105 protein-coding genes, 2 tRNA genes, 1 pseudogene and 1 riboswitch (2 of these 109 cut by a window edge) are annotated in these 111897 nt (G+C 70.7%); of the genes and pseudogenes, 63 read left to right on the top strand and 45 right to left on the bottom strand.

Features of this window, described 5'->3' with window-relative positions:
- The 4 genes from ACZ58V_RS02845 to moeZ all read left to right on the top strand — a co-directional run.
- A protein-coding gene (locus tag ACZ58V_RS02845) for a hypothetical protein (protein ID WP_468187842.1) crosses the window boundary here: on the top strand, positions 1-197 show its 3' portion. Its footprint begins 1078 nt before the window's first position; the window shows 197 of its 1275 coding nt (coding positions 1079-1275); its start codon lies beyond the left edge, outside the window; the stop codon is at positions 195-197.
- 151 nt (positions 198-348) lie between these two features.
- Positions 349-1308, top strand: coding sequence for an NAD-dependent epimerase/dehydratase family protein (locus ACZ58V_RS02840; protein WP_184590714.1), 960 nt, complete (start codon positions 349-351; stop codon positions 1306-1308).
- Positions 1296-2045: a spherulation-specific family 4 protein gene (locus tag ACZ58V_RS02835; RefSeq protein WP_468187845.1), complete on the top strand. Its 750-nt coding sequence runs from the start codon at positions 1296-1298 to the stop codon at positions 2043-2045. The genes ACZ58V_RS02840 and ACZ58V_RS02835 overlap by 13 nt, the downstream gene beginning before the upstream one ends.
- A 63-nt stretch (positions 2046-2108) precedes the next feature.
- Positions 2109-3287: an adenylyltransferase/sulfurtransferase MoeZ gene (gene moeZ / locus ACZ58V_RS02830; protein ID WP_215118649.1), complete on the top strand. Its 1179-nt coding sequence runs from the start codon at positions 2109-2111 to the stop codon at positions 3285-3287.
- Positions 3288-3358: 71 nt separating this feature from the next.
- Here the strand turns inward: moeZ and ACZ58V_RS02825 are convergent, their stop codons facing one another.
- The 3 genes from ACZ58V_RS02825 to ACZ58V_RS02815 form a co-directional block, all read right to left on the bottom strand.
- Positions 3359-4831: an alpha/beta fold hydrolase gene (locus tag ACZ58V_RS02825; RefSeq protein WP_471288008.1), complete on the bottom strand. Its 1473-nt coding sequence runs from the start codon at positions 4829-4831 to the stop codon at positions 3359-3361.
- Positions 4832-4968: 137 nt separating this feature from the next.
- Positions 4969-6516, bottom strand: coding sequence for an alpha/beta hydrolase (locus ACZ58V_RS02820; RefSeq protein WP_471288005.1), 1548 nt, complete (start codon positions 6514-6516; stop codon positions 4969-4971).
- A 102-nt stretch (positions 6517-6618) separates the two neighbouring features.
- A complete protein-coding gene (locus tag ACZ58V_RS02815) occupies positions 6619-9330 on the bottom strand; it encodes a lysylphosphatidylglycerol synthase domain-containing protein (RefSeq protein WP_468187854.1) in 2712 nt (903 codons plus the stop codon).
- Positions 9331-9516: 186 nt separating this feature from the next.
- Between ACZ58V_RS02815 and ACZ58V_RS02810 the strand changes: the two genes are divergently transcribed.
- The 5 genes from ACZ58V_RS02810 (at position 9517) to nudC (ending at position 19768) form a co-directional block, all read left to right on the top strand.
- On the top strand, positions 9517-9939 hold the full coding sequence (locus ACZ58V_RS02810; RefSeq protein WP_468187856.1) for an MGMT family protein: 423 nt from the start codon (positions 9517-9519) through the stop codon (positions 9937-9939).
- 266 nt (positions 9940-10205) lie between these two features.
- Positions 10206-13637 carry an ATP-dependent helicase gene (locus ACZ58V_RS02805; protein WP_471288003.1) on the top strand — a complete coding sequence of 1144 codons (3432 nt, stop codon included), beginning with the start codon at positions 10206-10208 and terminating at the stop codon, positions 13635-13637.
- A gap of 115 nt (positions 13638-13752) precedes the next feature.
- Entirely contained in the window at positions 13753-17253 is a 3501-nt protein-coding gene (locus ACZ58V_RS02800) for a UvrD-helicase domain-containing protein (RefSeq protein WP_471288002.1), read from the top strand.
- A gap of 10 nt (positions 17254-17263) precedes the next feature.
- Positions 17264-18667, top strand: coding sequence for a dipeptidase (locus ACZ58V_RS02795; RefSeq protein ID WP_471288000.1), 1404 nt, complete (start codon positions 17264-17266; stop codon positions 18665-18667).
- A gap of 156 nt (positions 18668-18823) precedes the next feature.
- The gene (gene nudC / locus ACZ58V_RS02790; RefSeq protein WP_468187864.1) at positions 18824-19768 is read left to right on the top strand and encodes an NAD(+) diphosphatase; all 945 of its coding nucleotides are present in this window, start codon (positions 18824-18826) and stop codon (positions 19766-19768) included.
- A gap of 96 nt (positions 19769-19864) precedes the next feature.
- Here the strand turns inward: nudC and ACZ58V_RS02785 are convergent, their stop codons facing one another.
- Positions 19865-20107: a mycoredoxin gene (locus tag ACZ58V_RS02785; protein ID WP_031132359.1), complete on the bottom strand. Its 243-nt coding sequence runs from the start codon at positions 20105-20107 to the stop codon at positions 19865-19867.
- 184 nt (positions 20108-20291) lie between these two features.
- Between ACZ58V_RS02785 and ACZ58V_RS02780 the strand changes: the two genes are divergently transcribed.
- From ACZ58V_RS02780 to ACZ58V_RS02760, 5 genes are all read left to right on the top strand, one after another.
- Entirely contained in the window at positions 20292-22487 is a 2196-nt protein-coding gene (locus ACZ58V_RS02780) for an ATP-dependent DNA helicase UvrD2 (protein WP_468187867.1), read from the top strand.
- A 164-nt stretch (positions 22488-22651) separates the two neighbouring features.
- Complete coding sequence (locus ACZ58V_RS02775) at positions 22652-22978, top strand: hypothetical protein (RefSeq protein WP_382840590.1); 327 nt, start codon at positions 22652-22654, stop codon at positions 22976-22978.
- Between the two features lie 172 nt (positions 22979-23150).
- Positions 23151-23519, top strand: a complete 369-nt coding sequence (locus ACZ58V_RS02770; protein WP_037766327.1) for a WhiB family transcriptional regulator — start codon at positions 23151-23153, stop codon at positions 23517-23519.
- On the top strand, positions 23516-23839 hold the full coding sequence (locus tag ACZ58V_RS02765; protein WP_189723108.1) for a hypothetical protein: 324 nt from the start codon (positions 23516-23518) through the stop codon (positions 23837-23839). The genes ACZ58V_RS02770 and ACZ58V_RS02765 overlap by 4 nt, the downstream gene beginning before the upstream one ends.
- Positions 23840-23973: 134 nt before the next feature.
- Positions 23974-24183 (top strand): hypothetical protein, encoded by a 210-nt coding sequence (locus tag ACZ58V_RS02760; protein WP_468187870.1) that lies wholly within the window; start codon positions 23974-23976, stop codon positions 24181-24183.
- Positions 24184-24222: 39 nt separating this feature from the next.
- Here the strand turns inward: ACZ58V_RS02760 and ACZ58V_RS02755 are convergent, their stop codons facing one another.
- Together ACZ58V_RS02755 and ACZ58V_RS02750 are read right to left on the bottom strand one after the other, a co-directional pair.
- Positions 24223-25593, bottom strand: a complete 1371-nt coding sequence (locus ACZ58V_RS02755; protein WP_471287998.1) for an ABC1 kinase family protein — start codon at positions 25591-25593, stop codon at positions 24223-24225.
- On the bottom strand, positions 25586-26800 hold the full coding sequence (locus ACZ58V_RS02750; protein ID WP_471287996.1) for a ThiF family adenylyltransferase: 1215 nt from the start codon (positions 26798-26800) through the stop codon (positions 25586-25588). The genes ACZ58V_RS02755 and ACZ58V_RS02750 overlap by 8 nt, the downstream gene beginning before the upstream one ends.
- Before the next feature lie 271 nt (positions 26801-27071).
- Between ACZ58V_RS02750 and ACZ58V_RS02745 the strand changes: the two genes are divergently transcribed.
- From ACZ58V_RS02745 to ACZ58V_RS02730, 4 genes are all read left to right on the top strand, one after another.
- Positions 27072-27680: a M48 metallopeptidase family protein gene (locus tag ACZ58V_RS02745; RefSeq protein WP_468187876.1), complete on the top strand. Its 609-nt coding sequence runs from the start codon at positions 27072-27074 to the stop codon at positions 27678-27680.
- Positions 27681-27822: 142 nt separating this feature from the next.
- Positions 27823-29556 (top strand): TerD family protein, encoded by a 1734-nt coding sequence (locus tag ACZ58V_RS02740; protein WP_471287995.1) that lies wholly within the window; start codon positions 27823-27825, stop codon positions 29554-29556.
- Positions 29557-29567: 11 nt separating this feature from the next.
- Positions 29568-30248 carry an AIM24 family protein gene (locus ACZ58V_RS02735; protein WP_020275068.1) on the top strand — a complete coding sequence of 227 codons (681 nt, stop codon included), beginning with the start codon at positions 29568-29570 and terminating at the stop codon, positions 30246-30248.
- 16 nt (positions 30249-30264) lie between these two features.
- Positions 30265-31020, top strand: coding sequence for an AIM24 family protein (locus tag ACZ58V_RS02730; protein ID WP_468187880.1), 756 nt, complete (start codon positions 30265-30267; stop codon positions 31018-31020).
- 145 nt (positions 31021-31165) lie between these two features.
- On the opposite strand, the gene ACZ58V_RS02725 is transcribed toward ACZ58V_RS02730, so the two are convergent.
- The gene (locus ACZ58V_RS02725; protein ID WP_468187882.1) at positions 31166-31687 is read right to left on the bottom strand and encodes an NUDIX hydrolase; all 522 of its coding nucleotides are present in this window, start codon (positions 31685-31687) and stop codon (positions 31166-31168) included.
- The gene (locus ACZ58V_RS02720; protein WP_471287994.1) at positions 31684-33165 is read right to left on the bottom strand and encodes a zinc-dependent metalloprotease; all 1482 of its coding nucleotides are present in this window, start codon (positions 33163-33165) and stop codon (positions 31684-31686) included. Before ACZ58V_RS02720 ends, ACZ58V_RS02725 begins: the two co-directional genes overlap by 4 nt.
- A 193-nt stretch (positions 33166-33358) precedes the next feature.
- Here ACZ58V_RS02720 and ACZ58V_RS02715 point away from each other — a divergent pair, with 193 nt between their 5' ends.
- The 3 genes from ACZ58V_RS02715 to ACZ58V_RS02705 all read left to right on the top strand — a co-directional run bounded on the left by ACZ58V_RS02715 (position 33359) and on the right by ACZ58V_RS02705 (position 36547).
- Positions 33359-34480: an SDR family oxidoreductase gene (locus ACZ58V_RS02715; RefSeq protein WP_468187885.1), complete on the top strand. Its 1122-nt coding sequence runs from the start codon at positions 33359-33361 to the stop codon at positions 34478-34480.
- Between the two features lie 131 nt (positions 34481-34611).
- Positions 34612-35073, top strand: coding sequence for a molybdenum cofactor biosynthesis protein MoaE (locus ACZ58V_RS02710; RefSeq protein ID WP_471287993.1), 462 nt, complete (start codon positions 34612-34614; stop codon positions 35071-35073).
- Positions 35074-35455: 382 nt separating this feature from the next.
- Complete coding sequence (locus tag ACZ58V_RS02705) at positions 35456-36547, top strand: YlbL family protein (RefSeq protein ID WP_471287992.1); 1092 nt, start codon at positions 35456-35458, stop codon at positions 36545-36547.
- 122 nt (positions 36548-36669) lie between these two features.
- Here ACZ58V_RS02705 and ACZ58V_RS02700 read toward each other — a convergent pair whose 3' ends face one another.
- Complete coding sequence (locus tag ACZ58V_RS02700; protein ID WP_468187891.1) at positions 36670-37215, bottom strand: PPA1309 family protein; 546 nt, start codon at positions 37213-37215, stop codon at positions 36670-36672.
- A 163-nt stretch (positions 37216-37378) separates the two neighbouring features.
- Here ACZ58V_RS02700 and ACZ58V_RS02695 point away from each other — a divergent pair, with 163 nt between their 5' ends.
- From ACZ58V_RS02695 to ACZ58V_RS02680, 4 genes are all read left to right on the top strand, one after another.
- Positions 37379-40330 carry a UPF0182 family membrane protein gene (locus ACZ58V_RS02695; RefSeq protein ID WP_471288726.1) on the top strand — a complete coding sequence of 984 codons (2952 nt, stop codon included), beginning with the start codon at positions 37379-37381 and terminating at the stop codon, positions 40328-40330.
- Positions 40331-40387: 57 nt separating this feature from the next.
- Positions 40388-40461 (top strand) — tRNA-Met (locus ACZ58V_RS02690).
- Positions 40462-40695: 234 nt separating this feature from the next.
- Positions 40696-42516 (top strand): tetratricopeptide repeat protein, encoded by a 1821-nt coding sequence (locus tag ACZ58V_RS02685; protein WP_471287990.1) that lies wholly within the window; start codon positions 40696-40698, stop codon positions 42514-42516.
- A gap of 103 nt (positions 42517-42619) precedes the next feature.
- Positions 42620-42693 (top strand) — tRNA-Met (locus tag ACZ58V_RS02680).
- Positions 42694-42771: 78 nt separating this feature from the next.
- On the opposite strand, the gene ACZ58V_RS02675 is transcribed toward ACZ58V_RS02680, so the two are convergent.
- The 6 genes from ACZ58V_RS02675 to hisN form a co-directional block, all read right to left on the bottom strand.
- Complete coding sequence (locus ACZ58V_RS02675) at positions 42772-43911, bottom strand: ABC transporter substrate-binding protein (protein WP_471287989.1); 1140 nt, start codon at positions 43909-43911, stop codon at positions 42772-42774.
- Positions 43908-44771, bottom strand: a complete 864-nt coding sequence (locus ACZ58V_RS02670; RefSeq protein ID WP_471287988.1) for an ABC transporter permease — start codon at positions 44769-44771, stop codon at positions 43908-43910. The genes ACZ58V_RS02675 and ACZ58V_RS02670 overlap by 4 nt, the downstream gene beginning before the upstream one ends.
- Complete coding sequence (locus tag ACZ58V_RS02665) at positions 44768-45535, bottom strand: ABC transporter ATP-binding protein (RefSeq protein WP_468187899.1); 768 nt, start codon at positions 45533-45535, stop codon at positions 44768-44770. The genes ACZ58V_RS02670 and ACZ58V_RS02665 overlap by 4 nt, the downstream gene beginning before the upstream one ends.
- Before the next feature lie 135 nt (positions 45536-45670).
- Positions 45671-46087 (bottom strand): Fur family transcriptional regulator, encoded by a 417-nt coding sequence (locus tag ACZ58V_RS02660; protein WP_184590657.1) that lies wholly within the window; start codon positions 46085-46087, stop codon positions 45671-45673.
- Between the two features lie 96 nt (positions 46088-46183).
- Positions 46184-46576 (bottom strand): CBS domain-containing protein, encoded by a 393-nt coding sequence (locus ACZ58V_RS02655; protein ID WP_468187902.1) that lies wholly within the window; start codon positions 46574-46576, stop codon positions 46184-46186.
- Positions 46577-46708: 132 nt separating this feature from the next.
- Positions 46709-47509 carry a histidinol-phosphatase gene (gene hisN / locus ACZ58V_RS02650; protein ID WP_261683157.1) on the bottom strand — a complete coding sequence of 267 codons (801 nt, stop codon included), beginning with the start codon at positions 47507-47509 and terminating at the stop codon, positions 46709-46711.
- A gap of 329 nt (positions 47510-47838) precedes the next feature.
- On the opposite strand from hisN, the gene ACZ58V_RS02645 reads away from it, so the two are divergent.
- The gene (locus ACZ58V_RS02645; protein ID WP_468187905.1) at positions 47839-48447 is read left to right on the top strand and encodes a TetR/AcrR family transcriptional regulator; all 609 of its coding nucleotides are present in this window, start codon (positions 47839-47841) and stop codon (positions 48445-48447) included.
- 7 nt (positions 48448-48454) lie between these two features.
- Here ACZ58V_RS02645 and ACZ58V_RS02640 read toward each other — a convergent pair whose 3' ends face one another.
- The 4 genes from ACZ58V_RS02640 to ACZ58V_RS02625 all read right to left on the bottom strand — a co-directional run bounded on the left by ACZ58V_RS02640 (position 48455) and on the right by ACZ58V_RS02625 (position 52063).
- Positions 48455-48778: a DMT family transporter gene (locus ACZ58V_RS02640; protein WP_189723130.1), complete on the bottom strand. Its 324-nt coding sequence runs from the start codon at positions 48776-48778 to the stop codon at positions 48455-48457.
- A gap of 106 nt (positions 48779-48884) precedes the next feature.
- A complete protein-coding gene (gene rsgA / locus ACZ58V_RS02635) occupies positions 48885-49895 on the bottom strand; it encodes a ribosome small subunit-dependent GTPase A (RefSeq protein ID WP_468187907.1) in 1011 nt (336 codons plus the stop codon).
- Positions 49896-49912: 17 nt separating this feature from the next.
- On the bottom strand, positions 49913-51229 hold the full coding sequence (aroA, locus tag ACZ58V_RS02630; protein WP_471287986.1) for a 3-phosphoshikimate 1-carboxyvinyltransferase: 1317 nt from the start codon (positions 51227-51229) through the stop codon (positions 49913-49915).
- Between the two features lie 111 nt (positions 51230-51340).
- On the bottom strand, positions 51341-52063 hold the full coding sequence (locus tag ACZ58V_RS02625) for a M50 family metallopeptidase (RefSeq protein ID WP_189723133.1): 723 nt from the start codon (positions 52061-52063) through the stop codon (positions 51341-51343).
- A gap of 50 nt (positions 52064-52113) precedes the next feature.
- Between ACZ58V_RS02625 and ACZ58V_RS02620 the strand changes: the two genes are divergently transcribed.
- From ACZ58V_RS02620 to ACZ58V_RS02575, 10 genes are all read left to right on the top strand, one after another.
- Entirely contained in the window at positions 52114-52929 is an 816-nt protein-coding gene (locus ACZ58V_RS02620; protein ID WP_468187911.1) for an SOS response-associated peptidase, read from the top strand.
- A 1-nt stretch (position 52930) separates the two neighbouring features.
- The gene (locus ACZ58V_RS02615) at positions 52931-53569 is read left to right on the top strand and encodes an alpha/beta hydrolase family protein (RefSeq protein ID WP_471287983.1); all 639 of its coding nucleotides are present in this window, start codon (positions 52931-52933) and stop codon (positions 53567-53569) included.
- A 256-nt stretch (positions 53570-53825) separates the two neighbouring features.
- The gene (gene sigR / locus ACZ58V_RS02610; protein ID WP_189723136.1) at positions 53826-54512 is read left to right on the top strand and encodes an RNA polymerase sigma factor SigR; all 687 of its coding nucleotides are present in this window, start codon (positions 53826-53828) and stop codon (positions 54510-54512) included.
- Positions 54509-54820 carry a mycothiol system anti-sigma-R factor gene (gene rsrA, locus ACZ58V_RS02605; RefSeq protein WP_031103063.1) on the top strand — a complete coding sequence of 104 codons (312 nt, stop codon included), beginning with the start codon at positions 54509-54511 and terminating at the stop codon, positions 54818-54820. Before sigR ends, rsrA begins: the two co-directional genes overlap by 4 nt.
- Before the next feature lie 163 nt (positions 54821-54983).
- Complete coding sequence (locus tag ACZ58V_RS02600; RefSeq protein WP_468187916.1) at positions 54984-56315, top strand: HD-GYP domain-containing protein; 1332 nt, start codon at positions 54984-54986, stop codon at positions 56313-56315.
- The gene (locus tag ACZ58V_RS02595) at positions 56312-57559 is read left to right on the top strand and encodes an HD-GYP domain-containing protein (RefSeq protein WP_471287980.1); all 1248 of its coding nucleotides are present in this window, start codon (positions 56312-56314) and stop codon (positions 57557-57559) included. Before ACZ58V_RS02600 ends, ACZ58V_RS02595 begins: the two co-directional genes overlap by 4 nt.
- 117 nt (positions 57560-57676) lie before the next feature.
- The gene (locus ACZ58V_RS02590; protein ID WP_468188294.1) at positions 57677-58657 is read left to right on the top strand and encodes a tetratricopeptide repeat protein; all 981 of its coding nucleotides are present in this window, start codon (positions 57677-57679) and stop codon (positions 58655-58657) included.
- A 140-nt stretch (positions 58658-58797) separates the two neighbouring features.
- Entirely contained in the window at positions 58798-59448 is a 651-nt protein-coding gene (gene def / locus ACZ58V_RS02585; protein ID WP_468187920.1) for a peptide deformylase, read from the top strand.
- 295 nt (positions 59449-59743) lie between these two features.
- The gene (gene cyc1 / locus ACZ58V_RS02580) at positions 59744-60829 is read left to right on the top strand and encodes an epi-isozizaene synthase (RefSeq protein WP_471287976.1); all 1086 of its coding nucleotides are present in this window, start codon (positions 59744-59746) and stop codon (positions 60827-60829) included.
- Complete coding sequence (locus tag ACZ58V_RS02575) at positions 60826-62193, top strand: bifunctional albaflavenone monooxygenase/terpene synthase (RefSeq protein ID WP_471287975.1); 1368 nt, start codon at positions 60826-60828, stop codon at positions 62191-62193. The genes cyc1 and ACZ58V_RS02575 overlap by 4 nt, the downstream gene beginning before the upstream one ends.
- 13 nt (positions 62194-62206) lie before the next feature.
- On the opposite strand, the gene ACZ58V_RS02570 is transcribed toward ACZ58V_RS02575, so the two are convergent.
- The 7 genes from ACZ58V_RS02570 to ACZ58V_RS02540 form a co-directional block, all read right to left on the bottom strand.
- On the bottom strand, positions 62207-63169 hold the full coding sequence (locus ACZ58V_RS02570; RefSeq protein ID WP_468187926.1) for a GlxA family transcriptional regulator: 963 nt from the start codon (positions 63167-63169) through the stop codon (positions 62207-62209).
- Between the two features lie 248 nt (positions 63170-63417).
- A complete protein-coding gene (locus ACZ58V_RS02565) occupies positions 63418-64425 on the bottom strand; it encodes a ribonucleotide-diphosphate reductase subunit beta (RefSeq protein WP_468187928.1) in 1008 nt (335 codons plus the stop codon).
- Complete coding sequence (locus ACZ58V_RS02560; RefSeq protein WP_468187930.1) at positions 64425-66800, bottom strand: ribonucleoside-diphosphate reductase subunit alpha; 2376 nt, start codon at positions 66798-66800, stop codon at positions 64425-64427. Before ACZ58V_RS02560 ends, ACZ58V_RS02565 begins: the two co-directional genes overlap by 1 nt.
- 123 nt (positions 66801-66923) lie before the next feature.
- Positions 66924-67062: riboswitch (cobalamin riboswitch) on the bottom strand.
- Between the two features lie 52 nt (positions 67063-67114).
- Positions 67115-67621 carry a GNAT family N-acetyltransferase gene (locus ACZ58V_RS02555; RefSeq protein ID WP_471287973.1) on the bottom strand — a complete coding sequence of 169 codons (507 nt, stop codon included), beginning with the start codon at positions 67619-67621 and terminating at the stop codon, positions 67115-67117.
- Positions 67622-67701: 80 nt separating this feature from the next.
- Entirely contained in the window at positions 67702-69330 is a 1629-nt protein-coding gene (mctP, locus tag ACZ58V_RS02550; protein WP_471287972.1) for a monocarboxylate uptake permease MctP, read from the bottom strand.
- Positions 69327-69581, bottom strand: coding sequence for a DUF3311 domain-containing protein (locus ACZ58V_RS02545; protein WP_382835897.1), 255 nt, complete (start codon positions 69579-69581; stop codon positions 69327-69329). The genes mctP and ACZ58V_RS02545 overlap by 4 nt, the downstream gene beginning before the upstream one ends.
- Positions 69582-69718: 137 nt before the next feature.
- Positions 69719-70483, bottom strand: coding sequence for a GntR family transcriptional regulator (locus ACZ58V_RS02540; protein ID WP_215118602.1), 765 nt, complete (start codon positions 70481-70483; stop codon positions 69719-69721).
- Positions 70484-70797: 314 nt separating this feature from the next.
- Here ACZ58V_RS02540 and ACZ58V_RS02535 point away from each other — a divergent pair, with 314 nt between their 5' ends.
- The 6 genes from ACZ58V_RS02535 (at position 70798) to ACZ58V_RS02510 (ending at position 76361) form a co-directional block, all read left to right on the top strand.
- Positions 70798-72078, top strand: coding sequence for an extracellular solute-binding protein (locus ACZ58V_RS02535; protein WP_471287970.1), 1281 nt, complete (start codon positions 70798-70800; stop codon positions 72076-72078).
- A gap of 73 nt (positions 72079-72151) precedes the next feature.
- On the top strand, positions 72152-73138 hold the full coding sequence (locus ACZ58V_RS02530; RefSeq protein WP_468187939.1) for a carbohydrate ABC transporter permease: 987 nt from the start codon (positions 72152-72154) through the stop codon (positions 73136-73138).
- Positions 73135-73977, top strand: a complete 843-nt coding sequence (locus tag ACZ58V_RS02525) for a carbohydrate ABC transporter permease (protein ID WP_471287969.1) — start codon at positions 73135-73137, stop codon at positions 73975-73977. Before ACZ58V_RS02530 ends, ACZ58V_RS02525 begins: the two co-directional genes overlap by 4 nt.
- 9 nt (positions 73978-73986) lie before the next feature.
- Positions 73987-75534, top strand: coding sequence for a glycoside hydrolase family 3 protein (locus ACZ58V_RS02520; protein WP_471287967.1), 1548 nt, complete (start codon positions 73987-73989; stop codon positions 75532-75534).
- 30 nt (positions 75535-75564) lie between these two features.
- Positions 75565-75813, top strand: a complete 249-nt coding sequence (locus tag ACZ58V_RS02515) for a helix-turn-helix transcriptional regulator (protein ID WP_184590604.1) — start codon at positions 75565-75567, stop codon at positions 75811-75813.
- Positions 75810-76361, top strand: coding sequence for a hypothetical protein (locus ACZ58V_RS02510; RefSeq protein WP_471287965.1), 552 nt, complete (start codon positions 75810-75812; stop codon positions 76359-76361). The genes ACZ58V_RS02515 and ACZ58V_RS02510 overlap by 4 nt, the downstream gene beginning before the upstream one ends.
- A 46-nt stretch (positions 76362-76407) precedes the next feature.
- On the opposite strand, the gene nagB is transcribed toward ACZ58V_RS02510, so the two are convergent.
- Positions 76408-77193: a glucosamine-6-phosphate deaminase gene (nagB, locus tag ACZ58V_RS02505; RefSeq protein ID WP_471287963.1), complete on the bottom strand. Its 786-nt coding sequence runs from the start codon at positions 77191-77193 to the stop codon at positions 76408-76410.
- Positions 77194-77449: 256 nt separating this feature from the next.
- On the opposite strand from nagB, the gene ACZ58V_RS02500 reads away from it, so the two are divergent.
- On the top strand, positions 77450-78523 hold the full coding sequence (locus ACZ58V_RS02500) for an SIS domain-containing protein (protein ID WP_471287962.1): 1074 nt from the start codon (positions 77450-77452) through the stop codon (positions 78521-78523).
- Positions 78524-78594: 71 nt separating this feature from the next.
- Here the strand turns inward: ACZ58V_RS02500 and ACZ58V_RS02495 are convergent, their stop codons facing one another.
- A complete protein-coding gene (locus tag ACZ58V_RS02495) occupies positions 78595-79347 on the bottom strand; it encodes an SDR family oxidoreductase (protein ID WP_468187951.1) in 753 nt (250 codons plus the stop codon).
- A 97-nt stretch (positions 79348-79444) separates the two neighbouring features.
- Here ACZ58V_RS02495 and ACZ58V_RS02490 point away from each other — a divergent pair, with 97 nt between their 5' ends.
- Together ACZ58V_RS02490 and ACZ58V_RS02485 are read left to right on the top strand one after the other, a co-directional pair.
- Positions 79445-80215, top strand: a complete 771-nt coding sequence (locus ACZ58V_RS02490; RefSeq protein WP_471287958.1) for a TetR/AcrR family transcriptional regulator — start codon at positions 79445-79447, stop codon at positions 80213-80215.
- 378 nt (positions 80216-80593) lie between these two features.
- The gene (locus tag ACZ58V_RS02485) at positions 80594-82060 is read left to right on the top strand and encodes a sensor histidine kinase (protein WP_471288725.1); all 1467 of its coding nucleotides are present in this window, start codon (positions 80594-80596) and stop codon (positions 82058-82060) included.
- Positions 82061-82243: 183 nt separating this feature from the next.
- Here the strand turns inward: ACZ58V_RS02485 and ACZ58V_RS02480 are convergent, their stop codons facing one another.
- Positions 82244-82501: a WhiB family transcriptional regulator gene (locus ACZ58V_RS02480; RefSeq protein ID WP_016639615.1), complete on the bottom strand. Its 258-nt coding sequence runs from the start codon at positions 82499-82501 to the stop codon at positions 82244-82246.
- A gap of 322 nt (positions 82502-82823) precedes the next feature.
- Positions 82824-83792 (bottom strand): diacylglycerol/lipid kinase family protein, encoded by a 969-nt coding sequence (locus ACZ58V_RS02475; protein ID WP_468187956.1) that lies wholly within the window; start codon positions 83790-83792, stop codon positions 82824-82826.
- A gap of 116 nt (positions 83793-83908) precedes the next feature.
- On the opposite strand from ACZ58V_RS02475, the gene ACZ58V_RS02470 reads away from it, so the two are divergent.
- On the top strand, positions 83909-84346 hold the full coding sequence (locus tag ACZ58V_RS02470; protein WP_468187958.1) for a hypothetical protein: 438 nt from the start codon (positions 83909-83911) through the stop codon (positions 84344-84346).
- A gap of 3 nt (positions 84347-84349) precedes the next feature.
- On the opposite strand, the gene ACZ58V_RS02465 is transcribed toward ACZ58V_RS02470, so the two are convergent.
- The 3 genes from ACZ58V_RS02465 to ACZ58V_RS02455 form a co-directional block, all read right to left on the bottom strand.
- Positions 84350-85462: an RNA polymerase sigma factor SigF gene (locus ACZ58V_RS02465; RefSeq protein WP_471287955.1), complete on the bottom strand. Its 1113-nt coding sequence runs from the start codon at positions 85460-85462 to the stop codon at positions 84350-84352.
- A 17-nt stretch (positions 85463-85479) separates the two neighbouring features.
- On the bottom strand, positions 85480-85893 hold the full coding sequence (locus ACZ58V_RS02460; RefSeq protein ID WP_003992877.1) for an ATP-binding protein: 414 nt from the start codon (positions 85891-85893) through the stop codon (positions 85480-85482).
- 260 nt (positions 85894-86153) lie between these two features.
- Positions 86154-86414, bottom strand: coding sequence for a UBP-type zinc finger domain-containing protein (locus tag ACZ58V_RS02455; RefSeq protein WP_107455506.1), 261 nt, complete (start codon positions 86412-86414; stop codon positions 86154-86156).
- A 61-nt stretch (positions 86415-86475) separates the two neighbouring features.
- Here ACZ58V_RS02455 and ACZ58V_RS02450 point away from each other — a divergent pair, with 61 nt between their 5' ends.
- Positions 86476-88074 (top strand): Na+/H+ antiporter, encoded by a 1599-nt coding sequence (locus ACZ58V_RS02450; RefSeq protein ID WP_468187963.1) that lies wholly within the window; start codon positions 86476-86478, stop codon positions 88072-88074.
- A gap of 112 nt (positions 88075-88186) precedes the next feature.
- Here ACZ58V_RS02450 and ACZ58V_RS02445 read toward each other — a convergent pair whose 3' ends face one another.
- Both ACZ58V_RS02445 and ACZ58V_RS02440 read right to left on the bottom strand, forming a co-directional pair.
- Positions 88187-89104 carry a 1-aminocyclopropane-1-carboxylate deaminase/D-cysteine desulfhydrase gene (locus ACZ58V_RS02445; RefSeq protein ID WP_468187965.1) on the bottom strand — a complete coding sequence of 306 codons (918 nt, stop codon included), beginning with the start codon at positions 89102-89104 and terminating at the stop codon, positions 88187-88189.
- 63 nt (positions 89105-89167) lie between these two features.
- Positions 89168-89611, bottom strand: a complete 444-nt coding sequence (locus ACZ58V_RS02440) for a DUF6010 family protein (protein WP_471287951.1) — start codon at positions 89609-89611, stop codon at positions 89168-89170.
- Positions 89612-89903: 292 nt separating this feature from the next.
- Here ACZ58V_RS02440 and ACZ58V_RS02435 point away from each other — a divergent pair, with 292 nt between their 5' ends.
- The 3 genes from ACZ58V_RS02435 to ACZ58V_RS02425 all read left to right on the top strand — a co-directional run bounded on the left by ACZ58V_RS02435 (position 89904) and on the right by ACZ58V_RS02425 (position 93651).
- Positions 89904-91310: a family 2B encapsulin nanocompartment shell protein gene (locus ACZ58V_RS02435; RefSeq protein ID WP_468187969.1), complete on the top strand. Its 1407-nt coding sequence runs from the start codon at positions 89904-89906 to the stop codon at positions 91308-91310.
- 111 nt (positions 91311-91421) lie between these two features.
- Positions 91422-92633, top strand: a complete 1212-nt coding sequence (locus tag ACZ58V_RS02430) for a family 2 encapsulin nanocompartment cargo protein polyprenyl transferase (RefSeq protein ID WP_468187971.1) — start codon at positions 91422-91424, stop codon at positions 92631-92633.
- Positions 92634-93042: 409 nt separating this feature from the next.
- Positions 93043-93651, top strand: coding sequence for a GNAT family N-acetyltransferase (locus ACZ58V_RS02425; RefSeq protein WP_468187973.1), 609 nt, complete (start codon positions 93043-93045; stop codon positions 93649-93651).
- Here ACZ58V_RS02425 and ACZ58V_RS02420 read toward each other — a convergent pair.
- Positions 93648-94298, bottom strand: coding sequence for a TetR/AcrR family transcriptional regulator (locus tag ACZ58V_RS02420; protein ID WP_471287949.1), 651 nt, complete (start codon positions 94296-94298; stop codon positions 93648-93650). The genes ACZ58V_RS02425 and ACZ58V_RS02420 overlap by 4 nt on opposite strands.
- A 113-nt stretch (positions 94299-94411) precedes the next feature.
- On the opposite strand from ACZ58V_RS02420, the gene ACZ58V_RS02415 reads away from it, so the two are divergent.
- The 5 genes from ACZ58V_RS02415 (at position 94412) to ACZ58V_RS02395 (ending at position 97319) form a co-directional block, all read left to right on the top strand.
- Positions 94412-94996: a dihydrofolate reductase family protein gene (locus ACZ58V_RS02415; protein ID WP_471287947.1), complete on the top strand. Its 585-nt coding sequence runs from the start codon at positions 94412-94414 to the stop codon at positions 94994-94996.
- A 26-nt stretch (positions 94997-95022) separates the two neighbouring features.
- Positions 95023-95319 carry a hypothetical protein gene (locus ACZ58V_RS02410; protein WP_468187977.1) on the top strand — a complete coding sequence of 99 codons (297 nt, stop codon included), beginning with the start codon at positions 95023-95025 and terminating at the stop codon, positions 95317-95319.
- Between the two features lie 84 nt (positions 95320-95403).
- Positions 95404-95817: a YciI family protein gene (locus ACZ58V_RS02405; RefSeq protein WP_468187979.1), complete on the top strand. Its 414-nt coding sequence runs from the start codon at positions 95404-95406 to the stop codon at positions 95815-95817.
- Positions 95818-95851: 34 nt separating this feature from the next.
- Positions 95852-97072, top strand: coding sequence for an RNA polymerase sigma factor (locus ACZ58V_RS02400; RefSeq protein WP_468187980.1), 1221 nt, complete (start codon positions 95852-95854; stop codon positions 97070-97072).
- A 10-nt stretch (positions 97073-97082) separates the two neighbouring features.
- Positions 97083-97319 carry a hypothetical protein gene (locus ACZ58V_RS02395; protein ID WP_471287945.1) on the top strand — a complete coding sequence of 79 codons (237 nt, stop codon included), beginning with the start codon at positions 97083-97085 and terminating at the stop codon, positions 97317-97319.
- On the opposite strand, the gene ACZ58V_RS02390 is transcribed toward ACZ58V_RS02395, so the two are convergent.
- Positions 97316-98050 carry a VOC family protein gene (locus ACZ58V_RS02390; protein ID WP_468187984.1) on the bottom strand — a complete coding sequence of 245 codons (735 nt, stop codon included), beginning with the start codon at positions 98048-98050 and terminating at the stop codon, positions 97316-97318. The genes ACZ58V_RS02395 and ACZ58V_RS02390 overlap by 4 nt on opposite strands.
- Before the next feature lie 105 nt (positions 98051-98155).
- Between ACZ58V_RS02390 and ACZ58V_RS02385 the strand changes: the two genes are divergently transcribed.
- Positions 98156-99310, top strand: a complete 1155-nt coding sequence (locus ACZ58V_RS02385; protein WP_468187986.1) for an inorganic phosphate transporter — start codon at positions 98156-98158, stop codon at positions 99308-99310.
- A gap of 27 nt (positions 99311-99337) precedes the next feature.
- On the top strand, positions 99338-99580 hold the full coding sequence (locus ACZ58V_RS02380) for a hypothetical protein (protein ID WP_468187988.1): 243 nt from the start codon (positions 99338-99340) through the stop codon (positions 99578-99580).
- A 67-nt stretch (positions 99581-99647) separates the two neighbouring features.
- On the opposite strand, the gene ACZ58V_RS02375 is transcribed toward ACZ58V_RS02380, so the two are convergent.
- Together ACZ58V_RS02375 and sodN are read right to left on the bottom strand one after the other, a co-directional pair.
- On the bottom strand, positions 99648-100205 hold the full coding sequence (locus ACZ58V_RS02375; protein ID WP_382835967.1) for a hypothetical protein: 558 nt from the start codon (positions 100203-100205) through the stop codon (positions 99648-99650).
- 883 nt (positions 100206-101088) lie between these two features.
- Complete coding sequence (gene sodN, locus ACZ58V_RS02370) at positions 101089-101484, bottom strand: superoxide dismutase, Ni (protein ID WP_030928916.1); 396 nt, start codon at positions 101482-101484, stop codon at positions 101089-101091.
- 145 nt (positions 101485-101629) lie between these two features.
- On the opposite strand from sodN, the gene sodX reads away from it, so the two are divergent.
- The gene (gene sodX, locus ACZ58V_RS02365) at positions 101630-102061 is read left to right on the top strand and encodes a nickel-type superoxide dismutase maturation protease (RefSeq protein WP_471287944.1); all 432 of its coding nucleotides are present in this window, start codon (positions 101630-101632) and stop codon (positions 102059-102061) included.
- Here sodX and ACZ58V_RS02360 read toward each other — a convergent pair.
- Positions 101947-102594: a CGNR zinc finger domain-containing protein gene (locus ACZ58V_RS02360; protein ID WP_471287943.1), complete on the bottom strand. Its 648-nt coding sequence runs from the start codon at positions 102592-102594 to the stop codon at positions 101947-101949. The two genes, sodX and ACZ58V_RS02360, sit on opposite strands and share 115 nt — an antisense overlap.
- A gap of 89 nt (positions 102595-102683) precedes the next feature.
- On the opposite strand from ACZ58V_RS02360, the pseudogene ACZ58V_RS02355 reads away from it, so the two are divergent.
- Positions 102684-103486 (top strand): annotated as a pseudogene (locus tag ACZ58V_RS02355) (class I SAM-dependent methyltransferase).
- Positions 103487-103551: 65 nt separating this feature from the next.
- Here ACZ58V_RS02355 and ACZ58V_RS02350 read toward each other — a convergent pair.
- Genes ACZ58V_RS02350 through ACZ58V_RS02340 form a run of 3 tightly spaced genes read right to left on the bottom strand, consistent with a single transcriptional unit; the run spans position 103552 to position 106234 of the window.
- Entirely contained in the window at positions 103552-104313 is a 762-nt protein-coding gene (locus tag ACZ58V_RS02350; RefSeq protein WP_471287940.1) for an amino acid ABC transporter ATP-binding protein, read from the bottom strand.
- A complete protein-coding gene (locus ACZ58V_RS02345; protein ID WP_471287939.1) occupies positions 104310-105251 on the bottom strand; it encodes an amino acid ABC transporter permease in 942 nt (313 codons plus the stop codon). Before ACZ58V_RS02345 ends, ACZ58V_RS02350 begins: the two co-directional genes overlap by 4 nt.
- A gap of 32 nt (positions 105252-105283) precedes the next feature.
- Positions 105284-106234: an ABC transporter substrate-binding protein gene (locus ACZ58V_RS02340; RefSeq protein WP_468187999.1), complete on the bottom strand. Its 951-nt coding sequence runs from the start codon at positions 106232-106234 to the stop codon at positions 105284-105286.
- Between the two features lie 652 nt (positions 106235-106886).
- On the opposite strand from ACZ58V_RS02340, the gene ACZ58V_RS02335 reads away from it, so the two are divergent.
- The 4 genes from ACZ58V_RS02335 to ACZ58V_RS02320 all read left to right on the top strand — a co-directional run bounded on the left by ACZ58V_RS02335 (position 106887) and on the right by ACZ58V_RS02320 (position 110471).
- Positions 106887-108119 (top strand): NAD(P)-dependent malic enzyme, encoded by a 1233-nt coding sequence (locus ACZ58V_RS02335; RefSeq protein ID WP_468188001.1) that lies wholly within the window; start codon positions 106887-106889, stop codon positions 108117-108119.
- 493 nt (positions 108120-108612) lie between these two features.
- Complete coding sequence (locus ACZ58V_RS02330; RefSeq protein ID WP_468188003.1) at positions 108613-109578, top strand: zinc-binding dehydrogenase; 966 nt, start codon at positions 108613-108615, stop codon at positions 109576-109578.
- 120 nt (positions 109579-109698) lie between these two features.
- Positions 109699-109908: an HTH domain-containing protein gene (locus ACZ58V_RS02325; protein WP_004925761.1), complete on the top strand. Its 210-nt coding sequence runs from the start codon at positions 109699-109701 to the stop codon at positions 109906-109908.
- Positions 109908-110471 (top strand): Clp protease N-terminal domain-containing protein, encoded by a 564-nt coding sequence (locus ACZ58V_RS02320; protein WP_471287937.1) that lies wholly within the window; start codon positions 109908-109910, stop codon positions 110469-110471. The genes ACZ58V_RS02325 and ACZ58V_RS02320 overlap by 1 nt, the downstream gene beginning before the upstream one ends.
- A 21-nt stretch (positions 110472-110492) precedes the next feature.
- Here ACZ58V_RS02320 and ACZ58V_RS02315 read toward each other — a convergent pair whose 3' ends face one another.
- Positions 110493-111629: a PadR family transcriptional regulator gene (locus ACZ58V_RS02315; RefSeq protein ID WP_471287936.1), complete on the bottom strand. Its 1137-nt coding sequence runs from the start codon at positions 111627-111629 to the stop codon at positions 110493-110495.
- 1 nt (position 111630) lies between these two features.
- Positions 111631-111897, bottom strand: partial view of a DUF4097 family beta strand repeat-containing protein gene (locus ACZ58V_RS02310; RefSeq protein ID WP_471287935.1) — the end only. The gene runs 705 nt beyond the window's last position; only the last 267 of its 972 coding nucleotides appear in the window; the start codon falls outside the window, past its right edge — the gene reads right to left on this strand; the stop codon is at positions 111631-111633.

Here is a 111897-nt window from a genome sequence, read left to right as displayed (position 1 = left end):
CCCTCGCCACGGTCTTCATCGCCCGCCTCCCCGGTCTCGGCTTCCTGGGCACCCCCGTGGAGACCCTCGTCAGCCTCTGGGGCGCCGGCAGTGTGCCCACCCTCGCCTGCGGAGCGGGAGCTCTGGCCCTCCTCGTCCACGCGACGCGCAAGCTCACCAGGGCCTCGGCCCACGCACCGCCGTCCCCCTCACGGTGACCGCCCCGCGAGCCAGGACTGCCCGACCCCACCCCAAGCCACAGACACCGGCCCACCGCCGGAGGCACCCGCCCCGTCCCGTCCGCCCCGCACCAAGGAGAAGTCCGATGACCACCCACCCAGGAGTCCCAGCCGTCCCAGGAGCCGCGCGATGAGAGTCCTGCTGATCGGAGCCAACGGCTACATCGGGCGCTTCGTCGCCGACCGCCTGCTCGCCGACCCGGCCGTGCAGCTCACCGCCCTCGGCCGCGGCGACGACGCCGACGTCCGCTTCGACCTCGCCTCCGGCAGCCCTGGCGCCCTCACCCGCTTCCTCGACGCGGTCCACCCGGGCGTCGTCGTCAACTGCGCCGGCGCCACCAGGGGTGGTGCCCGCGAACTCACCCGCCACAACACCGTCGCCGTGGCCACCGTCTGCGAGGCCCTGCGCCGCAGCGGCTGCGGCGCCCGTCTGGTGCAGATCGGCTGCAGCGCGGAGTACGGCCCCAGCCAGCCTGGCTCCTCCACGGCCGAGGACGCCGTCCCCCGGCCCGGCGGCCCGTACGGCGTCAGCAAACTCGCCGCCACCGAACTGGTCCTCGGCTCCGGCCTGGACGCCGTCGTCCTGCGCGTCTTCTCACCGGCCGGACCCGGCACCCCCGCCGGCTCCCCGCTCGGGCGCCTCGCCGAGGCCATGCGCCGCGCCATGCAGTCCGGCGACGGCGAGCTGAAACTCGGCGGCCTGGGCGCGCAGCGCGACTTCGTCGACGTCCGTGACGTCGCCCGCGCCGTCCACGCCGCCTCGCTCTCCGCCGCACAGGGCGTCATCAACATCGGCTCCGGCCGCGCCGTGCGCCTGCGCGACGCCGCCGCTGTCCTCGCCCGCGTGGCCGGATACGGCGGCGCCCTCCACGAACTCGACGGCCCTCCCGGTGCCCTGCGCCCGGCCATCGGCCACCCCCGCCCGGAACCGGACCACGCCCCCCAGGTCGCGTACCCGTACCCCGACGGCTGCGGCAGCTGGCAGCAGGCCGACGTGCGCACCGCACGCGACCGGCTCGGCTGGCGCCCCCGGATCGGCCTCGAGGAGTCCCTCGCCGACATCTGGATGGAGGCGGCATGCCGCATCTGACCAGCACACGACCACGCACCTCCGGCACCGAACTCCGCCCTGGCGTCGGCGTCCCCGGCTATGCCCACCCCCTCCTCGCCCCCACCGAGTGGGGCGAACTCACCCGCCCCGGCACCCCGCTGCACTGGGTCGTCCTCAATGTGGCCGACGGCCCCGGCACCCGCCCCGACCCGCACTGCCTGGAGGCGGCCGGCCGCCTGCGCAACGCGGGCATCCGGGTCCTCGGCCACCTCGACACCCGGTACGGCACCCGGAACTTCGGAGAGCTGATCTCGGACGCCCACCGGTTCGTCGACTGGTACCAGGTCGACGGCTTCCTCCTGGAGCGCTGCCCGGCGGACCACGTGGGGCTGCCCGAGGTGCGCCGCACGGTCGCCACGCTCCGTGTGATCCGTGACGAGGCCCACATCGTCCTCGGTCACGGCATCCACCCGCACCCGGGGTACGTCGAACTCGCCGACCAGCTGGTCACCTTCTCCGGCCCGTGGAGCGACTACCGCTGGTCGCAGGTGGCCGAGTGGACCACCGACCACTCGCCCGAGCGCTTCTGCCACTTCGTCCACGGAGTGCCCCGCTCCCACCTGGGGGAGGCGCTGAGCATCGCCCGCTGGCAGGGCGCCGCGACGATCTACTTCACCGACCACACGGACTGTGGCGGCCGCACCGATCCCTGGGAGGCCATGCCCGGCTACTGGGACGAAATCGTCTCGCGTGTCGGAACAGGTGTCTCGGAATGAAAAAGCGCATGGCACTGTTACGGGGAGAACAACCGTAGTGATTGACCGACCAACGGAGTCCCCGTGTCGCTGCCACCCCTGGTCGAGCCGGCTTCCGAGCTCACCGTAGACGAGGTCCGCAGGTACTCCCGCCACCTGATCATCCCCGACGTCGGGATGGACGGGCAGAAGCGGCTGAAGAACGCCAAGGTGCTGTGTGTGGGCGCCGGCGGCCTGGGCTCGCCGGCGCTGATGTACCTGGCCGCCGCCGGCGTCGGCACCCTCGGCATCGTGGAGTTCGACGAGGTCGACGAGTCGAATCTGCAGCGCCAGATCATCCACAGCCAGTCCGACATCGGCCGCCCCAAGGCCGAGTCCGCCCGTGACTCCGTCCTCGGCATCAACCCGTACGTGAACGTGATCCTTCACGAGGAGCGGCTCGAGGCCGACAACGTGATGGACATCTTCAGCCAGTACGACCTGATCGTCGACGGCACGGACAACTTCGCGACCCGCTACCTGGTCAACGACGCCTGCGTGTTGCTGAACAAGCCGTACGTCTGGGGTTCGATCTACCGCTTCGACGGCCAGGCCTCCGTCTTCTGGTCCGAGCACGGCCCCTGCTACCGCTGCCTCTACCCGGAGCCCCCGCCCCCCGGCATGGTCCCCTCCTGCGCCGAGGGCGGCGTCCTGGGCGTGCTGTGCGCGTCCATCGGCTCCATCCAGGTCAACGAGGCCATCAAGCTGCTCGCCGGCATCGGCGACCCGCTGGTCGGCCGACTGATGATCTACGACGCTCTGGAGATGCAGTACCGCCAGGTCAAGGTCCGCAAGGACCCGGACTGCGCGGTCTGCGGCGAGAACCCGACCGTCACCGAGCTCATCGACTACGAGGCCTTCTGCGGCGTCGTCTCCGAGGAGGCCCAGGCGGCGGCCGCCGACTCCACGATCACTCCCAAGCAGCTCAAGGAGTGGATCGACGACGGCGAGGGCATCGACATCATCGACGTCCGCGAGCCGAACGAGTACGAGATCGTCTCCATCCCGGGCGCCCGGCTGATCCCGAAGAACGAGTTCCTCATGGGCACCGCCCTGGAGAGCCTCCCGCAGGACAAGAAGATCGTCCTGCACTGCAAGACGGGTGTCCGCAGTGCGGAAGTCCTCGCGGTCCTGAAGTCCGCGGGCTTCTCGGACGCGGTCCACGTCGGCGGCGGCGTGATCGGCTGGGTCAACCAGATCGAGCCGGACAAGCCGGTGTACTGAGCCGTATCCGGCCACCCTTCCCGAGCGGCGGGGGCTTCGGGCACCACGAGTGCGCGAAGCCCCCGCCGTCGTCATGAGCAGACCTTGCCGTCCTTCGGGACCGACCCGTCCAGCAGATAGGCGTTCACGGTGGAGTCCACGCAGTCGCTCCCGCTGCCGTACGCGCCATGCCCCTCGCCCCGCCAGGTGAGCATCACTCCGACGCCCTTGCCCAGCTCGTCGGTCATCCTCCGGGCGCCCTCGTAAGGGGTCGCCGGGTCGCCGGTGTTGCCGACCACCAGGACCGGCGCAGCGCCGGGGGCGCTCACCTCCGGGGTGTCGTGCTGTCCGGGCACCGGCCAGTCGTGGCACCAGCCGGCCGTGTCCCAGCCCAGGAAGGTGCCGAAGACCGGGGAGATCTTCTCGAACTCCGGCAGCAGCTCCTTCGTCCGGGCCGCGGTCGGCCGCTGCCTGTCGTCCAGGCACGATATGACCCGTTGCGAGTGGGTCGTCGTGCCGTAGTGCCCCGACGGGGCGCGATCGTTGTAGCCGTCGGCGAGGGTCAGCAGCTCCGAGCCGTCCCCCCGCTCGGCCGCGTCGAGGGCGCTGGTCAGCGTCGGCCAGCTCTCCCTGCTGTACAGCGGCAGGGTGAGGCCGGTGACCGCGAGCGTCTGTGTCAGCTTCCGCCCGGGCGTGGCCGTCGGCAGGGGCCGGGCGTCGATCCGTCGCAGCAGGTCCGCGATCTTCCGCGTGCCCTCCTGAGGGTCCTGGCCCGTGGACTCGAGATAGCCGTTCAGCGCGCGTTGGAAGCCCCTGGCCTGGTTCTGCGCATGGCCCACGGTGTCGGCGCCGGGATCGACGACCGCGTCCAGTGTCATCCGTCCCACCTTCTTCGGGAACAAGTGGGCATAGGTGCCACCCAGTTCGGTGCCGTACGAGATGCCGAAGTACTGCATCCTGTCGTCGCCGAGAACTTCCCGGATGCGGTCCATGTCGCGGGCCGAGTCGGCGGTCGAGACATGAGCCATGAGCTTCCCGGCGTCCTTCCGGCAGCCCTTGCCGAAGTCGGCGGCGTCCTGGAAGTACGCCTTCTCCTCGGCCGGTGTGTCGGGGGTGACGTCCACCGACTCGGCGGCCTGGATCTCCTTGTCGCCGCGGCAGCGCACCCCCTCGCTGGCGGCCACCCCGCGTGGGTCCCAGCTCACCAGGTCGTACCGCTCACGGAGCCGGGAGACCGTCGGGGCGTACGACGGCATCATGGACAGGCCCGAGGCGCCGGGGCCGCCGAAGTTGAACAGGAGCGAGCCGACGCGGTCGTCGCCGCGGGCCTTGGCGCGGATCAGTGCCAGTCCGATCGTCTCGCCGTCCGGCTTCGACCAGTCCAGCGGCACCTTCAACGTCGCGCACTGCCACTCGCTGCTCGGCGCGGGGGCGTCGGCGGTGGCCTTGCAGCGGCCCCAGGAGAGCCCGCCGCCCTTGCCGTCGTCGGACGAGCCGCCGCTGCAGCCCGCCGCCAGCAGTGCCGAGGCGACCGCCACAGCGGTACACCGTACGAAGCGCGACATGCGCCCAGTCCCCCCTCGCAGGCCGTCCGCACCGTGCTGCGGATGGCGGTCAGGCCATGGTAGGCAGATCCCGCGCCGACCGTGCCAGCCTGTGGATAACCTTCTGACCTGCGACTTTGCTGGGGCCATGGCTGTTCTCAGGTGCAGACGGTCCCCGCCTGCGGCACCTTTCCGTCCAGCAGATAGCCGTTCACCGCGTCCTGCACGCACTTGTTCTTGCTGTTGTAGGCGCCGTGCCCCTGTCCCCGGTACGTCAGCTCGACACCGACGCCCTTGCCCAGCGCGTCCACCATCTTCCGCGCGCCCTCGTAGGGGGTGGCCGGGTCGCCGGTGTTGCCGACGACCAGGATCGGCGCCGAGCCCGGCGCGCTCACGTCCGGGTGTTCGGCGGCGCCCGCCACGGCCCAGTCGGTGCAGCCGATCATGCCCCACGCCAGATAGTCGCCGAACAGCGCGGACGCGGCCCGGAACTCGGGCAGCTTCCGCTCCACATAGGCGGTGTCGTAACGCGGCTTGGAGTCGGAGCAGCTGATGGCGGTGTGGGCGGCGGCCGAGTTGTCGTACTCGCCGTTCTCACTACGCCCGTTACTCGAGTCGGACAGCAGCATCAGGATGCTGCCGTCGCCGTCGTACGCCTGATCGAGGCCGTCCGTGAGGTACTCCCAGAAGTCCTGAGAGTACAGCGCCTGCACGATGCCGTTGGTCGCCGCGGTCTGGGTCAGCTGGCGAGGGAAGACGCCCGGGATCGGCTTGCTGTCGAGGTCCTTCAGCAGCGTGGCGATACGGTCCTTCACATTCTGCGCGCTGTCACCGATGGGGCACTCCTCGGTCTTCGACACGCAGTCCTCGGCGAAGTTGTCGAGCGCGAGCTGAAAGCCCTTGGCCTGCCCGAGCGAGCCCTGCTCGGGGTTCTGCGTGGGATCGACTACGGCGTCGAACACGGCACGACCGACGCGCTTGGGGAACAGGTGCGCGTAGACGCCGCCGAGTTCGGTGCCGTACGAGATGCCGAAGTAGTGCAGCTTGTCGTCGCCGAGGACCTGGCGCATCAGGTCGAGGTCGCGGGCCGCGTCGGTGGTGCGCACATGCGGCAGGATCTTCTCGGAGTTCTCCTCGCATGCGCCGTTGAACTCCGTGGTGTTGTCCAGGAGCTCGGTGCGTTCGGCGCTGTCGTCGGGCGTGGCGTCCTGCTGGAAGTACGCGTCGAGCTGCTGGTCGTTCTCGCAGATCACGGGGTCGCTGCGGCCGACGCCGCGCGGGTCGAAGCTGACCAGGTCGTAGCGGGTGCGCAGGGTCTTGTAGTCCTCGGCGAAGCCGGGCAGCGCGGTGACGCCCGAGCCGCCGGGGCCGCCGAAGTTGAAGACGAGCGAGCCGATGCGTTCGCTCGCGTCGCCGGTGGTCCTGACCCGGATCAGTTCGAGGCCGATCGTGTCGCCCTTGGGGTCGTTCCAGTCGAGAGGGGCCTTCATGGTGGCGCACTGCCACTCGCCGTCGTCCGGCAGGGGAGAGGGCGCGGTGCCTCCGCCCTGGGCCTCGTCCGGCGCCGGGCAGGCCTTCCAGCTCAGTTCCTGCCGCGTGAGGTCCTCGCCCTTGGTGTCGTCGTCACCGCAGCCCGCCAGCACGGTGGACAGCAACACGGCAGTGGCGGTCAGGACGGCGGCGCGCAGCCGGAGGAGCGAAGGCATGGTTCCATCCTGCGGCGGCACGGGGCCGGACGCGCGGGACACGTGTCGTACGAGGTAGGAGCGGCTGGTGTTGCCAAAACCCCGCCCGCCGGGCCGCCGGCGTCAGAGGGCCTGCTTGCGGGTGAGGTGGTTGAAGGCCAGCCAGCCCGGCAGCACGGGCAGCCACAGCGTCAGCAGGCGGAACAGCAGGACGGCCGGTGCCGCGACCTCCTTCGGGAGGCCGACGGCGATCAGACCGACCGTCAGGGTCGCCTCGACCGCGCCCACACCGCCCGGTGTCGGAGCCGCGGACCCCAGGGCGTTGCCCGCGAGGAAGACGACGGCGACGCTGGCGAGGCTGATCGAGGTCGACTCGTCGCCGAACGCGCGGATCGACGCGTCCAGGCACATCACGAAGCAGGCGGTCAGCAGCAGCATGCCGCCGATACCGGTGACCAGCTTCTGCGGCCGCTGCAACACGTCCAGCATGCGCGGCACGACACCCGCGAACAACGACCGCACGCGCGTGACGACGAACTTCCGCAGGAAGGGCACCGAGGTCACCACGAGGACGAGCACCGCCACCGTCAGCAGACCGGCGATGACCGTCCGGGACGGCGACAGCGACGGCGTCTTCTCCGTCCCGGTCAGATAGCCGAATGCCAGCAGCATCAGGATGTGGCAGCCGAGCCCGAACAACTGCGACGCGCCCACGCTCGCCACCGCGAGCCCCGGCCGCACTCCCGCGCGCTGCAGGAAGCGCGTGTTCAGGGCGACACCGCCCACCGCCGCCGGGGCGACGATCTTCACGAACGATCCGGCGACCTGCGCCGCCACGGTCCGCAGGAACGGCACCCGCTCGGGCACGAACCCCAGCAGCGCCATCGCCGCCGCGAGATAACTGCACATCGAGAACAGCACCGCCGCGGCGACCCAGCCCCACTCGGCGTTCGCGATGAGCGGTCCGAACTCGATGTGCGTGAGCTGCGTCAGCAGGAAGTACGCGCCGATCGCGCCGGCCATGAAACTGATCAGCGTGCGCGGCCGTACCCGCTCCAGCCGGGCGGGCTCGACCGGTGCCTGTGGCCTGATCAGCAGCACCTCGTGGCGGATCTGCGTGAGCAGGTCCTCCTCGCGCGCCTCCTCCACGGCCTCGTCGATGGCGCGCTTCTCGGCCCGCTGCTCCGCCCTTACGGTCTTCTTGTCCGTCTTCTCCGGGACCGGCACGGCCTCGTCCGACGAGGACTCCTCCAGGCGCGCCTGCTTGGCCAGCCGGGACGCCTCCAGAACCGCCTCGCGCTCGCGCTGCGCCCGCTCCCTGGCCAGTTTGCGCAGCGTCGCGCGCGTGGAGCGGCTGAGCGCGATGGGCTGGAGCATCGGCAGACAGTCCGCCACCGCGTCCGGGCCGAGCACGCCCACCGCCGAGGCCACCGCCCGCTCGGCGCCCACCCGGAGGCCGAGGGTCACCAGCAGCTGGGAGATGTCCATGCGCAGCAGCAGGTCGCCGGCCGCGATCTCGCCGACGCGCAGGTCGGTGAGGATCACCTTGCCGGAACGATCCACCAGAATCGCGTCGCCCACCAGCCTGCGGTGCGCGATACGCCGGGACTGCAGGGCCTTCACCTGGTGCCAGGTGTCGCGCAGCAGATCGTCGGTGATCTCCTCGTCCGGCAGTGAGTCGAGGGTGTGCGCGCCGCTGTGTTCGTAGACGAGCATGACCGCGTCGGGGCCGAGCTCGGAGGTGGCGATCAGCTTGGGCGCGTTGGCACCGGCCGCGATGGCCGCGTACGCCAGCAGCGCCTCCTGCTCCAGGGCCTGGCGCAGCGACTGGAGGCTGCTGCGGGTGGCGAAGCCGCGCAGGGTCAGATTGCGCCACGCGCGGTAGAAGAAGCCCTGGGCCTGCTGCTCCCGGTCGACCACCGTGACGTCCAGCGGCGGTCCGTCCTCGAGCGTGACGAAGTACCGCCGGCCCCGGTCGCCGGTGTCCGGGTTGTCCGAGGCGTCCTCGCGTGACGCGCTGACCGGGCGGAAGCCGACGGTCCGCAGGCCGGCCATCAGGGTCTGCCCGGTCGGCCGGACGTTGGGCGAGCCGACCGCGTAGAGCGTGCCGTAGGCCACGGTCCAGCCGATCAGCACGGTCAGGATGATCGAGAACGGTGTCGTGTACCCGGTGACGAGCATCGAGAAGGCGTCGAGAAGCAGCACGACCCACAGCACCGTGCGCCACCTGGGTCTGCGTGACATGCCGACGGCGGTCATATAGGCGATGACCGGCGCCAGATAGCCGTGCACGGGATCGGTCAGCGCATGGATGTCCCCGGGGGAGGGCTGGGTGAGTGCCTCCTGGATCGAGTCGGGGGCGGCCCGGGCGACCCACAGGTCGGTGGCGAGTGTCACACCGTGCGCGAGGACCGCGGCGAGCACGCCGTCGGCGATTCTGAGGCCGTCCCGTTTGATCAGCCGCTCGATCGCGAAGGCGACCGGCACCAGCAGGATCGCGATGCTGGACGCCAGCCCCGCGATCTTGATGAGCAGGTCGGGTGCCTGCCCGGTGCCCTTGTTGATGTCCTGTTCGAGGCCCGAGGTGGTGCCGTGCGCGAACGCGGCGATCCCGATGAGCACCGCGACGGCGAGCACGCCCACCAGGAGACGCATCAGATCGGACGGGCGGTGCACGCGCGCGGGGAGCAGCGGTTCGTCGCCCTCCACCTCGTCGATGTGCGCGATGTCGGGCTCCTCGCCGGCCGTCTTCGGGCGGTCCTCCGGAGTGCCCGGGCGCGACGAAGCGTCAGAGGTGCCCCCCGTGTCCTCGGAATGCGCACCCTGCTGCTTCATCGTCTCTTCTTGGTCTCGTATCACCGGTCACCGCCCGCACGATGGTGGCATGCCGCACCGATACGCGGGGGCATCAGGGTGCACATGCGGGGGCGGACAGTCTGCCCGACGCGGTCCTGCCGGGCGAGGGAAACGCTCGTGGGTACACGCGTCCCGTTGTCGGCGGGGTGGGGCAGGATGGGGCGGATGAGCGAGGAGAGCCTTCCGGAGGACGCCGGCGCGCAGGACACCCGCACGGGGTACGACGACGCCCGTACGGAACCCGGGGAAGCCCTGCCCGCGTATGCCGAGCGGGTCCTCGACGTCGCCGAACTGATCCCGCCGGGCCGTGTCATGACATACGGGGACGTCGCCGAGTGGCTGGAGGAGGGCGGTCCGCGGCAGGTCGGCCGTGTGATGGCTCTCTACGGGGGAGCCGTTCCGTGGTGGCGGGTCGTCCGCGCGGACGGCGTCCTGCTCCCGGGACACCAGCAGCGGGCGCTCGGCCACTACCGCGCGGAGGGCACGCCCCTGAAAGAGGCGAGCCGGGCCGCCGAGGGCCACCTGCCGCGGATCGACATGCGACGGGCGCGGTGGGACGGCGGCGAACGCGCGGAGGGTCACACCTGACAGCTTCCGCCATCGGACGGCCTCCCGTGTGGCCCGTGATCCGGACGGGGGAATCGGGGCACGTCGGTGCCATGACGTACGTTCGTGAGGCGAGGGGCATGAGTGGTACGAGTGCCGAGAGTGGCCGGCGGGAAGAAGGGGAAGCCCTGCTTCCGCCTCACCCGTCGGCGTAGCGTCGGCTGCGCGCGTCCCCGTCACCCCGCGGTCACCGCCCGCCACGCGCGGTGGCCCGCCAACCAGTACTTCCACCAGGACCGGCGAACCACGTGAGCTCCTCTTCCTCCACCAGCGGCCTGTCGCACCCTCGGGCGCGGCGGGGGAGCCGTGGCGCATACCGACTGGTTCGTACCCCTCCCGCCCGGGTGGACCCCCCTCTGTTGGACGCCTCGCAGCGCTCCGTGGTTGACCACGCGGCCGGCCCGCTGCTCGTCCTCGCAGGTCCGGGCACCGGCAAGACCACCACGCTCGTCGAGTCCGTGGCCGAGCGCATCGCCCGGGGCGGAGACCCCGAGCGCGTCCTGGTCCTCACGTTCAGCCGCAGGGCGGCCGTCGAACTGCGCGACCGCATGGCCACCCGGGCCGGGGCGGCCCGCGCTCCCCTGGCGACCACCTTCCACTCGTTCTGCTACGCCCTGGTCCGCGCCCACCAGGACAGCGACCTGTTCGTGGAGCCGATGCGGCTGCTGTCCGGCCCCGAGCAGGACGTCTCCGTACGAGAGCTGCTCGCGGGCCAGGTGGACCTGGAGCGGCTCGGCCTCGCGCACGTGCGCTGGCCGGACGAACTGCGCGCCTGTCTGACCACGCGCGGTTTCGCCGACGAGGTCCGCGCGGTCCTCGCCCGCAGCCGGGAGCTGGGCCTCGGCCCCGACGCCCTGGACGCTTTCGCCCGCCGCACGGGACGCCCCGACTGGCGCGCGGCGGCCGCCTTCCTGGCCGAGTACCTCGACGTGCTCGACCTCCAGGGCGTGATCGACTACGCGGAGCTCGTCCACCGTGCGGTGCTCCTCGCCCGCCGCCCCGAGGTCGCCGCGTGGCTCGCCGCCCGGTACGACGCCGTCTACGTCGACGAGTACCAGGACACGGATCCCGCTCAGGTACGACTTCTGCACGCCCTGGCAGGCGGTGGCCGCACCCTCGTCGCCTTCGGTGACCCCGACCAGTCGATCTACACGTTCCGCGGGGCGGACGTGAACGGCATCCTCGACTTCCCGCACGCCTTCCCGCGCGCGGACGGCCGCCCGGCCCCCGTCGCGGTGCTGCGCACGTCCCGCCGCTCCGGTGCCGACCTGCTGGCGGCCACCCGGCTGCTGACCCAGCGCATGCCGCTGACCCGCCTGCCCGCGGAGAAGGTGCGCGCCCACCGCGAGCTCGCGCCCGTGAGGGACGGCGGCCGGGTCGAGGCGTACACGTACCCGACCTCCGGGACGGAACTGGACAACATCGCCGACATCCTCCGCAGGGCCCACCTGGAGGACGGCGTCCCGTGGAGCGAGATGGCCGTGCTGGTGCGCGCCGGCTCCCGCACCGTCCCCACCGTCCGCCGCGCCCTCACAGCGGCCGGCGTCCCGGTGGACGTCGACGGCGACGACGTACCCCTGCGCCACGAACCGGCGGTGGCGCCGCTGCTGACGGCGCTTCGGGCGGTGGCCGCGGCGGAGGCGTCGCGCGGTCTCGAGTCGGGGGCTTCCGGGTCGGGGTCCGGGTCGGCTTCCGGGTCGGGGTCCGAGTCGGGATTGGAGTCGAGGTCCGATTCGGGATCCGAGTCGGGGGCTCCCGAGAGGAAGACCACTCCCCAGGACGCCCCCTTCGCCGAGCCGGCCCCCTCCTGGCTCGACACCGAGACCGCCCTCACCCTCCTCACCTCCCCCCTCGCGAGCATGGACGCCGCCGATCTGCGCCGCCTCGGCCGGGCCCTGCGGGACGAGGAGCGGGCCGCGGGCAACCCGCTGCCGCCGCCCTCCGACGTTCTTCTCGCACAGGCGCTCGCCGAGCCGGAGCGGCTGGCCGTGCACGACCCCGCGTACGCGCGTGGCGCCCAGCGCCTCGGTGCGCTGCTCCGCAAGGCCCGCGAGCGCCTGGCGGGCGGCGGTACGGCCGAGGAGGCGCTGTGGGACCTGTGGGACGGCACACCGTGGCCCGCGCGGCTGGAGCGGGCCGCCCGCCGGGGCGGCGCGGCCGGGCGCAACGCGGACCGCGACCTGGACGCGGTCTGCGCGCTGTTCGCGACGGCGGCACGCGCCGAGGAGCGCACCGGCGGCCGGGGCACGCTGAACTTCCTGGAGGAGATCGAGGCCGAGGACATCGCCGCCGACACCCTCACACGGCGTGCCGTACGCCCCGAAGCCGTCCGCCTGATGACCGCACACCGTTCCAAGGGCCTTCAGTGGCGCCTCGTGGTCGTCGCGGGCGTCCAGGAGGGGCTCTGGCCCGACCTGCGCCGCCGAGGCTCCCTCCTGGAGGCGGACCGCATCGGGCGCGACGGACTCGCAGAACCCCTCACTCCCGGCGCGCTGCTCGCCGAGGAGCGCCGCCTGTTCTACGTGGCCGCCACACGCGCGCGTGAACGCCTGGTCGTCACCGCGGTCAAGGCCCCGGCGGACGACGGCGACCAGCCCTCCCGCTTCCTCACCGAACTCGGCGTCGAACCCAAAGACGTCACCGGACGCCCGCGCCGCCCGCTGTCCGTCGCGGCACTCGTCGCCGAACTGCGCGCCACCACGGTCGACCCGCGCGTCTCCGATGCCCTGCGGGAAGCCGCCGCCCGCCGCCTGGCCCGGCTCGCCGCCCTCGCCGACGAGGACGGCCGCCCCCTGGTGCCGTCCGCGCACCCCTACCGCTGGTGGGGCATGTTCGAACCGACCGAGTCCAAGGTGCCGCTGCGCGACCGCGACCAGCCTGTCGTGCTCTCCGGCAGCGCCCTCGACCAGCTGGCCAACACCTGCGCCCTGCAGTGGTTCCTGGGCCGCGAGGTGAAGGCCGACGCGCCCGCGACCGCCGCGCAGGGCTTCGGCAATGTGGTGCACGTCCTCGCCGACGAGGTCGCCTCCGGGCACACCCCGGCCGACCTCTCCGTCCTCATGGAACGCCTCGACTCCGTGTGGAACGCCCTCGCCTTCGACGCGCCCTGGAAGTCGGACCAGGAGAAGGACAACGCGCGCGTGGCGCTCGAACGGTTCCTCCAGTGGCACGTCATGGACCGCACCGGACGTACCCCGGTCGCCAGCGAGCACGACTTCGACGTCACCCTCGAAGCGGGCGACTACCAGGTGCGCATCCGGGGCCAGATGGACCGCGTCGAGGCGGACGGCGACGGCCGCGCCTACGTGGTCGACTTCAAGACCGGCAAGCAGGCGCCCACCGGCAAGGAGGTGGAGCGCCACCCGCAGCTCGCCGTCTACCAGCTGGCCGTCGGCGAGGGCGCCGTCGACGACGTCTTCGACGGCGTGCGTCCCGGGCCGGGTGGTGCCGAACTCGTCCATCTCCGGCAGGGCGCCGCCCAGCGCGACGGCGGCGAGACCCTGCCCAAGGTGCAGGCCCAGGAGCCGCTGGAGGGGGAGTGGGTCGGCGACCTGCTGGCCACCGCCGCCGGGAAGGTCCTCGACGAGCGGTTCACTCCGACCGCCGGGCAGCACTGCACGCACTGCGCGTTCCGGGCCTCGTGCAGCGCGCGGCAGGAGGGCCGCCATGTCGTCGAGTGATCTATCGCACCACATGTGCTGACCTGGTCTTCTTCCTCCCTGGGGCCTCCCCGGATCCTCCCTGGAGACCCGATCCGGCCGTCGCTGTCAGTGGTCGCCACTAGCCTCTGTCGATGTGCCCGCCCGTATCACCGATCCCGAACAGCTCAAAGAGCTCCTCGGCATCCCGTTCACCCCGGAGCAGACGGCCTGCATCACCGCGCCGCCCGCCCCGCAGGTGATCGTGGCCGGTGCCGGCTCGGGCAAGACGACGGTGATGGCCGCCCGTGTGGTGTGGCTGGTCGGCACCGGCCAGGTCGCCCCCGAGCAGGTGCTCGGCCTCACCTTCACCAACAAGGCCGCCGCCGAACTCGCCGAGCGCGTCCGTAAGGCGCTGGTCAAGGCCGGCGTCACCGACCCGGACGCCATCGACCCGGACAACCCGCCGGGCGAGCCGGTGATCTCCACGTACCACGCCTTCGCGGGCCGCCTGCTGGCCGACCACGGCCTGCGCATCGGGCTTGAGCCCACCTCCCGGCTGCTCGCCGACGCGACCCGCTTCCAGCTCGCCGCGCGCGTCCTGCGCGAGGCCCCGGGGTCCTACCCGGCCCTGACCCGTTCCTTCCCGGACCTGGTCGGCGACCTCCTCGCCCTCGACGCCGAACTCGCCGAACACCTCGTACGCCCGGAGGCGCTGCGCGCGTACGACGCCGAACTGCTGCTGACGCTGCGCGGCGTCAAGCTCAGCAACGCCGACCTGCGCAAGGTCCCCGACGCGGCCGCCGCCCGCCGTGAACTGGCCGAGCTGGTGAACCGCTACCGGGCCGCCAAGCGCGAGCGGGACCTGCTCGACTTCGGCGACCAGATCGCCCTGTCGGCCCGGCTCGCCGGGATCCCCGAAGTGGGCCGCGTCCTGCGCGACGAGTTCCGGGTGGTCCTGCTCGACGAGTACCAGGACACCTCCGTCGCCCAGCGCGTCCTCCTGGCCGGCCTGTTCGGCGAGGGCACCGGCCACCCGGTCACCGCCGTCGGCGACCCCTGCCAGGCGATCTACGGCTGGCGCGGCGCCTCTGTCGCCAACCTCGACGACTTCCCCGAGCACTTCGCCCGCTCCGACGGCCGCCCCGCGACCCGCCAGGCGCTCAGCGAGAACCGCCGCAGCGGCGGCCGCCTCCTCGACCTCGCCAACGGCCTCGCGGAGCCCCTGCGTGCCCTGCACGCGGGCGTGGAGGCCCTCCGCCCCGCCCCCGGGGCGGAACGCGACGGCATCGTGCGCTGCGCCCTGCTGCGCACCCATGCCGAGGAGATCGGCTGGGCAGCCGACTCCGTCGCCCACCTCGTGAGGACCGGGACGGCACCCGGCGAGATCGCGGTCCTGTGCCGCACGGCGACAGACTTCTCCGAGATCCAGGGCGCGCTCGTGGCCCGGGACATCCCGGTCGAGGTCGTCGGCCTGTCCGGGCTGCTGCACCTGCCCGAGATCGCCGACCTCGTCGCCGTGTGCGAGGTACTCCAGGACCCTGGCGCCAACGCCTCCCTGGTTCGCCTGCTGACCGGCCCGCGCTGGCGTATCGGCCCGCGCGACCTCGCCCTGCTGGGGCGGCGGGCCCGGCTCCTCGTGACCCACGCGCGCGTGGAGGGCGACGACGACCCGGACCGCCGCCTCGCCGAGGCCGTCGAGGGGGTCGACCCGGCCGAGGTGGTCTCCCTCGCGGACGCCCTCGACACCTTCCTGGAGACGCCGCTGGACGGCCACGGGGACGACGACGGGCTGCCCTTCTCGCCCGACGCGCGCGTGCGCTTCGCCCGCCTGGCCACCGAACTGCGCGACCTGCGCCGCTCCCTGTCCGACCCGCTGATGGACGTCCTGCACCGGGTCCTCGCCGTCACCGGCCTGGAGGTGGAGCTGTCGGCGTCCCCGCACGCCCTGGCCGCGCGTCGCCGCGAGACCCTCTCCAACTTCCTGGACGTCGCCGCCTCCTTCGCCGCCGGCGACAACGAGGCCAGCCTGCTCGCCTTCCTCGGCTTCCTGCGCACCGCCGCCCAGTACGAGAAGGGCCTCGACAACGCCCTCCCCGGAGGCGAGAACACCGTCAAGGTGCTCACCGCCCACAAGTCCAAGGGCCTGGAGTGGGACGTCGTGGTCGTCCCCGGCTTGGTCACCGGCACCTTCCCCAGCAGCCAGGGCCGCGAGAAGTGGACCTCCCAGGGCAAGGTCCTGCCCCACGAACTGCGCGGCGACGCCGACACCCTCCCCGACATCACCTCCTGGGACGCCAAGGGCCTCAAGGCCTTCCACGAGGCCATGAAGGACCACCAGCACACCGAGGAACTCCGCCTCGGCTACGTCACCTTCACCCGCCCCCGCTCCCTGCTCCTGGGCTCCGGCCACTGGTGGGGACCCACCCAGAAGAAGCGCCGCGGACCGTCCGCGTTCCTCCAGGACCTCTACGAGCACTGCGCGGCCGGGTACGGCGAGATCGAGGCCTGGGCGGACGAACCCGCCGAGGACGAGGAGAACCCGGCCCTGCACCAGGCCACCGCCGACCAGGTGTGGCCCCTGCCCCTGGACGAGGCGGCCCTGGCCCGTCGCCGCGCCGCCGCCGAGACCGTCCTGTCCCACCTGGAGGACCTCGCGTCCCACGTGGACGGGCACCCGCCGGCCGTGCACGACCCGGACGCGTTCGACGACCCGGAGTGGCCCCCGCCCCCCGAGGACGACGAGCCTCCGTACGACGAGCCGGACCCGTTCGACTTCGACGAAGCCCCCTTCGGCGAAGACGCTTTCGCAGAAGCGGAGCGGGCGGCGGACGAGGACGACGCCCGGCCGGCGGACGGCCCCAAGGTCCCCCACCAGGCGGGGCCGCCGGACCCCCCGGCCCCACTCCGACACCGCAGGCCGCACCTCACCCCGGAGGAAGCCCGCACCATCGCCTCCTGGGACCGCGACCTCGACGCCCTCACCGGCGAACTCCTGCGCGCCCGCGACAGCGTCACCGAGGTCCCCCTGCCCACCTCCCTCACCGCCTCCCAGCTGCTGCTCCTGGCCGCCGACCCGGACGGCCTCGCCCAGGAGCTGGCCCGCCCGCTGCCCCGTCCGCCCCAGCCCGCCGCCCGCCGCGGCACCCGTTTTCACGCCTGGGTCGAGGCCCGCTTCGAAGAGCTGACGCTGCCCCTGCTGGAGCCGGAGGAGCTGCCCGGCCGCGAAGCGGAGATCGCCGACGAACGGGACCTGGAGGCCCTCAAGGACGCCTTCGAGCAGACCGAGTACGCGCACCGCACGCCCTACCGGGTGGAGGCCCCCTTCCAGCTCGCGCTCGCGGGCCGCGTCGTACGGGGCCGCATCGACGCCGTCTACAAGGTGGGCGACGGTGAGGGCACGACGTACGAGATCGTCGACTGGAAGACCAACCGCGCACGCACCGCGGACCCCCTTCAGCTCGCCGTCTACCGCCTCGCCTGGGCCGAGCAGCAGGGCGTACCCCCGGAGTCCGTCACGGCCGCGTTCCTGTACGTGCGCAGCGGCGAGGTCGTGCGCCCCGACGACCTGCCGGACCGCGCGGCGCTGGAGCGACTGCTGAGCGAGGAGCCGCCCGGTGAGGAACCGCACTCCGAGGACGTCATTGCGGGCCGATAGGCTCGTGACCATGAGCCAGACCCCGGACAGCGTCGTCCGTACGTACATCCAGCAGCACCGCGACGCCTTCCTCGACGACCTCGCCGAATGGCTGCGCATCCCGTCGGTGTCCGCCCAGCCGGACCACGCGCCCGACGTACGACGCAGCGCCGACTGGCTCGCCGCCGAACTGAAGGAGACCGGGTTCCCGACGGCCGAGGTCTGGCAGACCCCCGGCGCCCCCGCCGTCTTCGCCGAGTGGCCCTCCGACGACCCGCAGGCGCCCACGGTGCTGGTCTACGGCCACCACGACGTGCAGCCCGCGGCCCGGGAGGACGGCTGGGACAGCGACCCCTTCGAGCCCGTCGTCCGCGAGAACCGTCTCTACGCGCGCGGGGCGGCCGACGACAAGGGCCAGGTGTTCTTCCACACCCTCGGCGTCCGGGCCCACCTCGCCGCCACCGGCCGCACCACCCCGGCCGTGCATCTGAAGCTGCTGATCGAGGGCGAGGAGGAGTCCGGCTCGCCCCACTTCAGGGCCCTCGCCGAGCAGCACGCCGAGCGGCTCGCCGCCGACGCCGTGATCGTCTCCGACACCGGCATGTGGTCCGAGGACACCCCCACGGTGTGCACCGGCATGCGCGGCCTCGCCGAGTGCGAGATACGGCTGCACGGCCCCGACCAGGACATCCATTCCGGTTCCTTCGGCGGTGCGGTGCCGAACCCCGCGACGGCCGCCGCCCGCCTGGTGGCCGCGCTGCACGACGACCATGCGCGCGTGGCGATCCCGGGCTTCTACGACGGTGTGGTCGAACTCACCGACCGCGAGCGCGAACTCTTCGCCGAACTGCCCTTCGACGAGTCGCAGTGGCTGCGCACGGCCAAGTCGCACGCCACCCAGGGAGAGGCGGGGTACACCACCCTGGAGCGCGTCTGGGCCCGCCCCACCGCGGAGGTCAACGGCATCGGCGGCGGCTACCAGGGCCCCGGCAGCAAGACGATCGTTCCCTCCTCCGCCCTGGTGAAGCTGTCCTTCCGGCTCGTGGCGGGCCAGGACCCCGACCATGTGGAGAAGGCCGTCCGCGCCTGGGCCGAGCAGCAGGTGCTCGCCGGGATCCGCTGCGAGATCACGTTCAGCGGTGCCACGCGCCCCTGCCTGACCCCGCTGGACCACCCGGCCCTCCAGTCGGTCGCCCGCGCGATGGGCCGGGCCTTCGAAGAGCCGGTCCGCTTCACCCGCGAGGGCGGCTCCGGACCGGCGGCGGACCTCCAGGACGTCCTCGGGGCTCCGGTGCTGTTCCTCGGCATCTCCGTCCCGTCCGACGGCTGGCACGCCCCGAACGAGAAAGTGGAACTCGACCTGCTCCTCAAGGGCGTCGAGACCACCGCGTACCTGTGGGGCGACCTCGCCGAGAACTGGCGCCATGCGCCCTGAGCGTCCCGGGCCGCCCGGACCGGCCGCGCGCGAGGGGCACACTGGAAGAGCCGCCCCGCACCGCCCGAGCCCCGCCGGACCCGGTTGCCTCCCGCCGTACGTCCCGCTGATCAGCCCGCCGAACCCGACCGTTCCACCGGGGAGTTGGAAGCACCAGTGACCACCTGGACCGACCAGAACGCCGACCGACCCATCTCGCTCACCGCCCCGAGCGGCATCGACAGGGGTGCGCACCACCGGCTCGACGAGGCCTGGCTCGCGGCGGCGTGGAGCCACCCCTCGACGCGCTGTTTCGTGGTCTCCGGCGGCCAGGTCCTCATCGACGAGACGGCGGACGGGCACACCGAACTCGTCATGACCCCCTCCTTCGAGGCCCCCCTCACCGAGGCGCACCGCTACTTCCTCGGCATCGACGAGGACGGCGTCAGCTACTTCGCCCTCCAGAAGGACTCCCTGCCCGGTCGTATGGACCAGTCCGCGCGCCCGGCGGGCCTGCGCGAGGCGGGCTTGCTCCTGTCTGCCCGTGACGTGGGCCTGATGGTGCACGCGGTGGGTCTGGAGAACTGGCAGCGCACGCACCGTTTCTGCTCGCGCTGCGGCGAGCGCACCGTCATCGCCGCGGCCGGCCACATCCGCCGCTGCCAGGCCTGCGGCGCCGAGCACTACCCGCGCACGGACCCCGCCGTGATCATGGCCGTGACCGACGAGGACGACCGTCTCCTGCTCGGCCGGCAGGTCCACTGGCCCGAGGGCCGCTTCTCGACGCTCGCCGGCTTCGTCGAGCCCGGTGAGTCCATCGAGCAGTCGGTTCGCCGCGAGGTCCACGAGGAGGTCGGCATCACCGTCGGCCCGGTCGAGTACGTCGCCAGCCAGCCCTGGCCCTTCCCGTCCAGCCTCATGCTGGGCTTCATGGCGCGCGCCACCTCGACCGAGATCGAGGTCGACGGCGACGAGATCCACGAGGCCCGCTGGTTCTCCCGCGACGACCTGCGCGCCGCCTTCGAGTCCGGCGAGGTGCTCCCGCCGTACGGCATCTCGATCGCGGCCCGCCTGATCGAGCTCTGGTACGGCAAGCCGCTCCCGATGAGGAGCGTGGCCTGACACCCGTGTGAGCCACGTACACCCTGGCCGCGCAGACGGAGAAGGCGGTTCCCGAGCCGCCTCAGGAACCGCCTTCCCCGCACAACCGCGCTGCGCCTACGCGCCGACCTTCTGCTTCACCTGAGCCAGCGACGGGTTGGTGAGGGTGGAGCCGTCCGGGAACAGAACAGTGGGCACCGTCTGGTTTCCGCCATTCGCCTTCTCCACGAACGCGGCGGATTCCGGGTCCTGCTCGATGTTGATCTCGGTGTACGCGATGCCCTCGCGGTCCATCTGGCTCTTCAGCCGGCGGCAGTAGCCGCACCACGTGGTGCTGTACATCGTCACAGTGCCCAGCATGTCTCTCGTGCTCCTTCGGTGGCTCGGGGGCGGGTGGTCGCAGAGGTGGAACGTACGTGAGGGGGCCGCCATTCCCGGGGTCAGGGCCCTGCCGGACGTGACGCCTGCCGCATTAGTACGACTATCAGGGCCCGCCTGTGGACAACCGGCACGGCCTTCTCCCGCGACCTGGCAGCATGGCCGTGTGACAGCAGCAACGCACTCCACCCTGTTCCCGCAGGTACCGGACTCGGCCGACGCGGTGCTCGACGGGCTCGACCCCGAGCAGCGCGAGGTGGCCACCGCCCTGCACGGTCCGGTGTGCGTCCTGGCGGGCGCGGGCACGGGCAAGACCCGGGCGATCACCCACCGCATCGCCTACGGGGTGCGCGCGGGCGTCCTCCACCCCTCCAGCGTGCTCGCCGTCACCTTCACCAACCGAGCCGCCGGAGAGATGCGCGGCCGGCTGCGCCAGCTCGGTGCCGCGGGCGTCCAGGCGCGCACCTTCCACTCGGCGGCCCTGCGTCAGCTCCAGTACTTCTGGCCGAAAGCGATCGGCGGCTCCATGCCCCGGCTCGTCGACCGCAAGATCCAGCTCGTCGCCGACGCGGCCGCGGCCTGCCGCATCCGGCTCGACCGGGGCGAGCTGCGGGACGTCACCGCCGAGATCGAATGGTCCAAGGTCACCCAGACCGTCCCCGCGGACTACGCGCCCACCGTCGCCAAGTCGGGCCGTGAGGCCCCGCGCGACCCCGCGGAGATCGCCCAGCTCTACGCCGCCTACGAGGACGTCAAGCGCGAGCGCTCCGTCATCGACTTCGAGGACGTGCTGCTGCTGACCGTGGCCGTCCTCCAGGACCGGCACGACATCGCCGAACAGGTCCGCTCCCAGTACCAGCACTTCGTGGTCGACGAGTACCAGGACGTCAGCCCCCTCCAGCAGCGTCTGCTGGAACTGTGGCTCGGCGAGCGGGACAGCCTGTGCGTGGTCGGAGACGCCAGCCAGACGATCTATTCGTTCACGGGAGCAACTCCGGATCATCTGCTCGATTTCCGCACCCGCCACCCCGGCGCCACGGTCGTCAAGCTGGTCCGCGACTACCGCTCCACGCCCCAGGTCGTCCACCTCGCCAACGGCCTGCTCGCTCAGGCCAGGGGTCGCGCGGCCGACCACCGCCTGGAGCTCGTCTCCCAACGTGCGCCGGGACCCGAGCCCGCCTACACGGAGTACACCGACGAGCCCGCCGAGGCGGAGGGCGCGGCCCGCCGCATCCGTGAACTCGTCGACGCGGGGGTCCCGGCCGCCGAGATCGCCATCCTTTTCCGGACGAACGCACAGTCCGAGACCTACGAACAGGCCCTCGCCGACGCCGGGGTGCCCTACCAGCTGCGCGGCGCCGAGCGGTTCTTCGACCGCCCGGAGGTGCGCAAGGCGGGCGTCGCCCTGCGCGGCGCGGCCCGCTTCGGCGGCAACGACTCCCTCCTGGACGACGTCGTCGACCTGCCCTCGCAGGTGCGTGCCGTGCTGTCGGGCGAGGGCTGGACACCGCAGCCACCGGCCGGCTCCGGCGCCGTCAGAGAGCGCTGGGAGTCCCTGGCCGCCCTGGTGAACCTCGCCCAGGACTTCGCCGCCGCCAAACCCGGCGCCACCCTGGCGGACCTCGTCGCCGAGCTCGACGAACGGGCGAACGCCCAGCACGCCCCGACCGTGCAGGGCGTCACCCTCGCCTCCCTGCATTCGGCCAAGGGTCTGGAGTGGGACGTCGTCTTCCTGGTCGGCGTGGCCGAGGGCATGATGCCGATCACCTACGCAAAGACCGACGAACAGATCGAGGAGGAGCGCCGCCTGCTGTACGTCGGCGTCACCCGCGCGCGGGAACACCTCCAGGTCTCCTGGTCCCTCTCCCGCTCACCCGGCGGCCGCCCCAACCGCCGCCCCAGCCGTTTCCTCGACGGGCTGCGCCCCGGCTCGACGGCCACCAAAGGCCGTACGACCGGCGGTGCCGCGGGTGGCATCGAGCGCGGAATTCCCGGAACCAGGGGTTCCGCCCCGAGACGAGTGCAGCGAACCCCCGCCCGCTGCCGCGTCTGCGGCCGCACGCTCACCGACGCGGGCGAGATGAAGCTGATGCGCTGTGACGGCTGCCCCTCCGACATGAACGAGGGCCTCTACGAGCGGCTCCGCGAGTGGCGCGCCGACCAGGCACGGAGCAGTGGTCAGCCCGCCTTCTGCGTCTTCACCGACAGGACACTGGTGGCGATCGCCGAGACCGCGCCCGACGACGAGCACGAGCTGGCGCGCATCCCGGGCGTCGGGATGCGCAAGCTCACCCGCTACGGAGCCGATGTACTGGCCATCTGCGCAGGCCAGTACATCGGAGTGGACACAGATCAGGACTGACACCAACTCGTCGAAAAAATAGTTTGCGCATGCCCCAGCAATCCCCATAGGTTCTTAGGCACGAGAGCAGCGGCCTTCTCGAAGGCCCTGATTCCGTGTTGTACTTGCATATCCGTCGGACTGGTTCACCCAGTCCCCCGAGACGCCGAGAGGAGGCGAGTCCAGTGATCAGCATCAACAGCAGCTCCATCAGCACCGTGAAAATGACCGATCGCTCGGCCGTCTCCACGTGCATGCTCGGCGTTTCGAACCTGGGCACCGGTCTGTCCGGCATTCGTGCCGTCCGTCCGGCGTCCTCCTCCCTTGCTCCCACGGGCCTTCCCGTCCGTGAGCGCAATGAGCGACCGACCAAGGCACTGGAAGCAGCAGTAAAGGGACAGGCGCGGGCCTATGCCTTTACGGCGACCGGTGCCGGATTCCGGACGCAGACGACGCAGCACCACCAGATGTGGGCCTTCCGTGGGCCAGAACCCTGGAGTGATCCAGCCTGATCTGATCAGGCCGGCGCCTTCAGGGCCGCGGAACCCCATCCGGGATCCGCGGCCCTTCTGTTTGTCCCTGACCAGGGACGACGGACCGAAGGAGCCTCGGGACAAGAAAAGAACCGGGTACCAGCCGCCCCCCGGCCAACAGGCCGGAACGACCAGACGAGGAAGACGAACCGTGCAACTCGAAGCGCACGCCCCGTCCGTACCGCCTTCCGACACGATCCCCAAGCCCGGCTCCACGGAGGACTCCGCCTTGACCCCGCTCACCGCGCTCACCGCGCTCGACGACGCCATCGAGAACCTCGGCGTACCCGTCCCGTGCCGCTCCTACGACCCGGAGGTCTTCTTCGCCGAGTCGCCGGCGGACGTGGAGTACGCCAAGTCCCTGTGCCGCACCTGCCCGCTGGTCGAGGCCTGCCTCGCCGGTGCCAAGGAGCGGCGTGAGCCCTGGGGCGTCTGGGGTGGCGAGCTGTTCGTGCAGGGTGTCGTCGTCGCCCGGAAGCGGCCGCGTGGCCGCCCGCGCAAGAACCCGGTCACGGCATGAACACCGCAGGAACGATCGACCGTCCTTTCACGCACGACCCCCAGAAGCAGGCCCCGATGAAGCCGTCCACCCACGAGCCCGCAGGCTCCGCGACTCAAGACCTCACCCCGCACGGCGCGAAGGACTCGCGCCAGAACAGGACCCGAGAGATGCAACTCATCCCAGAAGCCATGGCTCGTGCACATATGCACGAGCGACTGCAGGAGGCGGAGCGAGACCGCCGGGCTGCGCGCCTGGTGGCCGCCCGCCGGATGCAGCGCAAGGCGGAGCGCGCCTCACGGCGTGCCCGCCGGGCGCTCGCCATGGCGGTCATGCAGTAACCGACCCCACCTGAAGCGGTGGCCTCCCGACCTGGAGGCTGAGCTCACCCGCGGGGGCCGGTCCGTGCGAACGGACCGGCCCCCGCGGTGCGTTGTGTCTGCGAAGCCGCCGGGTACGGAGATATCGTCGGCGCGTGACGAGTCCTCCCGGAGGAAACGACGACGACGGCCCCGCCGCGGAGCCCGAACGCCTTGTCTGCGCCCGCTGCGGCACCTCGGCCGAAACCCCGCAGCTCACCTGGACCTGCTCCGTGGAGCACGGCGCCCGCCGGGACTTCTGCGAGACCTGCTCCCGGGAGAACCTCAGATCGATCGAAGGGCGGCTGGACTCGGACTGGTGGTAGAGCGCGGGCAGCGGATCACCTGTGGGACCCCGCCGGGGCTCACGCCTCCACCGCCGCCTCCTCGCCGTCCGCCGGGTCCTCCGGGACGAACCCCGGCAGCCACTCCTCCAACTCCTCGCGCAGACGCACCGCCGCCCCCAGCTGGCACAGCACCCCGATCGTGCTCAGGGTCACCCGGTGGATCAGCAGATATGCAGGGGGCAGGTTGAGCTGCTTGGCGAGCTGGTAGGCGGGGGAGCGGGGGTCGGCCACGCGGGCCGCCTGGCTGCGCATCCAGCCGCGGGTGAAGGCGAACTCCTCGACCTGGGCCGGCTCGATGATCGGCAGCAGGTAGTCCAGGACCGCGTCGGGATCGAGCTCTATGGTCTCCTTGACGAACCCCTCCGCGCAGAGAAGCTCGTAGACCGCCTCGGCCTCCCCGTCGAGGGTCATCCGCAGGGACTCGCCGATGGTGGCCGGCAGACCACCCGGAAGGCGGTCGACCGTGCCGAAGTCCAGGACACCCAGGCGCCAGTCGTCCTCGCCCTCCGGGCCGCCGGGCAGAAGCCGGAAGTTGCCCGGGTGCGGATCGGCGTGCAGCAGGCCGGTGCGGGCGGGGCCGGAGAACAGGAAACGGGCCAGGAGCTGGCCGGCGCGGTCACGCTGCTCCTGGGTGCCGTCCGCGATGATCTCCGACATCGGGATGCCGTCGATCCACTCGGTGACCAGGACCTGGTCGGACTGGTGCACCACCTGCGGTACGACGACGTCCGGGTCGTTTGTGAACTCCTCCGCGTGGGCCTGCTGGGCCTGGGCCTCGAGGCCGTAGTCCAGTTCCTCCGAGACGCGGTCCTTCAGCTCCGTGATCAGCGGCTTGATGTCCATCCCGGGGATCAGCGGACCGAGCAGACGGGAGAAGCGGCTCAGCTGGTTCAGATCGGACAGCAGGGCCTCGCCGGCACCCGGGTACTGCACCTTGACCGCCACCTCACGGCCGTCGTGCCACACCCCTCGGTGTACCTGGCCGATCGAGGCCGCCGCGGCGGGCTTGTCCTCGAACTCCAGGAACAGCTCCTGCCAGCCCTCGCCGAGCCGCTCCTCGAGCACCGCGTGCACGGTGCGCGTCGGCATCGGGGGCGCCGCCTCCTGGAGCTTCGTCAGTGCCGCCCGGTACGGGCCGGCCACCTCCTCCGGCAGGGCCGATTCGAAGACGGACAGGGCCTGGCCGAACTTCATCGCGCCGCCCTTGAGCTCGCCGAGCACCTTGAACAGCTGCTCCGCCGTGCGCTGTTGGAGCTCGCGGCCGACCAGATCCGCGGACTCGCCGACGATCCGCTTGCCGAATCCCCAGGTCGCCCGCCCGGCGATGCCGAGCGGGAGTGCGGCGAGCTTGGCGGTCCGGGTGACCGCCTTCCGGGGAAGATCAGACATGCGCCCTCCAAGTCCCAGCCGGCCGCTCCGCCTCTGCCTCACGGCACTGCTCCGACGGCCGTTGCACCGCCATTGTCTCGTGTGACCCCCCTTCCTCCGAGAGGCGCTCCCCCTTTCCCCTCTCCGCCGCAGCGCACGGGCATGCCGGATGGGCCCAGATCGGCCGAGCATGCCAGTGGAGACCGGGGACGGACACCTCCCAGCGTGCCCCGGCGCTCGACGGCACCCGGCCGTCGAGGAAAGCGAGCGCGTGGGCGGCCGCCAGTCCGGCCACGGTCGTGGCGAGTGCCAGATCGCAGGGCCGCACCTGCCGCTGCCTGCCGGAGCGCCACTGGGCGACCAGGCGCGGCCAGGTCGGATCCCGGTCGGTGCGGCTGTTGTGCAGACAGCCCGCGCAGCCCGTCTCCCCGGGCAGGACGAGAGGGCCGACCATGCCGGTCCCCTCCACGACACCGGCGTACAGATGGGGTGTCCCGGCGGACATCAGCGACTCGGCGGCGGACGGGTCCGGCGCGTACACGGCCACATCGTCCCGCGGGGCGACGATCACCAGCGAGAAACCGGGGTCGCCGTCCTCCGGGGTCGTCTGTGCTGTCGCGGGGCGCGGCGGCCGGTCCGGGGCCGCCCGGCGCGCGGCACGTCGGGCCGCCTCGTCGCGGCGGTCGCCGACGGCATCGGCGGGCAGCCCGCCCGGCGCGACGTCCCACGGTTCCACCCGTCCGAGGTCGCGCACATCGACCTCGCCGACGCCGGCCCCCGCCAGCAGCGAGGCCAGCACGGCGCCGACCCGGCCCGCACCCCGCACCTGAACGCGTTGCGCGCGCCGGGCGGCCAGCTGGCTGATCGCGTCGCCGGGAGCGGAGGTGGTCAAGGACAGGGAGGCCAGGTCGGGGCGCAGCCGGTCGAGGACCTCCTTCTTCCGGCGCAGGGCGTCGGCGGCCGGTCCGCCGCCCCGCGCGTCGTCCAGAAGACCGGCCCGCGCGAGCCGTCCCACCAGCCCGTCGACATGACCGTCGGGCAGATCCATACGGCGTCCCTCCTCGCGCAGCAGCTCCAGCCCCCGCGTGCCGTTCAGCAGGTCGAGGAAACTGCCCGTCGCCAGGTCCATCGGGCCGAGAGTCATCGCATGCGCCGGTGTCATCCCGAACTGCACCGTATTGAGGTCGCGCCAGCCACGCCTGAGCGCGGGTTTCACCATCGGATGCATGACAGTCCCCCGTATGTCATAGATCGTCCCCGTGTGCCGGTCGAGTGCGCGGAGCAGCCCGAGACTGGCTCGCAGGCCCGGCCCTGGTCCCGGGCCGAACCCGCCCATCGCTTCGCCGACAAGAGCCAGCATGCCCAAACCCGCCGTCGGCTGCCGAAAGTTGTCCACAGGCACGGGTATTCGTCGTACAAATCCGGCGGCCGGTGGGGGCATCGGCACCGAACCGTCCCGGAGCCGGGACTTCCCCGTGTGCAGCGGGTAACGTCGGGGCGTGCCCGCCGACCCACTGCACCGCGCCGGAAAGCCACAGCGCAGCACGACGAGCCAGCCGCCGAGCGGCTCGAGGGCGAGCGCGATCGAAGTCCGCAGAAGCACCCGCCGACGCCGAACGGTCTCCGCGTACCGCGAGGGCGATCGCACCGTTGTGCTCATCCCCGCCCGGATGTCCGAGGCGGAGGAGCAGCGCTGGGTGACCGTCATGCTCGACAAGCTGGCCGCCCAGGAGAGCAAGCGGACCCTCGGCGACACCGAGCTGGCCGAGCGGGCCCGGCGTCTTTCGGACCAGTACTTCGGCGGGCGGGCCCGGCCCGCTTCGGTGCGCTGGGTGACCAACCAGAACACGCGCTGGGGATCCTGCACCCCGTCCGAGGGCAGCATCCGCCTGTCGCACCGCCTCCAGGGCATGCCCGAGTACGTCGTCGACTACGTCCTCGTCCACGAACTCGCCCATCTGCTCGTCCCCGGACACGGATCCCGCTTCTGGGAGCTGCTGGAGGCCTATCCGCGGACGGAGCGGGCCCGGGGCTACCTCGAAGGCGTGGTCGCCGCCGAGCGGTTGCCGCACGTGCCCGGCGCCCGAGGTGAACGCCCCACGGGGTGAGTGAGCGCTTTGCGTGAGCGAGCAGCCGATACGGCTGCGCGGGGGTTGTGTACCGGGTCTGTACCGACTTCGTCCGGTGTCAGAGTTTGCCGTTAGCCTGGCGCGACGCAATCACGTTCTGGATGGGGGACGGTCGTTACGCATGGCCAGGGAATTCCAACGCGGCCACAAGGCCAGGATCAGTGACCTCACCGCGGGCACGGATCTGTACGTAGGCGTGCAGATCTCCGGCCCCGGACTGAGCTTCGACATCAGCTGCTTCGGCCTCGACGCCGACGAACGGCTCTCGGACGACCGCTACTTCGTCTTCTTCAACCAGCCGAAGTCCCCCGAGGAATCCCTTCAGCTCCTGGGCGCCCAGGCGGGCGATACGGAGTCCTTCCGGGTGACGCTCGACCGGATCCCGTCGCAGATCCAGAAGCTGTCCTTCACGGCGACGATCGACGGCGCCGGCCAGATGTCGCAGATCGCCCCCGGGTACATCCGCATCGTCGCGGGCGGCGAGGAGGTAGCCCGCTACTCCTTCAACGGCTCGGAGTTCTCCACCGAACGGGCTGTGATGCTGGGCGACTTCTACCTCAAGGACGTCTGGCGGTTCGCCGCCGTCGGACAGGGCTTCGACGGCGGCCTCGACGCGCTGCTGAAGAACTTCGGCGGCGAGGTGGCCGAGGAGGAAGCGCCCGAGCCCGCCCCGCAGCAGCCGCAGGCCGGCGCCGCCCCTGGCTTCGCCCCGCCCGCGTTCGGTGTCCCCGGCACTCCGGAACCGGCCCCTGCCCCCGCACCGGCAGCGCCTCCGGCCCCCGCTCCCGCGCCGCCGCCCGCTCCTCAGCCCGCCGCGCAGGGCTTCGCGCCGCCTCCGGCACCGGCACCCGGAGTGCATGGCGCCCCGACCATCGTCGCGCCCATGAACACCCCGCCCGGCGGTTCCCCGGTACCACCCCCGGCCCCGGCACCCGCGCCCTACGGCCAGCCGGGCCAGCAGCCGCCGCCGTACGGCCAGGTCCCCGGCCAGACGGCCCCGCTGCCTCCCGGCTACGGCCAGCCCCAGGCACCTCAGGCACCTCAGGCACCTCAGGCACCCCAAGCCCCGGCCCCGCCCCCTGGTTACGGCCAGCCCACCCCGCCCCCTGGCTACGGCCAGCAGCCGCCGTTCGGGCAGGCGCCCTACGGTGCCCCGCAGCAGGGTGCTGCCCCGCAGGCCGCCGCTCCCCAGGGCGCCGGTGTGTCCGCCGCGCTCCAGCAGTTCAAGGAGACGCCCACAGGGCAGCGCTGGACGCAGCAGAACAAGAAGCTCGTCCGTGTCGACCTCGGCGTCGGCGGACAGCCCGTACTGGCCCGGCAGGGCAGCATGGTGCTCTACCAGGGCAAGGTCGACTTCAGCTACAAGGGCGCCGGCTTCGCCGGCCGGATCGTGGGCAACGCGACCGGCCAGGAGATGCAGCTGATGCGCTGTACGGGCCAGGGGCAGGTGTTCCTCGCCGAGAACTCGACCATGCTGCACCCCATCGAGCTCCAGGGCGACGCCGTCTGCGTCTCCGCCGAGAACGTCCTCGCGTTCGACGAGAGCCTCACCTACGAGGTCCGCCGCATCGAGGGACACGGCATCCCCGGAGGCGCGCTGTTCACGATGCAGTTCCAGGGGAGCGGCACCATCGTCGTGAAGACGCACGGCACACCCGTGGTGCTGCCGGTCACGCCCACCACTTTCGCCGACTGCAACGCCGTGGTCGCCTGGTCGGCTGCGGCCCAGGTCGTCGTCTCCAGCCAGGTGCGGATGCGTCGCAACGCCTACCCGGGTGACACCGGCGAGAGCGTGAACCTCCAGTTCCGGGGAGCGCCCGGCAACTTCATCGTCGTCCAGCCGTACGAGGTCTGAGGGAGCCCGTCATGACACAGCAGCTCGCGGGCCACGCCCCCGCACCCGTCACAGCCCGCATGGAGAACCACGGCAATCACATGCTGAAGGTCGCCATGCAGACCGGGAACGACCTCCTCGCGCGCGTGGGGTCGATGGTCGCCTACGAAGGGTTCGTCCAGTACGAGCCCAACCCGCCGGCCGTGCGCCAGATCGCCAAGGACTGGATGACCGGCGAGGGCGCGCCCCTGATGAAGTGCTCCGGCGACGGCCTGCTCTACCTTTCCGACTACGGAGCGAACGTCGTCGTCATCAACCTCAACGGCGACGGCATCTCCGTCAACGCCACCAACCTGCTCGCCTTCGACGCCCACCTCACGTGGGGCGTCGAGCGGGTTAAGGGCCTGGCGAAGTTCGCCGGGCAGGGCCTGTGGAACACCAAGATCTCCGGGCAGGGCTGGGTCGCGCTGACCTCCCGGGGCAAGCCGATCGTCGTCGACTGCGGAGGCGGCGAGGACGAGACGTACGTCGACCCCGACGCGCTCGTCGCCTGGTCCCCGAACCTCAAGGTCAAGGGCAAGCGCAGCTTCAGGGCCCAGTCGCTGATCGGCCGCGGCAGCGGCGAGGCCTACCAGATGGCCTTCTCCGGTCAGGGCATCGTCGTCGTCCAGCCCAGCGAGGACAGCACCGACCGCCTCCGGGTCCGGGGCTGAGGGGGAGCAACACGCCATGCAGAGCCCGATTTTCGCCTACAACGAGCAGCAGACCCAGGACCGCTGGAGCCTGCAGAACAAGCAGATGCTGCGCGTGACCCTGGAGGGCCACGACGACATCCTGGCCCGCAAGGGCACCATGGTCGCCTACCAGGGCCTCGTCGAGTTCGACGCCGAGTACCAGGGCAACGACCAGTCACGCGCGCGTGCGCACACCGGTGAGGGACTCGACCTGATGCGCTGCCACGGGCAGGGCACGGTCTACCTCGCCAACCTCAAGCAGCACGTCCACGTCATGGAGGTGGAGCAGGACGGCCTCACCGTCGACAGCAGCTACGTGCTGGCGATGGACTCCTCCCTGCACCACGAGGTCATCGCCGTCGACAGCCTGTACGGCATCTCCGGCTCCGGGAAGTACCAGCTCAACATCACCGGCCGGGGCAAGATCGCCCTGATGACCTCGGGCATGCCGCTGCTGATGCAGGTGACCCCCGACAAGTACGTCAACTGCGACGCCGACGCGATCGTCGCCTGGTCGACCAGCCTGCGCGTGCAGATGCAGGCCCAGACGCACTCCTCCGGGGTGTGGCGGCGCCGCGGCGACACGGGCGAGGGCTGGGAGCTCAGCTTCATGGGCACCGGTTACGCGCTCGTTCAGCCCAGCGAGCTGCTGCCGCCGCAGAACGCCCAGGTCGGCTCGGGTCTCTCCGCGCAGTACGGCATGGGCCAGCAGGGGGCACGCGGGCAGAACCAGGGCAACGTCTGGAGCTGAGTGCTCCGCGGGTTCGGCCGGCGGGCTCCAGGGGGCTACGGGCCGGTTGTCGGCTGCGGGCCGTGTGTGGCTGGTTGCGCAGTTCCCCGCGCCCCTGAGGGGGCGACCCCACTCATGGCGGTCGCCCCCTCGGTCGGCTGTGAGCTCACAGCCTCGCGCGGGTCGCCTCCAGCAGGCGTACCACCGACTCGTCGGCCACGTCCGCGACCTCGTCGTACCCGAACCAGCGCACGTCGAGCGACTCGTCGCTGACCTCGTGCGCGGCGTCCGGTGGTGCCACGACCGCGTACTGGACGTCGAAATGGCAGTTGCACGGTGGCGGGATCGGATGCCGGTCGAGGCGGACCGGGCCGCCCGGCAGCAGCGAGAGCCCAAAGACGCCGGACTCCTCCGTCGCCTCCCGCAGGGCCGCGGCGGCCAGGGAGGAGTCGCCCGGTTCACAGTGACCGCCCATCTGAAGCCACATCTGCAGCTTCCTGTGCAGCGTCAGCAGTACCCGGCCGCCCTCGGGGTCGATCACCAGGGCACTCGCCGTGATGTGGCCGGCGTGGCACGCCTTCCACAGGCCGTCAGGGTGATCCGCCAGGTGGTCGAGGTAGGCCTGGCGCAACTCGGGCTGGTCCTCGTACCCCTTCAGCACGAGGACCGCGTCGTCGTACAGGCTCACCCGGCGTCGTCGCCCTTGTTCTTGTCCTCGCCTTCGCTGTCGGCCTCAGCCTCGGCCTCGGCCTCAGCCTTCTTCTTCAGATCGGGCTTTCCCGCCGCCTCGCCGAGCATCTTGTCCAGCTCGGAGAAGTCGATCTGCTCGCGGTGCACGAAGCCGTCCGGGTCGTCCAGGTCGGTCGCCGTCGGCAGCATGTCCGGGTGGGCCCACAGGGCGTCCCGGCCGTCGACACCGCGCGCGTCCGTGAGCGAGGCCCACAGACGGGAGGCGTCGCGCAGGCGGCGCGGGCGCAGCTCCAGACCGATCAGCGTGGCGAACGTCTGCTCGGCAGGACCACCCGAGGCGCGGCGGCGGCGCAGCGTCTCGCGCAGGGCGTCGGCGGACGACAGACGGGGCTTCGCGGCGGCGTGGACCACCGCGTCCACCCAGCCCTCCACGAGCGCCAGAGCCGTCTCCAGACGCGCCAGGGCCGCCTTCTGCTCCGGCGTGTCCTCCGGCTGGAACATGCCCTGCTGGAGGGCCTCCTGCAGCTGCTCGGGATTCTGCGGGTCGAACTGGCCGACCACGTCCTCCAGCTTGGCCGTGTCGACCTTGATCCCGCGGGCGTAGCCGTCGACCGCGCCGAACAGATGCGAGCGCAGCCACGGCACGTGCGCGAAGAGGCGCTGGTGGGCGGCCTCGCGCAGGGCGAGATACAGCCGCACCTCCTCCTGCGGGACGCTCAGGTCCTTGCCGAACGTCTCCACGTTCACCGGCAGCAGCGCGGCCTTGCCGGCCGGGCCGAGCGGCAGGCCGATGTCGGACGAGCCGACGACCTCGCCCGCGAGCACGCCGACGGCCTGCCCGATCTGCGTGCCGAACATGGCGCCGCCCATCGAGCGCATCATGCCGATCAGCGGGCCGGCCATGGCCTGCATCTCCTCCGGCAGGACGTCGCCCATGGCGGTGCCCACGCGCTCGGCGACCGGGTCGACGAGCTCCTTCCACGCGGGCAGGGTCGCCTCGACCCACTCCGCGCGGCTCCAGGCCACCGCGGAGGTGGCGCCGGACGGCAGGGACGTGGCGTCGTCGAGCCAGAGATCGGCCAGGCGGACGGCCTCCTCGACGGACTTGCGGTCGGCGGGGCCGACGCTCGTGTCCTTGGTGCCGTCAGGGCTGCCCTGGGAGACCGTCTGGCGGGCGATCTGCTTGGCCATGTCCCAGTTCACCGGACCGCCCTCGTAGGAGAGCATCTGGCCCAGCTGCTGGAACGCGGCGCCCAGGTCGTTGGGGTTCAGGGAACCGAACATGGCAGCGAACGGATTGTCCGCACCTGGGCCACCAGGGCCGCCGCCAAAGCCTCCGGCTCCTGGCAGGCCGCCGAAACCGAACGGGTTGGCCGGTCCCTGACCACCACCGCTCTGCTGGTCCTTCTTCTTGCCCTCGTCGCCGTCGTCCGGCTCCTCCGGCGGAAGGCCGAATCCGAATGGGGTGTCACTCACGGGATTCCTCGGCTTGTAGGGCCGCCGGTTCTTTCCGGCGGCACGGCTGCCCGACATCACCACCCAGCGTAGACACCTCGGGGCGGATCGGGCCTCGGTGCTTCGCCGACTGACGGCCTGCGGCAGGATGGATGCCACCTGGTACGCACGCTTCACTCGTGCTCGTACTGAAGACAACCGCTGGAGACGCCCGGTGAGTTCCCCAGATCCGCAGGTTCGCGCAGCGCGAAACCAGTCAACCAGTTCCGCGAGTCCCGCGGCGCGCGGGCCCGTCGTCGCGGTCACCGGCGCCGCGTACGGCATCGGAGCGCTGCTCACCGAGCAGCTCGCGGCGTCCGACGAGGTCAAGCAGGTCGTCGCCATTGACGAGCGGCGTGGCGAGTGCGCGGCGGCGCAGTGGCACATCCTGGACGTACGGGATCCGGCCATCGCGGAGAAACTGCGCGGCGCCGACGTCGTGGTGCACCTGGCGCTGGATCTCGACCTGGAGACCGACGCGGCCGCCCGGACGGCCTACAACGTACGGGGGACGCAGACCGTCCTGACGGCGGCGGCCGCGGCCGGAGTGCACCGGGTCGTGCTGTGCACCTCGGCGATGGTCTACGGGGCGCTGCCGGAGAACGAGCTGCCGTTGTCCGAGGACGCCGAGCTGCGGGCCACGGCGGAGGCGACAGGCGTCGGCGACCTGCTGGAGATCGAGCGGCTGGCGCGGCGGGCCCCGCGGGCGCACCCGGGGCTCAACGTCACCGTGGTCCGGCCCGCCGTGCTGGTGGGAGGCACGGATACCGCGCTGACCAGGTACTTCGAGTCTCCTCGGCTGCTTGTCGTCGCCGGGTCGAGGCCCGCGTGGCAGTTCTGCCATGTCGAGGACCTGTGCAGCGCGCTCGAGTACGCCGTCCTGGAGAAGGTCGACGGGGAACTGGCCGTCGGCTGCGACGGGTGGCTTGAGCAGGAGGAGGTCGAGGAGCTCAGCGGCATCCGGCGGATGGAGCTGCCGTCGGCGGTCGCGCTGGGCGCGGCGGCGCGACTGCACCGGATCGGGCTCACGCCGTCTCCGGCGGGGGACCTGGCGTACACGATGTACCCATGGGTGGTGAGCGGGAGCCGGCTGCACGACTCCGGATGGCGCCCGCAGTACACCAACGAGGAGGTGCTGGCGGAGCTCCTGGAGGAGGTCTCCGGCCGGCACACGGTGGCCGGGCGGCGACTGGGCCGCAAGGACGCGACGGCCGCGGGCGCCGCGGGCGCGACGGTGGCGCTGCTGGGTGCTGCCGCGGTGGTACGACGGGCCCGCAAGGCCCGGCGGCGGATCTGAGAGCCCCCCTGTGGAGAGACCACCTGTGGGAGCGCACCTGAGCGCACCTGTAGGAGGCTCCAACGCCTACGCGCGCGTGCCGGTCGATAGGTCTATTCCGTGTTGTCAGTCGCGTGCGGCACGATGGAGGCATGGCATCCACGAGCGATCACCCAGGTGAGCAGGGAGCACAGGATCCGATCAAGCTGATCGGGATCCGGGACACGGCCCTCTCCCTGGACGAGGTGTTCCGGGCCGTCGGGGACGACGCGGCCGGCGGCACCGCGCTCTTCGTGGGGACCGTCCGGAACCACGACGGGGGCGCCGACGTCGCGGAGCTCGGGTATTCCTGCCACCCGAGTGCCGAGGCCGAGATGCGGCGGGTCGCCGAGAAGGTCATCGCCGACTTCCCCGTGCGGGCGCTGGCGGCCGTGCACCGGGTGGGGGACCTCCGGGTCGGAGACCTCGCCGTGGTCGTCGCCGTCTCCTGTCCGCATCGGGGAGAGGCCTTCGAGGCCTGCCGGAAGCTGATCGACGACCTGAAGCACGAAGTGCCCATCTGGAAGCACCAGAAGTTCTCCGACGGCACCGAGGAATGGGTCGGCGCCTGCTGATCCCCGGAACCGCCCTCCGGTTGCGTAACCGCACCCCTGGCGTGAGCGTTGTCACTGCGGATGGTTAATCTGCTGATCAGTCAGTTGCGGACGCTCAATGGGGTTGGAGGTCGGCATGGCGGCTCTCGCCTGGTTGCTGATTCCGCTTGTGGCTGCCATCGGCGCGGGGCTCTGGGGCAGTTGGGCCAACCGGACTCGGAAGGCCCGCGGCGACGGCCCGGAACTCACCGGATACGCCCGCTTTCGCGAGGCCATGGAGAAGCCCGGGCCGGGTAGCTGAAGGCCACGGAAACAGCAGGTCACAGACGGTATAGCCCACAGGGCCGCCCCGGACGGGCGGCCCTGACGGTGCGCTGACAGGCCCGTCCCGTACTGTCGAGTCATGCCACGCCGCACCGCGACGATGCTCGCCTCCACCCTGATGCTGATCGCGCTCCTGTGCGCGGGAGTGTTCATCCCCGTGCCGTACGCGGAGATGTCCCCGGGGCCGACGGTGAACACACTTGGCGATCATGACGGCGAGCCGGTGCTGCAGATCTCGGGGCGCAAGACCTATGCGGCCAGTGGCCACCTGAACATGACCACGGTCCGGGTCACGAGCGCCGACTACCGGATGAACCTGGTCGAAGCCGTCTACGGCTGGCTCGCGCACGACAACAAGGTCGTGCCGCGCGAGACGCTCTACCCGGACGGCAAGACCGAGGAGCAGTCGACCCAGGAGAACGCCGAGGAGTTCAGCCAGTCCCAGGAGAGCGCCAAGGTCGCCGCCCTGAAGGAACTCGACGTTCCGGTGAAGTCGTGGGTGATCGTCTCGACGGTCGTCAAGGGCTCCCCGGCCGAGGGCAAGCTGCACGCCGGGGACGTGATCAAAGCCGTCGACGGCAAGACGGTCAAGGAGCCGGCCGACGTCGCGAAGCTCGTCACCGAGCGCAAGCCGGGCCAGGACGTCCGCTTCACGATCGTGCCGGCCAAGGAGCAGACCGCCGCCGAGAAGGAGAAGCGGACGCCGACGAAGACGCAGGACATCACCATCACCACGACGACCTCGGACGACAACGGCGAGAAGCGCGCCATCGTGGGGATCTCCGCGGGGACCGACCACACGTTCCCGTTCACCGTCGACATCAAGCTGGCCGACGTCGGCGGGCCGAGCGCCGGGCTGATGTTCGCGCTCGGCATCTACGACAAGCTCACGCCGGGCAATCTGACCGGGGGCAAGTTCGTGGCCGGCACCGGCACGATCGACGACACCGGCAAGGTCGGTCCGATCGGCGGCATCGAGATGAAGACCGTGGGTGCCCGGGCCAAGGGCGCGCAGTACTTCCTGACGCCCGCCGACAACTGCGCGGCAGCCGCCAAGGACACCCCCGAGGGCCTCACCCTCATCAAGGTGGACACCATCCAGGACGCCCTCGGCGCCCTCAAGGACCTCCGCAGCGGCGATACGGCGGACCTGCCGAAGTGCGGCAAGTAGTCCGCGGGGCCGAGGACGCGTCGGAGCAAGGCGGCCGGCGCGGCTGAGGGGGCTTGCGGGACCGGTGGGGCCCGAGGGTCCCAAGGGACCGGCAAGCCCCCTCACGCCACGGTGCTCCCGCTCTACTCCTCCTCGAACGTCGCAGCCAGCGCCTCCGCCAGGCCCGGGACCAGGTCGGAGCCGGTGAGGACCTCCGTGGCGGAGTCCTTCTCGCGCAGGCGCAGGGCCGACTCGCGGGCGCCGTCGCGCAGGACCGCGACCGTCATCCGGACCTCCTGGCGGTCCGGGTGGTCCGCCACCCACTTCGTCAGCGCGGCCTGGCTCAGGCCCTGCGGAACCTGGGCTTCCGCGGACGGCGGCAGCATCAGACGCTCCACGGCGAGGGCGCAGCCGACCACCGCGTCGGGCCAGGCGATGGTGGCGAGGAACTCGTCGAGCGGCTTGCCCGTTGGAACCTCGTCCTGCTCGATCGGGGTGAGGCCGGAGTTCTCCGACTCGTCCCCGAGACCGAGCCGGTCGGCGAGCGAGGGCTGTTCGGCCCGCAGCCGTGCGGTGTCGACGAGGGCGAAAAGGCGGGCGGGCTGGTCCCAGCCGAGGCCGGAGACGTACTCGTCGATCTCGAGAACGGCCCGGGTGAGCGGGTTCGCAGCCATGGGAGTGTTGGACATGGTCACAATCCTGCCTCGTTCCTGGCCGGAATCGGGAACCGAGTAAACGGTGAGTAAGTTGCATAGGTGGGGCCCACGATCACCGGGGGCCACGCACGGCCCGTGAAGACGCGGGCCTGACGGATCAACAGCGAACTTCGAGGTGCGCACCTTGGCTTTCCAGATGCCGGACCGCGGCGGAGGCCCGACAGGGCCGCGGATGAGAGTGGGCCGCCCGTCCCGGCGTGTCCGCACCCTGCTCATGACGCTGGGCGTCCTGGCCGTCCTCGGCATGGCGTTCACCATGTTCGCGGGCTTTTGGACGGACTGGCTCTGGTACCGGTCGGTGAACTACTCGTCGGTCTTCACCACGACCCTGTGGACCAAGATCGGGCTCTTCTTCGTCTTCGGCCTGCTCATGGCAGCCGCCGTCGGCCTCAACATCTGGCTGGCGCACCGGCTGCGGCCACCGCTGAGCGCCATGTCGATGGAGCAGCAGAACCTCGACCGCTACCGGATGGGCATCGCGCCCTACAAGAAGTGGCTGCTGTTCGGGATCACCGCCCTGGTGGGCCTGATCGCCGGCGCCTCCGCGTCCGGCCAGTGGCGTACCTGGCTGATGTGGGTCAACGGCGTGCCGTTCGGCGAGAAGGACCCCCAGTTCAAGCTGGACGTCTCGTTCTACGCCTTCGACCTGCCCTGGTACCGGTTCCTGCTCGGCTTCGGCTTCGCCGCGGCGATCCTGTCCGTGATCGCCGCCGCGCTCACGCACTACCTGTACGGCGGGCTGCGCGTCACCAGCCCCGGCGCGCGCGCCACGGCGGCGGCCACCGGGCACCTGTCGGTGCTCATCGGCGTCTTCGTGGCCCTGAAGGCGGTCGCGTACTGGCTCGACCGGTACGGACTCGCGGTCAAGTCCAGCGACTTCAGGGCGACCGACAACTGGACGGGCCTGAGGTACGTCGACGCCAACGCCTATCTGCCGGCCAAGACGATCCTGTTCTGCATCGCCGTCATCTGCGCGCTGCTGTTCTTCGCCACCCTGTGGCGGCGCACCTGGCAGCTGCCCGTGATCGGCTTCGGCCTGATGGTGCTCTCCGCGATCCTCATCGGCGGCCTGTACCCGGCGATCGTGCAGAAGTTCCAGGTCCAGCCGAACGAGCAGGCCAAGGAAGCGCCGTACGTCGAGAAGAACCTCGAGGCGACGCGCAAGGCCTACGGCATCGACGGCACCAAGGTCACCGACTACACGGGTACCAGCAAGACCGAGGACAAGACCAAGCTCCGTGATGACGTCGACTCCACGGCGAGCATCCGGATCATGGACCCGAACATCGTCTCGCCGACGTTCCAGCAGCTCCAGCAGATCAGGAACTACTACGCGTTCCCGAACAACCTGGATGTGGACCGTTACGCCAAGGACGGCAAGGACCAGGACACGGTCATCGGCCTGCGTGAGCTGAACCTCGCGGGCATCCCGAAGAAGAACTGGATCAACAACCACTTCCGCTACACCCACGGATACGGAGCGGTCGCGGCCGAGGGCACCAGCGCCGACGCCCAGGGCCGGCCGAACTTCACGGAGTCCGACCTGCCTTCCGAGGGCGACCTCGGTACGTACGAACAGCGGGTCTACTACGGCGAGAAGACCACCACGTACTCGATCGTCGGCGGTCCCCAGAAGGAGATCGACTACTCCGACGACAACGGCGAGAAGACCACCAGCTACAAGGGCGACAGCGGGGTCAACCTCTCCAACCCGGTCAACCGGGCCGCGTACGCGGTGGCGTTCGGCGAACCGCAGATCCTCTACTCCGGCGCCATCGGCGAGGGTTCGCGCGTCCTGTACAACCGCACGCCCAAGGAGCGCGTCGAGGCGGTCGCCCCCTGGCTGACCATCGACGGCGACGCCTACCCGGCGGTCGTGGACGGCCGTATCCAGTGGATCGTCGACGCTTACACGACGACGAACGGATACCCGTACTCCTCGCGTACGACCCTCGGTGACACCACGGCCGACTCGCTGACCGCCACCAACGACAACCGCGCGGTGGTGGCCCAGCAGAACCAGGTCAACTACATCCGCAACTCGGTGAAGGCGACCGTCGACGCGTACACCGGCGAGGTCAAGCTCTTCCAGTGGGACACCAAGGACCCGGTCCTGAAGACCTGGATGAAGGCCTTCCCGGACACGGTGAAGCCCAAGAGCGAGATCTCCAAGCCGCTGATGGATCATCTGCGCTACCCCCAGGACCTGTTCAAGGTCCAGCGGGAGCTGCTCACGCGCTACCACGTGAAGGACGCGACGACGTTCCTCAGCGGCAGCGAGGTGTGGCAGGTGCCGGACGACCCGACGAACCGGTCGGGCAACGCGGTGCCGCCGTACTACCTGAGCATGAAGATGCCCGACCAGAAGGCACAGGCGTTCTCGCTGACGACGACCCTTACGCCCAACGGCCGGGACAATCTCAGCGCGTTCATGGCCGTCGACGCCGAGGCGGGCGCCAGCGACTACGGCAAGATCAGAATCCTGAAACTGCCGACCAACACCACGGTCAACGGACCCAAGCAGGTCCAGAGCCAGTTCAACTCGCAAGAGGACATCGCCGAGTCCATCAGGCTCCTGAGAGGCGGCGACTCCGAGGTCGAGTACGGCAACCTGTTGACGGTGCCCCTCGACGGAGGACTGCTGTACGTGGAGCCGGTCTACGTACGCGGTGGTGGACTGAAGTACCCGCTGCTGCGCAAGGTGCTGGTCACCTACGGAGGCCAGACGGCCTTCGAGAACACGCTCGACGAGGCCCTCAACAAGATCTTCGGGGCGGAGGGCGCCACGCCTGAGCCACCGGACGACGGCGACACGACACCACCACCACCGACGTCCGAGGACCCGACGGTCAAGCAGGCCCTGGAAGACGCCCAGAAGGCGTTCACCGAGGGCCAGGACGCCCTGAAGGAGAACGACTGGGAGGCGTACGGCCGGGCGCAGAAGGACCTGGAGGACGCCCTGCAGCGCGCTGAGGAGGCGCAGGCCGCGGCGGACAAGGCCGGCGGTGCCGGGGGCGGGGAGAGCAAGCCCGGCGGCAGCCCCAGCGCCAGTCCGAGCGGCAGCCCGAGCTCGAAGCCGAGCAGCTAGGCCTCCGGCCTGGTCAAATGCTCCCCCCGCGCCGTGATACGGTTGTGAACACAACGGCGCGGGGTGGAGCAGCTCGGTAGCTCGCTGGGCTCATAACCCAGAGGTCGCAGGTTCAAATCCTGTCCCCGCTACTGAAATCGCGAAGTCCGAGTGACGGAGCGACATCGAAGGCCCGGATTCCACAAAGGAATCCGGGCCTTCGTGATGTGTGAACGCATGTGCTGGTGGGGGCTGCGGCCGTGCCGCCGGGGGGAGTTGGGAGATCTGTGTTTGACTTGTCTCTCTGTGGGCATGTCGACAAAACGCTGTAGTGACCTCAATGGCTGCGGTATACCAGGTGTACCCAGGTTGCAGGTGGTGCGACGATGGACGTTATGGGGGACAAGGCAACTCTGTTCGAGACAGGGCGTTTTGTGCAGCCTTCCAGCCGGGAGGACACCGACACCCCGGACGAGACCGGGGAAATCGCCGACGAGGCGGCCGAGGAGCTGCGTCAGCGGCTCGCCGCGGAGGCCGGTGATGTCGAGGCGATGAGTGTTCTCGGGGCCATGCTGCTGCGCCGTGGTGATCTCGACGGTGCCGAACCTCATCTGCGTGCCGCCACCGCCGCGGGCGACCGGGCGGCCGCCAACAACCTGGGAGTCCTTCTCCACCAGCGGGGATACGCCGACGAGGCCGCCGGATGGTGGCGGATCGCCGCCGTCGCCGGATCCACGGCGGCCGCGCACGCCCTCGGCCGGCACCACCGCGAGCGCGGCGACGAACCCGCCGCCGAGTACTGGCTGCGCCAGTCCGCGGAACAGGGCCACACCCTGGGCGCGTACGCCCTCGCCGACCTGTTGGAGCACCGGGGCGACGCCGGGGCCGAGCACTGGATGCGGGCCGCGGCCGAGCGCGGGCACCGGGAGGCGGCGTACCGGCTGGCGCGGGCGCTGGACCGCAAGGCGGCGCGGGAGGCCGGCGACGACGGCGCACCCGTGCCGGACGAGGCCGAGCAGTGGTACCTGCAGGCCGCCGCGCGCGGCCACCGGCGGGCCGCGCTGCACCTCGGGACGATCCTGGAGAAGCGCGGCGAGCTCAAGGAGGCCGGGCGCTGGTACCTGACGTCCGCCAAGGACGGCGAGGCGCGGGCCGCCTGCGCGCTCGGATTCCTGCTGCGCGACGCGGGCGACACCGAGAACGCCGCCGTGTGGTGGCTGCGGGCCGCTCAGGAGGGCGACGGCAACGCGGCGAACGCGCTGGGCGCGCTGCACGCCGAGCGGGGCGAGACCCAGACCGCCGAGCGGTGGTACCGGGCCGCGATGGACGCGGGCGACGTCAACGGCGCGTACAACCTCGGGCTGCTCTGCGCCGAGCAGGGGCGCACCCCGCACGCCGAGCAGTGGTACCGGCGCGCTGCCTACGCGGGGCACCAGGAGGCCGCGAACGCGCTGGCGATCCTGCTGCTGCGGGCCGGGGACGAGACGGGCGCGGAGCCGTGGTTCTCCAAGGCCGCGGAGGCCGGGAGCGTGGACGCCGCCTTCAACCTGGGCATCCTCCACGCCGGACGGGGCGAGGAGCAGGCCGCGCTGCGCTGGTACGAGCGGGCCGCCGCCGCCGGGCACACGGAGGCCGCGCTGCAGGTCGGCATGGCGCGGCTGCGGGACGGCGACGACCAGGAGGCCGAACGGCACCTGCGGTGCGCGGCCGGAGGCGGGAGCGCCGAGGCCGCGTACCGGCTGGCGACCGTGCTCGACGCGCGCCGGCCGCCGGAGCCGGCGCACGAGCTCGGGGAGCCGGTGCACCGGCGGAGCGAGTGCGAGGAATGGTACGAGCGGGCGGCCTCGCAGGGGCACCGGCGGGCGCAGGTACGGGTCGGCATGCACGCCGCGGCCCGGGGTGACGTCGTCGAGGCGGCTCGGTGGTACCGGGAGGCGGCCGAGGCCGGGTCCCGCAACGGCGCGTTCAATCTGGGGCTGCTGCTGGCCCGGGAGGGCAGCGATCCCGAGGCGGTGGTGTGGTGGACGCGGGCCGCCGATGCGGGGCACGGGCGGGCGGCGTTGCGGCTCGCCCTGGTCTACGCGCGTCGGGGCGAGCTGACGGAGGGGCAGCGGTGGGCCGACCGTGCGGTGTCTCTCGGGCCCGCGTCTGTGGCGGAGCGGGCGGCTCGCTTGCGGGACGCGCTTCGCCAGGAGCTGTCGGCGTAGAGCTGGGCCGGGCTGCGAGGTGCTCGGCCCGGCCCGCCGCCAGGCCTCGTCGTGAAGCGATTTGCATCCGGCCTCCGCGTTCACGTAACGTTGCATTCAACGACGCGGGGTGGAGCAGCTCGGTAGCTCGCTGGGCTCATAACCCAGAGGTCGCAGGTTCAAATCCTGTCCCCGCTACTGAAGGCCGAGGGCCGGAATCCGAAAGGGTTCCGGCCCTCGGTGCGTGTTCAGGAGTGCGTGTATAGGAGTGCGTGTTCAGGGGCGGTGCCCCACCGCCTCCTCGTAGAGGGAACGGTTCACGGTCCGGGACTCGGGGAGCGCGGCGTCTTCCGCCACACCCTGTGCCCGGTAGGCCGCCTGGAGGCGGGCCGTCGTGCCGGCGCGGATCTCCCAGTCCATGCGCAGGGACGGGGTGGAGCGGAGGATCGCCTCGTCCGTCTTCAGGAGATCCGCCAGGTACGTGACGTACCTCTCGTTCTGTTTGTAGTCGGCCGCGAAGTACGTGTTCACCGTGCGGATGTACGCCCGCAGCAGGGCCACGCCCGCGTCCACGTCGTCGTTCAGCAGGCTCGGGCCGTAGAGCATGCCGCCCAGGGGCTCGCCGGGTGGCTGGCCTCCCAGGAAGGCGTAGCCCGGCTCGCCGTCGACCCGGCGCCACACCGGGTCCAGCAGCCACGCGGAGTCGACGCCGCCGTTCCGCAGGGCGGTGAGGACGTCGGCGGAGCCCAGCTGCTGGTAGCGGATCCGGTCGAGGCCGCCGCCGTGCTGCTCCAGGGCCTGTTCCATGGGGTAGGCGATCACCGAGCCCTTGCCGATCATCGTGCCGAGTGTCCGGTCGGCCATCCGGACGGCGGCCGGCGTCTCGCCGTCCTTCAGCCGGACCCACAGGCCGCTCTTGGACTTCGGGCCGGGGGAGAAGTTCCCTGCGACCCAGCGGATGACGAAGCCGCCGCGGATGCCGTTCATGACAGCCGCCTCCGGGGCCGCCCAGAGCGCGTCCACCTCGCCCTTGGCCAGCAGCGGGAGGGCCTCGGGCGTCGGCAGCACCTTCAGCGTGACGTCCAGGCCCTCTTTCTCGAACTCGCCCTTGTCGAGGGCGACCCGCAGCGGTGCCACGTACTCCGCGCTCAGCGTGCCCGTCGCGATGGTCAGCTTCCGGGGCTCGGCGAGCCGTTGCGGGGCCGGGGAGCCCGGGCGGCAGCGGGCCGGGGCGCGGTCGGGGGCGCGGTCGGCGGGGTCCGTCCAGGACGCGGCGCCGCAGCCCTGGACCGGGCGGATCGTGCGCGTCGCCGTGTCGGCTTCCGGCCGCGACGGTCCGGAGGACGGCGACGAGCAGGCCGCCGAGGCCAGCAGCGCGCCCGCGAGCAGGGCGAGGCCGTACGTACGTGCCCTCATGCCTGCCCCCGTCCCCGGTCGCGCGGTGCCCACGGGGTGAGCAACCGGCCGACGAAGCGGACCAGTTCGGAGAAGAGCACGCCCAGGGCGGCGACGCAGACGATGCCGACGAACATCACGTCGTTCCGGAAGAGGGCGCGGGAGTCGAAGATCAGATGGCCCAGGCCGTCGGACGCGGCGATCTGCTCGGAGGCGACGATCACCAGGACCGCCACGCCCGCCGCGATCCGCGCGCCGACCAGGACGGCGGGCAGGGAGGCCGGGAGCAGGACATGGCGGAACATCTGCCACGGGGAGGCTCCGAAGACCCGGCCGGCGTCCCGGTGGCCGTCGGGGACCGCCATGACCGCGGACATCGTGGAGATCCAGACGAAGAAGAAGACCGTGGCCGCCACCAGGGCCACCTGCGGGCCCTCGCCCAGGCCGAACATGTTCAGGAAGACGGGCAGCAGGGCCAGCTTCGGTACGACGTACAGGGCGTCCAGGAGCGGTTCCAGGGCGGCCCGCACCAGCGGCAGCGAACCCATCAGCAGGCCCAGCAGGTAGCCCGCCGCCGTGCCGACGGCGTAGCCGGCCAGGACGCGCTTGAGTGTCGCCCACACGTCCGGCCACAGGTCACCGGCCGCGGCCCGGTCCCAGCCGTCGGCGAGGATCGTGGTCGGTGCCGGGTAGATCCGCTCGTCGATCCAGCCCCGGACGGCCGCGAGCTGCCAGAGCAGCACCAGGAGGAGGGGGACGGCCGCCGCGAGGGACAGTTCCAGGGCGCGGCGGCGGCGATGGGTACGTACGGGGTGCGACTCGTGCGGGCCCGGGCGGCGGACCAGGGCCGGGCCTCGCGTCCCGGGGGCGACGGTGGTCATGCGGGCACCGCCTCCTTCCGCAGCAGGTCCCACAACTCGCTCTTCAGCGCGGTGAACTCGGGGGTGGCGCGGACGTCGCCGGTGCGCGGGCGCGGGAAGGGCGGGCGGTGTTCGGCGATGATCCGGCCCGGGCGGGCGGACATCACGCACACGCGGTCGCCGAGCACGATCGCCTCCTCCAGGCTGTGGGTGATGAAGAGGGTCGTGGTGCGCAGGGCCTGGGTGATCTCCAGCAGTTCGTCCTGGAGGATCATGCGGAGCTGGGCGTCCAAGGCGGCGAACGGTTCGTCCATCAGCAGCAGTTCGGGCTCGACGGCGAGCGCGCGGGCGATGGCGACCCGCTGGCGCATGCCGCCCGAGAGGGTCGCCGGATAGGCGTGCGCGAAGTCGGCGAGGCCCATGCGGGCCAGCCACTCGGCGGCGCGGGCGTTCGCCTCCCGGCGCGGGACGCGCTGCACGTCGAGGCCGAAGCGGACGTTGGCCTGGACGGTCTTCCAGTCGTAGATGCCGTAGTCCTGGAAGATCATGGCCGCCGGGCGTGCGCTGGAGGTGCGGATCTCCAGCGTGCCGGTGCTGGGCCGGAGCAGTCCGGCGGCGATGCGCAGCAACGTGGATTTGCCACAGCCCGAGGGGCCTACGAGGCAGACGAACTCGCCGGGAGCGACGGTCAGGTCGAGGGGACCGAGGGCGTCGACCGCGCGGGGGCCCCGGCCGAAGGTGCGCGTCAGGTCATGGGCGGTGAGTTTTGGATACGGCTCTCCCACTTCGGTCTCCTCGCGGAGTGCGGAACGGACTGGTGGGTGCCGTTGACCATATGACGACCCGTCAGATACGGGAAGTGCGCAGACACGGACAAGCCCCGGCACCCATCGGTGCCGGGGCTGTCGGGAAGGGGGGAGCTAGGCGGCCGCGCAGTTCGGGCAGACGCCGCGGTACGTCACCTCGACGTCCGAGACCGTGAAGCCGAAGCGCTCCGAGTCGGGGAGGTCCGCCAGCGGGTTGCCGATCGGGTGGACGTCCCGGATCGCGCCGCACTGGGCGCAGACCAGGTGGTGATGCGGCTGGTGGGCGTTCGGGTCGTACCGCTTGGCGCGCTGGTCGGTGGAGACCTCGAGCACCTCGCCGAGGGACACGAGCTCGCCGAGCGTGTTGTAGACGGTCGCCCGGGAGATCTCGGGCAGCTTGGCGACGGCCCGGGAGTGGACCTCGTCGGCCGTCAGATGGACGTGTTCGCCGTCGAGGACCTCGGCCACGACACGCCGCTGCGCGGTCATCCGCCATCCGCGTCCGCGCAGCCGTTCCAGAAGGTCGCTCATGGCCACCAGCCTAACAGCAAAGCTGACCAGGTCCCGAACAGGTGTGAGTTTAGAATCCACCTGGTGTTGGATCCTGTCTAACTCGTCTCGGTGCTGTCAGGCGGGCACCTGCTGGCGTGCCGGTACCCAGCAGCGGATGATGTCGCGGACCGAGACGATGCCGGCGGGTTCGTCGTCCTCCAGCACGATGAGATGGCGGAAGCCGCCGTGCGTCATGGCCTGTGCCGCCTCCTCCAGGGTCCAGGCCGGAGCCGCGAACACGACGTCGGTGGTGGTGTGGGCGTGGGCGCGTTCCGTGTCCGGGTCCTGGCCCTTGCCCACGGAGTTGAGGATGTCGCGTTCGGTGAGGATGCCGATGCCGCCGGCGTCGGGGTCGTGGACCACGGCCGCCCCTACCCGACGCGCGGACATCAGCGCGGCGGCCTGGCGAAGGGTGTGGGTCGGGCCGATGGTGAGGACGACGGTGCTCATGGCGTCACGGACGAGCATGGATGGAGCCACCTCCTGGGAGTGCCCCCGCCGTTTGTTCAGTGTTTCACAAATTCACAAGTTGGGGGGACTCTCAGGGTGGCAGGTAAAGGGAGGGTCAACAAGGGGGCGCTCGGTAACAACGGGGCGCGCTCAGTAGCGCTGGTTGAGATATCCGAGCAACTCGTCGTGCAGCAGGCCGTTCGACGCGGCCGCGTCGCCGCTGTGCGGGCCCGGGCGGGCGTCGAGTCCGGTGAACGTGCCGCCGGCCTCGGTGACGATGATCGCGGTGGCGGCCATGTCCCACAGCGACAGCTCCGGCTCGGCGCACATGTCGATGGAGCCTTCCGCGACCATCATGTACGGCCAGAAGTCGCCGTACGCGCGCGTGCGCCACACCTCTCGGGTGAGGTCCAGGAAGCCGTCCAGGCGGCCCTGCGCCTCCCAGCCACTGAGTGACGAGTACGCGAAGGAGGCGTCGGCGAGCTTGTTGACGCGGGAGACGTTCAGGCGGGAGGCCTTGGTGAGGCTGCGGCCGGTGAAGGCGCCGTGGCCCTTCGCGGCCCACCAGCGGCGGCCGAGGGCGGGGGCGGAGACGACGCCGACGACGGGCTGGAAACCGCCCTCGCCGGCCTCCATCAGGGAGATGAGGGTGGCCCAGACGGGGACGCCGCGTACGTAGTTCTTGGTGCCGTCGATCGGGTCGATGACCCAGCGGCGGGGGCCGGTGCCCTCGACGCCGTACTCCTCGCCGAGGATCGCGTCCCTCGGGCGGGCGCGCTGGAGTTGGCCGCGGATGAGTTCCTCCGCGGCCTTGTCCGCTTCGCTCACCGGCGTCATGTCCGGTTTGGTCTCGACCTTGAGGTCGAGGGCCTTGAACCGGTCCGTCGTCGCGGCGTCGGCGGCGTCGGCGAGGACGTGGGCGAGACGCAGATCGTCGAGGTAGTCGGGCATGCAACGAACCTATCTGCCGAGGTGGGGGTGGGGCTACACGGGGTTTGTGCCGGGGTGTGGGGGCGTTGTGGTTGCCCGGCGTGCGGGGGCCCGGCGGGGGGCTGGGGCGGGTGGGTGCGCAACCGGCGGAGCGGGGTGCCGCCGCGCCCACCCGTGCCGCCCTCAGCGGCACGATTGCCCGCAGCCAGAGGGAGGCGGCCCCGGTTCAACCGCCGGAGGTACCCGCGCAGGTCGGCTCAAAGGCGCCCCCGCATGCCCTCGCGAACCCTTGACAGTGGTTCGACGCGCGTCAAACCTGGGCGCAGAGCCGCTGGCCCCAAGGGGAGGCAATGATGCCTGCAGCGCGGGAATCTCTGTTGGACGCCGCCTACGCGGCGCTGGCGCGCCGGTCGTGGTCCGCCGTGCGGATGGTGGACGTGGCCCTGGCGGCCGGAGTGTCCCGGCAGACGCTCTACAACGAGTTCGGCAGCAAGGACGGCCTCGCCCGGGCGCTCGTGAGGAGAGAGGCCGACGGATACCTCGCCGGTGTGGACCGCGCGCTCGCCGGCCACAGCGACCTCCGCGACCGGCTCACCGCCACCGCCGAGTGGACCACGTCGGCGGCCCGCGAGAACGCCCTGGTCCGCGCCATGCTCACCGGCTGCTGGAGCGAACGGCTACCCTCGCCGACCCTCTCGGCCGTGCCCTCCACCTCGGCCGTACCGGCCCAGCGCCGCGCCGACGGCCCGCTGCCCTCACCCGGCGACCTCGTCACCCTCATCCGCGACCGAGCCGTCATCGTCCTGTCCGGACCCGGTGCGCCCAGATCCGACACCGCCGACCTGTCCCGCTCCTGCGAACTCGCCGTCCGGCTCGCCCTGTCCTGCGTGGCCGCGCCACCCGGCGAGGGCGGCGTCACCGACCTGGTCCGCAGCGCCCTGCACCGGCACTCCGGGTGACAGGGCGTCAGTGCGCCGAGCCCGACAACTGCAGCCCGATCACACCGACGATGACGAAACTGATCGACACCAGCTTCAGCGTCGACACCAGGTCGCCCAGGAACACCATGCCGTAGATCGCCGTGCCCGCCGCCCCGATGCCGGTCCACACCGCGTACGCGGGACCCACGTCGAGTCTCCTCAGCGCCAGGGTCAGCAGCCCGAAACTGCCGAGGGCGAAGACGCAGAACGCGACCGTCGGCCAGAGCCGTGTGAAGCCGTGCGACAGCTTCAGACACACGGCGAAGCCGGTCTCCAGCAACCCGGCCACGATGACCAGCAGCCACGCCATGAGCCGTTCCTCCCGTGTCCCACGTTCAGTGACCGCTTGCATTCGGCTTGGTGCGATGAGTGATTATGCACTTACCGTCCGCACGCCATGACAAACAACGCTGAGGTCAGTCGCCTTCCTTCCGCTCCCGCGTGGCCAGCAGCCGGCGCAGCGAGTACAGCCGCGCCGGGTCCGCGTGCCCCTCGGCCACCCATGCGTCCAGCGCGCAGTCCGGCTCGTCGTGGCTGCACGCGCGCGGGCAGCCCTCGGTGCCCGGCTCCAGGTCGGGGAAGGCGTGGATGACCCGGGACGGGTCCACGTGGTGCAGGCCGAAAGACCGCAGGCCCGGGGTGTCGATCACCCAGCCGTCGTTGTCCGACAGCGGCAGCGCCAGCGCCGAGGTGGTGGTGTGGCGGCCTCGGCCCGTCACCGCGTTCACATGCCCGGTCGTACGCCGTCGCTCCTCCGGTACGAGCGCGTTGACCAGGGTCGTCTTGCCGACTCCGGAGTGCCCGACGAACGCGGTGATCTTGCCGTCGAGCTGCTCGCGCACCCGGGCGATGGCGGTGCCGTCCTGCAGTTCCTCGCGGCTGGTGACGACGTAGGGGGTGTCGAGGTGGCCGTACAGCTCCAGCAGCTTGTCGGGCGGGGCGAGGTCCGACTTGGTCAGCACCAGCAGCGGATCCAGGCCACCGGCGTAGGCCGCGACCAGGCAGCGGTCGATCAGGCGGGGGCGGGGCTCCGGGTCGGCCAGGGCGGTGACGATGGCCAACTGGTCGGCGTTGGCGACGATCACACGCTCGAACGGATCGTCGTCGTCCGCCGTACGGCGCAGCACGGAGGTGCGCTCCTCGATGCGGACGATCCGGGCGAGGGTGTCCTTCTTGCCTGACATGTCGCCCACGAGGGCCACGCGGTCGCCGACCACGGCCGCCTTGCGGCCCAGCTCGCGGGCCTTCATGGCCATCACGACTCGGTCCTCCACGAGGCAGGTGAGGCGGCCCCGGTCGACGGTGAGGACGAGGCCCTCGGCGGCGTCCTCGTGCTTGGGGCGGATGTTCGTCCGGGGCCGGGTGTTCCGGCGCCCGGGACGGGTGCGGATGTCGTCCTCGTCGGTGTGCTTGCCATAGCGGCGCATGACGTGATCCCTGCGTCCTACGCCTCGAGCATCCCGGTCCACAGATCGGGGAAGTCGGGCAGGGTCTTGGCCGTCGTCGCCACGTTCTCGATCTGTACTCCCTCGACCGCGAGGCCGATGATCGCGCCGGCCGTGGCCATGCGGTGGTCGTCGTACGTGTGGAAGATCCCGCCGTGCAGCCGGCGCGGGCGGATGTGCAGGCCGTCGGCGGTCTCCGTCACGTCGCCGCCGAGCTCGTTGATCTCCTTCGTCAGCGCGGCCAGCCGGTCCGTCTCGTGCAGCCGCAGATGGGCCACGCCGCGCAGGGTCGAGGGGGAGTCGGCGAGGGCCGCGACCGCCGCGATGCCCGGCGTCAGCTCGCCGACCTCGCTCAGGTCGACATCGATGCCGTGGACCGAGCCGGAGCCGGTGAACGCGAGGCCGTACTCGGTCAGTTCGCAGGAGCCGCCCATCTCGGTGAAGATCTCGCGCAGCCGGTCACCGGGCTGGGTGGTGCGGTCCGGCCAGGCCGGGACGACGACCTTGCCGCCGGTCACCAGCGCGGCCGCCAGGAACGGCTGGGCGTTGGACAGGTCCGGCTCGATGACCAGGTCCCGGCCGAGCAGGGCGCCCGGCGTGACCCGCCAGACGTTCGGCTCGCCGCCCGACTCGGGCGTGTCCACCTGGGCGCCCACCGCGCGCAGCATGTCGACGGTCATACGGATGTGCGGCATGGAGGGCAGTGTGGTGCCGGTGTGGCGGACCTCGACGCCCTGGTTGAAGCGCGGTCCGGACAGCAGGAGCGCGCTCACGAACTGGGACGAGGAGGACGCGTCGATCGCGACCTGGCCGCCCTCCAGGGCACCGCTGCCCTGCACGGTCAGCGGCAGCGCGCCGCGGCCGTCGTCGTCGATCCGGGCGCCGAGCTGACGCAGCGCGTCGACGACTCCGTTCAGGGGACGCTCGTACGAGCGGGGGTCGCCGTCGAACCGGACGGGACCGTCGGCGAGCGTGGCGACCGGCGGCAGGAACCGCATCACCGTGCCGGCGTTGCCGACGTCGACCGTGGCCGGTCCGCGCAGGCCCGTGGGGAGCACCCGCCAGGCCTCGCCGGTGCCGTCCGGGCCCACGCCCTCCTCGATCTCGATGCCCATCGCGCGCAGGGCACCGGCCATCAGCAGGGTGTCGCGGGAGCGCAGCGGGCGGCGCAGCCAGCCGGGCTCGGAGGCGAGTGAGGCGAGGACGAGGGCGCGGTTGGTGACTGACTTGGACCCGGGCACGTGGACCGTCGCGTCGACGGCTCCGCTCGCGTGCGGGGCGGGCCAGAGGGCGGTGTCTGCGGTGTTCGGGGCCATGGCCCCCACTTTATAAGCAGGCAGTGGTTCGAGTGCGGCTGCGTCGTGGCTGGTCGCGCCCCGCGGCGGAGCCGCAGATCGGCACAGCCCCGCGCCCCTGAGGTGGGCTGGTCACAGGCCCAGTAGCCAGCGCCCTCCCCCGATCAGCGAGCACAGCGACACCGCGTGGAACAGGAAGAACCACAACCCCGCCGGTACATGCGTCAGCCGTGACAGCTGGTCCGCGTCCGAGTCGCCCGCCCCGCCCCGGGCCCGCTTCGCCTGGAGTTCGAACGCCGGGCGGACTCCGCCCAGCAACAGGAACCACACCACCACGTACGCGAACGCCGCCTGTACCTGAGGGCCGGCCAGCCAGGACACCAGGACGAACAGGCCGCCGGTGACGATCATGGTCAGGGCGCCGTACGCGTTGCGGATCATCACGAGCATGGCCAGGAGCAGGGCGGTGGCCAGCCACAGCAGGAGCGTGATGCGGCCGGCTCCCAGCAGGGCCGCTCCGCCCAGGCCCAGCAGGGGCGGGGCGGTGTAGCCGGCGGCGGCGGTGAGGATCATGCCGATGCCGTGCGGCTTGCCGCGGCTGACGGTCAGGCCGCTGGTGTCCGAGTGCAGGCGTATGCCGGTGAGGGTGCGGCCGGTGAGCAGGGCCACGAGCCCGTGGCCGCCCTCGTGGGCGATGGTGATGGCGTTGCGGGAGACGCGCCACAGTCCGTGCGGGATCACCACGGCGAGCGCGGCGGCCAGAGTCGCGATCACCACCCACAGGTCGGGGTCGGGCTGCGTGCCGGAGACCTCGTCCCAGAGGGAGGCGAGCGAGGCGGTAGCGGTGCTGTCCATGTAAGGCGTTGGCTCCCTGTGGTCGGATGGAATCTGGCAGTGTGGCACGTATGTGCGGACGGTATTCGGCGAGTCGCAGGCCAGAGGATCTCGCAGGAATCTTTGAGATCGAGAAGTGGGAGCCCGAGGAGACCCTCGAGCCGGACTACAACGTGGCGCCCACCAAAGAGGTCTACGCCGTCCTCGACCGCCCTCTGAAAGACGTGGACGATCCGCGCCCGGTTCGGCAGCTGCGCAAGCTGAAGTGGGGGCTCGTCCCGTCCTGGTCGAAGACCCCCGAGGGCGGCGCCCGGATGATCAACGCCCGCGCGGAGACCGTCCACGAGAAGCCGTCCTTCCGTCGCGCCTTCACCTCCCGGCGCTGCGTCCTGCCCGCTGACGGCTACTACGAGTGGGTCACCGGCCTGCAGGAGCGCGAGCTGGAGGTCGAGGGCAAGAAGAAGCGGCCCCGCAAGCAGCCGTACTTCGTGACACCGGCGGACGGGTCGGTCTTCGCCATGGCCGGGCTGTACGAGTTCTGGCGGGACCGGACGCTGCCCGACGACCACCCGCGGTCCTGGTGGGTGACGTGCTCCGTGATCACCACCGAGGCCGAGACGAGCCCGCTGGCGGTGTCCCCGGCGGACGGTCCGCATGCCCTGGCCGAGATCCACCCCCGGATGCCGCTGATGCTGACGCCCGACCGCTGGGACGCCTGGCTCGACCCGTCCCGCACGGACGCCGACGATCTGCGCGAGCTGCTCGCCCCGCCGCCCGCCGGGCTGATGCGCGCCTACCCGGTCGCCACGGCCGTCAGCAACGTCCGCAACAACGGGCCGGAGCTGCTGAAGGAGCTGGAAGGGCCGGAAGAGGGCACACTCTTCTGACGTGAGTTCCGACACGACCGAGATCATCGAGACCGACGCGGGCCCCGCCCGGATCACCTGGCACCAGGCGAGGAAGGCGCGGCTGGTGCTCGCCGTCGGCCACGGCGCCGGCGGCGGCATCGAGGCCCGCGATCTGAAGGCCCTGGCCGCCGTCCTCCCCGCCCACGGCGTGACCGTGGCCCGTGTGGAGCAGCCCTGGCGGGTGGCCGGGAAGAAGCTGGCGCCCGCGCCCAAGACCCTGGACGTCGGCTGGCGCGGCATCTGGCCCGCGCTGGCCGGGCCCGGACTGCCGGTCGTGTCCGGCGGCCGCAGTGCCGGGGCCCGGGTCGCCTGCCGTACCGCCACCGAACTGGGCGCCCACGCGGTCCTCGCCCTCAGCTTCCCCCTCCACCCGCCGGGCAAGCCGGAGAAGTCCCGGGCCGACGAACTGCTCGGTTCCGGGGTGCCCACCCTGGTCGTGCAGGGCGGGAACGACCCCTTCGGGAAGCCGGAGGAGTTCCCCGCGGGCTCGTACGAACTCGTCGAGGTGCCGTACGGCGATCACGGCTTCGCCGTCCCCAAGCGCGCGGACATCTCCCAGGACGAGGCCGTGGCGCTCATCACGAACGCGGTCGTGGAGTGGACCGGGTCACTCGGGTAAAGCTCCGGGAATGCGGGGGCGGCGAGCACTGTTGTGCGGGACGTACGGGCTGGAGACCAGCACAGACGTCGCAGGAGAGGAAGTCCGCCGCATGGGTTCGACCATCTGCCCGAGCCGCAGCAGCCGCGCCGACCTGGAGTGGACGGTGCTGCACGCGGCCAGGACCGCCCCTGTTCGGGCGGCGGGCGGACCGGATCGTCGTCTATCCTCCGATTCGGGTGAGACCGGTCTCGGTCTCACGAGAACACTCGAGGAGGTGGGTCCGGTCACAGGGACCGACGCAGGGACCGAACACGGCCAGGCGGAGCAGCCCGAGGGCCAGGGCGGCACGGGCGCGGAGACGGCCGCGGAGCGCAGTGCGCGCTTCGAGCGGGACGCGCTCGAGTTCCTCGACCAGATGTACTCGGCCGCGCTGCGCATGACGCGCAACCCGGCCGACGCCGAGGACCTGGTGCAGGAGACGTACGCCAAGGCGTACGCGTCCTTCCACCAGTTCCGCGAGGGCACCAACCTCAAGGCGTGGCTGTACCGGATCCTCACCAACACCTTCATCAACTCGTACCGCAAGAAGCAGCGCGAACCTCAGCGCTCCGCGGCCGAGGAGATCGAGGACTGGCAGCTCGCCCGCGCCGAGTCGCACATGTCGACGGGCTTGCGCTCCGCGGAGTCGCAGGCGCTCGACCACCTGCCCGACTCGGACGTGAAGGAAGCGCTCCAGGCGATCCCCGAGGAGTTCCGAATCGCCGTGTATCTCGCGGACGTCGAGGGGTTTGCCTACAAGGAGATCGCCGACATCATGGGGACACCCATCGGTACGGTGATGTCCCGGCTGCACCGGGGCCGCCGTCAGCTGCGCGGCATGCTGGAGGACTACGCCCGTGACCGCGGGATGGTCCCGGCCGGCGCCGGAGAGTCGAACGAAGCGAAAGGCTCGGGGTCATGAGCTGCGGAGAGCCGCACGAGACGGATTGCAGCGAAATCCTCGATCATCTCTACGAGTTCCTCGACCGTGAGATGCCGGACTCGGACTGCGTGAAGTTCGAGCACCACTTCGAGGAATGCTCGCCCTGCCTCGAGAAGTACGGGCTCGAACAGGCCGTGAAGAAGCTGGTCAAGCGCTGCTGCGGGCATGACGACGTGCCGGGCGACCTGCGGGCCAAGGTCATGGGGCGGATCGACCTGATCCGTTCCGGCCAGGCGGTCCCCGATCAGGACGTCACGGCCTCGCCCGCCACGCCGCAGGAATCCTGACACTCCTGCGCTTTTCAACTACCCCGCCTTTCCAGGGGTAGTCATCCTCAAGTCATCGTCGAACGCGTCACTCGAACGTGCTAATCCGTGGGCTATCGGCCCATGGAGCCCCTCACTGGCGTCCTAGGCTCCGGGCCTGACGGACATGGCCGGGGAGGGGCTCATGGAAGCGGTATCGGCGCGGGCTCGTGTGTATGTCGCCTGTGTCGCCGTCACCGCCCTGTGCTGTTTGCTCCCACTGCCCGGCGTCCGGACGCCCTGGTGGGCGGTCGTACTGCTCGCCGCGCTGTACGCCGGGTGCGAGCGCGTCGCCCGGTCCCGGTTCGTCGGCATCTCGCACCCGGCCGGGACCTTCTACCCCGTGCTGCTCGCCGGCGCCTTCCTGCTGCCGGCGCCCGCCGCCGCCCTGGTCGCCGTGCCCGCCGCGCTGCTCTCGTCCGTCGGGCAGCGGCCCGTGGCGCTGCGGCGCATCTGGCGGGCCGCCCAGCTCGTCCTCGGGGTGTGGGCCGCGGCCCGGGTGCACTGGGCGCTCGGCGGGCGGGACGCCGTCGTCGCGGGCGACGTCCCCTACGCGCTCGGGCCGGCCGGGGCCGCCGTGCTGGCGTTCTGCCTGGTGCTCGCGCTGCTGGACGGCGGGATCCTCGCCGCCGCCGAGCGGGTGCCTGTGCGGCGCGCCTGGCGGGGACTGGTGGCGCGGTCGCTCGCGCCGATCGCCGTGCACGGGCTCGCCGGGCTGATGATGGCCGTCCTGTGGCGCAGCCCCTACGGTCCCGTGGCCGCGCTGCTCGTGCTGCTGCCGATGTGCGTCTCGTGGTGGGCCTTCGCGCAGTACCACCGGGAACGGGCCGCCCACCAGGCGACCATCCGGGCGCTGGTCCAGGCCGTCGACATCAAGGACGGGTACACGCGCGGGCACAGCGAGCGGGTCGGACAGGCCTCCATGATGATCGCGTGCGAGCTGGGCATGGACGACGAGCGCGTCGAGGTGCTCCGCTTCGCCGGGATCCTGCACGACGTCGGCAAGCTGGGCGTGCCCACCCGGCTGCTCAGGAAGAACGGGCCGCTGACCCCCGAGGAGCGGCGCGTGATCGAGCTGCACCCCGAGTACGGGCACGAGATGGTGCGCGGCATCGGCTTCCTCGGGGAGGCCCGGGCCGCCGTACTGCACCACCACGAGCGGCTGGACGGCAGCGGGTATCCGTACGGGCTGGTGGGCCGTCAGATCCCGGAGTCCGCACGGGTCGTGGCGGTTGCCGACGCCTTCGACGCCATGACCTCCACCCGCAGCTACAGCAGGGCCCGCCCCGTCGCGGTGGCCCTGGAGGAACTGGAGCGGTGCGCGGGCAGCCACTTCGACCCCGTGATGGTCGCGGCCCTGGTGGAAGCCGTACGGCGGGCGGGCTGGCACCCCGCGGTGACCGCCGACGACGCACACACGCCCCGGATCCCCCCGCCCGGCGCACCCGTCTCCAGCCGGCCGGGGGCCCATCGATGAGCGCGTACCGGACACCCCTCCTGCGCACCCTTGTCCACACCTGCGCCGCCCTCCTCGCCACCGGCTCCCTCGCCGTCACCCTCTACAACGGACTCGAGGAACGCCGCGTCGCCCTCGCCTTCGGGGTCCTCGTCACCGTCGGCGAGCTCACCCGGCGCAACGGGGCGCGGGTCCGGGAACCGGCACCGCTCGGAGCCGCGGCGGCCCTGTCGTACGCGCTGCTCGGGGAGGCCGGCGGGCAGGCCACCCACCACGGCCTCGCCCAGGTCGTCGCCGTCGTGCTGGCCGCCTCACTGCTCGGCAGTGTGCCGCACGTCGCCCGCGGACAGGGGCCCACCCTCGACCACCTGGCGCGCCGCATGCTCACCGTCGGATTCGTCGCCGTGTGCTTCCAGCCCCCTTACAACCGTGGGATGTTCGACGACTGGGGCGGACCCGCCTACGCGCTGCTGCTGCTCGCGCTGCTCTCCCTGACCGCGCTGTGCGACGCGGTGCTCGCCGCCGCCCTGGCCCACTCCCGCACCGGCTGGCCCTTCGGCCCGGTGCTGCGGGACGAGCTGCGGGCCGTGTGCGGCATCGGGTCCGCCGTCATCGCGACCGGGGCCGTGATGGCGCTCGCGGTCGCCGTCGTCGGGCTGTGGGCACTGCCCGTCTTCTCCGTGCCGCTGCTGCTCGCCCAGATGTCGTTCCGGCGGTACGCCGCCGTCCGGGCCACCTATCGCCAGACCATCGCCTCCCTCGCGCGGGCCACCGAGGTCGCCGGCTGCACCCCCTGCGGGCACGCCCGGCGCGTCGCCGCCCTCGGCCAGGCGGTGGGACGGGACCTGGGCCTGACCGAGCCCGAACTGGCCGTGCTGGAGTACGCCGCGCTCATGCACGACATCGGCCAGCTGAGCCTCGTCGACCCGGTGCCGGCGGGCGCCACCGCCGATCTGCCCGCCGCTGAACAGCGGCGGATCGCGCTGCTCGGCGGGGCCGTCGTACGGCAGACGGGGGTCGACGAGGCGGTCGCCGTGGTCGTGGAGCGGCAGGCCGACCCCTACGCCGAGCAGCCGCTCGCCGCGCGAATCGTCCGGGCCGTGAATGCGTACGAGGAGAAGTCCAGGGAAGGCGGGCCCGGCGGGCCGCTGACGGCGCTGGAGGAACTCCGGCTCGCCACCGCCGGGAAGTACGCGCCGGAGGTGGTGGAATCACTGGCCCGCGTACTGGCGAGGAGCAGTCTGACTCTGCCCGTGGCTGGGTAACCCATGGGTAATGAGCGCCTCGGAGGCCGTACGTGGTTGGATGCGAAGGAGAAGGTGTCCGGGGGCTCGAAACACAGCTACGGCCAGCCCACCGAACGGAACTGGCAGGCGGGAATCGTGAGGATCTTCGGCAAGGGACGGCACCGGCCCTCCGCCTCCTGGCGGCAGGCCACAGACCGGGCGTTCACACTGATCGGCGACGGCCGGTACGAGGACGCGGGCGCACTGTTGACACGTGCCGCCGACCTGGAGCCCTGGCTGTCCGAGTCGTGGTTCAACCTCGCCCTGCTGCACAAGTTCCGGCACGACTGGGAGCAGGCGCGGGCGGCGGGCCTCAGGGCCGTGGCCCTGCTCGACCGGGACACCGGTGCGCCCGACTGGTGGAACGTCGGCATCGCCGCGACCGCCCTCCAGGACTGGCCGCTGGCCCGGCGCGCCTGGCAGGCCTACGGGCTGCGGACGCCGGGTTCGGCCACCGCCGCCGACGAGCCCGTCGGCATGGACCTCGGCAGCGCGGCCGTACGGCTGTCCCCCGAGGGGGAGGCCGAGGTCGTGTGGGGGCGGCGGCTGGATCCCGCGCGGATCGAGGTGCTGTCCATTCCGCTGCCGTCGTCGGGGCGGCGCTGGGGCGAGGTCGTGCTGCACGACGGGGTGCCCCACGGGGAGCGGACCACGGCCGCCGGGCACACCTACCCGGTGTTCGACGAGATCGAGCTGTGGGCGCCGTCGCCGGTGCCGACCTGGGTGGTGCTGCTGGAGGCGGCGACCGAGGCGGACCGGGACGCGCTGGAGCAGCTCGCGGGTGACGCCGGGTTCGCAGCGGAGGACTGGTCTTCCTCGGTGCGGTTGCTGTGCCGGATGTGTTCCGAGTCCCGGATGCCGTCGGATGAAGGTGACGGGGAGCACCTCGATCCGCATGATCACAGTGAGCCGGGGCATCCCGGGCCGCTGGGGCATCGGACGGACGGGCAGCTCTGGGTTCCGGAGCGGGAGTGTGGGCTGGCCGCGCCGGCGTCCCTGGTGCGGGGGTTGCTGGACGGGTGGGTGGCTGACAGTCCGGATTCTCGGGACTGGCGGGATCTCGAAGAGGTGTGCTGAGGTCGTCGTGCGGGTGCGGGCGCGCCGTGGGCTGATCGCGCAGTTCCCCGCGCCCCCAAGGAAAAGATGGGCGTCCGACACCGGCGTAATCTGTATCAGCATCTCAGCCCGGTTTGTTTCAGGAAGGCGTACGTAACGTCATGGCTCAGCAGGACACCGATCAGCAGCACGCGGGCGTGCTCCCCGTCGATGACGAGGGGTACGTGATCGACACGGAGGACTGCGAGGAGCGCGAGGCGGCCTGGCGGGAGCGGGGGATCTCGCGGCCGATCACGGTGGTCGGGAACCCGGTGCTGCACAAGGAGTGCAAGGACGTCACCGAGTTCGGCGAGGAGTTCCAGCAGCTCGTCGCGGACATGTTCGCCAGCCAGCGCACCGCCGAGGGCGTGGGCCTGGCCGCCAACCAGATCGGTGTCGACCTGAAGGTCTTCATCTACGACTGCCCCGACGACGAGGGTGCCCGGCACACCGGCGTGGTCTGCAACCCCAGGCTCGTCGAACTGCCCGCCGAGAAGCGCCGGCTGGACGACAGCAACGAGGGCTGCCTGTCCGTGCCCACCGCGTACGCCCCGCTCGCGCGGCCCGACTACGCCGAGGTGACCGGGCAGGACGAGAAGGGCAACCCGATCAAGGTGCGCGGCACCGGATACTTCGCTCGGTGTTTGCAGCACGAGACCGACCACCTGTACGGCTACCTGTACATCGACCGGCTCTCCAAGCGCGAGCGCAAGGACGCGCTGCGGCAGATGGCCGAGAACGAGCCCCGCTACCCCGTGGTCGCGAACGACTGAGGCCTCACGAGCACCAGGCGAACGGCGTCTGTTCGGGATTCCCGTCCCGAACAGACGCCGTTCGTCTGTGTCGTTCGCCTGTCCGTCGCACGTTCGATCGCTTCTGCTCTCCTGATGATCCGTCACCAGTCACACACCGGGAGGATCCCGGCACTGTGGGGGAGTGAATGAAGCAAATACGTTCCCAGAGCGGTCAGTTGTAGTGCTGAATGGGATGAGCGGGGTATGCAACGGCGCACGCCCGGCACGAAGGGAGGGGCGCCCGCGCCAACCGGCGGCTGAGAGGGGTTAGTTCGTGCATGCTTTGTCACACGGCACCACATCGACACCGACCACCATCGCAGTTCCACCGTCGCTCTCTCTCCCGGTGATCGAGGCGACGTTTCCCCGGCAGCTCCACCCGTATTGGCCGAAGTGCCAGGAGAAGACCCGGGCCTGGCTGCTCGAAAAGCGGCTCATGCCCGCGGACAAGGTGGAGGAATATGCCGACGGACTTTGCTACACCGACCTCATGGCCGGGTACTACATCGGTGCCTCCGACGAGGTCCTCCAGGCGATCGCGGACTACAGCGCCTGGTTCTTCGTCTGGGACGACCGGCACGACCGCGACATCGTGCACGGCCGTCCGGTCGCCTGGCGGCGGCTGCGGGACCGGCTGCACACGGCCCTCGACTTCCCCGGGGCGCACCTGCACCACGAGGACCCACTGGTCGCCGGGTTCGCGGACAGCGTCCTGCGGCTGTACGCGTTCCTGCCGAGGACATGGAACCTCCGGTTCGCCCGGCACTTCCACGCGGTGGTCGACGCATACGACCGGGAGTTCCACAACCGCACCCACGGAATCGTGCCCACGGTCGACGAGTATCTCCGGCTGCGCCGGCTCACCTTCGCTCACTGGATATGGACGGATCTCCTGGAGTCGGCCGCGGGATGCGAAATACCCGACCCCGTTCGGAAACACCCGGCATACCGTCGGGCGGCGCTGCTGAGTCAGGAATTCGCCGCCTGGTACAACGACCTCTGCTCCCTTCCCAAGGAAATAGCGGGCGACGAGGTGCATAATCTCGGAATCAGTCTCATCACCCATGAGGGGCTGACTCTGGAACAGGCGGTCGTTGACCTCAGGAACCGTGTCGAGAATTGCATAACCGAATTCATCGACATCGAACAGGAAGCATTACGGTTCGCCGACGACCTCGCCGACGGCACCGTGCGGGGAAAGGAACTGAGCGCCGCCGTGCGGGCCTGTCTGAGCAATATGCGCAACTGGTTCAGTTCCGTCTACTGGTTCCACCACGAGTCCGGCCGGTACATGGTCGACAGCTGGGACGACCGGTCCACGCCCCCGTACGTCAACAACGAAGCGGCAGGTGAGAAATGACCGTCGAGTCCGTGCAGCCCGAAGCCCTCGCTCCGGATCTGCGTGAGCCGCCCCGGGCGGGCGGCGGTGTCCCCGGCCTCGGTCACGGCTGGAAGCTCGTGCGCGACCCGCTGGCGTTCATGTCCCGGCTGCGTGACGACGGTGACGTGGTCCGCCTGAAGCTCGGGCCGAAGACCGTGTACGCCGTCACCACCCCGGAGCTCACCGGCGCGCTGGCGCTGAGCAACGACTTCATCATCGCCGGGCCGCTCTGGGAGTCCCTGGAGGGCCTGCTCGGCAAGGAGGGCGTGGCCACGGCGAACGGGCCGCGGCACCGGCGCCAGCGGCGCACCATCCAGCCCGCCTTCCGGCTCGACGCCATCCCCGCCTACGGTCCGATCATGGAGGAGGAGGCGCACGCGCTGACCGAGCGCTGGAAGCCCGGCGAGACCGTCGACTGCACCTCCGAGTCCTTCCGGGTGGCCGTGCGCATCGCGGCCCGCTGTCTGCTGCGCGGCGCCTCCATGGACGAGCGGGCGGAGCGGCTGTGCGTCGCGCTCGCCACCGTCTTCCGCGGGATGTACCGGCGGATGGTGGTCCCGCTCGGGCCGCTCTACAGGCTGCCGCTCCCGGCCAACCGCGAATTCAACCGGGCATTGGCCGATTTGCATCTCCTGGTCGACGAGATCGTCGCCGAGCGCCGGGCATCCGGTCAAAAGCCGGACGATTTGCTGACGGCATTGCTGGAGGCGAAGGACGAGAATGGTGACCCCATCGGGGAACAGGAGATCCACGATCAGGTCGTCGCGATCCTCACCCCCGGCAGCGAAACCGTCGCCTCCACGATCATGTGGCTGTTGCATATGCTCGCGGAACACCCTGAACAGGCGGACCGGGTGCGGGACGAAGTAGAAGCCGTCACCGGCGGGAGGCCGGTGGCATTCGAGGACGTCCGGGGACTCAGGCACACCAACAATGTCGTCGTCGAGGCCCTGCGTTTGCGCCCAGCCGTCTGGATTCTGACGCGCCGGGCGGTGCGGGACACGGAACTCGGCGGATACCGGATTCCGGCCGGGGCGGACATCGTCTACAGCCCGTACGCGATCCAGCGCGACGCGAAGTCGTACGAGCGGAACCTGGAGTTCGACCCCGATCGCTGGCTGCCGGACCGGGTCAAGGACATCCCGAAGCACGCCATGAGCCCGTTCAGCACGGGCAACCGCAAGTGCCCGAGCGACCACTTCTCGATGGCCCAGCTGACGCTGATCACGGCGGCGCTGGCCGCCAGGTACCGCTTCGAGCAGGTGGCCGGTTCGAACGACGCCACGCGCGTCGGCATCACGCTCCGGCCGCACGACCTGCTGCTGCGGCCGGTGCCGAGGTGACAGACGGTGATCGTCAGGCCGCTTCGGGGCCCCTGAACGTGCGCCGGTAGGCGTTCGGCGTGGTGCCCACCGCCCGGACGAAGTGATGGCGCAGCGTGGCCGCGTTGCCGAACCCCGTTCGGCCGGCGATCGCGTCCATCGTCTCGTCCGTCGCCTCCAGCAGACGCTGGGCCTCCAGCAGCCGCTGGCGCAGGACCCAGCGGTAGGGAGTCGTCCCGGTCTCCTGCTGGAAGCGGCGGGCGAAGGTGCGCGGGGACATGTGGGCGTGGGCGGCCAGCTGCTCGACGGTGACCTCCTCGTCGAGGTGGCGTTCCATCCACGCCAGCACGTCGCCGATCGTGTCGCCCTCGGAGTGCGGCAGCGGGCGCTCGATGTACTGGGCCTGGCCGCCGTCACGGTGCGGCGGCACCACCATCCGCCGGGCGATCTTGTTGGCGACCTCGGTGCCCTGCTCCTTGCGCACCAGGTGAAGGCAGGCGTCGATCCCGGCGGCCGTGCCGGCGGAGGTGATCACCGGGTCCTCGTCGACGTAGAGCACGTCCGGCTCCACGACCGCCCGGGGGTACTGCCGGGCGAGGTCCCGCGCGTGCTTCCAGTGCACGGCGCAGCGGCGGTCGTCCAGCAGTCCGGCCGCGGCCAGCACGAAGGCGCCGGAGCAGACGCTGAGCACCCGGGCGCCGCGGTCGACCCCGCGTCGCAGGGCGTCCAGCAGCTCCGGCGGGAACTCACGGGAGGCGTAGCTGTGCCCGGCCGGCACCGCGATCAGATCGGCCGTCTCCAGCCGCTCCAAGCCGTGCTCGACCTGTAGTGAGACGCCCGAGTTCATGCGCAGCGCCGGGCCCTCGGCCGAGGCGACCGCGAAATCGTAGACCGGCAGGCCGTCGTCGCTGCGGTCGGTGCCGAAGACCTCGCACACCACACCGAGTTCGAAAGGGTTCACGCCGTCGAGCAGGACGACGGCCACGTTCTGGAGCATGTCTCCAGTGTGCCTCGCCTGTGGCAGTAATTCGAGGGTCTACGGCAGTACTGCCACTGACGGTAAGGAGTCATCGGCGCGACAGTGGTGTCCATGGAAACGAACCAGGCACAGACCCTCATCGCAATGATCTTCGTACTCGGGACGCTGGTCCTCCTGGTCCTCCCGTCAGTGATCGGCATCGTGCGCGACAAGCGCGTCGACCGTCAGATCAGGGAGGCCCAGGAGGCCAGGGAGAGCGAGCGGGCTCAGAAGTCCTCGTCCAGGTCGACGGTGCCCTCCACCGCCACCTGGTACGCCGAGGGGCGCCGCTCGAAGAAGTTGGTCAGCTCCTGAACCCCCTGGAGCTCCATGAAGGAGAAGGGGTTCTCGGAGCCGTACACCGGAGCGAAGCCGAGCCGGCTGAGCCGCTGGTCGGCGACGCACTCCAGGTACTGCCGCATCGACTCGGTGTTCATGCCCGGGAGGCCGTCACCGCACAGGTCGCGCGCGAACTGCAGCTCGGCCTCGACGGCCTCCCGCAGCATGTCCGTGACCTGCTGCTCGAGCTGGTCGTCGAACAGCTCCGGCTCCTCCTTGCGGACGGTGTCGACCACCTCGAAGGCGAAGGACATGTGCATCGTCTCGTCGCGGAACACCCAGTTGGTGCCGGTGGCCAGGCCGTGCAGCAGGCCCCGGCTGCGGAACCAGTAGACGTAGGCGAAGGCACCGTAGAAGAACAGGCCCTCGATGCACGCGGCGAAGCAGATCAGGTTCAGCAGGAAGCGGCGGCGGTCGGACTGGGTCTCCAGCCGGTCCAGCTTCTCCACCGAGTCCATCCACTTGAAGCAGAACCCGGCCTTCTCGCGGATGGAGGGGATGTTCTCCACGGCGTCGAACGCGGCGGCGCGGTCCGCCGGGTCGGGGAGATAGGTGTCGAGCAGCGTCAGATAGAACTGGACGTGCACGGCCTCCTCGAACAGCTGGCGGGACAGGTACAGCCGCGCCTCGGGGGAGTTGATGTGCTTGTACAGCGTCAGCACCAGGTTGTTCGCGACGATCGAGTCGCCCGTCGCGAAGAAGGCGACCAGACGGCCGATCAGGTGCTGCTCCTCGGGGGACAGCTTGGCGAGGTCGGCGACGTCCGAGTGGAGGTCGACCTCCTCCACGGTCCAGGTGTTCTTGATGGCGTCCCGGTAGCGCTCGTAGAAGTCCGGGTAGCGCATGGGACGCAGGGTGAGCTCGAAGCCGGGGTCGAGAAGGTTCTGGGTGGTCATTACTGGCAGGCCTCGCAGGACTCGGGGTTTTCCAGGGAGCAGGCGACCGCGTCGGGGTCCGCCGTCGGCTGCACGGGGATGGTCTTCTCAGGCTGTGCCTGGGCCTGTGCGGCGCGGGCGATGCGGGTCGCCGGGCGCGAGCGCAGGTAGTACGTCGTCTTCAGCCCGGCCTTCCAGGCGTACGCGTACATCGAGGAGAGCTTGCCGATGGTCGGCGTCTCCATGAAGAGGTTCAGGGACTGGGACTGGTCCAGGAACGGGGTCCTGGCCGCCGCCATGTCGATCAGGCCGCGCTGCGGGACCTCCCACGCCGTGCGGTAGAGCGCCCGTACGTCCGCGGGGATCCAGGCGAACTCCTGCACCGAGCCGTTCGCCTCGCGCAGCGCCTCCCGGCTGCGGGCGTCCCACACACCGAGCCGCTTGAGCTCGTCCACCAGGTAGGAGTTGACCTGGAGGAACTCACCCGACAGCGTCTCGCGCTTGAACAGGTTGGAGACCTGCGGCTCGATGCACTCGTACACGCCCGCGATGGAGGCGATGGTGGCCGTGGGCGCGATGGCGAGGAGCAGGGAGTTGCGCATGCCGGTCGCGGCGACGCGCTCACGCAGGGCCGCCCAGCGCTCGGGCCAGGTCAGCTCCACGTCGTAGTGGTCGGGGTGCAGCACGCCCCTGGCCGTACGGGTCTTCTCCCAGGCCGGCAGCGGGCCGCTGCGCTCGGCCAGGTCGGCGGAGGCCTCGTACGCCGCGAGCATGACGCGCTCGGCGATCCGGGTGGAGAGCGCCTTGGCCTCGGGCGAGTCGAAGGGCAGGCGCAGCTTGAAGAAGACGTCCTGCAGGCCCATGGCCCCGAGGCCGACCGGACGCCACCGGGCGTTGGAGCGGCCCGCCTGCTCGGTCGGGTAGAAGTTGATGTCCACGACACGGTCGAGGAAGGTCACGGCCGTACGGACGGTCTCGTCCAGCCGCTCCCAGTCGATGTCCCCGCGGGTCTGGTCGACGAAGGCGCCGAGGTTGACCGACCCCAGGTTGCAGACCGCCGTCTCCCCGTCGTCGGTGACCTCCAGGATCTCCGTGCAGAGGTTGGAGGAGTGGACGACGTGGCCGGGCTCGGCCGTCTGGTTGGCGGTGCGGTTGGCGGCGTCCTTGAAGGTCATCCAGCCGTTGCCGGTCTGCGCGAGGGCGCGCATCATGCGGCCGTACAGCTCACGGGCGGGCAGGGTCTTCCTCGCCAGGCCCTTCGCCTCGGCCGCCCGGTACGCGGCGTCGAACTCCTCGCCGTACAGGTCGACCAGCTCGGGCACGTCCGAAGGGGAGAACAGCGACCACGGCCCGTCGGCGTTCACCCGTCGCATGAACTCGTCCGGCACCCAGTGCGCGAGGTTCAGGTTGTGCGTACGGCGGGCGTCCTCGCCGGTGTTGTCGCGCAGTTCCAGGAACTCCTCGATGTCGGAGTGCCAGGTCTCCAGGTAGACCGCGGCCGCGCCCTTGCGGCGGCCGCCCTGGTTCACGGCGGCGACCGAGGCGTCGAGGGTCTTCAGGAACGGGACGATGCCGTTGGAGTGGCCGTTGGTGCCGCGGATCAGCGAACCGCGCGCACGGATACGGGAGTACGAAAGACCGATGCCGCCCGCGTGCTTCGAGAGCCGCGCCACCTGGTGGTACCGGTCGTAGATCGAGTCCAGCTCGTCCTTGGGGGAGTCGAGGAGGTAGCAGGACGACATCTGGGGGTGCCGCGTGCCGGAGTTGAAGAGGGTGGGGGAGGAGGGGAGGTAGTCGAGGCGGCTCATGAGCCCGTAGAGCGCGGCGACCTCGTCGACGGACTGTGCCGTGTCGTCCTCGGCGAGGCCGGCGGCGACGCGCAGCATGAAGTGCTGGGGCGTCTCGACGACCTTGCGGGTGATCGGGTGGCGGAGCAGGTAGCGGCTGTGCAGCGTCCGCAGGCCGAAGTAGCCGAAGCGGTCGTCGGCGGCCCGGTCGATCAGCGCGTCGAGCCGGGCGGCGTGCAGGCGCACGAACTCGGCGGTCCGGTCGGCGATCAGGCCCTCCCGGTGGCCGACCGCGACGGACTCGGTGAAGGACGTGACGCCCTGCGAGGCGGCCTCGGCGCGGATGCCGATCGTCAGCAGGCGCGCGGCCAGCCGGGAGTAGGCGGGGTCCTCGGAGATGAGGCCGGCGGCCGCCTCCGTCGCGAGCTCGCGCAGCTCCGTCTCGTCCGCCCGCGCGGACCGGCCGCGCAACGCGGCGGCGGCGACCCGGCCGGGGTCGGCGTCGGGGAGATCGGCGGTCAGCTCGGTCAGGGTCCGCAGCAGCGCGGCACCGGGACCGTCGTGCTCTTCTTCGGCAGCTGAGACCGGTTCGGCTGGCGCGATGGTCACGTGGGGCTCTCCCTCGCTCGGCAAGGGGCCTCGCACAGGGCAGGGGGCAGCACACGAGCGCACACGGCGTCGCGTCCACCGGCCCATTCCACGAGGCCCGGACGTCAGGGCATCCCGGCCGGACGGCCGGGTGCGCTGTCGGCAGGTCCTCGGACTGAAGCGTGTGCGCTCCGCCTTGAGGGCGGATACGCACAAGTACACCGTTGCGGGACAGTTCCGGATTCGCACCGGATTCCCCTGCGGCGACAGCGAGCACGAGCATACATCTTGTGCTGGGTTCGGGTGACACCCCCAGATGTTGTGTCGTGCTGGTTTCAGAGTGTCAACTGATAAGTGAGGAGAGTGATGTCGTCCAGGTGCGGGAGCGGGTTCCAGTCGCGCTCGGGAGTGCGGGTGAAACCCAGGCGCTCGTAGATGCGGTGGGCCGCGCGCATGGTGCCCTGGGTCGACAGCACGACGCGGAGACAGCCGGGCGTGGCCCGTGCCCGGTCGACGCAGGCGCCCACGAGGGCCTCGCCCGTGCCGCGGCCGCGGGCGGCGTGCGCGACGGCGAGCATCCGTATCTCGGCCTCTCCAGGGCCGGCTATGTCGGCCATGGGGCCGCCGGACGGTACGAAGGTGACGCCGCCGAGGAGGGCGTCGTTCTCGACGGCGACCAGGACGTCGGCCGCGGCCGCCCGTTTGGCGACGTCCCGCAGTTCGTGGAGGTACTCGTCGCTCTCGCCGAAGTCGAGGAGGCCGTCGGCGAGGTAGGCATGGGCCGTTATCTCGCCGAGGGGACCGTACTCGGTGGGTTTCACTCGCCGGATCAGGGTGTCCATGGCGTGAGTGTGCACGACAGCGGGCCGCCGGTGTGGTCGATCACCGGCGGCCCGCTGCGGGCGTGCGTTCCCGGTCGGTTCTAGTGGGCGGAGCCCGCGGTGGCGGGCGGGAGCTCGACCTGGACCCCCGGGTCGCCCGCGTCGGCCGTGTAGTCCTCCGGCTTGGTCTCGTCGATGCCGTCGGGGGCCTTGAGGGCCTTCAGGGCGAAGGTGAGGACCACGGTCACCACCACGTTCAGGACGAACGCCGTGAGGCCGATGTAGCCGATCTCACCGATGCCGGGGATCTCCTTCGAGGAGCCGCCGAAGTGCTTCTGGGTCGGCGAGGCGACCCCGTACGCGGCGGCCGTGCCGTAGATCATGCCGACCGCCCAGCCCGCGAGCAGCGCCCAGCGGTGGAACCAGCGGGTGAACAGGCCGCCGACCAGGGCCGGGAAGGTCTGCAGGATCCAGATGCCGCCCAGCAGCTGGAAGTTGATGGCGACGGTCTTGTCCATGGTGAGGACGAAGGCCAGCGCGCCCACCTTCACCAGCAGGGAGACCAGCTTGGAGACCTTGGTCTCCTGCTCCGGCGTGGCGTCCGGCTTGAGGAAGTCCTTGTAGATGTTGCGGGTGAAGAGGTTCGCGGCCGCGATGGACATGATGGCCGCCGGCACGAGCGCCCCGATGCCGATCGCCGCGAAGGCCACGCCGGCGAACCAGTCCGGGAACATCGTCTCGAACAGCTGCGGGATCGCCAGTTGCCCGTTCTGCACCTTGATCCCGGCCGCGATCGCCATGAAGCCGAGCAGCGCGAGCAGACCCAGCATCAGCGAGTACAGCGGCAGGATCGTGGTGTTGCGGCGGATCACCTCACGGCTGCGCGAGGACAGCGTCGCCGTGATCGAGTGCGGGTACATGAACAGCGCGAGCGCCGAGCCCAGCGCCAGCGTGGCGTACGTCCACTGCCCCGCCTCCGGCGGTACCAGCGCACCGCGCGGCGCTCCCGTCGCCGGGTTGGTCTGGCTGTACGCGTCGCCCGCCTTGGCGAAGATCTCGTCGAAGCCGCCCAGTTTGATCGGGATGTAGATGATCGCCACCGCGATGACGATGTAGATCAGGGTGTCCTTGACGAAGGCGATCAGGGCGGGGGCACGCAGGCCCGAGGAGTACGTGTAGGCCGCCAGCACGCCGAACGCGATCAGCAGCGGCAGGTCCTTGATGAACCAGTTGGTGTCCTCGCCGCCGCCGACGCCCATCACGTCCAGCACGGCCTGGATGCCGACGAGCTGGAGCGCGATGTACGGCATCGTCGCGAGGATGCCGGTGACGGCCACGGCCAGCGACAGGCCCTTGGAGCCGAAGCGGCCGCGCACGAAGTCGGACGTCGTCACGTACCCGTGCTTGTGGGAGACCGACCACAGGCGGGGGAGGAAGGTGAAGATCAGCGGGTAGACCAGGATCGTGTACGGCACCGCGAAGAAGCCGGCCGCGCCCGCCGCGTAGATCGCCGCCGGTACGGCCACGAAGGTGTACGCCGTGTACAGGTCGCCGCCGAGCAGGAACCACGTGACCCAGGTGCCGAACGACCGGCCGCCCAGGCCCCACTCGTCGAGGCTGTTCTCGTTCTCGGCCTTGCGCCACCGTGAGGCCAGGAAGCCCATGACCGTGACGAGCAGGAAGAAGAAGATGAAGACGGCGAGCGCGACGCCGTTCACGCCGTCCTTCACCGCGCACCTTCCTTACGGGCGCGCTGGTCACGCTGCCACAGCTTGTACGCGGTCATCGTCAGCGCGGTGGAGATGAGCACCCACGCCATCTGGTACCAGTAGAAGAACGGGATGCCGATGAAGGCCGGGTCGGTCTTGGCGTAGGAGCCGACCCACAGCATGGCCACGAAGGGCGCTACGAGGCAGAGGGCGATGACGACACGCATCGGCGTCACCACCGGCCCTCTACTGGCTTCTGGGGCTTGCGACATCAAGCGGCTCCGTCCCCTCAGTGATCACCTGTGTAATGCGCAGGCAATCTAGGTCAGGGTGCGGCGGGAACGGAACCCCTCGTCCGCAATGCGGTACCCAATAGAAACCCGGGCCCACCAGTGGTCCGCGGCGTGCGCTACTCGACAGGCCGCTTCAGTCGTGCCACGAACTTGTACCGGTCCCCCCGGTACACCGACCGCACCCACTCCACCGGCTGCCCCTCCCGGTCCAGCGAGTGCCGGGACAGCATCAGCATCGGCAGGCCGACGTCCGTGCCGAGCAGGCCGGCCTCGCGCGGGGTGGCCAGCGAGGTCTCGATGGTCTCCTCGGCCTCCGCGAGGTGGACGTCGTAGACCTCGGCGAGCGCGGTGTACAGGGACGTGTACTTCACCAGCGACCGCCGCAGCGCCGGGAAGCGCTTGGCGGAGAGATGGGTGGTCTCGATGGCCATCGGCTCGCCGTTGGCCATGCGCAGCCGCTCGATGCGCAGCACGCGTCCGCCGGGCGCGATGTCGAGCAGGCCGGCCAGGCGGTCGTCGGCGGTGATGTAGCCGATGTCCAGGAGCTGCGAGGTGGGTTCGAGGCCCTGGGCGCGCATGTCCTCGGTGTACGAGGTCAGTTGCAGCGCCTGGGAGACCTTCGGCTTGGCGACGAACGTGCCCTTGCCCTGGATGCGCTCCAGACGGCCCTCGACGACCAGCTCCTGCAGCGCCTGGCGCACGGTCGTGCGCGAGGTGTCGAACTCCGCGGCCAGCGTGCGCTCGGGCGGGACCGGCGTGCCGGGCGCCTGCGTGTCCGTCATGTCGAGCAGGTGCTTCTTCAGGCGGTAGTACTTGGGCACGCGTGCGGTACGGACGGGCGCCCCGTTCTCGTTCTCCGCACTGCTGACGTCGGTGCTCATGCTCCGCCTTCCCGGCTCGGTCCGCCGACACGATCCCACTTGTATACCGTCGGCGCCGCTTTTGGTCTAGTCCACCACATCCAGTGGTCTACCCGAAGTATGGCGTGTGCAGTCGGCTTTTCGCTGGCTTATTACTTAAAGGACCCTGCATATGTAGGTCGCATAACGGCTGGTCAGAGCCTTATCGGGACTCTTGACAGGCCTCCTGGTCCGGGCCAAGCTCCTCCCTACTGGTCTACACCAATGGTCCAGGCCCGGCCCCACGTTCACTGCGGGGAGCCAGGGGGGTTGTGGGCATCCCTGAGGAGGGTGGCGTGAAGCGCAAGCTGATATCCGCGATCGGTATCGCGGGCATGATGGTCTCCATCGCGGCGTGCGGGGGCGAGGGCGGTGGTTCGGACAAGGGCGGCGCGGACGCCAAGGAGCTGACCGTCTGGCTCACCGTCGACGCCCAGAACAACTGGCCGCAGCTGGTGAAGGCCGCCGACGCCGCGGTGCAGAAGAAGCACCCCGGCCTCAAGATCAACCACGAGTACTACGGCTGGCCCGACAAGAACGCCAAGCTCGACGCCGTCCTCGCCACCGACAAGGCCCCCGACGTGGTCGAGATGGGCAACACCGAGATGCTCGGCTACATGGTCAAGGGCGCCTTCGCCCCCCTTGACCCGGCGAAGTTCGACAACTCCGACGCCTGGCTGGACGGCCTGAAGGCCTCGGTCACCTACGAGGACAAGACCTACGGCGTCCCGTACTACGCCGGCGGCCGCGTCGCCAACTGGCGCAAGGACATCGCGGCTTCGGTCGGGGTGAAGACGCCCCCGAAGACCTACAAGGGACTGACCACCGCCCTGGACAAGATCCAGAAGAAGGAGGGCGGCAAGTACAACGCCTGGTACCAGCCGACCCGCGACTGGTACGCGGCCATGTCCTTCGTCTACGACGCCGGCGGCGCCATCGCCACCGAGTCGGGCGGCCAGTGGAAGGCCTCTCTCTCCTCGCCCGAGTCCCTCAAGGGCCTCAAGGAGTTCAAGAACGTCGTCGACAGGTACATGCACGGCGACAAGACCAAGGACGAGTCCGACCGTTACATCGTCTACGGCCAGGGCAAGTCCGCCATGATCTTCGCCGCCGCCTGGGAGGGCGCGACCGCCGAGGATCCCAAGAACGACAAGACCGGCAAGCTCAAGGGCAACCTCGAGAACTTCGTGATGCCCGGCCCGTCCGGCAAGAACATGCCCGTCTTCCTGGGCGGCTCCGACCTCGCCGTGCCGGTGAAGTCCGACGCGCAGGACCTGGCCGCCGAGTGGATCAACGCGTACACCGGCTCCTCCGGGCAGAAGAGCCTGATGGCCAAGGGCAATCTGCCCAACAACAAGACCGACCTCGCGACGCTGAAGAACGACCCGGCGACGGCGGTTCCCGCCACCGCGGCCGAGTCCAACTGGTTCGTCCCGATGGCCCCCGGCTGGGGCCAGGTCGAGAAGGCGCAGATCCTGCAGACCATGCTGCAGAGCATCGGCACCGGCAAGAAGTCGGTCGAGGCCGCTGCCAAGGACGCGGACGCCGCGATCGACAAGGTCATCAACACCAAGTGACCTACGGGCGGGGCTCCCTCACCGGGCGGAGCCCCGCCGTCGCCAGAGCTGAGGGAGCGCCGAGGAGCACGCGATGAGTGCCGCAGACACCACCACCCCCGCCAAGGTGCCGCCACCGCGGCAGGCACCGCCACCCCCTGCCGACGATCTGCCACGGGTGAAGCGGCCGTCGGGCGGGGCCACGGCCCCCTGGCTGCTGCTCGCGCCCTGCCTTCTGATCCTCGCTCTGGTCATGGGCTATCCGCTGGCCCGGCTGGTCACGCTGTCCTTCCAGAAGTTCGGGCAGTCCCAGCTGTGGGGCTTCCAGCCGGCCGAGTCGGTCGGGTTCGACAACTTCGCCAGGGTGCTGGGCGACGGCGAGTTCTGGGCCGTCGTCCTGCGCACCATCGTCTTCGCGGCCGGGGCCGTCGTCTTCACGATGGTGATCGGCATGGCGCTCGCCCTGCTGCTCCAGCGGGTCTCCGGCTGGCTGAAGGTGCTCATCAACATCGTGCTGGTGGCGAGCTGGGGCATGCCGGTGATCGTGGCGACCACGGTCTTCAAATGGCTCTTCGACTCGGACTACGGCGTCTTCAACGCGCTGCTCAGCAAGCTGCCCGGCGTCGACATGATCGGCCACAACTGGTTCGCCAGTGGGCCCCAGGGCCTGGCCGTGATCATGCTGCTGGTGGTGTGGGGAGCCGTGCCGTTCGTGGTGATCACGCTCAGCGCCGGGCTCACCCAGGTCCCGAAGGAACTGGAGGAGGCGGCCCGCCTGGACGGCGCCGGCTCCTGGGGCGTCTTCCGCTATGTCACCCTGCCCGTCCTCAAGCCGATCATCGTGATGCTCACGACGCTGTCGGTCATCTGGGACATGGGCGTCTTCCCGCAGGTGTTCGTCATGCGCAACGGCCACCCCGAGCCGGAGTTCCAGGTCCTCAACACCTACTCCTACGACCGGGCGTTCGTGGTCAACGACTACGCGCAGGGCTCGGCCATCGCGCTGATCACCGTCCTGCTGCTGCTCGGGGTGGTCGCCGTCTACATGCGGCAGATGCTGAAGATCGGAGAGGTCGAATGAGCACACTCGCCGGAGCCGGCCGCCGTAGGTCGCGGCTCGGCTGGAACCTCCTCGGCCTCCTGGTCTTCGTCGTCGCCGGCTTCCCGCTCTACTGGATGCTCAACACGGCGTTCAAGCCCGCCAAGGACGCCATCGACCCGGACCCGAGCCTGCTGCCCACCGGCATCACCTTCGCCAACTTCGGCCGGGCGCTGGACATCGCCGACTTCTGGGGCCCGGTGGGCCGCAGCCTGATGGTGTCGCTGGCGGTCGTCGTCATCGGCATGGTCGTCGGGCTGCTGGCCGCGCTCGCCATCTCCCGGTTCGCCTTCCGCGGCCGGAAGATCGTGATCGTGGGCATCCTGGCGGTCCAGATGGTGCCGCTGGTCGCCATGATCATCCCGGTGTTCCTGCTGCTCAACGACCTGGGCCAGTACGACCGGCTGACCGGCCTCATCATCACGTACCTGACCTTCATCCTCCCGTTCACGGTGTGGACGCTGCGCGGCTTCATCGTCAACATCCCGAAGGAACTGGAGGAGGCGGCCATGGTCGACGGCTGCTCCCGCACCGGCGCCTTCCTCCGGGTCGTCTTCCCGCTCCTGGCCCCCGGCATGGTCGCCACCTCGGTCTACGGCTTCATCCAGGCGTGGAACGAGTACCTCTACGCCCTGATGCTGCTCAGTCAGAAGAACCAGACCGCGACCGTCTGGCTCGGCAATTTCACCACCAAGCACGGCACCGAATACGCCCCGATGATGGCCGGCGCCACGATGATGGCCGTGCCCATCGTCGCCCTCTTCCTCCTCGTCCAGCGCAAGATGGCCGCGGGCCTGACCGCGGGCGCCGTGAAGGGATGACCCCACCCGATGACGACACTCGCCAGCGGTGCCGACACGCTCACGCGTGACGCCCTGACGGTTCTCCAGCCCGGCTTCACCGGCACCACCGCCCCCGACTGGCTGCTGCGCCGGCTCGGCGAGGGCCTCGCCTCCGTCGGCCTGTTCGGCCGCAACATCGCCTCGCCCGGCCAACTGGCCGCGCTCACCGCGCAGCTGCGGGCCGAGCGCGACGACGTCCTGGTCGCGATCGACGAGGAAGGCGGTGACGTGACCCGCCTGGAGGTGCGGTCCGGCTCCTCCTTCCCGGGCAACCACGCGCTCGGCGCGGTCGACGACGTCGAGCTGACCCGAGCGGTCGCCCACGAACTGGGCCGCCGCCTCGCCTCCTGCGGCGTGAACCTCAACTGGGCCCCCTCCGCCGATGTGAACTCCAACCCGTCCAACCCGGTGATCGGTGTCCGCTCCTTCGGCGCCGACACCGATCTGGCCGCCCGGCACACCGCGGCCTATGTGTCGGGCCTGCAGTCCGCCGGAGTCGCCGCCTGCACCAAGCACTTTCCCGGCCACGGCGACACGGCCGTCGACTCCCACCACTCCCTCCCGCGCATCGACGTCCCCGCGGACGTCCTCACCGAGCGCGAACTGGCCCCGTTCCGGGCGGCCATCGCCGCCGGCACCCGGGCCGTGATGAGCGCCCACATCCTGGTCCCCGCCCTGGACCCCGACCTCCCCGCCACGCTCTCCCGGCGCATCCTGACCGGCCTGCTGCGCGGCGAACTCGGCTACGACGGCCTCATCGTCACCGACGGCATGGAGATGCGGGCCATCGCCGGCACCTACGGCATCGAACGCGGCAGTGTCCTCGCCGTCGCCGCCGGCGCCGACGCGATCTGCGTGGGCGGCGGCCTGGCCGACGACGCGACCGTACTGCGGCTGCGCGACGCCCTGGTCGCGGCGGTACGCGCGGGCGAACTCCCGGAGGAACGCCTCGCCGACGCCGCGGGCCGGGTCCGGGCACTGGCCCGCTGGACGGGCACGGCAGCCCCCTCGCCCGAGGACGCGCACGGCGGCGAAATCGGCCTGCGGGCCGCCCGCCGCGCCCTCACGGTCACCGTCGCCCCGGGTCTGGAGCGCCCGGAGAGCTTCAAGCCCCTCACCGAACCGCCCTACGTCGCCGCCCTCACTCCCGTCGCCAACATCGCGGTCGGCGACGAGACCCCGTGGGGCGTCGCCGCGGAACTCCTCCACCTCCTGCCGGGCACCGTGACCGGCAGTTTCTCCGCCCAGAACGGCAAGAGCGACGAGAGCGGGGCGAGCGCCGGACGGGCGGCCCTCGAGGCGGCCGGTCCGCGCCGCATCGTCGCCGTCGTCCGCGACGAACACCGCCACCCCTGGATGGCCTCCGCCCTCGACACCCTGCTGGCGGCCCGCCCCGACACCGTCGTGGTCGAGATGGGCGTCCCCCAGGCCGCCCCGCGCGGCGCCCTGCACATCGCCACCCATGGCGCGGCCCGCGTCTGCGGCCGGGCGGCAGCCGAGGTGATCACCGGGCTCGCCGGGATCACGGGGTTGTAAGGCTGCATTCGAATGTAGTACTTCTTATACATGAGCGAGCAGGTGCACAACAGGTTGGCCATGGTGCGCGCCGAACGGAAGGTGTCGCGCCAGAGCCTGGCCGAGGCAGTGGGAGCCCACTACCAGACCATCGGCTACATCGAGCGAGGGCAGTACAACCCGAGCCTCGACCTGGCGCTGAAGATCTCGAAGTTCTTCGGCCTGCCGGTCGAGGCCGTGTTCTCCCTCGAACCGTTCCGCCCGCTCACGGACGAGGTCTACGGGAGGAACCAGCCATGACGACGACACGCCTGACCCGGTACGACCGAAGCATGCTGCGGCTGATGAACGACCGCCGGGGCCAGGCCTGGTACGCCACGGCGGCACGCCGGCGTCTGGCCGTCGCGGCGCACATCACCCTCACCGTGGCCATCGGCGGACTGATGACCCACTTCTTCCTCGCACAGGGCGAGCCGCTGGGGCCCGTCGCCGTGATGGCCGTGCTGCTGTTTCCCTGGATGGTCGCGACCGGCGTCATCAACGGCGCCACCAGGGGCCTGCTGGAACTGCGCGAACACGTCCTGGACGAGAGGCAGTCGGCGGAGCGCAGCCGCGTCCTGGCCCGCGCCCACCGCATGACGACCCTGCTCCTGGCAGCGGTGGCGGTTGCCTTGTTGATCACGGGCGGCGTCGCAGGCGACGCCCCGAAGGCCTACGCCGCGCCCCTGCTCATCGCCGTCCTCGTCGTCCACTGGCTGATGCCGCTCTGGGTGGCCGGCCTGCGCGCCCAGGACGAGCCGGCCGAGGACGACGTACTGGAAGCCGAGGCCCCCGCGTCTGCGGCGTGATCCGAACGAGAGGGACTCCGGCGACAGGGACTCTGAAGGGCCGGCCCTAGATCCCCTGCCACTCCGGCTTGTTGACGTACGTGTGCCGGAAGTAGTCCGCGAGCTTCAGCTTCGACGCGGCGGCCTCGTCGACGACGACGGTCGCGTGCGGGTGGAGCTGGAGCGCGGACGCGGGGCACACCGCGGCGACCGGCCCCTCCACCGTCGCCGCGACCGCGTCCGCCTTGCCCTCGCCGGTGGCGAGCAGCACCAGGTGCCGGGCCCCCAGGATGGTGCCGATGCCCTGCGTGATCACGTGGTGCGGCACCTGGTCGATATCGCCGTCGAAGAACCGCGCGTTGTCGATCCGGGTCTGCTGGGTCAGCGTCTTGATGCGGGTCCGCGACGCCAGCGACGAGCACGGCTCGTTGAACCCTATGTGCCCGTCGGTCCCGATCCCGAGCAACTGAAGGTCCACACCCCCGGCGTCCGAGAGCACCTTGTCGTACGCCTCGCACGCGCCCTGCACGTCCTCGGCCGCACCGTCCGGGCCCGTGAACCGGCCCATCCCGATCCCCAGCGGCTCCAGCACCTCACGCCGCAGCACCGAGCGGTACGACTCCGGATGGTCGGCGGGCAGTCCCACGTACTCGTCGAGCTGCGCGATCCGCGCCCCCGCGACGTCCACGGCACCGGAGCGCGCCTTGGCCGCCAGCGCCTCGTACACGGGCAGCGGCGTCGAGCCCGTGGCCACGCCGAGCAGCGCGTCGGGCTTGCGCCGGAGCAGCTGGGCCATGGCCTCGGCGATGAGCTCGCCGCCCGCCTTGGCGTCCGGAACGATGACAACTTCCACGCTGGGCCTGCCGATCTGAGAGGAGTGCTCGACTGGGACTGGACCCCCGAGGGGAGTGTGGTTTAGACCAATCTAACAGAGCGGGGCCGCCGCTCCCAGGGTGTACGCCCTCGCTCCCGAACCGGCGGCACGACTGCGCCGACCAGGCATCCACCAGGCCTCCACCAGGTGAACAGTGCCGGTCCCGCGGGGGCGTTCTCCGGCCCGGGGGAGTGGAATGGGAGCTGCAGCCGCCCGCGCCACGGAAGGACCCGCCATGACCGCCGCCGCCACACCGGAACCCCTCAGTGAGCTTCCGGGCCGGACCATGGCCCGGGAGATGGCGGAGCAGCCCGCCGTCCTGCGCCGGATCCTGGCCGACGGCGCCCCCGCCGTCCGGGACGTGGCCGGGCGGATCGCCGCCCGCGCCCCCCGCTTCGTCCTGCTGACCGCCCGCGGCACGTCCGACAACGCCGCCCTCTACGCCAAGTATCTTCTGGAGATCCGCCTCGGCCTGCCCTGCGGACTCACCTCGATGTCCACCACCACGGCCTACGGCGCCCGGCCCGACCTCACGGACGTCCTCGTCGTCACCGTCAGCCAGTCCGGCGGCTCTCCGGACCTGGTCGCCTCGACCCGGGCCGCCCGCGAGGCCGGCGCGATCACCCTGGCCGTCACCAACAACCCCGACTCACCGCTCGCCGACGTCTCCGAGTACCACATCGACATCATGGCGGGACCGGAGAAGGCGCTCCCCGCGACCAAGACCTACACCGCCTCCCTCCTCGCGCTCTACCTGTTTGTCGAGGGCCTGCGCGGCGGCGACGGCGCGCCCGCGCACGCCCTGCCGGACCTCGCCGAGCAACTGCTCGCCCGGCAGGACGAGGTGCGCGCCCTCGCCGCCCGCTACCGCTTCGCCGAGCGCATGGTGATCACCTCACGCGGCTACGGCTACCCCACGGCCAAGGAGGCCGCCCTCAAGCTGATGGAGACCAGCTACATCCCCGCCCTCTCCTACTCCGGCGCCGATCTGCTGCACGGCCCGCTCGCCATGGTCGACAACGTCTCCCCGGTCATCGCCGTGGTCACCGACGGCAGGGGTGGCGAAGCGCTCCAGCCCGTCCTCGACCGGCTGCGCGGCCGTGGCGCCGACCTGGTCGTCATCGGCCCGGGGCATCAGGTCGAGCAGGCGACGGCCGGCTTCGTCCTGCCGACGGACGGTGTGGCCGAAGAGGTTCAGCCCGTCCTGGAGATCATCCCCCTCCAACTCCTCGCCTATGAGGTCACCATCGCCCGCGGCCAGGACCCGGACGCGCCGCGCGCCCTGGCGAAGGTGACGGAGACGCGCTGAACCACGGGGGACTCACGGGCGCCGGGGGAGTGACCTCGGTCCTGATCACCGTCGCCTGAGCCCGGCCTCGTCTACGTGAGCGAACCCCCTGTCACATCCACCCAGCTCCCCGTCACCCACCGGCCCCCGTCCGAGGCCAGGAACGCCACCACGTCGGCGACCTCGGCGGGTTCGCCCACTCCGCCCAGGGCCGATATCGCCGCGGCCTTCGCCCAACTGTCGGCGCTTCCGTGGAGCAGCTCGGCCGTGTTGTCCGTGTCGATGAGCCCCGGCGCCACCGAGTTCACCGTGATGCCCCGAGGGCCCAGCACCTTGGACAGGTCCCGTGAGAGGACGTCCAAGGCGCCCTTCGTCATCGCGTACGCCACGTTGTCCGGCATCGCCGCCGTCCGGGCCAGGCCCGACGAGATGTTGACGACCCGGCCGCCGTCCCGCAGTCGCGTCATGCCGTGCTTGAGGATGAAGAACGGCGCCTTCACATTGACCGCGAAGACCCGGTCGTACTCCCGCTCGTCCAGTTCCCCGATCGGTCGCGTCTTCCCGATCCCCGCGTTGTTCACCAGGATGTCGAGCCCGTCCGCGTGCCGGTCGAACTCCTCCCACAGCGCTTCGGCGTCGCCCGGTACTCCGAGCTCCACGCCCACCGTGAACGCCGAGCCGCCCGCTGCCTCGATCGCCGCGGCCGTCTCCTTGGCCGCCGTCTCGCTCCTGCCGTAGTGCACCCCGACCCGCGCGCCGTCGCGCCCCAGTCGCTCGGCGATGCCACGCCCGATACCCCTGCTCGCCCCCGTGACGAGTGCCGTCCTGCCCGTGAGCACGCCCATGGTGGCGCCCCCCTTCGTAATTTCCTAGTGGTCGATACAGAAATGACCGTACACAGTCCGCCGACATTTCTCTAGTGTCCGCTATAAAATGCACCCCATGGTGAACGACGACGACGGGACCGCGAGGGCCGAGAGGCACGGAACCGCGGACGCCCGGAGGGTGGAGAGCGCCGGAGAGAGCAGGGCCAAGGACTCCGGTGAGAGCGGGACCAGGAACTCCGGAGAGGGCGGGGTCAAGGGCTCCGGAGACGGCAAGGCCAAGGCCAGGCCTCGCGGCCGCCCCCGCTCCTTCGATCGCGAGACCGTGCTGGAGAAGGCCCTCCTGGCCTTCTGGGAGCACGGCTACGAGGCCACGTCCGTCTCCGATCTCACCCGCGTCATGGACATCGGCGCCCCCAGCCTCTACGCGGCCTTCGGCGACAAGCGCTCCCTCTTCGAGGAGGTCGTCCGCGTATACGGCACGGGGCACGGCTCGTTCACCGACCGCGCCCTCGCCGAGGAACCCACCGCCCGGGCGGCCGTCGAGCGCACGCTGCGCGAGGCCGCCGCCGCGTACACGGAATCCGGCCATCCGCACGGCTGCCTCGTCGTCCACGCCGCCACGAACTGCTCGGACGCCGAGGTCGAGCAGTCGCTGCGGGACCGCCGCAACGCCAACATCGCCGCCTTCGAGAGCCGCATCAGGGCCGATGTCGCCGCCGGCGTGCTGCCCCCGGGCATCGACGCCGCCGTCCTGGCCCGTCACGTCGGAGTGTTGATCCAGGGCATGTCACAACAGGCGCGGGACGGGGCGAGCCGGGAGGAACTGGAGGCGGTCGCGAAAATTGCCATGACCATCTGGCCCCGCACAGGAACCCACACGGGTTAGGCTGCGTGGTGGACGTCAGTACGTCCGATTCGCGGGAGACAGAACAACAACGAACAGCCTCCAACGCATGGACACCCCCTAGTGGTCTAGTCCACAATGCGTACGAGGGCGCTTGCGAAGCACGTACAAGCCTCCGTCTTCCCCGCACAGGAGGACGGACCGAGGAACCGAGGCTCTCTGCCCTGACTGCCCCGGGTCCTCATCCTTCGGCCGACCGGGACCGCACACCCCACGGCCGATGCTGCTCCGGGCTGCGGTGCCGGGAGGGTTGAGGGTCCCTCTCAGGCGCCGCGGCCCGCGGGTGTTTCCGGGCCCGTACGGGATCCGAACATTTCAGAGCCGCACAAACCCCCGGGTACGCTCGCACACGTGCCCTCCATGAACGAACTCGTACGCCAGCACACCGCCCTCGACGACACCGATCTCGAGTGGCTGCACCTGCTGGTCTCGGAGTGGCAGTTGCTCTCCGACCTCTCCTTCGCCGACCTGGTCCTGTGGGTCCCCACCAGCGACGGCACCCGGTACGTCTCGGTCGCCCAGATGCGGCCCAACACCGGCCCGACCTCGTACCAGGACGACATGGTGGGCCACCTCGTCCCGCGAGGCCGCCGCCCCATGCTGGACGCCGCCCTCGACGAGGGCCGCATCGTGCGCGAGGGCGACCCCGAGTGGCGCGAAGAGGTCCCCGTCCGGGTCGAGTCGATCCCCGTGCGGCGGGAGGGACGCGTCCTCGGCGTCATCGCGCGCAACACCAACCTCCTCACCGTGCGCACCCCGAGCCGTCTGGAGCTCACCTACCTGCAGAGCGCCTCCGACCTCGCGCAGATGATCGCGGCCGGCTCCTTCCCGTTCGCGAACCAGCAGCTCGACATGGATGCCTTGCCCCGCGTGGGCGACGGGCTGATCCGGCTCGACGCCGACGCCATCGTCCAGTACGCCTCACCGAACGCCCTCTCCGCCTACCACCGTCTCGGCCTCGCCTCCGACCTCGTCGGCCAGCACCTGGGCAGGACCACCGCTGAACTCGCCCCGACCCGGGGCCCGGTGGACGAGGCGCTCGCCAAGGTCGCCAGCGGCTGGGCGCCGCGCGAGTTCGAGATCGAGGCCACTGACGGGGTCATCCAGTTCCGCGCGATCCCCCTCAGCCCCAAGGGCACCCGCATCGGCTCGCTGGTCCTGCTCCGTGACGTCACCGAACTCCGCCGCCGCGAACGCGAGTTGATCACCAAGGACGCGACGATCCGGGAGATCCACCACCGGGTCAAGAACAACCTCCAGACGGTGGCGGCCCTGCTCCGACTCCAGGCCCGGCGCATCGAGTCCGACCGCGGCCGCGAGGCCCTCGAAGAGGCGGTGCGACGCGTCGGCTCGATTGCGATCGTGCACGAGACGCTCTCTCAGAACCTGGACGAGCGCGTCGAGTTCGACGACATCGCCGACCGTGTCCTGGCCATGGTCGCGGAAATCTCCCCGGGCAAGGTCACGGGCCGGCGCACCGGCCGCTTCGGCATTCTCGACGCCGAGGTCGCCACGCCGTTGTCGATGGTGCTGACCGAGGTTCTGCAGAACGCCCTGGAGCACGGCTTCCGTGAGGGCGACACCGGCGCGGTCGAGGTGTCGGCGGTTCGCGGCGGTACCACCAAGGAGGCGCGACTGCTGGTCACCGTCCAGGACGACGGCGTCGGCCTGCCGGAGGGCTTCGATCCGCACACCGCGGGCAACCTCGGCCTGCAGATCGTACGGACCCTGGTGGAGGGCGAGTTGGGCGGCACCTTCGACATGGTCCCGGCACCGGAGCGCGGCACCCGCGTGATCCTCGACATCCCGGTGCCGTCGCAGAAGTAGGTATCGCACGGCCGAAGGCCATCTGAACAGCATTGAGCCCCGGGCCACTTGGTGGCCCGGGGCTTAAAGCTCGTTGCTGCTTTGCTAAGCGCATCGGGGGAACTGCGCGCTGCGGCTCGGGGGCGGGAGATGCGTACTCGCTGTACGCGCCGCCAAGCTCAGGCTGTCAGCAGGGGTGGGTTGTCAGGCGGAGGCCTGACGAGCCCGGTTGCGGGCGGCGCGGCGCTTCATGGCACGGCGCTCGTCCTCGCTGAGACCACCCCAGACGCCGGAGTCCTGGCCGGACTCGAGCGCCCACTGCAGACACTGCTCCATCACCGGGCAGCGACGGCAGACGGCCTTGGCTTCCTCGATCTGCAGCAGCGCAGGACCGGTGTTGCCGATGGGGAAGAAGAGCTCGGGGTCTTCCTCGCGGCAAACGGCGTTGTGACGCCAGTCCATGGCTGCTACCTCTCCTTGGTATTACGTGCAGGGCTTGCTTGTGAATGTGAACGCTTTCACGAATCCCTCAACAAGTGAAGGGCCGACAGCCAGGTTCCCTGGCGTGGGTCCTGTGAGTTGAAGAGGGATTCTGGTGATCAGTGGAGGCCGGTCTTGCGGGCCGTCCCGATCGCCACGTAGAGACTCGCAAACCTCAGCGGCGGATACAACCCCTTCTGGAAAGTTTTTTTTGATTCTTCGGTGTCGACTAGGTCACAGCCGTACTTCCATGGGGTGGATCCTGGCCTAAACGTTCGAGTGAAAGGACTTTAGCCAGTTCTGCTCACACAATCACACGCAGTGCACGGCGTACGCCTGTGAACGTCACGCTCGTTCGCAGGCCCAGGTGGTCACCGTCCATCTGGAGGGGGAGCGGCACCTTGGAATGCAAGGTGAACTCGGTCAAGTCGTGCAGGGAAGTGGCGTGTTTGCCATGGGGGCCGCGCTCGGGGGACGAAGTGAGCAACTGGGTCCCATAACGGGCAACAGCCGCGGTGGACAGACGGCTGAGACCGAAGAGATCGAGGCCGGTATCGAACGAGGCCTTAGGCGCCGCGTAGATCGGGCGATTCCCCAGAAACGTCCAGGGCGAGGTGTTCGAGACTATGGACAGCACCAGATCGGTGATCGGATCCTCGCCGGCCCGCTCCAGAGTGATCATGCCGTGCCGGCGGTTGGCTTCACCGAGGAGCTGGCGCACGACCTGGCGTACGTAAAGAGCGTGTGTGGATTTCCGGCCGCGCTCGCGGTGCTGTTCCACCCGGCCGACCACACCGGCGTCGAAGCCGAGCCCCGCGTTGAAGGTGAACCAGCGGGCCGGCACCGTCTCGTCCTCCGTGCCGGGCGTACCCGAGGCCAGGCCCAGGCCGACGGTGCGTTCGCTGCCGTCGCGCAGGGCGTCCAGCAGTGCGCCGGTGGCCTCCACGGCGTCATTGGGCAGGCCGAGAGCACGGGCGAAGACATTGGTGGAGCCGCCCGGGACCACGGCGAGGCCGGGGAGATGCCCCGGGGCGGGGCCGGCGTGCAGAAGGCCGTTGACCACTTCGTTGACCGTGCCGTCGCCGCCGAGGGCCACCACCAGGTCGATGTCCTCGCTGTCCGCCGCCTGCCGGCCCAGGTCGCGCGCGTGGCCGCGGTACTCGGTGGTGACCGCCTCCAGCTTCATCTCGCTGGCGAGCGCGTGGATCAGTACGTCGCGCGTGCGCGCACTGGTGGTGGTTGCCGCCGGATTGACCACGAGAAGTGCACGCATGTCTGGCAGCGTACCTACTGGGGGGTACCGGGCCCAGACCGAGGTAGGGATCAGGTAAGAGACCAGGGGTGAACCTCGCCACCGGGGGCGCGTACGTCGAGGGCTACTCTTCAGGGGTGAGCAGTGAGCAGACCCCCGTACCGGAAACCACCGGCCCCCGCCCGCGGCGTCTGACGTACGCCGCGCTGCTGGCCGCACTGGAGGGGCTCGCGCTGGTCGTCGGCGGAGTCTGGATGCTGGTCCTCGGCCTCACGGGCGAGCCGGACGACCGGCAGCAGGCCGTGACCGGGGGGATCACGCTGGTCGTACTCGCGCTGCTGCCGCTGCTCGCCGCACGCGGGCTGCTCGGCCGTCGCAGCTGGAGCCGCGGCCCTGCCGTCATCACCCAGCTCATGGCGCTGCCGGTGGCCTACAACCTGCTGCAGGCCGACAGTATGGCCATTCCGGCCGGGATCGCCCTCGCGGTCGTGGCCGTCGCGGCGCTCGTCCTGCTCGTGAACCCCGAGACGACCCGGGCCCTCGGGATCCGCGGGCCCGGCAACGTGGAGAAATAGCCGTCACTCCTCGACGAGGAGCTTCTCCCGCAGCTGCGCGAGCGTGCGCGCCAGCAGCCGCGAGACGTGCATCTGCGAGATGCCGACCTCCTGCGCGATCTGCGACTGGGTCATGTTGCCGAAGAACCGCAGCAGCAGGATCCGCTTCTCCCGCGGCGGGAGGTCCTCCAGGAGCGGCTTGAGGGACTCCCGGTACTCCACGCCCTCCAGCGCCTCGTCCTCCGCGCCGAGGGTGTCCGCGACCGCCGGGGACTCGTCGTCGGTGTCGGGGACGTCCAGGGACAGCGTGGAGTACGCGTTGGCGGACTCCAGGCCCTCCAGGACCTCCTCCTCCGAGATCGCCAGCTTCTCGGCGAGCTCGTGGACCGTGGGGGAGCGGCCGTGCAGCTGTGAGAGCTCGGCCGTGGCCGTGGTCAGCGCCAGGCGCAGCTCCTGCAGCCGGCGCGGGACGCGCACCGCCCAGCCCTTGTCGCGGAAGTGCCGCTTGATCTCGCCGACGACCGTCGGGGTCGCGTACGTGGAGAACTCCACGCCGCGATCCGGGTCGAAGCGGTCGACCGACTTGATCAGTCCGATCGTGGCGACCTGGGTGAGGTCGTCCAGCGGTTCACCGCGGTTGCGGAAACGGCGCGCGAGATGCTCGACGAGCGGCAGGTGCATGCGGACCAGCTGGTTGCGCAGTTCCGCGTACTCCGGACTGCCGTCCCCCAGGGTGCGCAGTTTGAGGAACATCTCGCGCGCCCCGCTGCGGTCCGGAGAGCCGTGGTGCGCGCGCGGCGCCTGATGCTCGGAGTCTCGCTCGTGCTCGCTCATCGTCCCGCCCGTCGCCCTTCCCCGAGCCCTCGCCTCCTCCGCCACTCTCGGCTTCGCGTGAGTGGGAGGACCCCCTGGGACAGGGGATGCGGTGATCCCCCCGCCCGGAGGCGCGCTCCGCACGGCACCGCCCTGGTCCAGCCGCCCGCCGCCCGGGAGGACGGCCCCCGTGGAGTCGTCCTCCGGGTGCGGGCGGGCCTGCTCGGGGATGCCGTCGATGCCGTCCGCCATGCGCCGGGCCCCGCTCGGACCGCTCGTGCCCTCGGTCGGCAGCTCTCGTGTGCTGCGCTCTTCGTCCCGCACCGGCCCGTCCTCGCTCCTCACGCCGGCCCGGGTCCCGCGCCGCGCTGTTTGTAGAGGCTGATCGAAACGGTTTTGTCCTTGTCCACGGCAGAGGAGACCTTGCCCGCGAGGGCGGACAGGACGGTCCAGGCGAAGGTGTCCCGCGAGGGGGCATGGCCATCCGTGGTCGGAGCCGAGACAGTGACCTCGAGTGAGTCGTCGACGAGGCGGAACACACAGCTGAGCACCGAGCCGGGCACGGCCTGCTGAAGCAGGATCGCGCAGGCCTCGTCCACTGCGATGCGCAGGTCCTCGATCTCGTCGAGGGTGAAGTCCAAACGGGCCGCGAGACCGGCCGTGGCCGTACGCAGCACCGACAGGTAGGCACCCGCGGCCGGCAGCCGGACTTCCACGAAGTCCTGGGTCGCGGGCTCGCCTGCGATCTGGGACACCCTCACCTCCATGGTGGTACAAGCGTTTCAGGGCCGAGGGTCGCCCCCCGGGGTAACGCGATACGTGGTTCAGCGGTGACGCTATCGCGCTCTCGACGGTCCTGTCCCCGGGACCCCAACCCCATGTCGTCACTCACAGTAAACCTGTGGATACGCTCCGTGTCTAGGGGTTGGGCGGGCCCAAATGGGAAGAGCGCGCGCCGGGTTGACGTACCCAGACGTCAGACGGTCGAACCGTCCGCCGCCGGGGTCTTGCGGAGTCACACCAGGACATGGTCGACGAAGCACCAGCGCCAGGTCTCCCCGGGCTCGTGCGTCCGCATCACGGGATGGCCGGACTCCTTGTGGTGCCCCGCCGCGTGTCGCCCCGGCGAGGAGTCGCAGCAGCCGACGTGACCGCAGCTGAGGCACAGCCGAAGTTGTACCGGATCCATGCCCTCCGCCAAGCACTCCGGACACGTCTCGCTGAGCGGGCCGGGTTCGGGGTGCGGCAGCGCGTCGGCGTGCGTGCACTGTTTCATGATTGCCAGGTTACGACGGTCGAGCGGAAGACCGCGCGGAAAAAGAGGGCGGGCGAGAACGATGGACGTGATGCCACTGCTGTTGCTGGTGGCGGGCAGTGCCGCGATCGCCGCGGCCGCGCGGCGCACCCCGGTGCCGGCGCCGCTGCTGCTGGTGGCGATCGGGCTGGCGGTCAGCTACGTCCCCGGGGTGCCCGACTACACGCTCGACCCGCACATCGTCCTGCCGCTCATCCTGCCCCCGCTGCTGCACACGGCCGCCACCGACAGCTCCTACCTCGACCTGCGGGCCCAGCTCAGGCCGGTCGCGATGCTGTCCGTCGGGTACGTGCTGTTCGCGACCTTCGTCGTCGGCTGGGCCCTGTACCTGATCGTGCCCGACCTGCCGCTGACCGCGGCCCTGGTCTTCGGCGCGGTGGTGGCGCCCCCGGACGCCGTCGCGGCGACGGCGGTGGCACGCCGGGTCGGGCTGCCGTCCCGGATCACCACGATCCTCCAGGGCGAGTCCCTGCTGAACGACGCCACCGCGATCACCGCCTACCGGGTGGCCCTCGCTGCCGCCGTCGGCGAGGGCGCGACCTGGGCCGGGGGCATCGGCGAGTTCCTGCTCGCGGCGATCGGCGGTGTCGTGGTCGGGCTGGTGCTGATGGCGCCGATCCACTGGCTGCGCACGCACGTCAAGGAGGCGCTGCTGCAGAACACGCTCTCCCTGCTGATCCCGTTCGTCGCCTACGCCGTCGCCGAGCAGGTGCACGCCTCCGGTGTCCTCGCGGTCGTGGTGGTCGCGCTCTACCTGGGACACCGCGCGTGGGAGGTCGACTTCGCCACCCGTCTCCAGGAGGAGGCGGTGTGGAAGATGGTGGCCTTCGTCCTGGAGTCGGCCGTGTTCGCGCTGATCGGACTGCAGCTGCCGGTCGTCCTGAGGGGCCTCGGACAGTACGAGGGCGCCGAAGCCGCCTGGTACGCGCTCGCCGTCTTCCTGGTGGTTGTCGCGGCCCGGTTCGTCTGGGTGTATCCAGCGACCTTCCTGCCCCGGCTGCTCTCGGCGCGGATCAGGGAGCGGGAGGATAATCCGACCTGGAAGGGGCCGTTCATCATCGCGTGGGCCGGTATGCGGGGCGTGGTCTCGCTGGCCATCGCCTTCTCGATCCCGCTGACCATGCACGACGGTGAGGAGCCCTTCCCACATCGCAACCTGATCCTGTTCCTGACCTTCACGACGGTCATCGGCACCCTGGTCGTGCAGGGCCTGACCCTGCCCCCGCTGATCCGTCTGCTGAAGGTCCCCGGGCGGGACACCCAGGCCGAGACGCTCGCCGAGGCGAATGCCCAGGCGCAGGCCTCCCGGGCCGCCGAGCGGCGCCTGGACGAACTCCTCACCGACGAGCGCAACGCCCTGCCCGCCCCGCTCGCCGACCGGCTGCGCATCGTCCTGGAGCGCCGCCGCAACGCCGTCTGGGAACGGCTCGGGCAGGCCAACCCGGTCACCGGGGAGTCCGTCGACGACACCTACCGGCGGCTCTCGCGGGAGATGATCAGCGCCGAGCGCGAGGTGTTCGTCAGGCTCCGGGACGCCCGGTACATCGACGACGAGATGCTGCGGACCCTGCTGCGCAGGCTGGACCTGGAGGAGGCGGCGGCCTTCCGGGAGGCGGCGTAGCGGCGAGACGGCGCTGAGGCGCTGCCGGGTGTCAGGTGACGCTGCCGGGCGGTCAGAGACGCTGTCAGGCGGTCAGGAGACCCTGTCGGGTGCCAGGTGACCCTGCCGGGTGTCACGGGAAGGGGCGGCCGGTGACGACGGCCGCCACCGTCGTCCCGCGCGGGAAGGCGCCTTCGCCGGCCAGGGCGGCGAGGCCGTACAGCAGCTTGGCCACGTACAGACGTTCTACGGGCAGGCCGTGACGGCGTTCGAAGTCCGCGGCGAAGGCGTCGAGCTCGTCGGGCACGCGCGCGTAGCCGCCGAAGTGGAAGCGGTCGTCGAGGCTCCAGGAGCCGCGCGGGCCGCCGAAGGCCTGCCGCTGCAAGGCCTCGGTCTCGGCGGCCAGGAAGCCGCCCTTGAGGACCGGCACCCCCAGGGCGCGCTGCCCGGGAGCGAGCCCGGCGGCCAGTCCCGCCAGTGTGCCGCCGGTGCCGCAGGCCACGGCCACGACATCGGCCCGGTCGTACAGCTCGGCGCCGAGTGCCCGGCAGCCGCGTACAGCCTCGGCGTTGCTGCCGCCCTCGGGGACGATGTAGGCCTCCTCGGCGTCAGCCGCGCGGAGGATCCCGGCCAGGGTCCGCGGCTCCGACTTGCGGCGGTACGTCGCCCTGTCGGCGAAGTGCAGCCGCATGCCGTCGGCCGCACACCGGGCGAGGGAGGGGTTGAGGGGGCGGTCGGCCAGCTCGTCGCCCCGTACGACACCGACCGTGGGGATGCCGAGCAGCCGGCCGGCCGCGGCTGTGGCGCGCAGGTGGTTGGAGTAGGCGCCGCCGAAGGTGATGACGGGACGGCCGGCCGCCGCCGCGAGGTTCGGCGCCAGTTTGCGCCACTTGTTGCCGATCAGCTCCGGGTGGATCAGGTCGTCCCGCTTCAGCAGCAGCCGGACGCCCCGGCGCTCGAACCGGCCGTCGACGACTTCCCGCACCGGCGAGGGGAGCCGGGGGTGCAGGGCCGCGAGGCGGGGTGCGTCGGGGGCGTCGGGGCTGGTCACCTCGTCATTGTCGCCCGGGGTGGGTGCGGGCTGGCCTTCGGCCCGGTCCGGCTGCGGCTTCGGTCAGTGCGGGCCCCCTGTGGCCGGTCGCGCGGTTTCTCGCTGCCCCTGATGGGGCCTCCGCCGGTTCCGTACGAACTCGATGAGTGACGGTCCGCCCCGCAGGCACCAGAGCGCGATCACGGGGTCGCAGATCGCGCAGCCCAGGGACGAGGCGTGGAGGAACGGGATGATCGGGTTGCCCTTGACGTGGTGGACGATGTCCCACGCCGTGTGCAGCAGCCAGCCGATGCCGATCCACGTCCACGACTCCAGACCGCGGAAGGCGACGTAGGTGACCAGCGCGGTGAAGGGGAACTCCCAGCCGCCCATGCCGCCGCCGCTGAGATACGCGGCACCGGCACCGGCGATCGTCACCGCGTTCAGGCGCCGCCGGTGTGGTTCGCGGACCAGGGACATCAACAGGGCGTAGAGGATGCCGATGCCGATCGGCGCGATGTACTGCATCGATGGGGCCGTTTTCTGGAGCCGGGGAGGGAATGGCTCATCACGCTAGATCCGGCCCCGCCCGCTCCCCAGTGGCGTGAGCGACAGGTTTCCACGGATTGTCGCCACCCGGTCCGGGGCCGACCGTGGTGACCTTCGTTCGCCAAAACGGACCTCCCCTGCCCAGTGATACGAAGATCCATTCCCGCTCTTTCGGGTAATAGCATCGCGACGTTGAGTGAGAAAGGCTTGCCCCTGGACATCGATGCCCGAGGCGTATGGGCGTTGGGCATAACCGGGAGGGCAGTTCTCTATGTCGGTAGGCGAAGAGGTCCGCACGGAGCAGACCAAGCCGCAGCAGAGTCTCGGCACGGCGGCCGCGCGGAACCTGGCCACCACGACCAAGTCCGTGCCACAGATGCAGGAGATCAGCTCCCGCTGGCTGCTGCGGATGCTGCCGTGGGTCGACATCCAGGGTGGTACGTACCGGGTGAACCGGCGGCTGACGTTCGCCGTGGGCGACGGCCGTCTGACGTTCGTGAAGACCGGCGACCGTGTCGAGATCATCCCCGCCGAGCTCGGCGAGCTGCCCGCGCTGCGGTCCTACGAGGACGAAGAGGTGCTCTTCGAGATCGCCCGCCGCTGCGAGCAGCGCGAGGTCCCGGCGGGCGACGTGATCGCCTCGTTCGGCAGCCCGTCCGAGGAGGTGTACCTCCTCGCGCACGGCAGGGTGGAGAAGGTTGGCACGGGCCCGTACGGGGACGACGAGTCCCTCGGCGTCCTCGCCGACGGCGCCTACTTCGGAGAGGACGCCCTGCTGAACGAGGACGCGATCTGGGAGTACACGGCCCGCGCCCTCACCGCGTGCACCGTGCTGGTGCTGCCCCGCCAGGAGTTCGCGCAGATCGCGGAGCGCTCGGACACCCTGCGCGAACACCTCCAGCAGCGCCGCTCGATCCCCTCGCAGCGCTCCAACAAGTACGGCGAGAAGGAGATCGACCTCTCCGCCGGCCACTCCGGCGAGCCGGACATCCCGCACACCTTCGTCGACTACGAGGCCCGGCCCCGTGAGTACGAACTGAGCGTCGCCCAGACCGTGCTGCGCATCCACTCGCGCGTGGCCGACCTGTACAACCAGCCCATGAACCAGACCGAGCAGCAGATCCGGCTGACGGTCGAGGCGCTGAAGGAGCGCCAGGAGCACGAGCTCGTCAACAACCGCGACTTCGGGCTCCTGCACAACTGTGAGTACGAGCAGCGGATCCAGCCGCACGACGGTGTGCCCGGCCCGGACGACATGGACGAGCTGCTCAGCAGGCGCCGCGGCACCAAACTGCTCCTCGCCCACCCGCGTGCGATCGCCGCGTTCGGGCGTGAGCTCAACAAGCGCGGGCTGGTGCCCGAGACCATCGACGTCGGCGGCAACCGCATCCCCACCTGGCGCGGTGTGCCGATCTACCCGTGCAACAAGATCCCGGTGACCGAGGCTCGTACGACGTCGATCATCGCCATGCGTACCGGCGAGGCCGACCAGGGTGTCATCGGCCTGCGGGCCTCCGGCATCCCGGACGAGATCGAGCCGAGCCTGTCGGTGCGCTTCATGGGCATCAACGAACAGGCCATCATCAAGTACCTGGTCACGGCCTACTACTCGGCCGCGGTCCTGGTACCGGACGCGCTCGGAGTCCTCGAGAACGTCGAGATCGGCCGCTGGCGGTGACGCTCCCGGTACGTCGGCCGTGTCCCCGCCCGCCCGGGCGGGTACACCCTCGGGGTACGCGCCCAGCGGCAGCGGAAGCGCCACCGTCCGCTCATACTCCGAGGCGGTCCCATGGGTGAGTCCCTTACGGAGTTCAGGACGCAGACGCCGCTGCCCGCCCCTGGTGAGCAGCGATCCGCCCCTGAGGAGCAGCGATCCGCCCTTGGTGAGCAGCGAGGTGCCTTGCCCCGGCGTGCGGCCGGGGTGCCGGAAAGGCGTGGATCCAACGGGACGCAGCGGGACGGCCGGCCCGCACCGGCCGAGGGGCATGAGGCGGTCATGCTCCTGGACCGGGCCCGGGCGGAGGTCGATCCGGTGCTGCGGGCCGCGCTCGACTCGCTGCCCGGGCCGATGCGCCGGATCGCGCTCTACCACTTCGGCTGGGAGCAGGCGGACGGCACCCCGGCGGAGGGCGGCTCGGGCAAGGCGATCCGCCCTGCGCTCGTCCTCGCCGCGGCGGCCGCCCTCGGGGGGCCCGAGGCACGGGTGGGGGCGGTCCGGGCGGCCGCGGCGGTGGAGCTGGTCCACAACTTCACCTTGCTGCACGACGACGTGATGGACCGGGACACCACCCGTCGGCACCGGCCCACCGCGTGGACGGTGTTCGGGGACGCCGACGCGATCCTCGGCGGGGACGCGCTGCAGGCACTGGCCCTGCGACTGCTCGCGACGGATCCGCACCCGGCGTCCCGGGCCGCCGCGGCCCGGCTCGCGGACTGCGTGGTCGAACTGTGCGCGGGCCAGCACGCGGACACGGCCCTGGAGCGGTGCGACCCCGGCGAGGTCACCCTCGAGGAGGTGCTCGCCATGGCGGAGGCCAAGACGGGCGCACTGCTGGGGAGCGCCTGCGCGATCGGGGGCCTGTACGCGGGCGCCGGGGATGGGGACGTGGCGGCGCTGGACGCGTTCGGCCGGGAGGCCGGGCTCGCCTTCCAGCTCATCGACGACGTCATCGGCATATGGGGCGACCCGCACCGCACCGGCAAGCCCGTCGGCGCGGACCTGGCCGCCCGCAAGAAGTCCCTGCCGGTCGTCGCGGCCTTCACATCGGGCACGCCGGCGGCCGCCGAACTCGCCGAACTGTACGCGCGGCCCGGTGAGAAGGAGGACCTGGACCACATCGCCCTGACCGTGGAGCGCGCGGGCGGCCGTGACTGGGCGCAGGGCCAGGCGGCCGACCGGATGGCGCGGGCGATACAGCAACTGGCGCGCGCGGTGCCGGATCCGGAGGCGGCGGGCGGTCTGCTGGCCCTCGCCGAGTTCGTGACACGGCGCAGCAGTTGAGGTTCGGCAGTCGTTGACGACCGCCAGCAGTTGAGGTTCGGCAGTCGTGACGACCGCCAGCAGTTGACGGTCGGCCGCAGTTGATGGCCGACAGGGGTCGGCCGTCGGCAGGGGCGGACGGGCGGCAGCGGTCGAGGGCCGTCCGCACAGCATGATCCTTCGGGCGACCGAAGGCAGGACCCCGGAGCGTCGGGGCCGTGCGGCTCCTGACCCCGCACGGCTTCCGGACTCCGGTCGGCGGGTCCCGCACTGCCCCACGGTGTGCGGGGCCCGCCCCTTTTTCAGGCGCCGCGCGATGGAGTTTGGACAGATGTTCGACTGAATTCCGCCAAGCTCGCGCCCCGCCTGCCCCGGCGACTCTCAACCCTCCTACGATCAACGCCCGTCGGGACGAGCGAAGGGGCGGGCCATGGGCGTGGCGATCCGTACGGCGGGCGAGGCGGACCGGGAGTCGGTCGTCCGGCTGCTGGACGAGGCGTTCCAGGACGACCCCGTGAGCGGCTGGGTCTTCCCCGGTGCGGAGGATCGCCGTGAACATCACCCCGGACTCATGGCCGCCTTCACCGACATCGTGCTCGCGGCCGGGCGTATCGACGTCACCGAGGACGGCTCGGCCTGTGCGCTGTGGCTGTCCATACCGGCCGGCGACCATGACGGTGACCCCGAGGACGACGACGGTCCGGCCCAGGTGCGGGCGGCCGTCGACCCGGACAACGAGCGCATCGAGCTGATCGGCCGGCTGACGGCCGCCATCCACCCCTCGGGGCGGGCCCACGAGTACCTGTGGATGATCGGCGTCGCCCCCGGCCGCCAGGGCGAGGGACTCGGCACCGCGCTCATCGAGTCGGTCCTCGACCGCTGCGACCGCGAGGGGCTGTCCGCCTATCTGGAGGCCAGCAACGCCCGCAGCCGCAAGCTGTACGAGCGCCTCGGCTTCGAGGTCGCCGGTCCGGTACTCGACCTCCCGGACGGCCCGGCCATGTGGCCGATGTGGCGCGAGCCGCGCACGGGCTCTTAGACCCTGCCCTCCTGCTCCCGCTCCTGCCCCTGAGCCTGGTCCAGGCCCCGGCCCTGGTCCTCCTCCGGCAGTACCGTCGCCACGATCCGCTCCACCAGCCCGTCCGGCAGGCCCACCCCGGGCAGTACGCCCTCCAGGACGCCCGGCAGGGTCAGATGCTCCAGGAGCAGCCCGAGCATGGCCAGATACAGCACGGCGACGGACTCGTCGCCGCCGGGCAGCCCGGCCGTCCGGTGGAACTCCATGGCCTCCTCCAGGTCGCCGCGCACCGACTTGGTGTAGGAGGCGAGCAGTTCGGGGCGCCGGGTGGCCTCCAGTCGTAGCTCCATGAGGGCGAGATAGCCCGTGCGGTCGCGGGTCGCGCGGGCCATGAGGTCGTGCATGAAGGCCATGACCAGTGAGCGGTCCTTCGGCCGGGTTATCAGCTCGGCGACCACCGCGGGGTCCGGCGCGAGCCGTATGTGCAGCCGGGTGTCGATCTGGCGCAGCAGGTCGGCGCGTCCGGTGAAGTAGTTGGAGGCGGTACCCACCGGCACACCGGCCTCCGTGTCCACCGCGCGGAACGTCAGTCCGCGCGCCCCCTCCCGTGCGAGCACCTCGACACCGGCGTCGACGAGTGCGGCCCGGCGCTCGGGATTGCTGACCATGCGGAGTCCCTTCTCCCACTTCCGACGGCTCGCGGAGATTTGGCTTACAACCACTACATCAGGAGCACTACAACTGAAGTTGTTGCATCGACAGCCTGCGAAAAGAGACCGGCTTGCGAAAGCTCACCTACTTCATCGCCTGCTCCGTCGACGGCTTCATCGGGGACCCGGACGGCGACGCGGCGTCGATGTTCCCCTTCGTCGGCGAGGAGTTCTTCGCCTTCCTGAAGGCGGAGTATCCGGAGACCCTGCCGACCCTGGGCCGGCGAGCCCTCGGCCTGGACGACCTGCCGAACAAGCGGTTCGACACCGTCATCCAGGGCCGCGGCAGCTACGACCTCGCCCTGAAAGAGGGCATCACCAGCCCGCACGCCCACCTGCGCGAGTACGTCGCCTCCGGCACGCTGAAGGAGTCGCCCGACCCGAACGTCGAGATCATCGCGGACGACCTGGTCGGCAAGGTCCGCGAACTGAAGGCCGAGGACAGCGGGTTCGGCATCTACCTGTGTGGCGGCTCGAAGGTCGCGGGCGAGCTGCTCGACGAGATCGACGAACTCGTCATCAAGACCTATCCGCTGGTGTACGGCTCTGGCATGCCCATGTTCGGGGCCGGGTTCGCGATCTCGGAGTTCACCCTGGAGTCCGTGCGTACGTTCGGCAACGGCGTGCTGGTGCGCTCGTACAGCAGGAAGCGCTGAGCCCCCGACCGTCCTACTCTGAGGACATGGGCAGAGACGAACATGTCTGTCCGGCCTGCGGACAGCCAGTGGAAACAGTCGTCCGGCGCCACAAGACGCTGGGCACGTGGGTCCCCCTGTGGGTGGCGGGCCCCTGCCACAACCCCGAGTGCGGGGCCCACGACGCGGAGGCCGCTCACATCGCCCCCACCGTCGCGGACACGCGGCCTGCCGAGGAAACCCGGCCCGACCCGGCCCCCCGTTCGGCGGACGATGACACCGCCCCACCTGCGACGACCCCGGCCGAAACGGCCCCCGGAGAAACCGTCTCGGAAAACTCCTGAACTCGTGTCGAGAATCCCGGAGCGGCTCCGACGTCCCCTGTGAGAGCCGCCCGGCAGGGTGGTGAGAGCCGAAGGAGCGGACTGATGAAGTACCTGGTCATGGTGCAGGGCACACAGGCGGACTACGAGGCCATGCGCGGCAAGGCGTCAGCGGACTCGCCCGCCTGGAACGAGGAAGAGATGCAGGCGATGTTCGCCTACATGGGAGCCATCAACGACGATCTCTCCGAGACCGGTGAGTTCGTCGACGGGCAGGGCTTGGCCGAGCCGGCGCAGACCCGGCATGTCACCCTCGGTGACGACGGCAAGGCCGTGATCACCGACGGCCCGTACAGCGAGACCAAGGAGCTGCTGGCCGGCTACTGGGTCCTGGAGTGCGAGAGCCTGGAGCGGGTCACGGAGATCGCCGACCGCATCTCCCGCTGCCCCCAGCCGGCCGGTGCACCCGACTACCCGGTCGTGATCCGCCCGATCATGGACGGCAGCGGGGACATCTGACGAGCCGGCCCGTGCGACGCCGACGGACCCGCCGGTGAGGAACACACCCGAGGTCGAGGACTTGCTGCGCCGGAACGCGCCGCAGGTCCTCGGCGCGCTGGTCAGACGGTACGGGCACTTCGACGCGGCCGAGGACGCCGTACAGGAGGCGCTGCTCGCGGCGGCCGGGCAGTGGCCCTCGGCGGGCGTGCCCGGCAATCCGCGCGGCTGGCTGATCAAGGTGGCCTCGCGGCGGCTGACCGACGCCCTGCGCAGCGAGGAGGCCCGGCGGCAGCGCGAGGAGCGGGCGGCGGCGCTCACGCCCCGCGACGCCTTCACCGCCCCGCCGCCCAGGGAGCGCGCTCCCCGCGAGGACGACACCCTCTCGCTGCTCTTCCTGTGCTGCCATCCGGACCTCACACCGCCCGCCCAGATCGCGCTCACGCTGCGTGCCGTCGGCGGTCTGACCACGGCGGAGATCGCCCGCGCGTATCTGGTCCCGGAGGCGACGATGGCGCAGCGCATCAGCCGGGCCAAGCAGAAGGTGCGGGGCGTGCGCTTCGGCCGCCCGGACAGCTGGGAGCAGCGGCTGCCGTCCGTTCTGCAGACCCTCTACCTGATCTTCAACGAGGGCTACACCGCCACCTCCGGCACCGCCCTCCAGCGCCCCGACCTGGCGGGCGAGGCCGTACGGCTGACCCGGACGGTCCACCGGCTGCTCCCCGACGACTGCGAGGTGGCCGGGCTGCTCGCGCTGATGCTGCTCACCGACGCCCGCCGTGATGCGCGCAGCGGGCCGGGCGGGGAGCTGATTCCCCTCGACGAGCAGGACCGCGACCGCTGGGACAAGGCCGCCGTCGAGGAGGGCGTCGCACTGGTGACGCGGGCCCTGTCCCGGGGCAGGCCCGGGCCGTACCCCCTGCGGGCCGCGATCGCCGCCGTACACGACGAGGCACCTTCGCCCGAGGCGACGGACTGGGCCGAGATCCTGGGCCTGTACGACGTCCTCGTCGGCCTGGTCCCCGGGCCGGTCGAACGCCTCAACCGCGCGGTCGCCGTCGCCATGGTCCACGGCCCGCGCGCCGGCCTGACCGAACTGGACGCCTTGTCGGGCACGTTGAAAGGCCACCGCCTGGACGCCGTACGAGGCCACCTCCTCGAACGCGCGGGCGAGCCCGAAGCCGCCCGGGCCGCCTACGAGTCGGCGGCCGCCCAGACCCTCAGCCTGCCCGAGCAGCGCTATCTCCAGGCGCGGGCGGCGCGCTTGAGGGACTAGCGTGTGAGGCATGGGCATGACGGGGGAGGGGCGTCGCGGGGTGTGGCGCTGGGCGGTCATCGTGTGGGCGCTCGCCGTGGTCGTGGCAGGTGCGCTGACCCTGTGGATGCAGGACTCGACGGAGCCTCAGGGGCCGTACGTCTGGGAAGAGACGAAACCCGACGAGACACCGAGTCTGCCGCCCTGTCCGACGCCCGAGGGCGTCGATGTGGCCCTGTGCGCGTACGCGTACACGGAGGCCGACTAGCGGCGCGGCCCGCCCGTCTCCGGATCCCGGGCCGTCAGGCAGTACGTGCCGCCCGCCGGGTCGCGCATCACCGTCCAGCCGGAGTGGTCGGCCAGGCGTACGGCCCCGAGTCCCTCGTGCCACGCGCGGGTCGCGGCGACGTCCGTGCACGCGAGGTCGAAGTGGGCGGAGGCCGGGCGTTCCTCGCCGAGGCGTTGCAGAAGCAGCCGGACCGGCAGGCCGGGAGGCGGCTCGACCACATGGAACTCCGGGAGCGCGCCGGGACGCGACACCCAGCCGTCCAGCAAGCCGCTCCAGAAGGCGACTTCGGCGTCGTACGACGACGGCGGGACGTCCACGCACACCTGGTCGAACCGGCTGCCCCGCACCACACCCGGGCGCGACGACTGGCCGCGCCACAGCTCCCCGCAGAACAACTGCCCGCCGGGCGAACGCAGCACGACGAGCGACCCGAGGTCCGCCACCACGCCCGCCCCGAGCCGCACCGCCGAGTCCGCGAACCGCGCCACGTCGTCCACGCAGAAGTCGAGATGCGCTCCGCCTTCCCCCGACCGCACCGCCTGGGCCTTCACGCACGCGTCGGCGCCGTCGGGGAGCAGGGTCACGAACTCGGAGTGCTGTCCGCGGAGTTCGGAAAGCCGCGTGTCCGTGACGACCGTCCAGAAGTCACATGCGGTACCGAAGGCCTCGCGTGGCCGGTCGGCGAAGGCGTATGTCCAGCGGATCCTCATGGGCGCGATCGTAGAGGGGCCCCGTCACGGCCACCTGCGTGAACCTTGACCAGCCTTTGCCTCGCCGTTCCCCGTGGATTGGTCTGCCCTTGTTTGCATTCAGGAATGGACCACATCACGTTCCTCGTGGCGGTCGTCATTGTCACGGCGCTCGCCTTCGACTTCACCAACGGATTCCACGACACGGCGAACGCGATGGCCACGTCCATCGCCACCGGCGCGCTGGCTCCCCGTACGGCGGTCCTGATCAGCGGTGTCCTCAATGTCGTCGGTGCCTTTCTCTCCACCGAGGTGGCCAAGACCATCTCGGGCGGCATCGTGGACGACACCCTTGTCAGCCCGGGGATGATCTTCGCGGGGCTGGTCGGGGCGATCCTGTGGAACCTGCTGACCTGGCTCGTGGGGCTGCCCTCGAGCTCCTCGCACGCCCTGTTCGGCGGGCTGATCGGGGCCGTGTGGGTCGGGGCGGGAAGCCACGGCGTCAACTTCGACAAGGTCGTCGAGAAGGTGCTCGTCCCGGCGGTGGCCTCGCCGCTCGTGGCCGGTGTCGCCGCGCTGATCGCCACCTACCTCGCCTACCGGCTCACCGTCCGCGCCCGCAAGGACTCCGTCACCAAGGGCTTCCGGATCGGCCAGATCGCCTCCGCCTCGCTGGTCTCCCTCGCCCACGGCACGAACGACGCGCAGAAGACCATGGGCGTCATCACCCTCACCCTGATCTCGGCCGGCGCGCTCGGCCACGACGCCGGCCCGCCCCTGTGGGTCATCGCCTCCGCGGGCCTCGCCATCGGCCTCGGCACGTACCTCGGCGGCTGGCGGATCATCCGCACGATGGGCAAGGGCCTCACCGAGATCCAGTCGCCGCAGGGCTTCGCCGCCGAGACCGCCTCCACCACCGTCATCCTCACCTCCGCCCACCTAGGCTTCGCCCTGTCCACCACTCAGGTCGCCTCGGGCAGCATCCTCGGCGCGGGGCTCGGCCGCAGGCTCGCGGAGGTCCGCTGGGGCGTCGCGGGCCGGATGGCGATCGCCTGGATGGTCACCCTGCCCGCCGCCGGGCTGGTCGGCGGCCTGGCCGCGAGCGTCGTCCAGAACGGCGGTGACCTCGGTACGGCGGTCGTCGCGCTGGTCGGCGCGGCCCTGGCCGCGGGCATCGTGGCCGTCTCGCGACGCAACCCGGTGCACGCGCACAACGTCAACGACGCGCACGAGGTCAGCATCCGCACCGAGCCGCCCGCCAAGGTCGGCACGGCCGCCTGAGAACACCTGCAGAAGGGGGAGCCGGACATGCATCCGAACTGGACCGCACTCGGTGAGGTCGCCGCGGTGAGCATCGGCGTCACCGTCGCCGTGGTCGTCGTCTTCGCCCTCGGTGTCCTCGGGCTCGCCCGGCTGGAGGGCGCCCGGGAACACCCGGGCGGCACCTCCGCCATGGGCCTGGGCCAGGCGGCCCTCTGCTTCCTGGCCTGCGCGGCCGTGGTGGCGTACGGGATCTACCTGATCGTCCCTCAGTTCCGCCCAGGTCGGTGACCCGCGGTGCGGGGATCTTCCCTGGCTGAAGGAGGATTGAGACGCGGTACGCAGAGCGTGGGCATGATCAGTCGCAGGGCGCCACAGACTTGACCCGGTCGATGATCGGCACACCACTCGACCACATGATGGCCGTCACCTCGGCGCAGTCCACCGAGTCGCTGCCAGTGGTCTCGTACTTCACCGGCCCCGCGTACTGGGAGAAGGTACCCTCATCCACCTTGCACGGCGCGTCAGTCAGGTTCGGGCACAGCTTGAGCTTCATCTTCTTCGCTGTGCCGAGGTTGTTGTCGAAGACCGCGCACGCCCCGTCCTTGGCGGTCGTGTGCTTGGTGTAGGTGAACAGAGTTCCGAAGCGCCGTGCGTCGGGAAGCCGCTCCGCGTTCTCCAGTTCGTAGCCGCTTCCACACAGCGAGGCGGTGGCACGGACCGCTGCCGGATTCTCGGCTGCGACGGCACGGGTCTGTGCATCGCGTACGCCGGCTTCGGAGAACTCGACGCTGGTCCCCGGGACGACCGTGTTGTGGCCTGTGGGAACGGGGCCTTCCGCCGAGGCCAGTGGAGCGGTTGCCAGGACGGCGACGAGAGCAGCGACCGGGGCTATGGCGCGTGTCAGTGTACGCATGGAAATCAGGTGTTCCCTTCGTCGAGGATTCACTGGCTTGAGAGGCAGGCCGCAGCCTTTCTGCGGCGCTGCGGGAGGAACGGTGCCGGTGCGCCGGGAGGGCCCCTGCCGTGAGACCAGCGGCCAGGCCGGGAGTCTGACGGCGGGTGAGTATGTGAACGGTGTCGCTCAACGCGCGTGTCCCTTCCGGTAGCGGCGGTAGGCAAGGACCGCCAGCGTCACCAGGCAGCCGGTCAACACGGCCGTACAGGTGAAATGGGAGTGGAGTTACGCACGTCAACCCAGGCAGCCCGGCGCGTGCTGGGAGTCAGGGGAGCCGCATGAAGGCGGGCGGGCCGGCAAGGCCGAATAGGCGAGTGCTCACCGCCCGGCACCCAGGCATGACGATGTATTCCCCCATGTATCCCCCCATGGCGACGGCGTCCCCCGAGGCACTGGGTGACGCACTGTCTGGCAGCTTGGTCACGCTGCGTTCGCGGAGGTCACCATAGCCACAGGCCGAAGTGGAGGGTCAAGAGAGACAGATGGGGCGGGGGAAGGATGGCTTGAACGTGCCATGACAGTGGATGATGGCCGGAGACGGACGGGTCTGCCTGCTCATCTGCTGATTCAGTATGTGACTGTTGTGAAAAGTGAGTGAGTTTCCGGTGTGTGCGTCGACTTCGGGTGGCTGATTTCTTCCCCCGTGCCGGCTCGGCCCGTTCAGGTGCGCGGACGCCGGTCGACATGGCGTAAGAGCTGCCAGGCAACGCCCACTTGTGGCCGGACAAGAAAGACCGCACCCGGACCGTCATGGACGCCGTGCTCGGCGGCCTGCGGACCGGGTGCGGACAGGGTGACCAGGCGACCAAGGGAATCGCAGGTCAAACGGCATGATCGAAGATCAGGCCTTCTTGGTCTCCCAGAAGATCTTGTCGATCTGGGCGATGTAGTCCAGAGCCTTCTGGCCGGTCGCCGGGTCGGTCGAGCCCTTGGCGGCCGAGAGGGCCTTGAGGGCGTCGTTGACCAGCTGGTGCAGCTCCGGGTACTTCTCGAAGTGCGGCGGCTTGAAGTAGTCGCTCCAGAGCACGGACACGTGGTGCTTCGCGAGCTCCGCGCGCTGCTCCTTGATGACGGTGGCGCGCGCCTGGAAGTGCGGGTCGTCGTTACCGGCCATCTTCTCCTGGACAGCCTTGACCGACTCCGCCTCGATGCGGGCCTGGGCAGGGTCGTACACACCGCAGGGCAGGTCGCAGTGCGCACTGACCTTGACCTTGGGGGCAAACAGGCGGGAAAGCATGGAGCATTCCTTCCTCGTGATCGTCTTCTCACAGGGGACATTACTCCGTGGGGGACGGGTTTTCGCGGGTGCCCCCATGGGCTTAGGACAAAAGTCCGGGGTGAGACTGAGACTGGTGGAGGAAGAACCGGGGAGGTGCCGGGTGATGCCGGAGCTGTCGCAGGAGTCCGAGCGGGGGAGGTCGGCCGCGCCCTTCGGTGTCGCCGAGGTGACCGGGCCGTCCATGGTGCCCACGCTGTGCCACGGGGACCGGCTCCTGGTGCACTACGGGGCCCGGGTCAAGCCCGGTGACGTCGTCGTACTGAGGCATCCCTTCCAGCAGGACCTGCTCGTCGTGAAGCGGGTCGCCCAGCGGCGCGAGAGCGGCTGGTGGGTGCTCGGGGACAACGCGTACGCCGGTGGTGACAGCACCGACTACGGCGTCGTGCCGGACGACCTGGTGCTGGGGAGGGTCCGGTTCCGTTACCGGCCGCGCGGGACCGGGCGCTCGCCCTGGGCGCTGCTGGGCTGGGTGCTGTCGGCCGCCAGGCCGGTGTTCTCCGACAGATCGGCCTCGCGGCGCTTGCGGGCCCGGTAGGCCGCCACGTTGGCGCGGGTCGCGCAGCGGTCGGAGCAGTAGCGCCGGGAGCGGTTCGTGGAGGTGTCCAGGTAGGCGTTGCGACAGGGCGCGGCCTCGCACAGGCCGAGCCGGTCCACGCCGTACTCGGTCAGGTGGAACGCCAGGCCCATCGCCGCGATCGCCGCGTAGCCCGCGGTGGCGTTGGACGGGTGGTCCGCCAGGTGCATGTGCCACAGAGGGCGGCCGTCGTCGTCGCGGAAGTCGTGCCCCGAGATCTGCGGGCTCACGGGGAACTCCAGGAGGAGGGAGTTCAGCAGGTCGACGGCCAGGGTCTCGTCGCCCGTGTCGGCCGCCTCGAAGACCGCGCGCAGCCGGGCCCGGATCGAGCGGAACCGCGTCACGTCCGAGTCGGTGGCGCGGCGGGCCGCCGACTGGCTCGCGCCGAACAGGTCGCGGACGGCCTCGACCGACGTCAGCGTGTCCTTGCCCCGGGCCGGTTCCTCGGTGTTGACGAGGCGCACGGCGTAGTCCGAGTAATAGGCCAGTTCCACTTGTAGTCCTTACGGAGGGGCTTTATTGTCGTGAGCGCGCACTGGTAACAGCTGATGGTGCTTCCAGGGTATTACGGGGGAGGGGCTCGATGACGGACTCCGACACCACTGCGGCCACCACCGACTGGCGTGCCTGGCAGGAGAGCTGGGACCGGCAGCAGGAGTGGTACCTGCCCGACCGCGAGGAGCGGTTCCGGATCATGCTCGGTGGGGGTCCCCCCATGCCTTTCGGGCTATGGGGGAGGTCGAGGCCCTGGTGGGCACCGCCCCGCGCGTACTCGACCTCGCCTGCGGCACGGGCAGCATCACCGCCCGGCTGCTCGCCCGGTTCCCCGAGGCCACCAGCACCGGCGTCGACCTCGACCCGGCGCTCCTCGCCATCGCCGAGGGCACCTTCGCGGGCGACGACCGGGTCGGCCTCGTCACCGCCGACCTCAAGGACCCCGACTGGCCGGCGAAGCTGCCGTACGACTCGTACGACGCCGTCCTGACCGCGACGGCCCTGCACTGGCTGCACCGGGAACCCCTCGCGGACCTCTACGGCCAGGTCGCGGGACTCGTCCGCGACGGCGGTGTCTTCATGAACGCGGATCACATGATCGACGAGTCCACGCCCCGGATCAACGCCGCCGAGCGGGCACAGCGGCACGCACGTATGGATCAGGCCAAGCGGGACGGCATCCTCGACTGGTCCGAATGGTGGCAGCTCGCCGCCAAGGACCCGGTCCTCGCGGGGCCCACGGCCCGGCGCTACGAGATCTACGGCGAACACGCCGACGGCGACATGCCCTCGGGTGCATGGCACGCGCGCGTGCTGCGCGAGAAGGGATTCGGGGAGGCCAGGCCGGTGTGGTGCTCGCCCTCGGACACCCTGCTGCTCGCCCTGAGGTAACCGGGCGCGGAGCGCGCGAAGGGGGCGGTACGGAGTTCCGTACCGCCCCCTCGGTGTGCGTACCGTCAGAGCACCTTGGACAGGAACGACTTCGTCCGCTCGTGCCGCGGGTTCGTCAGCACCTCGCGCGGGTGACCGGATTCGACCACCACACCGTCGTCCATGAAGACCAGGCTGTCGCCCACCTCGCGGGCGAAGCCCATCTCGTGAGTGACGACGATCATCGTCATACCGGACTCGGCGAGGTCGCGCATGACGTCCAGGACGTCACCGACCAGCTCCGGGTCGAGCGCCGAGGTCGGCTCGTCGAACAGCATCAGCTTCGGGTCCATGGCGAGGGCCCGGGCGATGGCGACGCGCTGCTGCTGGCCGCCGGAGAGCTGCGAGGGGTAGCTGCCCGCCTTGTCGGCCAGGCCCACCCGGTCCAGGAGCTCCTGGGCGCGCGCCCGGGCCTGGCTCCTGCTCACGCCCTTGACCTGGACCGGCGCCTCCATGACGTTCTCCACGGCCGTCATGTGCGGGAACAGGTTGAAGCGCTGGAAGACCATGCCGATGTCCCGCCGCTTGACGGCGACCTCGCTGTCCTTCAGCTCGTAGAGCTTGTCGCCCTTCTGGCGGTAGCCGACCAGCTCGCCGTCGACGTACAGACGGCCGGCGTTGATCTTCTCCAGGTGGTTGATGCACCTGAGGAAGGTCGACTTGCCGGAGCCGGAGGGGCCGATGAGGCAGAACACCTCGCCGGACTTCACCTCCAGGTCGATGCCCTTGAGGACCTCTACGGGGCCGAAGGACTTGTGGACGCCCTCGGCCTTGACCATGGCGGTCATGCCTTGCCTCCCGTCGGCTTGGAGCGGCTGGACAGGGAGAGCACGTTCGCCCTGATCTTCTGGAACGGGGTGGCCGGCAGGGACCGGCTCGAACCACGCGCGTAGTACCGCTCCAGGTAGTACTGGCCGATGCTGAAGATGGAGGTCATCAGCAGGTACCAGGCCGCCGCCAGGAACAGCATCTCGGCGGGGGCGCCGGAGGTCTGGCCGATGTCCTGAGCCGCTCGGAGCAACTCGGGGTACTGGACGACCGAGACCAGCGAGGTCGTCTTCAGCATGTTGATGACCTCGTTGCCCGTCGGCGGCACGATCACGCGCATCGCCTGCGGGATGACGATCCGGCGCAGCGTCTTGGAGTGGCTCATGCCCAGCGCGTGCGACGCCTCGGTCTGGCCCTCGTCGACCGAGAGCAGACCGGCCCGGCAGATCTCCGCCATGTACGCGGCCTCGTTGAGGCCGAGGCCCAGCAGCGCCGTCAGGAACGGGGTCATGAAGTCCGACCACTCGTCCTTGTAGAACGGCCCGAGGTTGATGTACTCGAAGACCAGGCCCAGGTTGAACCAGACGATCAGCTGCACCAGGACCGGGGTGCCGCGGAAGAACCAGATGTAGAACCACGCGATCGACGAGGTCACCGGGTTCTTCGACAGGCGCATCACGGCGAGCAGGACGCCGCCGACGATGCCGATCACCATGGACAGCACGGTCAGCAGGAGCGTTTTGCCCACGCCGTCCAGGATGCGGTCGTCGAAGAAGTAGTCCGGGATCGCGCCCCAGTTGATCTTGCCCTGGGAGAACGCGTAGACGACCCCGACCAGCAGGGCGATGGCGACGACGGCGGACACGTACCGCCCGTAGTGCCGGACCGGGATGGCCTTGATGGCCTCCGGTCCGGCCGGGGGTGTGTCGGCCGGCGTCTTGTCGATGTCAACAGTCACGGGTGTTGCCTTTCAGTGCCGCTGAGCTGCGGTCACTTGCCGCCGTTGATGGTGGCCGCGTCGATGGAGCCGTCGGTGACGCCCCACTTCTTCATGATCTTCTCGTACTCGCCGTTCTTGATGACGGCGTCGAGCGCGGCCTTGAGGGCGTCCCGCAGCTGCGTCTGGTTCTTGGCGACCGCGATGCCGTACGGGGCGGCCTCGATCTGCTCGCCGACCAGCTGGAAGTCCTTGCCGCCACCGGAGGTCTTCACCGCGTACGCGGCGACCGGGAAGTCGGACGAGCCGGCGTCGGCGCCGCCCGCGCGCAGGCGGGTCTGGGCCTGCTGGTCGTTGTCGAAGGGCTCGATGGCGATCTTCTTGCCGGCCGGGCACTTCTTCGACTCCGCCTTGGCGAGGTCCTCGGAGACCGTGCCGCGCTGCAGCACGATCTTCTTGCCGCACAGGTCGGACCAGGTCTTGATGCCCTGGTCGTCGCCCTTCTTGGTGTAGATCGAGACACCGGCGGTGAAGTAGTCCACGAAGTCGACGCCCTCACCGACCTTCTTGCCGGTGTCGGAGTCGATGCCCTCCTGGCGGTCCTTGGTGTCGGTCATCGCGGACATGGCGATGTCGTACCGCTTGGAGCGCAGACCCGTGATCAGCGTGTCGAAGGTGCCGTTCTCGAACTGGAAGTCGACCCCGAGCTGCTTGCCCATGGCGGCGGCGAGGTCCGGGTCGATCCCGACCACCTTGCCGGAGTTGTCCTTGAACTCGACCGGGGCGTAGGCGATGTCGGAACCGACCTTGATGACGCCCTTGTCGCGGACGGACTTCGGCAGCTTGTCGGCGAGCGGGGCCGAGGCCGCCGTGTCGCTGGAGCCGTTGTCCTTGGTCTGGTCACCGCATCCGGTGAGCATCAGCGCGCCTGCGACCGCGATCGCACCGACCGCTGCTAGCCGGGAGTGCGCGGCGGTCGTACGACGGGTGGAGCTTGCGGTCATGGTGGGTTCCTCCGGCGGATGGGTGGAGTTGCCGATGGGGCGGGGCGCCGCCGAGGGTTCGGCAGGCGGGGCGCCGCCGATGGATTCGGCGGAGCCGTGGACTGCCGACGGTGCCGGCAGAACCGTGGGTCGACGAGAGCACACGTCTTCGAGTGTCGCGACCTCGTGTGATTACGGCATCTTGCCATTCGGACTGCGGCATTCTGGGCGCCATCCATGTCAAAATCGGATAACGGGCGACCCCCGAACCGCACCACTCCGGTACATCACGGCCGGACCTTCTGTTGGAATCTTTCCTTCCGGCCGGAAGATCTTCGGCGAATCCCGGGATTTCGGTACGAGGGCCGCAGGCTTCGCCGACGCTTGAGCGGTTGCCGCTGGTTTGTCCAGACCTTGTCCCGATTTTGGTCGAAGAGTCGGGGCGTGTGCATGTGACCTTCGCGTTATGGACTCGTCGTCGGCGCCGTCCGTCCGGTAAGAAGGGTCTTTACACCCCTCATCCGGGGCTCAGGGCGCGTGTGCGGCGCGCCCGTCGCGTATGTGCCCGTACGTAACTCGTACCCAGCACGACCATGGCCGTACGCGGTGCCCGCCCACGCCTCACCAGGAGTGGCCACCCTCAAACCAATGAAGATTTAAGGGGTAAAACGAAGTGGCAGCGGAGATCGTCAATCCTCGCAGCGAGAGCACGACGGACCATACGGGTCACGAGGGCGGTGCGGAGCCCCTCGACTCCTTCGACCCGGCGTTCGCGTTGCATCGCGGCGGCAAAATGGCCGTGCAGGCCACGGTGCCGGTCCGCGACAAGGACGACCTGTCCCTGGCGTACACGCCCGGCGTCGCGAAGGTGTGCAGCGCGATCGCGGAGCAGCCGGACCTCGTCCACGATTACACGTGGAAGTCGTCGGTCGTCGCCGTCGTGACGGACGGTACGGCCGTGCTGGGGCTCGGTGACATCGGGCCCGAGGCCTCCCTCCCGGTGATGGAGGGCAAGGCGATTCTGTTCAAGCAGTTCGGGGGCGTGGACGCGGTTCCGATCGCGCTGAACTGCACGGACGTCGACGAGATCGTCGAGACCGTGGTGCGGCTCGCGCCGTCGTTCGGCGGGGTCAACCTGGAGGACATCTCGGCGCCCCGGTGCTTCGAGATCGAGCGGAAGCTGCAGGAGCGGCTGGACATTCCGGTCTTCCATGACGACCAGCACGGTACGGCGGTGGTGACGCTGGCGGCCCTGCGGAACGCCGCGCGGCTGAGCCAGCGGTCGCTGGGGGAGCTGCGGGCTGTCATCTCCGGGGCGGGGGCGGCGGGTGTCGCCATCGCGCGGATGCTGGTCGAGGCCGGGATCGGGGATGTCGCGGTGGCCGACCGCAAGGGTGTCGTGTCGGCGGACCGGGACGACCTCACTGCGGTGAAGCAGGAGCTGGCCGGGTTCACGAACAAGGCGGGGATCAGCGGGTCGCTGGAGGCCGCGCTGGACGGGGCCGATGTGTTCATCGGGGTGTCCGGTGGGACGGTGCCGGAGGCTGCGGTTTCCTCGATGGCCGAGGGTGCGTTTGTGTTCGCCATGGCGAACCCGAATCCTGAGGTGCACCCGGAGGTCGCGCACAAGTACGCGTCCGTGGTGGCTACCGGGCGGTCGGACTTCCCCAACCAGATCAACAACGTGCTGGCGTTCCCGGGGATCTTCGCGGGGGCGCTGCAGGTGCGGGCCTCCCGGATCACCGAGGGGATGAAGCTGGCAGCGGCCGAGGCGCTGGCGTCCGTGGTCGGGGACGATCTCGCGGCCGACTACGTCATCCCGTCGCCGTTCGACGAGCGGGTCGCGCCGGCGGTGACGGCGGCTGTGGCTGCGGCTGCGCGGGCTGAGGGTGTGGCTCGGCGGTGACACTGCCGTGATGTGGCCCCGTCCGAGTGTGGGCGGGGCCATTTCTTTTGGTGGGGGTGGGTGGGGCTGTTTGGGTGGTGGGGTGCCTGCGGCGGCCTGTGCGGGTGGGGTGGGGGTGCGCGTCGCGCCTATGCGCCGGGTTGTGGGTCGGGGCCGTGTCGGGGGGTGTCCGTCCTCGGAACGGCGCGATGGGGTCTCACGCCGACTGACTGTTCGTTGACGCGCCAACCGCTGCGGGCGGACACCCCCCGACACGTCCCCTTCTCGCCGTGCGCGGGTGCGGGCGCGTCGTGGCTGCCCTGGCTGCGGGACCCCGTTCCGCCGGGTTGCGGACCCACCCCGCCCCAGCAGCAACGCCGCGCACCTTGAAAACGCCCGGCTGCGGACCCGCCGGGTGCCGGCAGCGGCATCAACGTGGAGTGCCTGGCAAGAGGGTGTGTCTCACATGCGGCGGTGGTTCCAACGGTCGGTCCGGGAACCTATCGTCAAGGTCATGTTCGCTGTCTATGCCGCCCGAATCGACCGCGACCAGCCGCTGACCGGCCTGGAGTTGGGAGAGCGTCCGGCTCCCGAGGCCCGCTCCGGCTGGAGTACCGTCACGGTCAAGGCCGCCTCCCTCAACCACCACGACCTGTGGTCCCTGCGTGGCGTCGGCCTCGCAGAGGACAAGCTGCCGATGATCCTCGGCTGTGACGCCGCCGGTGTCGACGAGGACGGCAACGAGGTCGTCCTGCACTCCGTGATCGGGCAGACCGGGCACGGGGTGGGGCCCAAGGAGCCTCGTTCCATCCTCACCGAGCGGTACCAGGGCACGTTCGCCGAGCAGGTCGCCGTGCCGACCTGGAACATCCTGCCCAAGCCCAAGGAGCTCTCCTTCGAGGAGGCCGCTTGTCTGCCGACCGCGTGGCTGACCGCGTATCGGATGCTGTTCACCAACGCGGGTGTCCGGCCCGGCGACTCCGTGCTGGTGCAGGGAGCCGGCGGTGGTGTCGCCACGGCCGCCATCGTGCTGGGGAAGGCGGCCGGGCTGCGGGTCTTCGCGACCAGCCGGGACGAGGCCAAGCGGAAGCGGGCCGTGGAGCTGGGGGCCGTGGAGGCCGTGGAGGCCGGGGCGCGGCTGCCGCAGCGGGTCGACGCCGTGATCGAGACCGTCGGGGCCGCGACGTGGTCGCACTCCGTGAAGTCGCTGAAGCCCGGAGGCGCGCTGGTGATATCCGGTGCGACGAGTGGTGACCGGCCCTCGCACGCCGAACTGACCCGGATCTTCTTCCTCGAGCTCAAGGTCGTCGGTTCCACGATGGGGACCAAGGATGAGCTGGAGGATCTGCTCGCGTTCTGTGCCGCCACCGGTGTGCGGCCCGTGATCGATGAGGTGCTGCCCATGGATCGTGCGCGTGAGGGCTTCGAACGGCTGGCTTCGGGTGAGCAGTTCGGGAAGGTCGTGCTGACGAATTCCTGAGGTGTTCGGGGGTTCCTGAGGCGCCCCCTGTGTGACGTTGGCGGTCGGTCCGGGTGGGCCGACCGCTTTCGTGTGTCAACTAGGGTTGACGGAGGTCGGGTGTCAACGTAGGTTGACGGTATGACCGAAGCAACGGATCTGGCCGAGCGCGCGGGTGACCGTGATCCACGGGTCGGCCTGCGGGCCGTCGCCGCGCTGCGCAGGCTGCTGGAGCAGTTGGAAGCCGTACAGGTGCGCAATGCGCGCAATCAGGGCTGGTCGTGGCAGGAGATCGCCGCCGAACTCGGTGTGAGCAGGCAGGCCGTGCACAAGAAGTACGGGAGGCATTGATGTTCGAGCGGTTCACGAACGACGCCCGGGGTGTGGTGAAGAGCGCGTTCGAGTATGTGGAGGGGGGTGACGGGCAGTGTGTGGAGCCGGAGCATCTGCTGCTGGCGCTGCTCGACCGTGAGGGCAGTCGTGGGTCGTTCGCGCTGACCGCTCTCGGGCTCGGGGAGGGGCGGGAGTCCGTGCGTCAGGCGGTGCGTCAGGCGCGGCGGCGGGCCGGGCTTTCACAGGCCGATACTGACGCGCTCGCCGGGTTGGGGATCGACGTGGCGGAGATCGTCGCCCGGGTGGAGGAGGTGCACGGGGTCGGCGCCATGTCCGGCGACCGGAAGGACAAGGGGTGGTGGTCGGGGCGGCCCTCGTTCGGGCGGGGTGCCAAGGGGGTTCTGGAGCACTCCTTGCGCGTCGCTCTCGCCCAGCGGGACCGGCACATCGGTGATGAGCACATCCTGCTGGCTCTGACCATGCGACCCGGCGTGCCGGCCGAGGTCCTCGCCGACCACGGGGTGACGTACGAGACCCTGGTGCGGGTGCTGTACGGAGGTGGCGAGGCCAAGGCCGGGTGACGGGGCGTTCCCACTGGCCGCCTACTTCTTCGGCGTGCGCAGGAGTGCTCCTATATGGGCCGCCGCCGTCGACAGGTGGCGGCGGGCGTCGCGCAGTTGGTCGGAGGTGACGCCGTGGTCGCGGGCCGCGTCGCGGATGTCGTCCCGGAAGCGGTCGAGCAGGCGGTCCAGGTCGCGGGCAGGGTCGCCGGTGGAGTCCGCGGTGTCCTCGTGGGCCCAGGCCGGTTCGTAGGCGGCCGGGAAGTCCGCAGAGGGCTGTGAGGGGGGCGGCTCGGGGGGCGCCTCGGGGGGCGCCTCGGGGGTGGTCGGCCGGTGGGAGCCGGATCCTGTGCCGGATCCTGTGTTGGATCCGGTGCCGGTGCCCGTTCCCGTGCCGGTCCAGTCGAAGCCGAAGTCCTTGCCGTAGTCCTTTCCGAACTCGCCCACCTCCTTGACCAGTTCGCTCAGGCCCTCGCGCAGGCCCGTAGGCCAGTCGCCCCGTGTGAAGTGGTCCTGCACCTGCTCCTGGACCCGGCGGGCGATGTGCTGCACCTGCTCCTGCGCCTGGGCCCGGGCCTGCTCCTGGGCCTCCTTCGCCTGGCGGCGGGCGCGCTGGGCGTCCTCGCGAGCGCGGCGACTCTCGTCCTTGGCGCGGCGGGCCTGTTCCTTCCACTCCTGCCTGGCGCGCCGCATCTCCTCCTTGGCGACGCGCCACGCCTCCTTGTCGCCGTAGGCCGTGAAGTCACCGAAGGGGGCGTCCTGTGCGCCGGGGGGCTTGCTGCCGTTGCCGCGGCGGGCCTCGGTCGCCGCCGCGCGCATCTCTCGGCGCAGGTCGCCCGCGGCTCCGCGCACATCGGCCTGGATCTCGGCGGCCAGCTCCGCGACCGACTCCCGGATCTCCAGTTCCAGATCGGCCAGCTCGCCGCTGCGGTCGGCCAGTTCGGCCCGGCCGGCGTCCGTGATCGAGTACACCTTGCGGCCGCCCTCGGTGGTGTGGGTGACCAGGCCCTCGGCCTCCAGCTTGGCCAGGCGCGGGTAGACCGTGCCCGCCGACGGTGCGTACAGCCCCTGGAAGCGCTCCTCGAGGAGGCGGATCACCTCGTAGCCGTGGCGGGGGGCCTCGTCCAGCAGCTTCAGCAGGTAGAGGCGGAGGCGGCCGTGGGCGAAGACGGGGGGCATGTCAGAGCACCTTCTTGTCGGTCGTGCCGTCGGCCGGGACGCTGGTGGCGCCCTCGCTCCGGCCGGAGACGGAATTGTCTCCCGAGTCGCCCCGCGGGCCGACCGGCGGGTCCGTCGGCGAGTTGCCCGTGCCGGGGTGTGTGTCCCAGGGCTCCTCGTCCTCGTCCTCTCCGGCCGGGCGGCGCAGCAGGGCGATCGAGCCGGAGACGGTGGTGGCCCGCAGTGTGCCGTTGCCCGCGCCGAGGCGGCCCGTGATCTTGTGGGCGCC

The organism is Streptomyces sp. NPDC040589, from assembly GCF_055594445.1.
Note: the sequence above shows the minus strand (reverse complement) of the source record. Positions and strands in the feature narration are given on the sequence as shown.

What these genes read in the sequence shown, in the direction of transcription:
- ACZ58V_RS02820 (WP_471288005.1), bottom strand. Translation starts at nt 6,516, where the DNA reads ATGCCTTCGCTCCTCCGGCTGCGCGCCGCCGTCCTGACCGCCACTGCC.
- ACZ58V_RS02730 (WP_468187880.1), top strand. Translation starts at nt 30,265, where the DNA reads ATGCAGAGCCCGATTTTCGCCTACAACGAGCAGCAGACCCAGGACCGC.
- def (WP_468187920.1), top strand. Translation starts at nt 58,798, where the DNA reads ATGGCTCAGCAGGACACCGATCAGCAGCACGCGGGCGTGCTCCCCGTC.
- ACZ58V_RS02530 (WP_468187939.1), top strand. Translation starts at nt 72,152, where the DNA reads ATGAGTGCCGCAGACACCACCACCCCCGCCAAGGTGCCGCCACCGCGG.
- ACZ58V_RS02515 (WP_184590604.1), top strand. Translation starts at nt 75,565, where the DNA reads ATGAGCGAGCAGGTGCACAACAGGTTGGCCATGGTGCGCGCCGAACGG.
- ACZ58V_RS02565 (WP_468187928.1), bottom strand. Translation starts at nt 64,425, where the DNA reads ATGACCACCCAGAACCTTCTCGACCCCGGCTTCGAGCTCACCCTGCGT.
- ACZ58V_RS02425 (WP_468187973.1), top strand. Translation starts at nt 93,043, where the DNA reads ATGGGCGTGGCGATCCGTACGGCGGGCGAGGCGGACCGGGAGTCGGTC.
- ACZ58V_RS02340 (WP_468187999.1), bottom strand. Translation starts at nt 106,234, where the DNA reads ATGACCGCAAGCTCCACCCGTCGTACGACCGCCGCGCACTCCCGGCTA.
- ACZ58V_RS02825 (WP_471288008.1), bottom strand. Translation starts at nt 4,831, where the DNA reads ATGTCGCGCTTCGTACGGTGTACCGCTGTGGCGGTCGCCTCGGCACTG.
- ACZ58V_RS02815 (WP_468187854.1), bottom strand. Translation starts at nt 9,330, where the DNA reads ATGAAGCAGCAGGGTGCGCATTCCGAGGACACGGGGGGCACCTCTGAC.
- ACZ58V_RS02555 (WP_471287973.1), bottom strand. Translation starts at nt 67,621, where the DNA reads ATGGACACCCTGATCCGGCGAGTGAAACCCACCGAGTACGGTCCCCTC.
- ACZ58V_RS02600 (WP_468187916.1), top strand. Translation starts at nt 54,984, where the DNA reads ATGGAAGCGGTATCGGCGCGGGCTCGTGTGTATGTCGCCTGTGTCGCC.
- ACZ58V_RS02645 (WP_468187905.1), top strand. Translation starts at nt 47,839, where the DNA reads ATGATGCCTGCAGCGCGGGAATCTCTGTTGGACGCCGCCTACGCGGCG.
- ACZ58V_RS02695 (WP_471288726.1), top strand. Translation starts at nt 37,379, where the DNA reads ATGCCGGACCGCGGCGGAGGCCCGACAGGGCCGCGGATGAGAGTGGGC.
- ACZ58V_RS02740 (WP_471287995.1), top strand. Translation starts at nt 27,823, where the DNA reads ATGGCCAGGGAATTCCAACGCGGCCACAAGGCCAGGATCAGTGACCTC.
- ACZ58V_RS02455 (WP_107455506.1), bottom strand. Translation starts at nt 86,414, where the DNA reads ATGAAACAGTGCACGCACGCCGACGCGCTGCCGCACCCCGAACCCGGC.
- ACZ58V_RS02840 (WP_184590714.1), top strand. Translation starts at nt 349, where the DNA reads ATGAGAGTCCTGCTGATCGGAGCCAACGGCTACATCGGGCGCTTCGTC.
- ACZ58V_RS02685 (WP_471287990.1), top strand. Translation starts at nt 40,696, where the DNA reads ATGGACGTTATGGGGGACAAGGCAACTCTGTTCGAGACAGGGCGTTTT.
- ACZ58V_RS02810 (WP_468187856.1), top strand. Translation starts at nt 9,517, where the DNA reads ATGAGCGAGGAGAGCCTTCCGGAGGACGCCGGCGCGCAGGACACCCGC.
- ACZ58V_RS02570 (WP_468187926.1), bottom strand. Translation starts at nt 63,169, where the DNA reads ATGCTCCAGAACGTGGCCGTCGTCCTGCTCGACGGCGTGAACCCTTTC.
- ACZ58V_RS02350 (WP_471287940.1), bottom strand. Translation starts at nt 104,313, where the DNA reads ATGACCGCCATGGTCAAGGCCGAGGGCGTCCACAAGTCCTTCGGCCCC.
- ACZ58V_RS02660 (WP_184590657.1), bottom strand. Translation starts at nt 46,087, where the DNA reads ATGAGCGACCTTCTGGAACGGCTGCGCGGACGCGGATGGCGGATGACC.
- ACZ58V_RS02735 (WP_020275068.1), top strand. Translation starts at nt 29,568, where the DNA reads ATGACACAGCAGCTCGCGGGCCACGCCCCCGCACCCGTCACAGCCCGC.
- ACZ58V_RS02510 (WP_471287965.1), top strand. Translation starts at nt 75,810, where the DNA reads ATGACGACGACACGCCTGACCCGGTACGACCGAAGCATGCTGCGGCTG.
- hisN (WP_261683157.1), bottom strand. Translation starts at nt 47,509, where the DNA reads ATGCCCGACTACCTCGACGATCTGCGTCTCGCCCACGTCCTCGCCGAC.
- sodN (WP_030928916.1), bottom strand. Translation starts at nt 101,484, where the DNA reads ATGCTTTCCCGCCTGTTTGCCCCCAAGGTCAAGGTCAGTGCGCACTGC.
- ACZ58V_RS02440 (WP_471287951.1), bottom strand. Translation starts at nt 89,611, where the DNA reads ATGCAGTACATCGCGCCGATCGGCATCGGCATCCTCTACGCCCTGTTG.
- ACZ58V_RS02670 (WP_471287988.1), bottom strand. Translation starts at nt 44,771, where the DNA reads ATGACCACCGTCGCCCCCGGGACGCGAGGCCCGGCCCTGGTCCGCCGC.
- ACZ58V_RS02435 (WP_468187969.1), top strand. Translation starts at nt 89,904, where the DNA reads ATGTCGGTAGGCGAAGAGGTCCGCACGGAGCAGACCAAGCCGCAGCAG.
- rsgA (WP_468187907.1), bottom strand. Translation starts at nt 49,895, where the DNA reads ATGCGCCGCTATGGCAAGCACACCGACGAGGACGACATCCGCACCCGT.
- ACZ58V_RS02655 (WP_468187902.1), bottom strand. Translation starts at nt 46,576, where the DNA reads ATGCTCGTCCGTGACGCCATGAGCACCGTCGTCCTCACCATCGGCCCG.
- ACZ58V_RS02705 (WP_471287992.1), top strand. Translation starts at nt 35,456, where the DNA reads ATGCCACGCCGCACCGCGACGATGCTCGCCTCCACCCTGATGCTGATC.
- ACZ58V_RS02420 (WP_471287949.1), bottom strand. Translation starts at nt 94,298, where the DNA reads ATGGTCAGCAATCCCGAGCGCCGGGCCGCACTCGTCGACGCCGGTGTC.
- ACZ58V_RS02625 (WP_189723133.1), bottom strand. Translation starts at nt 52,063, where the DNA reads ATGGACAGCACCGCTACCGCCTCGCTCGCCTCCCTCTGGGACGAGGTC.
- ACZ58V_RS02490 (WP_471287958.1), top strand. Translation starts at nt 79,445, where the DNA reads ATGGTGAACGACGACGACGGGACCGCGAGGGCCGAGAGGCACGGAACC.
- ACZ58V_RS02835 (WP_468187845.1), top strand. Translation starts at nt 1,296, where the DNA reads ATGCCGCATCTGACCAGCACACGACCACGCACCTCCGGCACCGAACTC.
- ACZ58V_RS02330 (WP_468188003.1), top strand. Translation starts at nt 108,613, where the DNA reads ATGTTCGCTGTCTATGCCGCCCGAATCGACCGCGACCAGCCGCTGACC.
- ACZ58V_RS02485 (WP_471288725.1), top strand. Translation starts at nt 80,594, where the DNA reads ATGAACGAACTCGTACGCCAGCACACCGCCCTCGACGACACCGATCTC.
- ACZ58V_RS02405 (WP_468187979.1), top strand. Translation starts at nt 95,404, where the DNA reads ATGAAGTACCTGGTCATGGTGCAGGGCACACAGGCGGACTACGAGGCC.
- ACZ58V_RS02430 (WP_468187971.1), top strand. Translation starts at nt 91,422, where the DNA reads ATGGGTGAGTCCCTTACGGAGTTCAGGACGCAGACGCCGCTGCCCGCC.
- ACZ58V_RS02575 (WP_471287975.1), top strand. Translation starts at nt 60,826, where the DNA reads ATGACCGTCGAGTCCGTGCAGCCCGAAGCCCTCGCTCCGGATCTGCGT.
- ACZ58V_RS02520 (WP_471287967.1), top strand. Translation starts at nt 73,987, where the DNA reads ATGACGACACTCGCCAGCGGTGCCGACACGCTCACGCGTGACGCCCTG.
- ACZ58V_RS02395 (WP_471287945.1), top strand. Translation starts at nt 97,083, where the DNA reads ATGGGCATGACGGGGGAGGGGCGTCGCGGGGTGTGGCGCTGGGCGGTC.
- rsrA (WP_031103063.1), top strand. Translation starts at nt 54,509, where the DNA reads ATGAGCTGCGGAGAGCCGCACGAGACGGATTGCAGCGAAATCCTCGAT.
- ACZ58V_RS02495 (WP_468187951.1), bottom strand. Translation starts at nt 79,347, where the DNA reads ATGGGCGTGCTCACGGGCAGGACGGCACTCGTCACGGGGGCGAGCAGG.
- ACZ58V_RS02755 (WP_471287998.1), bottom strand. Translation starts at nt 25,593, where the DNA reads ATGTCTGATCTTCCCCGGAAGGCGGTCACCCGGACCGCCAAGCTCGCC.
- ACZ58V_RS02500 (WP_471287962.1), top strand. Translation starts at nt 77,450, where the DNA reads ATGACCGCCGCCGCCACACCGGAACCCCTCAGTGAGCTTCCGGGCCGG.
- sodX (WP_471287944.1), top strand. Translation starts at nt 101,630, where the DNA reads ATGCCGGAGCTGTCGCAGGAGTCCGAGCGGGGGAGGTCGGCCGCGCCC.
- ACZ58V_RS02475 (WP_468187956.1), bottom strand. Translation starts at nt 83,792, where the DNA reads ATGCGTGCACTTCTCGTGGTCAATCCGGCGGCAACCACCACCAGTGCG.
- ACZ58V_RS02795 (WP_471288000.1), top strand. Translation starts at nt 17,264, where the DNA reads ATGAGCCAGACCCCGGACAGCGTCGTCCGTACGTACATCCAGCAGCAC.
- ACZ58V_RS02620 (WP_468187911.1), top strand. Translation starts at nt 52,114, where the DNA reads ATGTGCGGACGGTATTCGGCGAGTCGCAGGCCAGAGGATCTCGCAGGA.
- ACZ58V_RS02390 (WP_468187984.1), bottom strand. Translation starts at nt 98,050, where the DNA reads ATGAGGATCCGCTGGACATACGCCTTCGCCGACCGGCCACGCGAGGCC.
- ACZ58V_RS02380 (WP_468187988.1), top strand. Translation starts at nt 99,338, where the DNA reads ATGCATCCGAACTGGACCGCACTCGGTGAGGTCGCCGCGGTGAGCATC.
- ACZ58V_RS02410 (WP_468187977.1), top strand. Translation starts at nt 95,023, where the DNA reads ATGGGCAGAGACGAACATGTCTGTCCGGCCTGCGGACAGCCAGTGGAA.
- ACZ58V_RS02525 (WP_471287969.1), top strand. Translation starts at nt 73,135, where the DNA reads ATGAGCACACTCGCCGGAGCCGGCCGCCGTAGGTCGCGGCTCGGCTGG.
- aroA (WP_471287986.1), bottom strand. Translation starts at nt 51,229, where the DNA reads ATGGCCCCGAACACCGCAGACACCGCCCTCTGGCCCGCCCCGCACGCG.
- ACZ58V_RS02320 (WP_471287937.1), top strand. Translation starts at nt 109,908, where the DNA reads ATGTTCGAGCGGTTCACGAACGACGCCCGGGGTGTGGTGAAGAGCGCG.
- ACZ58V_RS02325 (WP_004925761.1), top strand. Translation starts at nt 109,699, where the DNA reads ATGACCGAAGCAACGGATCTGGCCGAGCGCGCGGGTGACCGTGATCCA.
- ACZ58V_RS02710 (WP_471287993.1), top strand. Translation starts at nt 34,612, where the DNA reads ATGGCATCCACGAGCGATCACCCAGGTGAGCAGGGAGCACAGGATCCG.
- ACZ58V_RS02785 (WP_031132359.1), bottom strand. Translation starts at nt 20,107, where the DNA reads ATGCTGGGCACTGTGACGATGTACAGCACCACGTGGTGCGGCTACTGC.
- ACZ58V_RS02765 (WP_189723108.1), top strand. Translation starts at nt 23,516, where the DNA reads ATGAACACCGCAGGAACGATCGACCGTCCTTTCACGCACGACCCCCAG.
- ACZ58V_RS02385 (WP_468187986.1), top strand. Translation starts at nt 98,156, where the DNA reads ATGGACCACATCACGTTCCTCGTGGCGGTCGTCATTGTCACGGCGCTC.
- ACZ58V_RS02640 (WP_189723130.1), bottom strand. Translation starts at nt 48,778, where the DNA reads ATGGCGTGGCTGCTGGTCATCGTGGCCGGGTTGCTGGAGACCGGCTTC.
- ACZ58V_RS02700 (WP_468187891.1), bottom strand. Translation starts at nt 37,215, where the DNA reads ATGTCCAACACTCCCATGGCTGCGAACCCGCTCACCCGGGCCGTTCTC.
- ACZ58V_RS02675 (WP_471287989.1), bottom strand. Translation starts at nt 43,911, where the DNA reads ATGAGGGCACGTACGTACGGCCTCGCCCTGCTCGCGGGCGCGCTGCTG.
- ACZ58V_RS02450 (WP_468187963.1), top strand. Translation starts at nt 86,476, where the DNA reads ATGGACGTGATGCCACTGCTGTTGCTGGTGGCGGGCAGTGCCGCGATC.
- ACZ58V_RS02540 (WP_215118602.1), bottom strand. Translation starts at nt 70,483, where the DNA reads ATGAGCACCGACGTCAGCAGTGCGGAGAACGAGAACGGGGCGCCCGTC.
- ACZ58V_RS02595 (WP_471287980.1), top strand. Translation starts at nt 56,312, where the DNA reads ATGAGCGCGTACCGGACACCCCTCCTGCGCACCCTTGTCCACACCTGC.
- ACZ58V_RS02315 (WP_471287936.1), bottom strand. Translation starts at nt 111,629, where the DNA reads ATGCCCCCCGTCTTCGCCCACGGCCGCCTCCGCCTCTACCTGCTGAAG.
- ACZ58V_RS02545 (WP_382835897.1), bottom strand. Translation starts at nt 69,581, where the DNA reads ATGTCGCAAGCCCCAGAAGCCAGTAGAGGGCCGGTGGTGACGCCGATG.
- ACZ58V_RS02375 (WP_382835967.1), bottom strand. Translation starts at nt 100,205, where the DNA reads ATGCGTACACTGACACGCGCCATAGCCCCGGTCGCTGCTCTCGTCGCC.
- ACZ58V_RS02480 (WP_016639615.1), bottom strand. Translation starts at nt 82,501, where the DNA reads ATGGACTGGCGTCACAACGCCGTTTGCCGCGAGGAAGACCCCGAGCTC.
- ACZ58V_RS02750 (WP_471287996.1), bottom strand. Translation starts at nt 26,800, where the DNA reads ATGCATCCGATGGTGAAACCCGCGCTCAGGCGTGGCTGGCGCGACCTC.